This window comes from Anaerobutyricum hallii (genome assembly GCF_900209925.1).
In the GTDB taxonomy this organism is placed as follows: domain Bacteria; phylum Bacillota; class Clostridia; order Lachnospirales; family Lachnospiraceae; genus Anaerobutyricum; species Anaerobutyricum soehngenii.
Genome location: NZ_LT907978.1, coordinates 1,549,902 through 1,665,244, shown reverse-complemented (window position 1 = coordinate 1,665,244; position 115,343 = coordinate 1,549,902). Strand labels below are relative to the sequence as shown.

At 40.1% G+C, this 115,343-nt stretch carries 95 protein-coding genes and 5 pseudogenes (2 of these 100 cut by a window edge); 93 read left to right on the top strand and 7 right to left on the bottom strand.

The genetic code is table 11. The annotated features are described in order from the left end of the window. The 12 genes from EHLA_RS07540 to EHLA_RS07485 form a co-directional block, all read left to right on the top strand. Positions 1 to 1,460, top strand: partial view of a response regulator gene (locus EHLA_RS07540; RefSeq protein ID WP_096240071.1) — the 3' portion only. It extends 1,393 nt beyond the left edge of the window; only the last 1,460 of its 2,853 coding nucleotides appear in the window; its start codon lies off the left edge, out of view; its stop codon occupies positions 1,458 to 1,460. Positions 1,461 to 1,540: 80 nt separating this feature from the next. After that, entirely contained in the window at positions 1,541 to 2,356 is an 816-nt protein-coding gene (locus EHLA_RS07535) for a substrate-binding periplasmic protein (protein ID WP_096240069.1), read from the top strand. Beyond that, positions 2,340 to 4,502 (top strand): hybrid sensor histidine kinase/response regulator, encoded by a 2,163-nt coding sequence (locus EHLA_RS07530; RefSeq protein WP_096240067.1) that lies wholly within the window; start codon positions 2,340 to 2,342, stop codon positions 4,500 to 4,502. The genes EHLA_RS07535 and EHLA_RS07530 overlap by 17 nt, the downstream gene beginning before the upstream one ends. 218 nt (positions 4,503 to 4,720) lie before the next feature. Next, positions 4,721 to 5,245 carry a hypothetical protein gene (locus EHLA_RS07525; RefSeq protein WP_096240065.1) on the top strand — a complete coding sequence of 175 codons (525 nt, stop codon included), beginning with the start codon at positions 4,721 to 4,723 and terminating at the stop codon, positions 5,243 to 5,245. Continuing rightward, complete coding sequence (locus EHLA_RS07520; RefSeq protein ID WP_242970688.1) at positions 5,208 to 5,684, top strand: hybrid sensor histidine kinase/response regulator; 477 nt, start codon at positions 5,208 to 5,210, stop codon at positions 5,682 to 5,684. The genes EHLA_RS07525 and EHLA_RS07520 overlap by 38 nt, the downstream gene beginning before the upstream one ends. Before the next feature lie 376 nt (positions 5,685 to 6,060). After that, the gene (locus tag EHLA_RS07515; protein WP_096240061.1) at positions 6,061 to 6,441 is read left to right on the top strand and encodes a hypothetical protein; all 381 of its coding nucleotides are present in this window, start codon (positions 6,061 to 6,063) and stop codon (positions 6,439 to 6,441) included. A 95-nt stretch (positions 6,442 to 6,536) separates the two neighbouring features. Further along, complete coding sequence (locus tag EHLA_RS07510) at positions 6,537 to 7,379, top strand: MBL fold metallo-hydrolase (RefSeq protein ID WP_096240059.1); 843 nt, start codon at positions 6,537 to 6,539, stop codon at positions 7,377 to 7,379. 195 nt (positions 7,380 to 7,574) lie between these two features. Beyond that, complete coding sequence (locus tag EHLA_RS07505; RefSeq protein ID WP_096240058.1) at positions 7,575 to 8,792, top strand: Tm-1-like ATP-binding domain-containing protein; 1,218 nt, start codon at positions 7,575 to 7,577, stop codon at positions 8,790 to 8,792. Positions 8,793 to 8,862: 70 nt separating this feature from the next. Continuing rightward, entirely contained in the window at positions 8,863 to 9,204 is a 342-nt protein-coding gene (locus EHLA_RS07500; RefSeq protein WP_096240056.1) for an arsenate reductase family protein, read from the top strand. Positions 9,205 to 9,285: 81 nt separating this feature from the next. Continuing rightward, a complete protein-coding gene (locus tag EHLA_RS07495; RefSeq protein WP_242970687.1) occupies positions 9,286 to 9,489 on the top strand; it encodes a hypothetical protein in 204 nt (67 codons plus the stop codon). 57 nt (positions 9,490 to 9,546) lie between these two features. After that, positions 9,547 to 10,149, top strand: coding sequence for a TetR/AcrR family transcriptional regulator (locus EHLA_RS07490; protein ID WP_021906495.1), 603 nt, complete (start codon positions 9,547 to 9,549; stop codon positions 10,147 to 10,149). 32 nt (positions 10,150 to 10,181) lie between these two features. Continuing rightward, positions 10,182 to 10,613 (top strand): flavodoxin family protein, encoded by a 432-nt coding sequence (locus EHLA_RS07485; RefSeq protein WP_096241589.1) that lies wholly within the window; start codon positions 10,182 to 10,184, stop codon positions 10,611 to 10,613. Between the two features lie 95 nt (positions 10,614 to 10,708). Here the strand turns inward: EHLA_RS07485 and hcp are convergent, their stop codons facing one another. Further along, complete coding sequence (hcp, locus tag EHLA_RS07480) at positions 10,709 to 12,313, bottom strand: hydroxylamine reductase (RefSeq protein WP_096240053.1); 1,605 nt, start codon at positions 12,311 to 12,313, stop codon at positions 10,709 to 10,711. 621 nt (positions 12,314 to 12,934) lie between these two features. Between hcp and EHLA_RS07475 the strand changes: the two genes are divergently transcribed. From EHLA_RS07475 to EHLA_RS07155, 70 genes and pseudogenes are all read left to right on the top strand, one after another. Then, positions 12,935 to 13,825 (top strand): Fic family protein, encoded by an 891-nt coding sequence (locus EHLA_RS07475; RefSeq protein ID WP_096240051.1) that lies wholly within the window; start codon positions 12,935 to 12,937, stop codon positions 13,823 to 13,825. 73 nt (positions 13,826 to 13,898) lie between these two features. Next, on the top strand, positions 13,899 to 16,769 hold the full coding sequence (locus EHLA_RS07470; RefSeq protein WP_096240049.1) for a DEAD/DEAH box helicase family protein: 2,871 nt from the start codon (positions 13,899 to 13,901) through the stop codon (positions 16,767 to 16,769). Next, positions 16,769 to 16,975, top strand: a complete 207-nt coding sequence (locus EHLA_RS07465; protein ID WP_096240047.1) for a hypothetical protein — start codon at positions 16,769 to 16,771, stop codon at positions 16,973 to 16,975. The genes EHLA_RS07470 and EHLA_RS07465 overlap by 1 nt, the downstream gene beginning before the upstream one ends. After that, complete coding sequence (locus tag EHLA_RS07460) at positions 16,975 to 18,819, top strand: DNA-methyltransferase (protein ID WP_096240045.1); 1,845 nt, start codon at positions 16,975 to 16,977, stop codon at positions 18,817 to 18,819. Before EHLA_RS07465 ends, EHLA_RS07460 begins: the two co-directional genes overlap by 1 nt. A gap of 3 nt (positions 18,820 to 18,822) precedes the next feature. Then, positions 18,823 to 20,310, top strand: coding sequence for a hypothetical protein (locus tag EHLA_RS07455; protein WP_096240043.1), 1,488 nt, complete (start codon positions 18,823 to 18,825; stop codon positions 20,308 to 20,310). A gap of 14 nt (positions 20,311 to 20,324) precedes the next feature. Next, positions 20,325 to 21,131: a Hachiman antiphage defense system protein HamA gene (locus EHLA_RS07450; protein ID WP_096240041.1), complete on the top strand. Its 807-nt coding sequence runs from the start codon at positions 20,325 to 20,327 to the stop codon at positions 21,129 to 21,131. Next, positions 21,128 to 24,178, top strand: coding sequence for a DEAD/DEAH box helicase (locus EHLA_RS07445; protein WP_096240039.1), 3,051 nt, complete (start codon positions 21,128 to 21,130; stop codon positions 24,176 to 24,178). Before EHLA_RS07450 ends, EHLA_RS07445 begins: the two co-directional genes overlap by 4 nt. A 466-nt stretch (positions 24,179 to 24,644) precedes the next feature. After that, complete coding sequence (locus tag EHLA_RS17120) at positions 24,645 to 24,881, top strand: hypothetical protein (RefSeq protein ID WP_416791016.1); 237 nt, start codon at positions 24,645 to 24,647, stop codon at positions 24,879 to 24,881. Continuing rightward, a complete protein-coding gene (tnpB, locus tag EHLA_RS07435; RefSeq protein WP_096240037.1) occupies positions 24,874 to 25,227 on the top strand; it encodes an IS66 family insertion sequence element accessory protein TnpB in 354 nt (117 codons plus the stop codon). Before EHLA_RS17120 ends, tnpB (EHLA_RS07435) begins: the two co-directional genes overlap by 8 nt. A 154-nt stretch (positions 25,228 to 25,381) precedes the next feature. Next, a pseudogene (locus EHLA_RS07430) lies at positions 25,382 to 26,532 on the top strand (IS66 family transposase). 157 nt (positions 26,533 to 26,689) lie between these two features. Further along, positions 26,690 to 27,052 (top strand): hypothetical protein, encoded by a 363-nt coding sequence (locus tag EHLA_RS07425; RefSeq protein ID WP_096240035.1) that lies wholly within the window; start codon positions 26,690 to 26,692, stop codon positions 27,050 to 27,052. Continuing rightward, positions 27,042 to 27,407, top strand: coding sequence for an IS66 family insertion sequence element accessory protein TnpB (gene tnpB, locus EHLA_RS07420; protein ID WP_096240033.1), 366 nt, complete (start codon positions 27,042 to 27,044; stop codon positions 27,405 to 27,407). The genes EHLA_RS07425 and tnpB (EHLA_RS07420) overlap by 11 nt, the downstream gene beginning before the upstream one ends. Positions 27,408 to 27,687: 280 nt before the next feature. Then, a pseudogene (tnpC, locus tag EHLA_RS07415) lies at positions 27,688 to 28,917 on the top strand (IS66 family transposase); the annotation flags it as partial. A 13-nt stretch (positions 28,918 to 28,930) separates the two neighbouring features. Then, positions 28,931 to 29,212 (top strand): annotated as a pseudogene (locus EHLA_RS16220) (site-specific integrase); the annotation flags it as partial. A gap of 285 nt (positions 29,213 to 29,497) precedes the next feature. Next, positions 29,498 to 30,283 carry a ParA family protein gene (locus EHLA_RS07405; RefSeq protein WP_015529870.1) on the top strand — a complete coding sequence of 262 codons (786 nt, stop codon included), beginning with the start codon at positions 29,498 to 29,500 and terminating at the stop codon, positions 30,281 to 30,283. After that, positions 30,273 to 31,178: a ParB/RepB/Spo0J family partition protein gene (locus EHLA_RS07400; RefSeq protein WP_096240029.1), complete on the top strand. Its 906-nt coding sequence runs from the start codon at positions 30,273 to 30,275 to the stop codon at positions 31,176 to 31,178. Before EHLA_RS07405 ends, EHLA_RS07400 begins: the two co-directional genes overlap by 11 nt. Next, positions 31,175 to 31,309 carry a hypothetical protein gene (locus EHLA_RS16775; protein WP_262583413.1) on the top strand — a complete coding sequence of 45 codons (135 nt, stop codon included), beginning with the start codon at positions 31,175 to 31,177 and terminating at the stop codon, positions 31,307 to 31,309. Before EHLA_RS07400 ends, EHLA_RS16775 begins: the two co-directional genes overlap by 4 nt. 4 nt (positions 31,310 to 31,313) lie before the next feature. Further along, positions 31,314 to 31,481, top strand: a complete 168-nt coding sequence (locus EHLA_RS16420) for a hypothetical protein (RefSeq protein WP_167515502.1) — start codon at positions 31,314 to 31,316, stop codon at positions 31,479 to 31,481. Next, positions 31,471 to 31,782, top strand: coding sequence for a DUF6050 family protein (locus EHLA_RS07395; RefSeq protein ID WP_096240028.1), 312 nt, complete (start codon positions 31,471 to 31,473; stop codon positions 31,780 to 31,782). The genes EHLA_RS16420 and EHLA_RS07395 overlap by 11 nt, the downstream gene beginning before the upstream one ends. A gap of 127 nt (positions 31,783 to 31,909) precedes the next feature. Further along, complete coding sequence (locus EHLA_RS07390; RefSeq protein WP_015529871.1) at positions 31,910 to 32,308, top strand: hypothetical protein; 399 nt, start codon at positions 31,910 to 31,912, stop codon at positions 32,306 to 32,308. 13 nt (positions 32,309 to 32,321) lie between these two features. Then, positions 32,322 to 32,720: a single-stranded DNA-binding protein gene (locus EHLA_RS07385; protein ID WP_005344165.1), complete on the top strand. Its 399-nt coding sequence runs from the start codon at positions 32,322 to 32,324 to the stop codon at positions 32,718 to 32,720. 13 nt (positions 32,721 to 32,733) lie between these two features. Beyond that, positions 32,734 to 32,868 (top strand): hypothetical protein, encoded by a 135-nt coding sequence (locus tag EHLA_RS16770; RefSeq protein ID WP_269762887.1) that lies wholly within the window; start codon positions 32,734 to 32,736, stop codon positions 32,866 to 32,868. A 54-nt stretch (positions 32,869 to 32,922) separates the two neighbouring features. Beyond that, complete coding sequence (locus EHLA_RS16600) at positions 32,923 to 33,126, top strand: hypothetical protein (RefSeq protein WP_242970685.1); 204 nt, start codon at positions 32,923 to 32,925, stop codon at positions 33,124 to 33,126. After that, positions 33,119 to 33,997, top strand: a complete 879-nt coding sequence (locus EHLA_RS07375; protein WP_096240026.1) for a replication initiator protein A — start codon at positions 33,119 to 33,121, stop codon at positions 33,995 to 33,997. The genes EHLA_RS16600 and EHLA_RS07375 overlap by 8 nt, the downstream gene beginning before the upstream one ends. A 9-nt stretch (positions 33,998 to 34,006) precedes the next feature. Beyond that, on the top strand, positions 34,007 to 34,825 hold the full coding sequence (locus EHLA_RS07370; RefSeq protein ID WP_096240024.1) for a replication initiator protein A: 819 nt from the start codon (positions 34,007 to 34,009) through the stop codon (positions 34,823 to 34,825). Continuing rightward, positions 34,825 to 35,619 carry an ATP-binding protein gene (locus tag EHLA_RS07365; protein ID WP_096240022.1) on the top strand — a complete coding sequence of 265 codons (795 nt, stop codon included), beginning with the start codon at positions 34,825 to 34,827 and terminating at the stop codon, positions 35,617 to 35,619. Before EHLA_RS07370 ends, EHLA_RS07365 begins: the two co-directional genes overlap by 1 nt. 82 nt (positions 35,620 to 35,701) lie before the next feature. Continuing rightward, positions 35,702 to 36,193 carry a PcfB family protein gene (locus EHLA_RS07360; protein ID WP_008371518.1) on the top strand — a complete coding sequence of 164 codons (492 nt, stop codon included), beginning with the start codon at positions 35,702 to 35,704 and terminating at the stop codon, positions 36,191 to 36,193. Positions 36,194 to 36,216: 23 nt separating this feature from the next. Beyond that, positions 36,217 to 38,076: a VirD4-like conjugal transfer protein, CD1115 family gene (locus EHLA_RS07355; RefSeq protein WP_330400042.1), complete on the top strand. Its 1,860-nt coding sequence runs from the start codon at positions 36,217 to 36,219 to the stop codon at positions 38,074 to 38,076. Between the two features lie 121 nt (positions 38,077 to 38,197). Continuing rightward, positions 38,198 to 38,413 (top strand): Maff2 family mobile element protein, encoded by a 216-nt coding sequence (locus EHLA_RS07350; RefSeq protein ID WP_017144663.1) that lies wholly within the window; start codon positions 38,198 to 38,200, stop codon positions 38,411 to 38,413. A 12-nt stretch (positions 38,414 to 38,425) separates the two neighbouring features. Beyond that, positions 38,426 to 39,295 carry a VirB6/TrbL-like conjugal transfer protein, CD1112 family gene (locus EHLA_RS07345; RefSeq protein WP_054337277.1) on the top strand — a complete coding sequence of 290 codons (870 nt, stop codon included), beginning with the start codon at positions 38,426 to 38,428 and terminating at the stop codon, positions 39,293 to 39,295. Between the two features lie 23 nt (positions 39,296 to 39,318). Further along, on the top strand, positions 39,319 to 39,783 hold the full coding sequence (locus tag EHLA_RS07340) for a PrgI family protein (protein WP_005344185.1): 465 nt from the start codon (positions 39,319 to 39,321) through the stop codon (positions 39,781 to 39,783). Then, a pseudogene (locus tag EHLA_RS07335) lies at positions 39,665 to 41,752 on the top strand (VirB4-like conjugal transfer ATPase, CD1110 family); the annotation flags it as partial. The gene EHLA_RS07340 and the pseudogene EHLA_RS07335, both read left to right, overlap by 119 nt. Before the next feature lie 742 nt (positions 41,753 to 42,494). Continuing rightward, on the top strand, positions 42,495 to 44,423 hold the full coding sequence (gene ltrA, locus EHLA_RS07330) for a group II intron reverse transcriptase/maturase (RefSeq protein WP_242970684.1): 1,929 nt from the start codon (positions 42,495 to 42,497) through the stop codon (positions 44,421 to 44,423). Positions 44,424 to 44,517: 94 nt separating this feature from the next. After that, positions 44,518 to 44,898 (top strand): annotated as a pseudogene (locus tag EHLA_RS07325) (VirB4-like conjugal transfer ATPase); the annotation flags it as partial. A gap of 16 nt (positions 44,899 to 44,914) precedes the next feature. After that, positions 44,915 to 45,025: a hypothetical protein gene (locus EHLA_RS07320; protein WP_008688066.1), complete on the top strand. Its 111-nt coding sequence runs from the start codon at positions 44,915 to 44,917 to the stop codon at positions 45,023 to 45,025. A 3-nt stretch (positions 45,026 to 45,028) separates the two neighbouring features. Continuing rightward, positions 45,029 to 47,845: a CD1108 family mobile element protein gene (locus tag EHLA_RS07315; protein WP_226896992.1), complete on the top strand. Its 2,817-nt coding sequence runs from the start codon at positions 45,029 to 45,031 to the stop codon at positions 47,843 to 47,845. Positions 47,846 to 47,887: 42 nt separating this feature from the next. Further along, complete coding sequence (locus tag EHLA_RS07310; RefSeq protein ID WP_008688068.1) at positions 47,888 to 48,190, top strand: DUF4315 family protein; 303 nt, start codon at positions 47,888 to 47,890, stop codon at positions 48,188 to 48,190. Beyond that, positions 48,144 to 49,574, top strand: a complete 1,431-nt coding sequence (locus tag EHLA_RS07305; RefSeq protein ID WP_330399940.1) for a CD1107 family mobile element protein — start codon at positions 48,144 to 48,146, stop codon at positions 49,572 to 49,574. The genes EHLA_RS07310 and EHLA_RS07305 overlap by 47 nt, the downstream gene beginning before the upstream one ends. Continuing rightward, positions 49,575 to 51,647: a DNA topoisomerase 3 gene (locus tag EHLA_RS07300; protein WP_096240018.1), complete on the top strand. Its 2,073-nt coding sequence runs from the start codon at positions 49,575 to 49,577 to the stop codon at positions 51,645 to 51,647. It abuts the gene before it with no gap. A 68-nt stretch (positions 51,648 to 51,715) separates the two neighbouring features. Beyond that, a complete protein-coding gene (locus EHLA_RS07295; RefSeq protein WP_096240016.1) occupies positions 51,716 to 58,009 on the top strand; it encodes a SpaA isopeptide-forming pilin-related protein in 6,294 nt (2,097 codons plus the stop codon). Positions 58,010 to 58,091: 82 nt separating this feature from the next. Beyond that, positions 58,092 to 58,232 (top strand): hypothetical protein, encoded by a 141-nt coding sequence (locus tag EHLA_RS16415; RefSeq protein ID WP_005344203.1) that lies wholly within the window; start codon positions 58,092 to 58,094, stop codon positions 58,230 to 58,232. A 6-nt stretch (positions 58,233 to 58,238) separates the two neighbouring features. Further along, positions 58,239 to 59,327: a DUF5688 family protein gene (locus EHLA_RS07290; protein WP_015528427.1), complete on the top strand. Its 1,089-nt coding sequence runs from the start codon at positions 58,239 to 58,241 to the stop codon at positions 59,325 to 59,327. Between the two features lie 945 nt (positions 59,328 to 60,272). After that, complete coding sequence (locus tag EHLA_RS17115) at positions 60,273 to 60,617, top strand: TnpV protein (RefSeq protein WP_070102393.1); 345 nt, start codon at positions 60,273 to 60,275, stop codon at positions 60,615 to 60,617. Further along, a complete protein-coding gene (locus EHLA_RS07285) occupies positions 60,545 to 67,078 on the top strand; it encodes a DEAD/DEAH box helicase family protein (protein ID WP_416791014.1) in 6,534 nt (2,177 codons plus the stop codon). Before EHLA_RS17115 ends, EHLA_RS07285 begins: the two co-directional genes overlap by 73 nt. 80 nt (positions 67,079 to 67,158) lie before the next feature. Continuing rightward, complete coding sequence (locus EHLA_RS07280; protein ID WP_015528429.1) at positions 67,159 to 69,918, top strand: YodL domain-containing protein; 2,760 nt, start codon at positions 67,159 to 67,161, stop codon at positions 69,916 to 69,918. A 27-nt stretch (positions 69,919 to 69,945) separates the two neighbouring features. Next, the gene (locus tag EHLA_RS07275) at positions 69,946 to 70,152 is read left to right on the top strand and encodes a PIN domain-containing protein (protein ID WP_055059678.1); all 207 of its coding nucleotides are present in this window, start codon (positions 69,946 to 69,948) and stop codon (positions 70,150 to 70,152) included. Positions 70,153 to 70,435: 283 nt separating this feature from the next. Beyond that, complete coding sequence (locus EHLA_RS07270; RefSeq protein ID WP_054337273.1) at positions 70,436 to 70,675, top strand: helix-turn-helix domain-containing protein; 240 nt, start codon at positions 70,436 to 70,438, stop codon at positions 70,673 to 70,675. 87 nt (positions 70,676 to 70,762) lie between these two features. Further along, on the top strand, positions 70,763 to 71,500 hold the full coding sequence (locus EHLA_RS07265) for a LytR/AlgR family response regulator transcription factor (protein ID WP_015528430.1): 738 nt from the start codon (positions 70,763 to 70,765) through the stop codon (positions 71,498 to 71,500). Continuing rightward, positions 71,497 to 72,792, top strand: coding sequence for a sensor histidine kinase (locus EHLA_RS07260; RefSeq protein ID WP_015528431.1), 1,296 nt, complete (start codon positions 71,497 to 71,499; stop codon positions 72,790 to 72,792). Before EHLA_RS07265 ends, EHLA_RS07260 begins: the two co-directional genes overlap by 4 nt. A gap of 101 nt (positions 72,793 to 72,893) precedes the next feature. After that, complete coding sequence (locus EHLA_RS07255; protein WP_015528432.1) at positions 72,894 to 73,052, top strand: cyclic lactone autoinducer peptide; 159 nt, start codon at positions 72,894 to 72,896, stop codon at positions 73,050 to 73,052. Beyond that, the gene (locus tag EHLA_RS07250) at positions 73,052 to 73,651 is read left to right on the top strand and encodes an accessory gene regulator ArgB-like protein (RefSeq protein ID WP_054337272.1); all 600 of its coding nucleotides are present in this window, start codon (positions 73,052 to 73,054) and stop codon (positions 73,649 to 73,651) included. The genes EHLA_RS07255 and EHLA_RS07250 overlap by 1 nt, the downstream gene beginning before the upstream one ends. Positions 73,652 to 73,740: 89 nt before the next feature. Further along, positions 73,741 to 74,460 (top strand): thioesterase II family protein, encoded by a 720-nt coding sequence (locus EHLA_RS07245; RefSeq protein ID WP_179961046.1) that lies wholly within the window; start codon positions 73,741 to 73,743, stop codon positions 74,458 to 74,460. 10 nt (positions 74,461 to 74,470) lie between these two features. Further along, positions 74,471 to 75,157 (top strand): 4'-phosphopantetheinyl transferase family protein, encoded by a 687-nt coding sequence (locus tag EHLA_RS07240; RefSeq protein ID WP_015528434.1) that lies wholly within the window; start codon positions 74,471 to 74,473, stop codon positions 75,155 to 75,157. Between the two features lies 1 nt (position 75,158). After that, positions 75,159 to 76,748 (top strand): (2,3-dihydroxybenzoyl)adenylate synthase, encoded by a 1,590-nt coding sequence (locus EHLA_RS07235; protein ID WP_015528435.1) that lies wholly within the window; start codon positions 75,159 to 75,161, stop codon positions 76,746 to 76,748. A 14-nt stretch (positions 76,749 to 76,762) separates the two neighbouring features. Beyond that, the gene (locus tag EHLA_RS07230) at positions 76,763 to 84,436 is read left to right on the top strand and encodes a non-ribosomal peptide synthetase (protein WP_096240012.1); all 7,674 of its coding nucleotides are present in this window, start codon (positions 76,763 to 76,765) and stop codon (positions 84,434 to 84,436) included. Then, positions 84,436 to 85,869 carry a condensation domain-containing protein gene (locus EHLA_RS07225; RefSeq protein WP_015528437.1) on the top strand — a complete coding sequence of 478 codons (1,434 nt, stop codon included), beginning with the start codon at positions 84,436 to 84,438 and terminating at the stop codon, positions 85,867 to 85,869. Before EHLA_RS07230 ends, EHLA_RS07225 begins: the two co-directional genes overlap by 1 nt. 13 nt (positions 85,870 to 85,882) lie before the next feature. Further along, positions 85,883 to 86,875: an alpha/beta hydrolase family protein gene (locus EHLA_RS07220; RefSeq protein ID WP_015528438.1), complete on the top strand. Its 993-nt coding sequence runs from the start codon at positions 85,883 to 85,885 to the stop codon at positions 86,873 to 86,875. A 19-nt stretch (positions 86,876 to 86,894) separates the two neighbouring features. After that, positions 86,895 to 88,634: a non-ribosomal peptide synthetase gene (locus EHLA_RS07215; RefSeq protein WP_015528439.1), complete on the top strand. Its 1,740-nt coding sequence runs from the start codon at positions 86,895 to 86,897 to the stop codon at positions 88,632 to 88,634. 3 nt (positions 88,635 to 88,637) lie between these two features. After that, entirely contained in the window at positions 88,638 to 92,444 is a 3,807-nt protein-coding gene (locus EHLA_RS07210; protein WP_015528440.1) for an amino acid adenylation domain-containing protein, read from the top strand. Further along, positions 92,434 to 93,459, top strand: coding sequence for a Saccharopine dehydrogenase and related proteins (locus tag EHLA_RS07205; protein WP_015528441.1), 1,026 nt, complete (start codon positions 92,434 to 92,436; stop codon positions 93,457 to 93,459). Before EHLA_RS07210 ends, EHLA_RS07205 begins: the two co-directional genes overlap by 11 nt. Beyond that, positions 93,456 to 94,556, top strand: coding sequence for a Gfo/Idh/MocA family oxidoreductase (locus EHLA_RS07200; RefSeq protein WP_015528442.1), 1,101 nt, complete (start codon positions 93,456 to 93,458; stop codon positions 94,554 to 94,556). Before EHLA_RS07205 ends, EHLA_RS07200 begins: the two co-directional genes overlap by 4 nt. Beyond that, a complete protein-coding gene (locus EHLA_RS07195; RefSeq protein ID WP_055222064.1) occupies positions 94,549 to 95,283 on the top strand; it encodes a class I SAM-dependent methyltransferase in 735 nt (244 codons plus the stop codon). Before EHLA_RS07200 ends, EHLA_RS07195 begins: the two co-directional genes overlap by 8 nt. 298 nt (positions 95,284 to 95,581) lie before the next feature. Continuing rightward, positions 95,582 to 96,547 (top strand): helix-turn-helix domain-containing protein, encoded by a 966-nt coding sequence (locus EHLA_RS07190; RefSeq protein ID WP_015528443.1) that lies wholly within the window; start codon positions 95,582 to 95,584, stop codon positions 96,545 to 96,547. A gap of 130 nt (positions 96,548 to 96,677) precedes the next feature. Then, positions 96,678 to 97,274, top strand: a complete 597-nt coding sequence (locus EHLA_RS07185) for an MptD family putative ECF transporter S component (protein WP_008395315.1) — start codon at positions 96,678 to 96,680, stop codon at positions 97,272 to 97,274. Further along, positions 97,274 to 98,026, top strand: a complete 753-nt coding sequence (locus EHLA_RS07180; RefSeq protein WP_015528444.1) for an energy-coupling factor transporter transmembrane component T — start codon at positions 97,274 to 97,276, stop codon at positions 98,024 to 98,026. The genes EHLA_RS07185 and EHLA_RS07180 overlap by 1 nt, the downstream gene beginning before the upstream one ends. Continuing rightward, entirely contained in the window at positions 98,023 to 99,489 is a 1,467-nt protein-coding gene (locus EHLA_RS07175) for an ABC transporter ATP-binding protein (RefSeq protein ID WP_015528445.1), read from the top strand. Before EHLA_RS07180 ends, EHLA_RS07175 begins: the two co-directional genes overlap by 4 nt. A 126-nt stretch (positions 99,490 to 99,615) precedes the next feature. Beyond that, positions 99,616 to 101,400 (top strand): ABC transporter ATP-binding protein, encoded by a 1,785-nt coding sequence (locus tag EHLA_RS07170; protein WP_015528446.1) that lies wholly within the window; start codon positions 99,616 to 99,618, stop codon positions 101,398 to 101,400. Continuing rightward, positions 101,401 to 103,149 carry an ABC transporter ATP-binding protein gene (locus EHLA_RS07165; RefSeq protein ID WP_015528447.1) on the top strand — a complete coding sequence of 583 codons (1,749 nt, stop codon included), beginning with the start codon at positions 101,401 to 101,403 and terminating at the stop codon, positions 103,147 to 103,149. It abuts the gene before it with no gap. Between the two features lie 11 nt (positions 103,150 to 103,160). After that, positions 103,161 to 103,529 carry a metal-dependent transcriptional regulator gene (locus EHLA_RS07160; RefSeq protein ID WP_015528448.1) on the top strand — a complete coding sequence of 123 codons (369 nt, stop codon included), beginning with the start codon at positions 103,161 to 103,163 and terminating at the stop codon, positions 103,527 to 103,529. A 123-nt stretch (positions 103,530 to 103,652) separates the two neighbouring features. Next, a complete protein-coding gene (locus EHLA_RS07155) occupies positions 103,653 to 103,889 on the top strand; it encodes a hypothetical protein (RefSeq protein ID WP_015528449.1) in 237 nt (78 codons plus the stop codon). Between the two features lie 15 nt (positions 103,890 to 103,904). Here the strand turns inward: EHLA_RS07155 and EHLA_RS07150 are convergent, their stop codons facing one another. Then, a complete protein-coding gene (locus EHLA_RS07150) occupies positions 103,905 to 105,284 on the bottom strand; it encodes a relaxase/mobilization nuclease domain-containing protein (RefSeq protein ID WP_015528450.1) in 1,380 nt (459 codons plus the stop codon). Then, positions 105,251 to 105,574: a MobC family plasmid mobilization relaxosome protein gene (locus tag EHLA_RS07145; RefSeq protein ID WP_015528451.1), complete on the bottom strand. Its 324-nt coding sequence runs from the start codon at positions 105,572 to 105,574 to the stop codon at positions 105,251 to 105,253. The genes EHLA_RS07150 and EHLA_RS07145 overlap by 34 nt, the downstream gene beginning before the upstream one ends. A gap of 249 nt (positions 105,575 to 105,823) precedes the next feature. Here EHLA_RS07145 and EHLA_RS07140 point away from each other — a divergent pair, with 249 nt between their 5' ends. Continuing rightward, complete coding sequence (locus tag EHLA_RS07140; RefSeq protein WP_055039885.1) at positions 105,824 to 106,213, top strand: MmcQ/YjbR family DNA-binding protein; 390 nt, start codon at positions 105,824 to 105,826, stop codon at positions 106,211 to 106,213. 57 nt (positions 106,214 to 106,270) lie between these two features. Here the strand turns inward: EHLA_RS07140 and EHLA_RS07135 are convergent, their stop codons facing one another. Both EHLA_RS07135 and EHLA_RS07130 read right to left on the bottom strand, forming a co-directional pair. Further along, complete coding sequence (locus EHLA_RS07135) at positions 106,271 to 106,471, bottom strand: helix-turn-helix transcriptional regulator (protein ID WP_005344265.1); 201 nt, start codon at positions 106,469 to 106,471, stop codon at positions 106,271 to 106,273. A 56-nt stretch (positions 106,472 to 106,527) separates the two neighbouring features. After that, positions 106,528 to 107,259: a helix-turn-helix domain-containing protein gene (locus EHLA_RS07130; RefSeq protein WP_055039884.1), complete on the bottom strand. Its 732-nt coding sequence runs from the start codon at positions 107,257 to 107,259 to the stop codon at positions 106,528 to 106,530. Between the two features lie 194 nt (positions 107,260 to 107,453). Here EHLA_RS07130 and dinB point away from each other — a divergent pair, with 194 nt between their 5' ends. The 7 genes from dinB (at position 107,454) to EHLA_RS17110 (ending at position 111,592) form a co-directional block, all read left to right on the top strand. Continuing rightward, complete coding sequence (gene dinB, locus EHLA_RS07125) at positions 107,454 to 108,701, top strand: DNA polymerase IV (protein ID WP_055039883.1); 1,248 nt, start codon at positions 107,454 to 107,456, stop codon at positions 108,699 to 108,701. Positions 108,702 to 108,715: 14 nt separating this feature from the next. After that, a complete protein-coding gene (locus EHLA_RS07120) occupies positions 108,716 to 108,928 on the top strand; it encodes a DNA-binding protein (protein ID WP_055039882.1) in 213 nt (70 codons plus the stop codon). Positions 108,929 to 108,940: 12 nt separating this feature from the next. Then, positions 108,941 to 109,180 carry a hypothetical protein gene (locus EHLA_RS07115; protein WP_005344271.1) on the top strand — a complete coding sequence of 80 codons (240 nt, stop codon included), beginning with the start codon at positions 108,941 to 108,943 and terminating at the stop codon, positions 109,178 to 109,180. A 250-nt stretch (positions 109,181 to 109,430) separates the two neighbouring features. Beyond that, positions 109,431 to 110,003: a hypothetical protein gene (locus tag EHLA_RS07110; protein ID WP_008688147.1), complete on the top strand. Its 573-nt coding sequence runs from the start codon at positions 109,431 to 109,433 to the stop codon at positions 110,001 to 110,003. A 9-nt stretch (positions 110,004 to 110,012) separates the two neighbouring features. After that, the gene (locus EHLA_RS07105) at positions 110,013 to 110,384 is read left to right on the top strand and encodes a hypothetical protein (protein WP_044921552.1); all 372 of its coding nucleotides are present in this window, start codon (positions 110,013 to 110,015) and stop codon (positions 110,382 to 110,384) included. A gap of 103 nt (positions 110,385 to 110,487) precedes the next feature. Then, positions 110,488 to 111,327 (top strand): PD-(D/E)XK nuclease family transposase, encoded by an 840-nt coding sequence (locus EHLA_RS07100; RefSeq protein ID WP_015529876.1) that lies wholly within the window; start codon positions 110,488 to 110,490, stop codon positions 111,325 to 111,327. A 127-nt stretch (positions 111,328 to 111,454) separates the two neighbouring features. Then, positions 111,455 to 111,592 (top strand): LytTR family transcriptional regulator DNA-binding domain-containing protein, encoded by a 138-nt coding sequence (locus tag EHLA_RS17110; protein WP_015529878.1) that lies wholly within the window; start codon positions 111,455 to 111,457, stop codon positions 111,590 to 111,592. Positions 111,593 to 111,872: 280 nt separating this feature from the next. On the opposite strand, the gene EHLA_RS07090 is transcribed toward EHLA_RS17110, so the two are convergent. Both EHLA_RS07090 and EHLA_RS07085 read right to left on the bottom strand, forming a co-directional pair. After that, complete coding sequence (locus tag EHLA_RS07090; RefSeq protein WP_157908562.1) at positions 111,873 to 112,439, bottom strand: IS630 family transposase; 567 nt, start codon at positions 112,437 to 112,439, stop codon at positions 111,873 to 111,875. Then, positions 112,366 to 112,803 (bottom strand): IS630 transposase-related protein, encoded by a 438-nt coding sequence (locus EHLA_RS07085; RefSeq protein ID WP_173813745.1) that lies wholly within the window; start codon positions 112,801 to 112,803, stop codon positions 112,366 to 112,368. The genes EHLA_RS07090 and EHLA_RS07085 overlap by 74 nt, the downstream gene beginning before the upstream one ends. 337 nt (positions 112,804 to 113,140) lie before the next feature. Here EHLA_RS07085 and EHLA_RS07080 point away from each other — a divergent pair, with 337 nt between their 5' ends. The 3 genes in view from EHLA_RS07080 to EHLA_RS07070 are tightly spaced (each overlapping or abutting the next) and all read left to right on the top strand, a layout consistent with a single transcriptional unit that may run on beyond the window. Beyond that, positions 113,141 to 114,502 (top strand): radical SAM protein, encoded by a 1,362-nt coding sequence (locus EHLA_RS07080; RefSeq protein ID WP_055039881.1) that lies wholly within the window; start codon positions 113,141 to 113,143, stop codon positions 114,500 to 114,502. After that, on the top strand, positions 114,502 to 115,173 hold the full coding sequence (locus EHLA_RS07075; protein WP_015529880.1) for an ABC transporter ATP-binding protein: 672 nt from the start codon (positions 114,502 to 114,504) through the stop codon (positions 115,171 to 115,173). Before EHLA_RS07080 ends, EHLA_RS07075 begins: the two co-directional genes overlap by 1 nt. After that, positions 115,166 to 115,343 carry the beginning of a hypothetical protein gene (locus EHLA_RS07070; protein ID WP_015529881.1) on the top strand. 527 nt of this gene lie beyond the right edge of the window, so 178 of the gene's 705 nt are visible here — the first part of the coding sequence; its start codon is at positions 115,166 to 115,168; its stop codon lies beyond the right edge, outside the window. Before EHLA_RS07075 ends, EHLA_RS07070 begins: the two co-directional genes overlap by 8 nt.

Sequence of the window (115,343 nt, the reverse complement as noted above, 5' to 3'; positions counted from 1 at the left end):
AGCAGGGAGAACCGGTTCTTTTGTCCATTCTGAATAAAACACTGACATCTATGCCTACAGCTCAATTTTCAGGTGCAGTAGTTTCGTATAATGCTTCTTTACGAAAAGTTACAGCGAAGGATTTTATTCAAGATAATTTACTGATGTTTTCACTCATAGTTGGAATCTTTATTTTTGTTGTCCTGTGTATAATTCTTGATTCTTTGAAAAAATCAAAACGTGCGGAAGAAAAATCCAAGAAGTCTGCTGAGCAGGCATTGAAGCTGAATCAGGAGCTTGAAGAAAAACAGCAGGAATTACATAATGCACTTGTAGAAGCACAGAGTGCCAATAAGGCTAAGACTTCCTTTTTAAATAACATGTCTCATGACATCAGGACACCGATCAATGGCATTATTGGCATGCTTACAATTCTTGAAAAAAGCGGAAATGATGGTGAGCGGGCAAAAGATTGCCTGAATAAAATAAATGAGTCTTCGAAACTGCTATTATCATTGGTAAATGATGTTTTGGATATGGCAAAGTTAGAATCGGATACCGTGGTTTTTAGTGATGAATCCATCAATCTGGATCAGGTATGTAAAGAAATCACGGAGTCACTATCTTTTCAGGCAGAAGAAAAAGGACTTCATGTTATAGGAGAACATGATGATTACAGTGGTATATATGTTTGGAGCAATGCAGTTCATCTGAAAAAAGTATTGATGAATCTGTTTACAAACAGTATGAAGTACAATAAGGTGAATGGTTCTATTTACATGAGTATGAGAACGATTGAAAGATCAGAAGATCACATGACATGTGAATTTAAAATAAGAGATAATGGAATTGGAATGTCAGAAGAATTTATAAAAAATAAATTATTTACTCCATTTGTGCAGGCAGATAATTCCCCACGTTCTGATTATAATGGGACAGGTTTGGGAATGCCTATTGTGAAACAACTTGTAGAAAAGATGGGTGGAACCATAACAGTTGAAAGCAAGCTTGGTGAAGGAAGCTGTTTTACTGTAATACTTCCATTTAAAATTGATACGAATGCACGACCGGAAGAAAAAGAAGATTTCAATACAGATATATCAGGTGTCCGGATATTATTGGTTGAAGATAATGAGCTGAATGCGGAAATAGCAGAATTTATGCTGACAGAAAATGGGGCTAAAGTAGAAACAGTGAAAAATGGGTTAGAAGCTGTTCAGCACTTTGAAGCCTGCGAATCAGGAACATACGATGTTATTTTAATGGATGTCATGATGCCGGTGATGGATGGGCTTACTGCCACAAAAACAATAAGATCCCTGGAACGGCAGGATGCAAAAACAATCCCTATCATTGCTATGACTGCAAATGCATTCAGGGAAGATGCAAAAAGATGTATGGAAGCAGGAATGAACGCACATTTGTCAAAACCGATTGTGATCGATGAAGTTATAAAAACAATTTTGAGATATGTACACTAATTGTTATGTAATTTCGGGGCAATTAACTATAATAAATGGAAAACAGGAAAGTACAAGAAAAGTGCAGGGATGGAAGAAAAATGAAAGGAAAAAGAGTGATTGCAGGCATTTTGCTTCCGGGAATTTTAGCAGTCACCCTTACAGGGTGTAAAAACACAGACAATGGTAAAAAAGAAACAGAAAAGCCAGTCATTACCCTCGGCAGCGACAACTATCCACCATACAATTATCTGAATGAGGATGGTGTACCGACAGGCATAGATGTAGAACTGGCTACAGAAGCATTTAAAAGAATGGGATATCAGGTGGAGGTTGTCCAGATTAACTGGGAGAAGAAAAAAGAACTGGTGGAGAGCGGAGAGATTGACTGTATCATGGGTTGTTTTTCCATGGAAGGACGCCTTGACGATTACCGCTGGGCAGGACCATATATAGCAAGCCGTCAGGTGGTTGCTGTAAATGAGAATAGTGATATTTATAAACTGAGTGACCTGGAGGGAAAGAACCTGGCTGTCCAGTCTACAACCAAACCAGAAGGCATCTTTCTGAAACGGACAGATGAAAGAATTCCCAAACTGGGAAATCTGATCAGTCTCGGACACCGGGAACTAATCTATACGTTTCTGGGGAAAGGCTATGTAGATGCGGTTGGCGCACATGAGGAATCTGTTATCCAGTACATGAAGGATTATGATACAAGTTTCCGTATCCTGGAAGAACCACTGATGGTCGTGGGGATAGGAGTTGCTTTTGCAAAAGATGATGACAGAGGAATCTGCGAGCAGATGAACCAGATGCTGGAAGAGATGCGTCAGGATGGCACATCTCTGAAAATCATTGAAAAATATCTGGATAATCCGGAAAAGTATCTGGAGGTGGATGATCTTGGATATTAAGAGAAAGAAAAAAGAAAAACGAATCCAGCTGATCGGAGGTCTGATTGGAATCTGTGTGGCTGTAGTCTCTTTGTTTTATTTTTTTCATGTGGAAAAAACGGAAGCAGAGAAAAGAATGGTGGAGATTGTAAACTATGTGAAAGTGCAGTGTTCCACCTACACCCATTATAATGAATCTTCGGAATCCAAAAGTCTCCTACGTGCGATTGAAAGTGCCAGACAGATGAGTACAAATATCGCTATAGAAACAGAAAACGGCGGACAGCTAAGCGAGGATTTCCTGAAAGAAAATCTGCAGACTCTCTGGGTGGATGGCATCATTGTACTGGATACAGGAGGAAAGACGGACTGTGAATACAGTACGGATGAATCTCTGGCAAATGAGATTACAGAGTATCTGCAAAAAGAAATTATCATGGATTTTTCCGGATATGAAGAAAGAAGCTATTCGGAACGGTTTACCAGGGAAGACGGGTCGCATATCGACATTGCGGCCTGTGCCAGAAAAGATGCACCGGGTATCGTTGCAATCTATTATTACACATCTCCTGAATTTGCCAGAAACTATACTCTGACGATACAGGGGCTTTTAAATGGCTATAGTACTCAGAAAGATGGAACGATTATTGTTGCAGACGAGGGAATCGTTGTTGCCAGCAACGATGAGAAACTGCTGGGGCAGAGTACAGCCGGTAGCGAAGTCGTTCAGGCAATGAAAAAGCATACAGACAGTCAGCACATTTTTCATATGAAGAATGAAGGAACCGGATGTTACGGAATCATGCTGAAGCAGAGGGATTATTATATCTATGCGTATCTTCCAGACAAAGAAGTGTTTCATAACCTTCCATTAAGTGTGACAAGCGTTATTTTTCTTTATTGTCTGATGTTCAGTATATTCTGGTTCTGGACATACAGAACCAATCTGGCGCATCGGAAACAGGAACAGGAAAAAGATGAAAAATATAAAGCAGAACTTCTGATAGCAGCAAAAAAGGCAGAAGCCGCCAATGAGGCAAAAACAGAGTTTCTCCAGCGGATGAGCCATGATATCCGGACTCCGATCAATGGAATCTGCGGCATGGTCAATATGGCAGACCATTATGCAGATGATATGGAGAAGCAGACAGAATACAGGATAAAGGTGAAAGAGGCATCTAATCTATTACTGGAACTGGTAAATGATGTTCTGGATATGAGTAAGATGGAGTCTGATGAAATCGTTCTGGAAGAGATCCCGTTTAATCTGAGCAGTATTTTCAGGGAAGTATTTGTTGTAATCGAGCAGATGGCAGCAGAAGAGAATATCCAGATCGTGTGGGAGAAAAAAGAAATCATACACAGAGATTTTATTGGAAGCTCAGAGTATGTGAAACGTGTGATGATGAATATCCTGTCAAATGCGGTGAAATATAACAGAGAAAACGGATATATTTATATCAGCTACAGGGAGATTCCATCCAAACAGCCGGAAATGACAACAATGGAATTTGTCTGCCGGGATACAGGAATTGGAATGACTGAGGAGTTCCAGAAACATATTTTTGAACCATTTGCACAGGAACAGCCAGGAAGCCGCACAAAATTTACAGGAACAGGCCTGGGAATGCCTATTACCAAAAAACTGGTTGAAAAAATGGGTGGAGCCATTACTTTTGAAAGTGAAAAAGGCGTAGGGACGACATTTGTGATCCGGGTTCCATTCAAAATAGATCTGGATGCGGATAAACGAGAAGAACAGAAGGACGTATCAGAAAAATCTATAAAGGGACTGCATATTCTTCTGGCAGAAGATAATGAGCTGAATATGGAAATTGCTGAATTTGCGATTCAGAATGAAGGTGCTGAGGTGACCAAAGCATGGAATGGACAGGAAGCTGTTGAGATATTCGAAAAAAGCAGATCTGGTGAATTTGATGTCATTCTTATGGACATTATGATGCCGGTCATGAATGGTTATAAAGCCACAAAGATGATCAGGTCTCTGGACAGAGCGGATGCAAAGGAGGTACCGATTATTGCAATGACAGCAAATGCTTTTGCGGAGGACAGAATAAGAGTAAAAGAAGCAGGAATGAATGAACATGTTGCTAAGCCTGTTGATGTGGAATTACTGATAAAAGTAATTCATAAACTAGTGGAGTGAAATGGCAGCCAGTTGCAGAAAAAGCAGTCATTGCCTCTTTGACAGTGTTTTTATTTTGAAACAAACTTGGATTATTAATAGTACATGAGAAAACAAGGAGGATTTTTTACAGAAAAAGAAATCCGCAGGGAAAATGGTTTTATATACAGTCAGACCTTTCCTATCTCATCGTTGGAAAGAAAAAATATATCTATGTGACCTATCAGGATGTCAGTGCCTTGCAGAAGAATGAAGAATTGTCAAACGCACTTCATTATAGCCAGAAACGGGATGAGGAGCTTACAAAAGCATTGAAGGCACTTGGAATGGTATTTACCAATATATTTTTAGTTCATCTGGAAGATCAGAAAGTAGAATGGTTAAAAATCCAGGCGGATAAGGAAAATGTCCTGAAACAATGCCAGAATGTCTGTGGGATAAGGAAACTGATCCATGATAATTATATGCTGCCGGAATGCCAGAATGACTATCTTGAATTTACAGATCTTGACACGATCAGTGAACGGTTTGAAAAACATAAGATTCTTCGGTATATTTATCGTAACATGGACAGACAGTGGATAGAAGTAAGTGCCATTGTTCAGAATTGTGATAAGGATGGCAGGGTGACAGATATTCTGTTTCTGACACATGATGTGACAGACCAGAGAGAAAGGGAACTGCAGCAGGAAGATGCCCTTCGGCTTGCTCTCGCCTCTGCTGAACATGCAAATAAGGCAAAAACAGCAGGATCTTTATATTGACACACAAGATGTTGTCCATGAGAATGTTATCACTGACAGATTACGTCTGAACCAGATTCTTTTAAATATAGTAAGTAATGCAATTAAATTTACTCCGGTAGGTGGGTTGGTCAATATTCGCGTATCCGAGAAACCATGTAACAGAAAGGGATTTACTGCCTTTGAATTCAGAATCCGGGATAATGGAATCGGAATGTCTGAAGAATTTCAGGCACATGTGTTTGATTCCTTTTCAAGAGAACGGACATCTACCCAAAGTGGAATTAAAGGGACAGGACTTGGTATGGCTATTATCAGGAATATCGTTGCCATGACTGCAAATGCTTTTGAAGAAGATAAAGAAAAGTCATTTAAAACAGGTATGAATGCACACATAACGAAACCAATTGATATAAAAATTATACTTGCTGTTTTAGATCAGGTGCTTGGAACTTCATAAAACCCTCACAGATAAAGGAAATAAAAAATATGGATTATGGGCACTTGAAGAAAGAATTGCCAAAGAAGCAGGAGTAGCAGTCTGAAATATTAACGAATGGAAATAGATTAATAGTTCGATTCTGAATTTGAAAAATAAATAAGCTGCCCTTAGTTCTTAGCGGAATAGGCAGCTTATTTATTAACTGATATAACCCCCAGAATGGGAAACTTAAAAGCAACCTGCTGGTTGTTTGTTAATAGCATAATAGCAATTATATAATGTAATGTCAACTAATGTATAAAGAATCTAGTAAAAATAGTACATATGTAAGAATTCCATCGCCAGTAAAGATTGGTGGAAAATTGTATGTTTAAAAATATAGAGGAGGATGATAATGTTATATTTAGACGATATATTATACGAAATAGAGGAAAGCGAGATATGGTCATTTAATTATAATATAATGGAAGGGACAATATATTTATCAATAGTTAATCCATATACAGCGGTAAGACATGAAATGACAATAGAAAAAATATACAATATTTTCTTTGTGCATAGTGCAAATAAAAAAGAAAAAGAAGATATATCGTATAATCCTTTTGTAGAAATGTCATATATAGGGACAGACAAAATTGAATTTCCATTAAAAAAAATTAAATTATTAAAAGGTTATAATATAGAATTTAATTTAATTATTGAGCTTTATACAGATAAAATGTTTATAAATGCTGAAAATATAGTAGTTGATGGAGAAAAATATACACTCCCATAAAAGTGGTTCAATTTCGATTTGAGTAATTATTTATGTAAAAACGTAGGAATATTGCGATATTTAGGAAACACCTTGCGAAAAAAGGAGATTTTTCAATGAAAATGCACATCATCGGTACCGGAACAGCAACGGTAAGTAAATATATTAATACATCCTGTGTCTTTGAAGAAGACAATCAGTTATTTCTTGTGGATGGAACAGGAGGTAGTGATATCTTGCGGGCATTTGATATTATGAATCTTGACTGGAAACATCTGCATCATGCCTTTCTTTCCCATGAACATACGGATCATTTTTTAGGGATGATTTGGGTAATCCGCACGATTGCAGAATTATTAGAACTTGAGGAGTATGAAGGGGATTTTTATCTTTATGGAAATGATGAAGTCTTGGGGAAGGCATTGCAGGTATGCCGCATGATTCTTAAGAAGCGAAGTCAGGCTTTTTTGGAGACAAGAATCAAGTTTGTTGTGGTAAAAGATCATGAAAAGAGGCATATTTTAAATAATGATTTTACATTTTTTGATATTGGTTCTACGAAAGCAAAACAATATGGCTTTCTGATGGAATATGATAATGGGAAGAAGCTGGTATTTGCCGGAGATGAACCGTTAAAGGAAAATGGTAAAAAATATAGCAAAGAGGTAGATTGGCTATTATCAGAAGCATTTTGTTTATTTAATGAAGAACCGAAATTTCATGCGTATCAATATCAGCATCAGACAGTAAAAGAAGCAAGTATGATTGCGCAAGATTTAAAAGTAAAGAATCTACTGATCTGGCATACAGAAGATCAGACAGGGATAAAGCGAAAAGAACGATACAGTGCAGAAGCCAAACAATTTTATGAGGGAAATGTGTGGGTTCCGGAGGATGGAGAAGTTTTTGATATATCAGATATGAGAGGACTTCGGCAGGATTACCAGAATGTGCATTAAAAGTATGTCATGCAAACTGTTTTTTCTCCTAATATTACTATGAGTTATTCCCAGTGATTGCAAAGAAATTATAATATAATGAACTTAAAGTATGTTTGAAAAATCAAAAGGCAATTTGCATACTTTTCCATTCGCTTTTAAACATCATTTAAGATATTTTTATAGAAAGAAGTTGATTTCTTGGAGAAGGAAAAAATGAAAACGATAGCTTTAATTGGTACTTTTGATACAAAGGGAGAAGAGTATCTCTATGTAAAAAATAAAATAGAGAATTTGGGATTACAAACATTAATGATTCATGCTGGTATTTTTGAGGCTGCTTTTTCACCGGATATTGATCATGATTCGGTTGCTGTTTTGGGAGAGGGAAGTATTGCAGAATTACAGGAGAAAAAAGACCGGGGACATGCTATGGAAGTGATGGCTAAGGGACTTTGTACATTAATTCCAAAGTTATATGAAGAAAGGCTGTTTGATGCGGTTCTTGCGTTAGGCGGCACAGGCGGAACTTCTCTTGTGACTCCCTGTATGAGATTATTGCCTCTAGGCGTTCCTAAAATTATGGTATCTACGATGGCATCCGGGGATGTATCAAGATATGTGGGGACAAGTGATATTTTAATGATGCCTTCTATTGTCGATGTTGCGGGAATTAACCGTATTTCTTCTCAGGTATTAACACATGCTGTTCATGCGATTGTTGGTATGGTGGAACATGAGAATACGGATATTCCAGTAAAAAAGCCACTGATAGCAGCTACGATGTATGGGGTAACGACTCCATGTGTTATGAGAGCAAAAGAATATCTGGAGCAGGAAGGCTACGAAGTGATTATTTTTCATGCTTCTGGAACTGGTGGTAAGATGATGGAGTCTTTAATCAACAGTGGAATTGTGGATGGTGTATTAGATCTGACAACAACAGAATGGATCGATGAAATTGCCGGAGGTATTATGGCCGCTGGTCCAGAACGCTTAGATGCAGCGGCGTTGAATGGGATTCCTCAGGTGGTATCCGTAGGTGCTGCTGACATGATTACATTTGGAGAAAGAAGCAGTCTCCCGGAAAAATATAAGAATAGAGTTGTCTATATGCATAATCCGGCTATTACGGTTGTAAAAAGTAATATAGAGGAAAATATTGCATTTGGTATTAAAGTTGGTGAAAAACTGAATCAGTGTAAGAGTAACGCAGCATTATTACTTCCGATTCGAGGAATTTCAATGAATGATAAGGCAGGCAGTAAATATTATGGTCCAAAGGAAGATCAGGCATTATTTATTACATTAAAGAAAGTGATAAACAATCCTCTTGTTGAGATAATTGATGTGAATGCACATATTAATGAGGAAGCATTTGCAATATCTGCCGCTAAGAAATTAATTGCACTGATGGAAATGAAGAAGAAGTGAAATGAGAATATGAAAGAGGATTCACTATCCAATAGTGGCGCTGGCATTATATAATTTGGAGGAAAGTAATTTGAATATACAAATTTTTGGCACGAAGAAGTGCAATGACACAAAGAAAGCTGAAAGATTTTTCAAAGAACGTGGTATTAAGTATCAGTTTGTTGATATGAAGGACAAAGGAATGAGCAAAGGTGAATTTAATTCTGTTGCCCAGGTAAATGGTGGATTGGAAAATATGGTTAACTGGGAGGGGAAAGATAAGGATTTGCTTGCACTCATTAAATATATTGCAGACGAAGATAAACTTAGAAAGATACTTGATAATCCACAGGTAATTAAAACACCGGTGGTTCGAAATGGAAAACAATCTACGCTTGGATATCATCCTGATATCTGGAAAACATGGAAATAAGAATTAAAATCAATCGTAAATTTTTATGATTGATTTTTTGCACATTTGTATGCAGAGAGTCTGGTAAAATCAGATTTTGAAGTGTCAGAAAATACTATAAAAATTGTGTTGCCGGTATTTGAAACCAATGCTAATTTAACCGAAGATGAAAAAGTAATTTACAAAATCTTAAGTAAAATAATGCTAAAACCGATAAGTGAAATTGCACCATATGTCCCATTTGGTAAATCGAAAACAATACAGTTATTGAAAACGATGGGAAAAAAGAAAAGCCTTGACAAATAAACGACTGTTTACTATTATTAAAAGTAAACAGTCGTTTATTTTTTGGAGGAAATGTACATGGGTAATAGGAAAGAGGAAATATTAATTGTGGCACTGCATCTGTTCGCCAGAGATGGTTATGAGGCTGTCTCAGTCAGTCAGATAGCAGGAGAGCTTGACATGACAAAAGGGGCATTATACCGACACTACAAAAGTAAGAGAGATATTTTTGACAGTATTGTTAAGCGCATGGAGCAACAGGATGGCGAACAGGCATCAGATTATGATATGCCGGAAGATGAAAAAGAGAGTATGCCTGAAGAGTATGAGGATGTATCATTGGATGATTTTGTAGAATACAGCAAGTCTATGTTTGAATACTGGACAGAGGATGATTTTGCATCATCATTTCGGAAGATGCTGACAATAGAGCAGTTTCGCAGTGAAGAGATGCAGAATTTGTATCAGCAATATCTCGTATCTGGACCGGCAGAATACGTGAAGGAGCTGTTCAAAAATATGAAAATGAATCATCCAGAAGAGAATGCAGTTAAATTTTATGCAAATATGTTTTTCTATTATAGCCTGTATGATGGAGAAGCAAATAAGACGAAAGCAAAAAGTCAGTTTGAGCAGATGCTGGATAGAATTGTAGAAGAAATGAAAAAATATGAGTTATGACCTGATTGATGGAGCAGGCAGAAAGGAAAAAAATGAGAAAAGCAATCGTATATGCATCTATACATCATGGAAATACAGAAAAATTAGTAAAAAGCATAGCAGAAGAGTGTCAGGTCGACTTGATTGATGCTGTAAAACAGTCAGATGCAGATCTGGGTAGTTATGATATGATTGGGTTTGCATCAGGGATCTATTTTTCAAAATTTCATCAGTCAATGTTGAAATTTGCAGAGAAGAATCTACCAGACAACAAAAAGATATTTCTGATTTGTACTTATGGTGGAAGTGCGAATTACAGATCTATAGAGCAGATTTTAAATAAGAAACATTCTAAAGTGATAGGAAAATTCGGATGTAAGGGCTATGATACATTTGGTCCATTTAAACTGGTTGGTGGAATTGCAAAAGGGCATCCGGATGAAGAAGATATAAAGAATGCAGTTGAGTTTGTAAAAGGATTATAAATAGTTAAGCAAAGAAGAAAAACCGGGGAATAGTCCTCGGTTTTTCTGGCATTTTGAGTTGATTGTTTGTATTCATTTGGATTTTAGAATAAAAATTATTTGTTATGGTTCAGTAGCGTTTTGATGTCTTCTTCTGGTGTGGTAATAGGTGAAATGCCATAATTTTCTACCAGAAAGTTCAGAATATTAGGAGACAAAAACGCTGGAAGAGAAGGACCAAGACGAATGTTTTTGATACCCAGATGTAAAAGTGTTAACAGGATACAGACTGCTTTTTGTTCATACCAGGAGAGAACGAAGGAAAGCGGAAGCTCATTTACAGAACATCCAAATGCATCTGCAAGTGCTACGGCAACTTGGATTGCACCATAAGCATCGTTACATTGCCCCATGTCCATCAGTCGTGGCAACCCGCCGATTTCTCCCAGATTGAGATCATTGAATCGGAACTTGCCACAAGCAAGAGTGAGGACGATACTATCAGAAGGTGTCTGTTTCACAAATTCTGTGTAATAGTTTCGACCTGGCTTAGCCCCATCACAGCCGGCAACCAGGAAGAAATGGCGGATTGCACCTGATTTTACGGCATCTACTACAGTATTTGCATGAGATAGGATAGCTGCATGACCAAATCCGGTTGTCACTTTTGTTCCGCCGTTGATACCAGAAAATATCTGATTTTCTTTGTAACCACCCAGTTCCAGAGCTTTTTCAATAACTGGCGTGAAATCTTTTTTCTCATCGATATGAACAGCTCCTGGGAAAGCAACCACTTCTGTTGTAAATACTCTGTCAGCATAACTACTTTTTGGCGGCATCAAACAGTTGGTAGTGTAAAGAATCGGAGCCGGAAGATGATCAAACTCTTTCTGCTGATTCTGCCATGCAGTTCCAAAATTTCCTTTTAAGTGTGAGAATTTTTTTAAGAATGGATAGGCATGGGCAGGGAGCATTTCACCATGAGTATAGATGTTGATTCCTTTTCCTTCTGTCTGTTCAAGCAAAAGCTGCAGGTCTTTCAGATCATGTCCGGTTACGACAATAAAAGGACCCTTTTCTACTGTGAGTGTAACATCGGTCGGTTCTGGTGTTCCATAGGTTTCTGTATTAGCCTTATCAAGAAGTGCCATACACTTCAGATTAATTTCTCCTACTTTCAGTACAGTAGGAAGCAGTCTTTCCACACTTTCTTCATAACCAATCTTAAACAGGGCTTCGCGGAAGAACTGATTTACTTCAGTATCTTCATAATTTAGAACATTTGCATGATAGGCATAGGCAGCCATTCCACGAATACCAAAGAGGATAAGCGACTTCAAAGAGCGGATATCTTCATCGTCATTCCAAAGTTTTTGCATATCGTATTCCTCTGTTCTGCCACAAGGAGCCTGACAGTTGCTGCAGTTAGGAACCAGTCTTTCTTTCTCAGCTCTGACTTTTTGTATCATATTTTCGATGGCTGTATTATCAAAACTTACATTTGTAACGGTAGTAAACAATCCTTCTATGATGATACGCCAGGTATTTTGGGATATCATTGTTGTGTCATCCATAGATCTTGCAAGACCGATCAATGCACCTGTTAGTTCGTCCTGTAATTTTGCTGTATCTGCCTTTTTTCCACAGACACCGGCATTTCCTGTACAGCCGGCACAACTTACGGTCTGCTCGCACTGGTAACAAAACATTTTTTTATTCATTCTCGTATTCTCCTTTTACTCTATAATCTTTCTTATCATTTTTACCCTTCATTAATAGCATGTAACTTTTGTTTCTGTTAGAAGTATAATATGATAAATACAACTTGTATGTTTGATTTCCAACAGAAGAAAAGATTTTGAAAAAATATTTGTCTATTCTGCAGTGTTTAAGGAACATGTTGAAAGCATTTTACAAAAGAAATCTTGACAGTAACATCATAATCATGGTGTAGTCAGTCTCGCAGTAATGAATTTTCCTGCGGATTGGAAAGAACATTTAAGTGTATAAATGCAGTGGAATTGCATAAAATAATAAAGCAGACCTAACCAATCATTTTGCTCAAACCGGTTAGGCTTTCGGCGGAGTGTTACGATAAGCACTTCGCCATTTTTATTTTGATAAAGAACATCCTCCTTTTACATTTGATTGCACAATTTGAACGGAAAAAGCCTCATGATCATGTACGAAAATGAAAGTAAAATTTAATAGATGATATAATTGCCATATCGGCTAAAAAATAGCACAGTGGCCAAAAAGAATGGCGTTTTTGCCGATGGTGTGATATACTAATTAGTAGATTGGTACGTTTTTGGGATTTGATTTATGACGGAGGATTGTAGATGAGATACCTTTTAGTTGCTGATATAGCAAAAAAATGGAATATGTCAGAGCGCAGTGTTAGAAATTACTGTGCCCAAGGACGTGTGAACGGTGCGTTTCTTACTGGTAAGACATGGAATATTCCAGAAAACGCAGAGAAACCAGAGCGCACCAACAAAAGAAAAGAAGAACCGATTACTCTGTTGGATATTCTGAAAGAGCAGAAGGCAAGTAAATACTCCGGTGGGATTTATCATAAGACACAGATTGATTTGACCTATAACTCTAACCATATGGAGGGAAGCCGCCTGACACATGCTCAAACCAGATATATCTTTGAAACTAATACTATTGGTGTAGAAAAAGAAGTGCTGAATGTGGATGATGTGATTGAAACGGCAAATCACTTCCGTTGTATCGACATAATTATTGATCATGCGAAAGCAACTTTGACGGAGAAATTCATCAAAGAACTTCATTTGGTTTTGAAGAATGGCACCAGCGATTCCAGAAAAAATTGGTTTACTGTTGGTAATTATAAGAAACTTCCGAATGAAGTCAGTGGCAGGGATACAGCCCTTCCAGAAGAAGTTGCCGATAAAATGAAGGCCTTGCTGACGGAATATAGCGCTAAGGAAGAAAAGACCTTTGAAGATATTCTGGACTTCCATGTGAAATTTGAGCGGATTCATCCGTTCCAGGACGGCAACGGTCGTGTGGGCAGATTGATTATGTTTAAGGAGTGTCTGAAATACAATATTGTTCCGTTCATTATTGAGGACAATCTGAAGATGTTCTATTATCGTGGATTGAAGGAATGGGACAACGAAAAAGGATATCTGACAGATACCTGCCTGAGCGCACAGGACAAGTATAAAGCGTATTTGGATTATTTTAGAATTGCATATTAAACGTGATTCAAAGTGAAAAATTTGCGCTTTGAGAAAAAATAATAATATACATTTTAAAGACGGGAGTAAATACATGTTCTATAAAATGATAGAAAATAAGTGTACACAATGGTATGAATCAGAACGGTGTACGGTTAAAAACTTAATTGAGTATATAGAGAAAACAGGGCAGATGCGTGATGCTCAGATTGAGGCTATTAAGGTATATCTGTTTCTAAAAATTGCCTGTGAATGTAAGCCGTTGACACAGCTGTTTAGACAGGGATTCTTTAATTCTATTGATTTGAATGAGATAGAATTGTCAAAATCCACTCGTGAATATTTGTTTCAGAATCCAGCGGCTGCGGCATTGTTTGAATATGTATGTTTGACAAATGATAAAGGTGAACAGGTATCTGAAAAACTGGAAAAACAGATAAAGAAAGATCCAGCGGGAATTGATTATAATGAATTCTTTCGTAATGCGTTTTATGGTGTTTCCTATACGGATTATCTGTTTAGTCTTCCTATGGGTGCAGGTAAAACATATTTGATGGCGGCATTTATTTACTTGGATTTATATTTTGCTTATAACGAGCCAACAAATCCGTCATTTGCACATAACTTTATCATATTTGCACCATCAGGTTTGAAATCATCAGTGGTTCCAAGTCTTAAAACAATACAAAACTTTAATCCATCATGGATTCTTCCGGAGCCGGCAGCAACAGACATCAAGAGGATGATTTCTTTTGAAGTGTTGGATCAAAGCAAAACTGCAAAAAAATCAAATAAGACAAAAAATCCAAATGTTCAGAAAATCGCTAATCATCAGCCGCTTTCTGAGTTGTTTGGTCTTGTTGCTGTTACTAATGCGGAAAAAGTAATTCTTGACCGTATTCAGGAAAAACAGGGACAGATAAATATGTTTGAAGAAAGCGAGGACGATAAAGACCGACAGGCAAATGAACTTCGTAATTTAATTGGTAAGTTACCATCATTGTCTATCTTTATTGATGAAGTTCATCATGCAGTAAGTGATGAAATTAAGCTTCGTGCTGTAGTTACAAGATGGGCGCAGAATCATACAGTCAATTCTGTAATTGGTTTTTCTGGTACTCCATATTTAGACAAAGTTGAAAAAATAAAAGTTGTAGATTCATTGTCCATTGGTACAGCTGAAATCACAAATATTGTGTATTACTATCCACTTATAGACGGTGTAGGAAATTTCTTAAAACGTCCAGTTGTAAAAATTGCAGATATTGCAGATAGCAGCATTATTATTGAAAAGGGTGTCAGAGAATTTCTTGATACTTATAAAGACACTGTTTATGCAGATGGTTTAACAGCTAAATTGGGTATTTATTGCGGTACTATCGAAAAATTAGAAGAAACAGTATATCCACAGGTATCCCGTATTGTAGCTGAATATGGCCTTGGTACTGATGTTATACTTAAATTCCACAAAGGAAATAAACAGTATAAGATGTCGGCTGATAGTCAGATGCAGTTTGATATCTTGGATAAATCTATTTCTAAAGTTCGTATTGTTTTGCTTGTGCAGATTGGTAAAGAAGGTTGGGACTGTCGAAGTCTTACAGGTATTATTCTTTCTCAAGAAGGAGATTGCCCAACCAAGATGGTATTACAGACATCTTGTCGATGCTTGCGTCAGGTGATTAAAAACGGTCAGGAAACGGCGCTGATATATTTGAATGAAAGCAATGCCGAAAAATTAAATATGCAGCTTGAGCGGCAGCACCATATTTCGCTCAAAGAATTTTCTTCTGCAGACAACATTAAGACTACTTTGAAACGTTATAATCGTACGGCTTATTTAAAGTTGCCTAAAGTAGAGTTTTATCAGCTGAAAATCAGCTATGATACACTTACTGTTGAAAAGGCAAATCCTGAAGTTTCTATTGAAAAATCTGTTGATTCAGCGCAAATTGCAGGTAATATTATCAAAACAACAGATCTTTCTATGAATGTAAATAATATCAGTATCCAGGTGGATGATGCTGAATATGGTACAGAATATGCAACCTTTAATTCTTGGATTTATGGCATTATGAGAAGTGGATTTGGAACACCTTCCATGGCAGAATTAAATGCATATACAGAGCAGTTAAAAGTAATATATGAAAAAATCACATACGAAAAAGGTGGATCACGATATTTCAGTTCGAAGTACAATAAAAAGTTGGTAGAAGCCAATATTCGCAAAGCTTTTTGTGACAAAACGGATTTCAATACAACAGAAGAACTGATACCAGAAGAAGCTAATTTGTTGAACATTGCGAATTTTACTTCTGAGATATATGCAGATAATCTGGATGACTACTATCCAAAACAGAATGTTGTTGAAAACATAATGGCTGACGATAAGGGAAAATTGAAAGTTGATAAAAAGACACAGCAGTTAATTGATCTCGCTATAGAAACTGGAAACGATAGAATCGTTTTGGAATTGCAACAGCGTGTATCATCTCACCCAAATAAGAATCGTTCGTTCCACTACTTGCCATATCGTACAGACAGTGGTTTTGAACAAACATTTTTAAGAGAAGTATTGTCCTTCGATATTATCGAAGAATTAGGTCTGGAAGTGTATTACAATGGTGACCGTGCTATGACGGAGTTTAAGATCAAGTGCTATAAGAAAACCAGTGGAAAATGGAATTACATTGGTATTTACACACCGGACTTCCTTATCATTAAACGAAAAGATGGCGTTATCCATAAGGTTATTGTAGTGGAAACCAAGGGGCTGATTTATGCCAAAGATCCAGTCTTTAAAGATAAGAAGAATTTTATGGAAACGGAGTTTTCAAAACAGAATAATGCTGCGTATGGTTATGAACGTTTTGATTACCTGTATTTGGAAGATACGATGCCAGAGAAAGATAGATTGACACAGACACATCAAAAAATCTGTGAGTTTTTTAAGGAGAAAGCGTAATGAATGGAATTAGACCTACTGTAGGCATAGAGTTTGATGATAAATATACTAATGCAAAAAATAAATTGCTTGATTTTATTAAGGCATTAGACGAGTTGGATGACATACAAAAAGCAAAATTGGCACAAGAATTTATAACATCATATAGTATGGCAAATTCTTTTGAACAATTTGTAAGTTATATGAAAAACGGAGGAATCAAATAATGCCAATTAAATATGTACCGTTTATACCGGAGCCGGTGGAAGGACAGGCTGTGCTTGGTAATTTTAACAGAATATTGAGATACAAAGGCGCTGACGATGTTTCTATGACATTGCAACGTGGCATGCCTTTATATGAAATGGAAAAACAGGAAACTGTGGGCGAAAACTCCGATGGTAATATGGTTATTCGTGGAGAATGTGTTTCTGCCTGTGCTTATCTTAAAGAGCAAGGCATTCAAGTTGACCTTGTTTACATTGACCCACCATTTGCAAGTGGTGCCGATTACGCAAAGAAAGTATATATTCGTCGAAATCCGAAAGTAGCAGAAGTTATTGCACAGGCTGAACAAGAGCTGGATGTAGATGAATTGAAAGCTTTTGAAGAAAAGATGTATGGTGATGTATGGGATAAAGAAAAATATCTGAACTGGATGTATGAAAACCTTATGGCGATTAAGTCTATAATGAGCGAAACGGCATCTATTTATGTTCATCTTGATTGGCATATAGGTCATTATGTAAAAATCTTATTGGATGAAGTATTTGGAGAATCACATTTTCTGAATGAAATTGTTTGGCATTACTACAATAAAATGCAGGGGAATGTAAACAGATTTGCATCTAATCATGATGTAATTTTTCTGTATACAAAAAGCGATATATATATTTTCTCGCCCATTAAGGAAAAGAGAGATGAAACTATTAAACAAATTAAAAGGGTTTGGGATTCTGAAACTCAAAAGCTTGTGAATGCAAAAGATGAAAATGGTAGAGTAATTTACCAGGAATCATCAGAAAAGACTATTGATGATGTCTGGAGAATGTCTATGCTTCAACCTGCAGATAAAAAAGAACCGGTTGGATATGCTACGCAAAAACCAGAGTCATTGATTGAAAGGGCAATTCAAGCTTCTTCGGATATAAATTTAATAGTTGCAGACTTTTTTGGAGGCAGCGGAACAACTGCAGTCTGCGCAAATAAACTTGGCAGAAAATTTATTCATTGTGATATTGGATTGAATTCTGTTCAGACAACCCGTGATCGTCTTGTCGCAGATGGGGCTGAATTCGATGTGCTGGAAATTAAAGATGGAGTTCAACTTTATCGTAATCCGGTTCAGACAATGGATAAAATTAAAGCTTTGATTCCTGGCTTGAAAAATGAAGATTCTCTGGATTCTTTCTGGGAAGGTGCTATCTCTGATAGCAAGCTTGGTACAATTCCTGTTTACGTGCCAAATTTAATGGACAGCGCATCCAAACTTCTTGATAAAGTGACCATGAACCGTATTATTCATCAGGCGATTCCAGAATTGGATAATGACATTAAAAAGGTTATTGTTTACTATATCGACATTACTGATGAAGTGGAGATTATGAATTTCATCAAAGAAGATGACAGTACGACTGTAGAAATTGAATTGCGTGATCTTAAATCAATTCTTGATGATGTTGTCATTGGTGATTATGCAGAATTCCATGCAGAAGAAATTGCAGGCGGATATGCTGTTGCTATTGATAAATTTATGAGTGATCGTGTGTTGTTTAAAATTGCAGAATTCAATCAGAAAGCATTCCTTAATTCTTCTACGAAGAAACCGTATAAATCGATTGAAATCAGTGAAGAAGGCTTGGAACTTATTGAATTCCTTAGCCTGGATTGCACTGCGAACGGTGGTGAGTGGCATTCTGATAGTGAAATCAAGATTGATAAAAATGGCTATGTTATCGTAGACGGCAATAAAACCAAGGAGTTCTGGGATGGTTACATACGCAGCACAAAGAAACCTCTCCGACTTAAAATTCGTAACATTTGTGGGGATGAAACTGTTTGGGAGGTGTAATCAATGGCTCAAAATGTGACATTATATAACCTTTTGATTTCTTGTCCAGGTGATATTAAGGAAGAAGTTACATTGATTGAATCTGCAGTAGATGAGTTTAATGAATTATATGCTGAAACTTTAGGAATCACAATAAAAACTCGCCATTGGAGTAAGAGTTCTTATGCTCGGTCTGGAGGAAAACCACAGGCATTACTTAACGAGCAGTTTGTAAATAAATGTGATGCAGCAGTTGCGATTTTCTGGACAAGATTTGGCTCACCTACTGATGAGAATGGTTCTGGAACAGAAGAAGAAATTGAAATTATGCTTCAGTCTGGAAAACAAGTGTTTATGTATTTTTCGGATAAGCCTATCCCACCATCAAAAATAAATGGTGACGGCTATGAGAAAATACAAGCATTCCGTGACAAATATAAAGACAAAGGAATATATTTCACTTATTCATCCGACGAAGAATTTAAAAAGATGTTTTTTGCCCATCTTTCCATGCATTTTTTGACAGAAAAGAGGGTAAGTGAAACAGCCAATGAATATCGTTCTAAGTTAAAGTTATTAGGTATTGACGAAACTGGAAGATTGACTGAAGAAGCGGTGGTATGCCCATTCGTGTTAAATGCAGAGATTACCATGAAAGAATACATTACTTCGATTAAGAATATGTATCAGGAGATTTCTAATATGAATGTAGGTGGTAGATCTGTTACAACTAATACTTTTTTTGCTGGATTTACAAGCCCTGTTGACATAGATGAAGATGAGAAAGAGTTTATTACTGTTGCGGCTGAACAGTTGGAGTGTGAGTTGTCCGATTCCTTTTTTGAACTTGGAAATTTAAACAAAGATACTTTAACATCAAATCCACTCAGTGGTCCTAAGTTGAATGGAACGTCCGAAGAAAAGCAGAAATATTGGAAAATCAAAAGATTGCATGAAACTATTTCTAAAGCTTTGGAATGGGCTCCGGTTGAGAAAGCGTTTTCTGGAATGAATTGTATTAAATTAGCAATTCAGAATTGTGGTAAGGCCATCGACGAAGATGCTGAAATTACGTTTGAAGTTCCAAAAGAATCCTTGCTTACATTAGGTGAATTCCCTAAGTTTAATAATGCAGAGATGGGATATTTGCTTACAGATTGTGATATGAGTATTTTGTTCGGAATTGAAGGCACATCTGAATATATTGAATATTCAGAATCAAAGCAAAATGGAAGAACTCCGTATGGAGCACGTCCATATGGTTTGTCAGGATATGTTCCGAATTATAGTGATGATTTCACTGATGAGATAAAAGATGTGTTTTGTTATGGATTCTATTCAAGTGAAGATAAGTATATTGTAAAGCTTAAAGTAGATTACATAAAACATAATACAACTGTTGCTTTCCCGACAATCCTTTTTGTGAAAAATGAGATTGATGAGATACCATATAAAATCACATCTAAGAATAATCCGGATGTTGTTGAAGGCTGTATAAAGTTTAAAAGTTAGGAAAGGAATACTACATGGAAAAGCCACAATACATCGATTGGATAGTTGAAGAAACTGGTATTGTAATTAAAGATGACATACCGCTAAAATGCTATAAAATTGATTATAAAGATGATGAAAGTATTCTTGATGACTGGGCATTGCACATTCGAAGAAATTACATAGAAGATACTGAACTTAAAGAAGACGCAGATGACAATGCAATGACTATTGAACAGTATTTGTATGATTATGTAATTCCACAAAAAGGAGAAGAATTGGGAGCTACGGTACGTTCTGCAGACATAACAGAAATTTTAATTTCCGATTTATTAGAGTTTGTTCATCAGTATTCTGTTCCGAGATATAAATTGAAGAACAGATCCGGAAAAAACAATTCACAACAAGGAACTGATGTCATTGCATATAAGTACAAAAATGAAGATAAAACTTCAAATGATAAAGATGAATTGGTAGCAGCAGAAGTTAAAGCTACCCTCTCTAATACGGAGTACACACCAATCAAAAATGCAATTATCGATTCCAGAAAAGATGAACATCGATTAGCAAGATCAGTAAACTACTGCAGAAAGCGATTAAAAGAACTGGGCAAAATAGAAGAGGCAGAAGAGGTAAAGAGATTCTTATTTAAACCAGATAATAATTATCGTATTACATATGTGGCTGCAGGAGTTAGTAGTCGTGAAAACGTAGATGATGCCATAGAATTAGATTTTTCTGGTGAAGAACTTGAAATTAGAAAAAATGAACTGATTTTTTATGTACATGGTAAAAAGTTGATGGAATTGGCTCATAACATTTACCAGAGGTGTTGTAAATGATTTTTGGGAAAAATGCAGGCTTAATGTTAAAATATCAAAAAGCAAAGGCCAAAATGGTAGAATACGATGTTTCAAAGCAGGAGTATCCACATTTTCCGCTGAATTCTAATGAATTATCGTATCCAACAACTTATGTGCTGTCACGATATTCAGAATGCATTATAGAAAATAATCATGACGAATTAAAAGAGCTGGAGTTACTTTTGATTACAACTGCAGAATATTATGATTCAGCTTTTAAGTCCAAAGATAGACCAGAATATGATTGGGATTTTTTGCTATCTGGAGCATCTGCCTACTTCCTAAGAAAGGATTTTGGTAGTGCTAAAGTGTTGGCAGCAAGAGTAGTTGATTTAATTGATGAGGAGCGATCTCCGCAGAAATTGTTGACGAATCTCTATAATTATCTTCTGGGTGGAGTGTATTTGCCATATTTGAGAGTTATAGATACTTATGAGCGAATAAATAATTTTTTCTTGGATTACTTTGGAAAGGGTAAGTCTTTAGAAGCATTAAAGTCAAACTTATGGGTATATAGAAATGAAATATACGAGAATGGAGATCCGGATAGTATATTTTATGTAGATATATTAGTGGCAGTTATTATTGTGGCGTGCGAAAATTCGCCATGGAGTCTTTTGCCGAGTAGTTCAGGTATCCCGGATGAAGAATGGGAGCCATATCTACAAGGTAAGATGTCAATAAAGATGTTATGGCCAGCACAAAGATTAATAGCCGAAAAGGGATTGTTGCGTGGAGAAAGCTCTATTGTTCAACTTCCGACAGGGGTAGGCAAGACAAGAAGTATTGAACTAATTATTAGAGCAGCTTTTTTATCTGAACGAGCGAATATTGCTATTATAGTGGCACCATTAAGAGCATTGTGCAACGAAATAACAATGGATATGTACAAAGCTTTTGGAAATGATGTCACGATAAATCAGTTTTCTGATGTACTTCAAAATGATTTTTGGAATTTTTTTTCTGAAGATATTAAACGGCAGATACTAATATGTACGCCAGAGAAACTGAGTTATGTATTACATCATGATCCGTTTTTCTTAAGTGCTATAGATTTATTTATGTTTGATGAAGGTCATATGTTTGATGATGGAGGTAGAGGTGCAACATATGAGTTATTAGTAACACATATACGTCAGAACATAACGAGCGAACAGCAGTTTGTTTTGCTATCTGCGGTATTGCCAAATTCAGGAGATATTGCACAGTGGTTGTTTGAGGATAGAGGTTGTTTGGCGACAGATGATAGTATTGTATCAACACCTAAATCAATAGGATTTTCATCGACACAAAGGGATATTCATTTCTTTTCTGATGATAAATCAAATGAAGATTATTATATTCCCCGAATCCTTCGAGTTGAACAATTGAAGAAGTTACCCCGAGAAAGAAGTAATAAATATTTTCCAGATTTATCATCATCTACAGATGTGGCCATTTATAATGCAATAAAGTTGTGTCATAACGGCGGTGTTGCTATCTATCTTGGGCAGCAACGTTCAATGAAAACGGTATTTGAAAGAATTATAAATTTGGATAAGCGAAACTATGATTTGAAAGCATTAAAAGATAATACAAATCAAGCAGAGCTTTCCAAAATCAAGGGATTTATAGAAAGCTATTATGGTTCAGAGCACTATTATACGAAAGCAGCGGAATTGGGTGTTTTGCCTCATTCATCTAATCTTCAAAATGGAGTTAAGCTTGTTGTTGAACATGCATTGAAGAATAAATATGTTTCTTGCGTAGTATGTACATCGACGCTTGCACAGGGTGTGAATATTCCGATAAAATATTTATTGGTTACCAGCATTCGAAATGGATTGCAATTAGTAAAAGCTCGAGATTTTCAAAACTTGATGGGTCGAACAGCACGAGCAGGTATATACACAGAAGGAAGTATTATTATTACGGATTGCAAAATATACGACAACCGTACCAACTGGAAAAATGGTGGAGGATATTTATGGAATGATTGTGTAAAGCTATTTGATACAAAATTGACAGAACCTTGTGGCAGTTCTATTCTTTCGTTAGTCCAGGATTTTAACATAGATTATGATGTGACCGTAAGTGGTGAGAAATTTATTGATATAGTGATAGATCACCTTGACGAAAGAGATTTCTTGCTTGATTACGCAAAGAAGTTAGAAAAAGCATACTTAAAAGCCAATCCCAAAAGAACACAAAATCTGATTGTGCAGGAAATATTATTGCGTCAGGATATTATATCAAATATAGAAAATTATTTGTGTTTAGTACGTTCCGCAGAAACATTGGTCAATGATAGTAAGAAAAGTGCTGTGGATATTTCTACAAATACATTGGCGTATGCTATGGCAACAAAAAAAGAGAAAGAATTACTGATTAAAGTTTTTCAGAAGATAGAAGAGAATATTCAACAATATTCTGTTGAAAAATTGAGCAGATATTCTAATGCAATGTCAGGAATAGGTTTGTCTTCTCTAATAGAGGAATGGATTGTTCAGAATGAACTTACAGAGAAGATATATACAGAAACAGAACTGTTATCTGTTATTGCAGAATTGTATCTGCAAATCTGTGGAGACTTTAGATACCAAGAGCATATACAAAGCGTTTGTAAAAAATGGATTGATGGCCAGACTCCAATGGAAATTAACAACAAAGAAACTATTGGAATTGCAGAAGTAGAATCATTATGTAATAAAAGAATCTCATATGAAATGAATTTTCTTATCGGCAATATCTGTGATCTGATAGAAGTTGACGAAGAAAATGAGGAGCAAGTTGATCAAAGGAACCTCTTGACATTGTTACAAAAGAAAGTAAAATATGGCGTTCCAAATATGACAGCAATTTCTGTTTGTGAGAGTATTTTTAATGATCGTCTATTAGCTATAGAATTAGCTCAAATTTTATCTGATGCGAATATTGGAACGGACAAGATACTTAATATGTTGAAAGCTCATAGTGAAGAAATCTTTAGTTGTCTTGATTCGTATCCGAAATATTTCAAGGATAGATTATCTGTGTTGATGAAATAAAGGTATTGTTCAAGGCATGTGCGGTTCGCCAATCATACAATGGATTTTCTACGGTGCATAAAGATATCACGCAGCGCCTTATAAAGAAACAACGATCATCTCCTAAGTAGCCATTATCTGTTCGGTTTCGGTTGGGCGTTTATAAAAACTGTATGTTTTCAGAAAAATAATAGAATTCAATGTAATTGATAGGAAGCATCCAACTTCAACGGTTGGGTGTTTTTCTTTTGCACTAAAAATGTAAGTGGTAGATAGTCCGTATCTGGATTTTACGTAAGCAGGTAATCATCCGTACCTGTTACCACAATTAATTTTCTGATACAATCTTCTCAAAATATGAGAGGAAGTATACCATTATGAAAAAAGAAGAGAAAATCTTATTCTGGTCTGAACGTGTACAGAAATTTTATTCCAGTGGACAGACCTCCGGACATGGTGCCAGGAACATCAGATTCCTGTTTCTACCATGTCTTACTGGATCCGCAAATTAAAAAATCTGGATACGGTTTCTGTAAAAGAAGATGCCCCTGTCTTTGCAAAAATGCCAACAGAACAGGAATTACGCAGGAAAGAGCTTGTTTCCTCACAACCTTCATCCTCTATCCATATCTTTCTTAATGACAGTATCCATATTGAGATCTGTCCCTCCTGCCCATCAGAACTTTTGTCTGCTATTATAAAAGAGCTAAGATATCATGCTTGACCTGGCTGGAGGCACTACCGTTTATCTGGCATGTGGAGTTACTGACCTCAGGAAAAGTTACAATGGACTGGCTGCAATCATCAAGCTGAAATTCCACCTCGACCCATACTCCCGCTGTATGTTTGCTTTTTGCAACCGCAGGCGCACTTCTATCAAGATTCTTCAATGGGACGGATCCGGTTTCTGGATCCTTATGAAAAAGCTGGACAAGAATTCTTTTCACTGGCCAGACACGCCGGATGAGCTGCAGAAAGTAACATTAAAAGAGATGCACTGGTTATGTGACGGGCTGTCTTTAAATCCGCAAGGGGCTTTTAAAGAACGGCATCCCAAGATTATCGTGTGAAAGACTTCGGTTTTTCCTGTCAATCCGCAAAAACACGAAATATCTGCGGTTTTTTCTGCTATTTCCTACATTTATGACTGCTGTTTTTTCTGGATAAAACCCTATACCATATGGTATAATCTATCCATAAGATTACAGGCAGGAGAGCAGATAGATGGATCCATTGTTTACAAAAGAACAACTCAATAACATGAAACGTGAAGATCTCATTAAAGTAACGCTGCTCATGCAGGAACAGAAAAGTAAAAATGAAAACGAGATCCAGCTTCTTAAGGATAAACAAAAAGAACTGGAATTCATGAATGCTATGCTCTCTGACCGTCTCGCTCTGGAACAAAGAAGACGGTTCGGAAAGTCAAGTGAGAAGTATGCTGACGGATATGAACAGCTCTGTCTTTTTAATGAAGCAGAGATGAATGCAGATGTAGAGGATACAGCTGCCTATGAAGAAATCCAGCCGTCTTCTTATAAGAGAAAGAAACGGAAAGGAAAGAAGGAAGCAGATCTTTCTAATTTCGAAGTTACAGAAACAAAGAGATATAAACTGGATGAAGAAGAACAGTATTGTCCAGAGTGCGGTACAAAATATAAAGTTGCTGCAAAAGAGATTGTAAAACGTCTGAAGTTTGTCCCGCCCCACTTTGAAGTAGTAAAGGAGATCACCTACGTATACAGCTGTTCAAAATGCGGAGTGATGAAACGCCCGGAAAAGACACCGCCATTGATCAAGGGAAGTATAGCAACCCCATCCTTAGTGGCTGGAATCATGAACGCGAAATATGTAAATGGCCTGCCGCTGGCAAGACAGGAACGGGAATTCGCAAGATATAACCTGAACCTTTCGACGAAGACAATGGCGAACTGGGTCATCTGCTGTGCAGACCGGTATCTGAAACTGCTCTATGGACGTATGAAAGAAGTATTCCTGAAAAGCCATTACATCCACTGTGATGAATCCCGGATACAGGTACTTGGTGAACCAGAGCAGGAAGGGAGTACAAGGAAGATGGACATCTCAGTATTGATAATAACAGTGCGGAACGTGCAATAAAGAACTTTGCAGTAGGACGACGGAACTGGTTATTTGCGAAAAGTATACGTGGAGCAGATGCCAGTGCCATTACTTACAGCATAGTAGAGACAGCCCTTTTAAATGGATTAAAACCATATCTTTACTTAACGTATGTATTAGAGAGACTCCGCCAGCTTGGACCATTCCCAAAGCCAGAGGAACTGGATAGCTTACTTCCATGGGCAGAAGAACTGCCGGAAGAAATAAAGACAAAAACTAAACCGAAAAAATAAATTTTGAGCCGCCCAGAGGGACGGCTTTTTTAGTCAAGGTACGGATGATTACCTGCTTACGATTTTACCTCCAACCAGTGCCATAATAGTCCTATGATTATTAAATGTCTTAAAAGTTCAGTACTCAACTTTTAGGACTGGTTAGGAGGCATTTCCTATGAGTTCTATTACTACAGCAGTTGCTGCTGACTATCGTTTGCAGCAATGGGCCCAGTTGGTCAAAGAATGCCAGAACCGTCCTTCCGATATGACGGTAGAACAATGGTGCGATACCAGGGGCATCTCCAAATCGAATTACTATTATCGTTTACGATGTATCCGCAAAGCCTGTCTGGAGCATATCCCGGAAGATTCTCTTCCATGCCAGCAGGTTGTTGAGATTTCTGAAAACATTATGCATCTGCCAGAAAGTACTCCCGATATCTCTATCGAGATAAATGGATGTATCGTCCGGGTTCATGGAGATATCTCGGAAGCTTTACTGAAAAAGACAGTCCGGGTACTCTCACATGTTAAATGATGCGACCTGTTTTAAAAAGATATTTATTGTAACAGGATATACAGACCTCCGTTCAGGGATTGACCGTCTGGCAGATACTGTGCGCTCTTATCTTGGAGAAGATGCCATCGAACCAGATACCCTATATCTTTTCTGTGGACGGAGAACAGACCGTATCAAAGGTCTGGTATGGGAAAATGACGGTTATCTTCTGCTTTATAAAAGATTAGAAGCAGGGAAGTTTCAATGGCCAAGAACAGAATCAGAAGTACGTTCCATTACATCCCAACAGTTCCGATGGCTTATGGAAGGTCTTACTACACTCCCTAAAAAGCAGGTGAAACGATTGAAAAAGGCACCAGATTATACTGTATAGTTTTGTGCATAACGTAGAAATTTTTAAACTTTTTTATGGACGAAAAAAACAGGCGGGCTTTCACATTTTTTTCTTATATATAAGCCGCCTGTTCTTCTTTTTTTACAAGATAACGCAGATTTCTTTTTGGAAGAAGGGCATCTGTTTTCTTTGCCTGCAGGCACAGAAATAAGCGGAAAAAGCATTGTGATACTGACGAAAAGGATAACAGGGGCGATTCGCCTGCTGTCCTGTTTTCTGATATAATAGAGATAATCTTTAGAAAAGGAAGGTCTCTGTTATGCAGATGAGATATACAGAAGAAAAACTGAATACGTTTTCGAAAGAAACACTCATCCAGCTGTTCCTCGCACAACAGGAGCAGCTTTCAGAGATTGATAAGAAACTGCAGCTGGTATTGGAACAGCTTGCGGTCATGAACCAGAACCGCTATGGGAGAAAGACGGAACAGATGCCAGTGCCACAGCAGATGGCATTTGCCGATGTGAACGGAGAGCTGGTAATGTTTAATGAAGCCGAGGCACTGGCTTCTCTGGATGAAAATGAGGAAGAGACTGTTTCAAAGAAGCATCCCGTAAAGAAAAAAGAGAAACGGGAAACAGACCTTTCCGGGATCCCTGTCATAAAAGTGGAACATTATCTGGCAGAAGAAGAACTGCAGGAACGTTTTGGAAAAAACGGATGGAAGCAGCTTCCAGATGAGATATATACACGGTATCGTTTTGTCCCTGCAAAAGTAGAAGTGGAAGAACATCATGTTGGTGTTTATGCAAGTAAAGATGGGGACAGCATGACAAAAGCACCGCATCCGGTAAGCCTTTTAAGAGGAAGTCTTGTTTCTCCTTCCCTTGAAGCAGCCGTACTCAATGGAAAATATATCAACGGAGTACCATTTGCCAGACTGGAAAAAGAGTTTTCCAGATATGGGCTTGCCATTACCCGACAGAACATGGCAAACTGGACAATCGAATGTGCAGAACGGTATCTTGCCGTATTCTATGATTATCTGCACAGGTATATTTATCAAAGCATGGTCATCCATGCAGATGAGACGTCAGTCCTTGTGAGAAAAGACGGAAGAGATGCCGGGAGCAAAAGCTTTATGTGGGTGTATTGTACCGGCGGGGGAGAAGAAAAAGCCGTCATTCTCTATGAATACCAGAAAACAAGAAAAGCAGACCATTCGGAAAAGTTCCTGAAGGATTATGAAGGAGTCTGTGTGACAGATGGTTATCAGGTATATCATAAACTGGCAAAAGAAAAGGGAAATCTGACCGTAGCTGGATGCTGGGCACATGCAAGACGCCGGTATGAAGAAGCCGTAAAAGCCCTGCCTGCAAAGAGCCGGAAGAGCAGTCTTGCATGACAGGCCCTCGAATAGATAAATATGATATATCACGTGGACAATACCTTAAAAGAGCTTACACCAGAAGAACGGAAAAAGCGCCGGCAGGACAGCGTAAAGCCATTGGTGGAAGCCTATTTTGCGTGGGTAAAAGAGAAAAAGAAGGATGGACGTATCGCAGAAAAAATCAAAAATCGGATATTATATTCAAGAAACAAAGACAACCAGCGGAACGAGAAAGATACCTATGACTGCAGATGTAGAGGAATGCTTTCAGAAAATAATAGAAAAACGAAATCCGCCCAAAGCAGAACCTATGGTAGATGGAAAAAGTGGATTCTTATACTTTGATAAGGATGGAAGTATCTGTTATTCATTGCACTGGGAGCACTACTTTAAACATATTATTCAGAAGTATAATAATACTTACAAAGTACAGATGCCTGTCATTACACCGCATGGTCGAGTTATAATAAGGACAAGTTAGAAAACTCCAGTAAATACAAGGGGTTGCACTAATTTAGTCCTTATTTTTAACTCCCTGAAAAAGGGAAAAATAAGACAGCGCTGTCATTCCAGAATATGAATTATTACAGATCCAGACTGGAAATGGATTTGTGTAAGACAAGAGTAAAAACAACAGAATTATTGTAATTATAGGACTGAATTAGCTCGCACGGAATATAGATTCCGGTTGTCTAATTCAGTCCTCTTTTTGATTGACGACGATGAAAGGTGATGAAAAATGGCTAGAATTATTTCTATTGTAAACCAAAAAGGGGGAACTGGAAAGTCCGCATGTACAGCTAATTTAGCAGTAGGATTAGCACAAAAGAATATGAAAGTGTTAATCGTTGATGCCGATCCACAGTCTGATGTATCTGCAGGATTTGGATATCGTGATTGTGATGAAAGTAATGAAACACTTACAGCTCTTATGGATACAGTAATGAAAGATGAAGATATTCCTTCAGACTGTTATATCAGGCATCAGGCAGAAGGAATAGACATTATCTGTTCTAACATTGGACTGGCAGGTACGGAAGTACAGTTGGTAAATGCAATGAGCAGGGAATATGTATTGAAACAGATTTTATATGGTATCAAGGATCAATATGATGCAATTATCATTGATTGTATGCCATCATTGGGAATGATCACAATCAATGCACTGGCTGCATCAGATGAAGTACTAATTCCGGTTGAAGCGTCTTACCTGCCAATCAAAGGATTGCAGCAGTTATTAAAAACAATCGGTAAGGTCCGTAAGCAAATCAATCCGAAGCTGCAAGTCGGTGGAATTCTGTTTACGATGGTCGATGCTCATACGAATGATGCCAGGAATAATATGGAACTTCTCAGAAATGTATATGGAAGTCAAATTCATATTTTCGATAATTATATTCCATTTTCTGTAAGAATGAAGGAAGCAGTCAGAGAAGGACAGAGTATTTTCTCTTATGATCCGAAAGGCAAAGCTACAGAAGCTTATCGGAGAGTGACGGAGGAGGTGCTGAAAGATGCCATCTAAAAAAAGAGCAACTCCCGTTTCCTTACAGCCGCTTGATGCATTGTTTGGAACAAACGAAGAGACAACCAATGGAATTAGTGAGATAGCAATAGGAAGTCTTCATCCATTTACGAATCACCCGTTTCAAGTAAGAGATGATAAGAAAATGGAAGAATTAGCAGAAAGTATTACACAATATGGCGTGTTGGTTCCTGGTATTGTGCGTTTGAGAGAGTCCGGTGGTTATGAGCTGGTAGCTGGTCATCGGCGAAAACGAGCATGTGAACTTGCGGGACTAGAGAAAATGCCGGTTATCATCAAAGATCTTACGGATGATGAAGCGACGGTAATTATGGTAGATTCCAACATTCAACGAGAAGAGCTGCTGATCAGCGAAAAAGCATTTGCTTATAAAATGAAATATGAGGCGTTAAAGCGTCAGGGAAAACGCTCTGATTTAACTTCTTGCCAAGTTGGCAAGAAGTTGGCGGCAGAAGAAGTCAGTCAGAATACAGGAGATAGTTCCAGACAGATTCTTCGATATATTCATCTGACAGAGTTAATAGCAAAGCTATTAGAATTGGCAGACGAGAAAAAGCTTCCCTTTAACACTGCTGTTGAAATTTCATATTTGAGAAATGAAGAACAACAGGTGTTACTTCAGTATATGAGTAATCACAATATGGTACCGTCCATGAAGCAGGCAAAGGAATTGAAACAGATTTCAAAAGAGCGGATGTTGACGTATTCAGAGATTGATCAGATTTGCATGAATGAAAGTACTGAAAAAGTTCAGGTGCAGATTCCGGCGAAGAAATTGAAACAATATTTTCCAGAGACATATACAAAGACTCAGATGGAAGAAATTATATTTAAGCTTCTGGCATCGTGGGCAGAAAGAGAGGGTAAAGAATGAGCAATGAAGATACGGTAAGTAGAATACAAGCCTATCTGAAAAAGATAGAAAAGATACGTGTTAAACGGATGAAAAGAGAGAAGTTTGAACATTTGTTGAAAACATTAGGATTATCAGCAGGAAGAAAGTGAAAGTATGGCTTTAAAAATTGTACGAAGATATGATGCGAACGGAAGGGAGCTTACGGAGAAAGATTTGGAAACCTTTCGATTGGATTCTCCTGTGGTTAGAGAAATATTGGCAAACCTTAATCGGGAGGTGGCGGAAGGAATCAGACAGAAGGAGAAAAAAGGTGACGATTGAAGACGTAATTAAAAAATCAATTCTGCCGCTGGCATTTATGGTATTCTGGTTTTGGATGACAAAAACAATTATGAAAGTCAGTGGTCAGACGGATTGGTTCTGGTGGATATTTATTGCCGGATTGCCATTTGGAATACATAAAATGCGGCTGATTCTAATCCCTAGAGGAATGGATACCACAGCAACGCTTGGTATGGCTGCATTAAGTGTCATCATTGGAGCTTTGATTGGATGTATCATGATTCCAGTGTATGTAATCCGTGCGGTATACGTTTTCTTACGATATATCATCGGAAAATAATTGAATATTTGATAAGAGGCAGGTTTGCGAAAATAAAATCGTAAGCTTGCCTCTTTTTTTGTACCAAAAATCAAGCAATTCAGGGGAAATCCCTTTTGCAAATATATATACTCGGAGGATTTTTAAGATGAGAGAGCGAATTGAAAGTAAGCATGTAACAAAAGAAATCAAAAGTCAGATGCCAGTGATTCCAGTGGAAATTGTTAAAGAAAGAGGCTGTACGTTCTGTCCGTATTATCTGGGCAATTATGAGAAACAGCCACGCTGTATGATGAAAACCTGTGCCTGGGATGATGAAAATGAACGTTTCCATCCAGTTCTTCGTGGACTGATTCCATTTTACAAAGAGAAGATGGAAAAAGCAGAAGAGAAGTTCCTGGCAATGAAAAAGATTTACACAACGCTGTTAGGAATGTTTGCCGATGAAATGAAGCAGGAAGAGTTGGAAAAAGATGAATGTTACGGATGTGCCTATGGAAAATGTGGACCATGTATCGGTATCTGTTACAAATCAATGAAAGCATAGGAGGGTTAAGCCAATGAATACAACAGTTATTTCCGGGCGATTGGTAAGAAATCCCGGATACAACGAAGTGGAGAATGAAAAAGGACTTCATAAGATTGCCAAGTTTGTTCTTGCAGTCAGAAGAAATTATTCCGATGAAGTCAGTTTCATTCCGGTAAAGGCTTTTGCAAAGAAAGCAGAATTTGCCAGAGATTATCTGATGCAGGGAACGAAGGTCATGGTGGAAGGCGAGATTGTCACAGGTAATTATGAAGATAAGGATACCGGGAAAAAGATCTATACCACCGAAGTGTATGCTAACCGGATTGAATTCGCAGGTGCAAAAATGGTTGACAGACCACCGTTTCCAGAAGATGCGGAAGGGTTCTTAGAGATCCCAGAGGGCATGGAAGAAGAAATGCCGTTTAGATAGAGGAGGATAAAAGATGGTTTCAGTAGATCAGGCGTATATGGTAGGGCATATGAAAAATGCCGATGGAAGTATCAATAACAAAAATGTAGTGCTGTCAGCAGCATGTGAAGCAGCGGAACTGTTCCAGTGCATGATGTCAGTAAACTAGAAACTAGAGGACTGGCAGAGATTTAATCACACTTTGGAGATGCATCTTAGAAGTGTGGAATGTGAGAAAATCCATGATATCTGTCAGGCGGTATATGGAATGAAACATCCGTCCGATGAACTGGAAGGATTGTATCTGGCAAGAGAGGATGAACAGATATGCCTGCTGTACTATCAGGTATTTGTAGGGATGCTGGAAATCAATATTAATTCAGCCGAAGTGCTGTACAAACAGAAGGAGGAAATAATCAATGAGTAAGATGGAGTATATGCCGGTAGATTGTTTGCAGGTGCCAAAGATGCTGTTCCAGGTGGAAGAATTCAAAAATCTATCAAATACAGCAAAAATTTTATACAGCTTATTTCTGGATCGTTTGAAATTTGCGGTGCAGAATGGCTGGGTAGATCATAATGGAGATCTGTTTGTTATCTATCCAAAAAGCGAAATGAAGAAAGATCTGAATACGACTCGATATGGCGTAGATCAGGCAGTACAGGAACTTGTTAAGATTGGAAAGCTGGTGCGTATTGTTCAAAACGATGGAAAGGCGAACCACTTTTATATCAATGATATTTATGAAAATGAGATGGAGGAAGAATCAATGATGACATTAGACAGAATTATGGCAAATATGCAGATGGAAGAAAGAGAAATTATCATGGACAAGATGGTGGCAGCATCCAGAGATATTCTGGGAACAATTGCAGATATGGGATATCTGAATGAATATGAGACACCACTGACTCCTATGGAAGAGCGTGGCTATTACGATGAAAAAGGTAATCTTGATATTGATGCCGTAGAAGCCGATGGCTATGAGTTTGGCATGGATCTGGCATTTGGCGTGTTATCTGTTTATGAAGGAAAGCCTGAACGTGTGCTGGAAATTCAGAAATATGTAAATGAGCAGTATGAGTGCTGCTCTAATAAGAAGTTTATGAAAGTTCTGGAAACAATCGCACGAATGAATGGAAACGAGGAGGTTTATATCGAGGATATGTATGCCTGCAATAAAGAAGCAAGGAATTATTATCTGAGTGAGTTAATGATGTGTTTCAACTTTGTGTTTAATGAGATGTGTCATGGTACAGGCAGTGCGGCAAATTGTGATTTCGATGTAGAAGAGTAGGAAAATATTATGGCAGATTTTGAATATTTCAGAGCAGAAGAATCTGACCAGTTTTCTTTTTTTCGGATACCAAAAGCTCTGTTCACAGAAAAAGAGTTTGCAAGCCTGTCCACAGACGCAAAACTCCTTTACGGAATTCTGCTTGATCGAATCAGCCTATCCAAGAAAAATGGCTGGATTGACGGTGATGGTTATGTCTATATCATTTACACGATTGCAGAATTGCAGGAGCTGTTGCGAATGTCGCATACAACAGTAACAAAGCTTCTTTATGAGCTTGACAGTGTGCATGGGATTGGATTGATTGAACGGTATCGGCAGGGGAATAATCGTCCCTCTGTCATATACGTGAAAAATTTTGTGAAACGGATTAGAGGAAAGCCCGTAAGATACTTTGCTTCTGGAACGCCAGAAACTGGAAATCCGGACTGCAAGGAATTGGAAATCCGGATTGCAAGAAACTGGAAGTCCGGAACACAAAAAAATAGAAGTCCGGACTGCAAGAATCTGGATGGAAGTAATACTAAGATAAATAAGACTGAAAAGAATCATACTGATAAGAGTAAGGGCAATACTCCCGCTCTGGAAGAAAAATTCAGTCAGTATGGTAGATTTAAAAATGTTGTTCTGTCGGAAGCTGAACTGCAGGAGTTGATGACAATATTTCCATGGGATTATCAGAAACGGATTGATCATCTTTCTGTTTATATGAAATCCAGTGGAAAAGAGTATCAGAATCATTTTGCAACAATCTGTCTTTGGGCAGAACGGGATGGCGCCAGGGCAGGAATGGATAAATATGAGTTTCAGGAAGGAGAAAGCCTGTGATGGAAAATAAAGTAACAGCAGATTATCTGGATGAAGAGGGATGTCTTCATTGTGGTATCTGTGGAAAAAGAAAACAGATGAAAGTTAGTCTGATGGGATTTGAGCATGTAGTGTCCTGTTTGTGTGAATGCGAGGTAAAAGCCAGGCAGGAACTTGATGAGAAGATGCAGCGGGAAGAAACACAGAGGCAGCTTTATCAGAGAAAATCCGTCGGACTTCGGGAAAGAAGATTCTGGGAATGGAAATTTGAAAATGACAATGGAAGCAACCAGAAGATACTAATTGCCAGGCAGTATGTAGAAAACTGGACAGATATGAAGAGAAAAAATGTAGGATTGCTTCTGATGGGACCAGTTGGAACTGGGAAAAGTTTCTTTGCAGGCTGTATTGCAAATGCACTTTTGGAACAGGGAGAACGTGTCATGATGACAAATTTTTCCAGGATCTTAAATGAAATGACCAGCTATCAGGCAGACAAGAATCAGATCATACAAAATCTTGTGGATTATCCGCTGCTGATTATTGATGATTTAGGCATAGAACGAAATTCCGAGTTTGCTTTGGAGCAGGTCTATAATGTGATAGACAGCCGTTATTGTAAAATGCTTCCGCTGATCGTAACAACGAATCTGGGACTGAATGAAATGAAATCCACAGATTTGGATACTGCCCATCAGCGTATTTACAGTAGAATACTTGAAATGTGTGTTCCCATCTATTGTGGTGGAGACGATAAGAGAAAAGAAGAAGGGACAGAAAAACTCGTACAGGTGCAGAACCTGATTACCGGTTAATCTGTCTTTTTTCATTAAAGGGGGTGATTGCCATGATTACAGATCTGGACAGCAGTTGAATCGCTGAAAGGAGGGAAAAGTCATGCAGGAAGAGGTAACTCAGAAAACGGTCACGTTCTGTATTCGGGCAACTAAGATTACAGCAGACCTGTTGAAAAAGGTTCTTGTTGCGTATCTGCGACATCAGAAGCAGAAATCAGTAGAGAAGAAAGCACAGAAAAATCAGCCGAAACAGGGAAAGGTCACGGTAAAAGAGCTGGCAAAACAGAATGCCGGGATGGTCAATATCGAGATCACGGACAAAAATATCAAGTCCTTTGAACGGTATGCCAGAAAATACGGGATCAATTATGCTCTGAAAAAAGACAAGAGCAAAGATCCTCCGGTTTATCTGGTATTTTTCAAGGGACGTGATCAGGATGCCCTCAATGCTGCTTTCCGTGAGTTTTCCCAGAAACAGATTCAAAAAGCGAATAAGCCTTCCATTCATAAGCGTCTTGCAGCTTACCGGGCAATGATGCCAAAGAAGACGAAGGACAAAGTAAAGAACCGGCATCAGGAGCAGAGTCGATGAAAAAGAAAAGCGGCAAAACTCTGATGCAGAAGTGGAAGAATAAAATCGGGGGTAAGCTGTCCGCCCTGGATAAAAAGAAACTGGTTCTTACAAATATCCCTTATGCTCTGGCTGCTTTCTATGCAGACCGGGCATTTTTTCTTTACCGGAACAGTCCGGGAGAAGATATGGGGAACAAATTTTTATATGCAATGGAACACGCAGACCGGATTTTTGCTGGTTTTGTGTTAAGCAATAACTGGAAAGATCTGCTAGCAGGTATTGTTGTTGCAGTCGTTCTGAAAGTGTTGGTTTGGCAGAAACAGGCAGACGCAAAGAAATTACGGAAAGGCATCGAGTATGGTTCAGCCAGATGGGGAACCGCAGAGGATATCAAGCCTTATATGTCGGAAGATCCATGGATGAACATTCCATTGACAGCAACAGAAGCACTGACCATGGAGAGCAGACCGAAGCAGCCGAAGTATGCAAGAAATAAAAATATAGTGGTCATCGGCGGCAGTGGTTCCGGTAAGACACGTTTTTTCGTAAAACCATCGGTCATGCAGATGAACTGTTCCATGGTCATTACAGATCCGAAAGGCACTTTGATTGAAGAGTGTGGGAAGATGTTAGCAAAGGGACCACCTAAGAAAGATAAGAATGGAAATATCATGAAAGATAAATCTGGAAAAGTGGTACATGAGCCATATGTGATTAAGGTTCTGAATACCATCAATTTTTCCAAATCGCTTCATTACAATCCATTTGCTTATATACGGTCTGAAAAAGATATCCTGAAGCTGGTTACAACAATCATTGTTAATACCAAAGGCGAAGGGGAAAAAGCTTCCGAAGATTTTTGGGTGAAAGCAGAGAAATTGCTGTACACAGCATTGATTGCGTTTATCTGGTACGAGGGGAAAGAGGAAGAAAAAAATCTCAACACCCTTCTGGATCTGCTGAATGAAAGTGAAACCCGTGAAGAGGATGAAACTTACCAGAATCCGGTGGATATGTTGTTTGAAGAGCTGGAGGCAAAAGAACCTCAGCATTTTGCGGTCAGACAATATAAAAAATACAAAATGGCGGCTGGAAAGACAGCGAAAAGTATTTTGATATCCTGTGGAGCCAGACTTGCCCCATTTGATATCGCAGAACTTCGTGAGATCATGTCTTACGATGAAATGGAACTGGATAAGATTGGGGACAGGAAAACAGCCTTGTTCTTGATTATGTCCGATACAGATACAACCTTTAACTTTGTGATTGCGATGCTGCAGTCACAGCTTTTCAATTTGCTTTGTGATAAGGCAGACGATGTATATGGTGGAAGACTTCCGGTGCATGTGCGTGTCATCGCTGATGAGTTTGCCAACATCGGGCAGATTCCTCAGTTTGACAAGCTGATTGCAACTATCCGAAGCAGGGAAATCTCTGCTTCTATTATTTTGCAGTCACAGAGTCAGCTAAAGGCAATGTATAAGGATAGTGCAGATACCATTCTGGGTAACTGTGATACTACACTATTTCTTGGTGGAAAAGAGAAAACTACCTTAAAGGAAATGAGTGAACTTCTGGGTAAGGAAACCATTGATCTGTATAACACTTCGGAAACGAGGAGCAATCAGAAGTCCTTTGGATTGAATTACCAGAAAACAGGCAAACAGCTGATGACAGAAGATGAGATTGCAGTCATGGATGGAGGAAAATGTATCCTGCAGATTCGTGGTGCCAGACCATTTTTCTCAGACAAATATGATATCACGAAACACAAAAATTATCGGTTTCTTGCAGATGAAAATGAGAAAAACCGATACAAAGTAGAAAAAGAGTTAAATCCGCAGTACACACCGAAACCCGAAGAAGAAGTGGAGGTAATTCAGGTGGAGTTGTCGGAGTAACCTTGGGAATGAACGAAAAATAATGAGGAAAGGAATAACTGACATTAGGTGCGCCGGCTTTTTAGTCGGTGTTTTTTCATTCCCGTAAACACCTGAAAGAAGTCAGTTTTGGTGAATGTATATGGCATTTTTTAGCAGTGCAATTACAACTTTAAAAACTCTTGTAGTCGCAATCGGCGCAGGTCTTGGCGTGTGGGGTGTCGTAAACCTTCTGGAAGGATATGGAAATGACAATCCCGGTGCTAAGAGCCAGGGCATCAAACAGCTGATGGCTGGTGCTGGAATTATGCTGCTGGGAACTACCCTGATTCCACAGCTGGCAACATTGTTCTCTTAAGAGGAGTGGTAGATGAACACCATCATTGAGAGAATTACGGAAGCGATAAAGGATATCCTGATCGGGCTTATTAAGTCAAGTTTGGATAACATGTTCACGTCTGTCAATGAGCAGGTGGGAACCATAGCCGGGCAGGTGGGACAGACACCGCAAGGATGGAATGCAGGGATTTTTAATCTGATTCAGAATATATCCCAAACGGTGATTGTCCCCATTGCGGGACTGATCATCACCTTTGTCCTGTGCTATGAATTGATCACGATGGTAACACAGAAAAACAATTTCCATGAATTTGAGACTTATAACATTTTCCTCTGGATCTTCAAAGCGTATGTAGCCATTTATCTGGTGACAAATACGTTCAATATCACGATGGCGGTCTTTGATGTTGGCCAGCATGTGGTCAACAATGCCGCAGGGGTGATATCAGGAAACACTGCGGTGGATGCAACAGAAGCAATTACACGGATTGTGGATGCCCTGGAGGATATGGAGTTAGGGGATTTGTTCCTGCTATCCATGGAAACGATGTTGATCAGTGTTACCATGCACATTCTGTCAATTATCATTACGGTAATCTTGTTCGGAAGAATGATAGAAATTTACCTTTATACTTCCATAGCACCAATTCCGTTTGCCACCATGACCAATAAGGAATGGGGCAATATCGGAAACAACTATTTAAAAGGCTTGTTCGCACTGGCATTTCAGGGATTCTTCATGATGGTCTGTGTGGGAATTTATGCAGTTTTAGTAAATGCAATGACCATATCCAGTGACCTTCATGCAGCAATGTTTTCAGTAGCGGCTTATACCGTGATTCTTGCATTTTCATTATTCAAGACCGGAAGCCTTAGCAAATCAATATTTAATGCCCACTAACGGCCAGGAAAGGAGCGCATACCATGGCGTATGTACCAGTACCAAAAGACCTTACCAAGGTCAAAACAAAAGTAGCGTTAAATCTGACAAAGCGGCAGCTGATTTTCTTTTCACTTGCCGCAGTTGTGGGAATTCCGTTTTATCTGGTCATGAGAAAACCAATCGGTTCCAGTATCGCAGCCATCCTGATGGTAACGATCATGCTTCCGTTTTTCTTCATGGCAATGTATGAAAAAGACGGTCTTCCCTTTGAAAAAGTGGTGGCAAATATCATTCGACAGAAGTTTATCTGTCCGGCAGTAAGACCATATAAGACAGAAAATTTTTATCAGGAGATTTCCACCCTTGTGAAAAAGGAGGGTGTGCCGGATGGCAAAAAAGACAAAGCAGGAGGCTCAGCAGGAGCGTCTGTCCCTGGCGGAAAAAAGAAACCGTCAGGAAAGAAGAAACAAAAAAAGCAGAAAAGAAAGAGAACAGGAAAAGCGTAGAAAGAAGCAGGAACGGGATCGTAGGAAACAGAAAAACATTCCTACAACTGCACAGCAGAGTATTCCGTATATTCGGATGCTGCAGGATGGTATCTGCCAGGTGACAAAGACCTTTTTCTCCAAGACGATTCAGTTTTATGACATCAACTATCAGCTTGCTCTAAATGAGGATAAGACCACGATATTTGAAAATTACTGTGATTTCTTAAATTACTTTGATTCTTCCATCAGTGTGCAGCTGTCCTTTATCAATCAGCAGGTGGATGTGGCAGAATTTGAAAAAAGTATTGATATTCCGGATCAGAACGATGACTTCAATGCCATTCGTGAAGAGTACCGTACTATGCTGAAAAATCAGCTTTCCAAAGGAAATAATGGTCTGGTAAAGACAAAGTATATCACTTTTGGAATCGAAGCAGAAAACCTGAAGGTGGCAAGACCAAGGCTTGAAAGAATCGAAACAGATATCTTAAATAACTTTAAGGTTTTGGGAGCACAGGCGCATTCCCTGAATGGTCTGGAAAGGCTGGAGATTCTGTATCATGTGTTCAACCAGGATCGGATTGAACCATTTAAGTTCCAGTATAAGATGCTTCCGGAAACAGGATTAAAGACCAAAGATTTTATTGCACCGACTTCCTTTAACTTTTCCAAGAATCAGACATTTTTGATGGGAAGAACGATGGGAAGTGTGAGTTATCTGCAGATTCTGGCACCGGAGCTTACAGACCGGATGCTTGCAGATTTCTTGGATGTGGATGACAGCATCAATGTTAACATTCATATCCAGTCCATTGACCAGAGTTCTGCGATCAAGATGATCAAGAGCAAGATTTCAGATCTGGATAAGATGAAGATTGAAGAGCAGAAGCGGGCAGTACGTTCCGGTTATGATATGGACGTGCTTCCATCGGACCTTGTGACTTATGGAGAAGAGGCGAAGAACCTGTTGGAAGATCTGCAGTCCAGAAATGAACGAATGTTTCTTGTAACGGTTCTGGTGATGAATACCGCAAGGAAGCGTCAGAAACTGGATAACAATATTTTCCAGGTGCAGGGAATTGCACAGAAATATAACTGTTCTTTAAAACAACTGGATTATCAGCAGGAAGCAGCACTCATGTCCTGTATTCCACTGGGAGTCAATCGGATTGAAATTCAGAGAGGGCTTACCACATCTTCAACAGCGATCTTCGTGCCATTTACGACACAGGAACTGTTTCAGGAAGGGGAAGCTCTTTATTATGGATTGAATGCATTATCCAACAACATGATCATGGTTGATCGGAAACGTTTGAAGAACCCGAATGGACTGATTCTTGGTACACCAGGTTCCGGTAAGTCTTTCTCAGCAAAGAGGGAAATTACAAACTGCTTTTTGATCACGGAAGACGATATCATTATCTGTGATCCAGAAGCCGAATATTCGGCACTTGTGCAGGCACTGCATGGGCAGGTAGTTCGGGTTTCGCCAGTATCTGACCAGTATATCAATCCAATGGATCTGAACCTGAACTATTCCGAGGAAGATAATCCACTGTCATTGAAAGCAGATTTTATTCTGTCTTTGTGTGAGCTGATTGTTGGAGGAAAGAATGGACTGGAGCCGGTAGAAAAGACCATCATTGACCGTTGTGTGCGGTTAGTATATCAGGAATATCTTGCCGATCCAGTACCGGAGAAGATGCCAATCTTGGAGGATTTATATAACCTTCTGAGAAAACAGGAAGAGCCAGAAGCACAGCGACTGGCCACTTCGTTGGAAATCTATGTTACAGGTTCTTTGAATGTGTTTAACCATCAGACAAACGTGGACATCAATAACCGCATTGTCTGCTTTGATATCAAGGAACTTGGTAAGCAGTTGAAAAAGATTGGGATGCTTGTCATTCAGGATCAGGTCTGGAACAGGGTAACAATGAACCGTTCTGCTCATAAGTCCACCAGATACTATGTGGATGAGTTCCATCGGACGAGACGTTCCGCTTGTTGAATAGACAGCGGGGTCAGTAGCCGTCCATAAAAAGAAAAGCTACTGATACAACTGATATGGTGTTGTTCAAATGAAGGGGTAACGCCCGGAAGGGACACACACAAACTCCCTACAGCGTGATAGTTGTGCAAGAACTATCGGGTTGTCAAAAGTTAGGGTGAAGAGCAAAAAGCAGGTCCTAACAGGTAAGGCTGAGGAAAGATTCACAGAGGTGTGGGTTGCCTGTGATTATGTAGTGAAGCTGTATATGGTGAGTATCCACGGAAGTGGGGACGAACTGACGATTTAAAGAGTCTAAAATTCGAATGCGTTGAAAAGCGTATGCCAACGGTTTGGCGCTGATTACCGAAAAGTAACTGGGTGGAAGTGAAAGTCGGAGCATTGTTACAGGCAATGGAAATCAGCAGGCTCAAAGGAAGCACCTAAGTACAGTATATTGCATCATATTGGAACGTCGAAAGCAACGAACAGCGAGCAGTTGCACATGCTATGACCTGTTGGTAAGGAAAACACACTGTATAACTTACCTTTATCGTTGTGAGAGCGGAGGCACGAGCGATGAAGCTTCTGTAATGGGAGTGGAGCAACAGCCTCTAGTGGGACGACTGGTCAGTCTGCCAGTCGACAAAACAAGTGTAATAAAGTAATGCAGTTAACATTCATAGGTTCGAGTATGACTAAGAGAAACAAGTCTTGCGAGAGTGAGGTGATGTTGACTATGCAAAGAAAGGAATTGTTAAAGAAAAGTGCTATCCGATATGCTGAGTACTACGGCATGGTCGAAGTACAGGACGCATTATATGCGGATAGTGCGAGCGAAAAGATTTTCACGAATCTGATAAGTATTATCGGTTCAGATGCCAATATCAAAATGGCATACCGCAATCTCAAATCAAACAAAGGAAGCAGCACACCTGGTGTCGACGGTAAGACCTTTAAGGACTTAGCTGAGATGTCAGAGGAAGCATTGGTTCAATGTGTTAGGGACAAAATTCTTAACTATCAGCCTAAAGCGGTGAGAAGGGTATATATCCCAAAGCCAAATGGGAAAATGCGACCATTAGGAATCCCTACGGTATTAGATAGGATTGTACAACAAAGCGTGTTGCAGGTCATGGAGCCTATATGCGAAGCCAAGTTTTATCGGCACAGTTATGGTTTCAGACCGAATCGTAGCACTAAGAATGCCGTTGCCGTGTGTTACAAACTGGCGCAGGTGGACGGATTCCACTATGTAGTTGATGTAGATATCAAGGGATTTTTTGATAATGTCGACCATGGAAAGCTACTAAAACAGATATGGACGATGGGAATACGTGATAAAAGGCTGATTTCCTTAATTGGAAAAATGCTAAAAGCTCCAATTGAAGAAAATGGGGTTAGAACGGTACCCGACAAAGGCACGCCACAGGGCGGTGTACTTAGTCCCTTACTGGCAAATATTGTGCTGAATGAGCTTGATTGGTGGATAGCCAGTCAATGGGAGGAAATGCCTGCAAAGCATCCTCTGAAAAGCGATATTTATATGAATAAAAATGGTACTCCGAATAAAGGGAATCTGTACAAGAAGTTGCGACAGTCCAGATTGAAAGAGTGCCACATAGTGAGATATGCGGATGATTTTAAGATATTTTGCAGGTCGTATTCTGATGCTTCCAAGCTAAAGCATGCGGTCGAGCAATGGCTAATGGACAGACTAAAGCTGGAAACATCTCCAGATAAGTCACGAATTACGAATCTTACCAAAGGCTATAGCGACTTCTTAGGCATAAAATTTAAACTTTACAAGAAGGGAAAGAAATGGTCTATCAAGTCTCATATGACTGACAAAGCCATCAATTCTCAACGAGTGAAGCTGAAAAATGCCATGGCGCAGGCCTGTAAATCTCACGAGAGTGAACAATCACAGCACGATGACCTCATCAGATACAACCAAGCAGTCGTAGGTATGCATCAGTACTATAACATGGCTACTATGATAAATTCAGATGTTCACAGACTGTTCCCGTCGATTGACATAACCATGAAGACGAGACTGAATAGTCGGGCTGACCTCTCCAAGGAAAAACCGCCGACATTGAAAGGTGCGATGGACGAATATTTCTATCAGAAATATGGGGAGTCCAAACAGGTTAGATATATCAATGGTATGATTGTCGTTCCTGTAGCATACTGTAGGACGCAAAATCCAATGTTCTACCGAGTGGACACCAATCGTTACACCCCACAGGGACGTGAACGTATTCACCGCATGCTTGCTAAATCTGAATATGGAGAAACGCTGTTGAAGTTGAGTAGAGATAACGACACGAATCATAGTATCGAATTCTGTGACAACCGCCTATCAAGATTTGTGGCATCAAAGGGTAAGTGTGAACTCTCAAAGGTGTCTCTTGCGTTTGAAGATGTGGAATGCATATATCTTAATCCACCAAGCCAAGGTGGTACGGATGAATATGCAAACCTCAGAATCGTACACAAAGATATAAAGAGCCTTATCTATTCTAATGACGTGAAAATCATCAAGTCCCTCATCGATTTATTCGATTGTAGGGGACCTGCCAAGATTGCAAAGCTCAACAAATGGAGAGCTAAAGCAGGATTGGAAGCAATTAACCTTATAACAATTAACCAGACTTTGAAGTGACTGTATTAGCAATAAAGACTTATCCCATGGAACGCCGTGTGCAATGAAAGTTGCTTGCACGGTGTGGCTCGGGGCGAAAGGCGTGAAAGCGTCTGACCTATCGAGATTTCTTTTGAAGGAAGAGCAGACCGCAGCTTATAGTGTGGAGATATGGAAGAGATTTCGTAAATGGGGTGGTATTCCAACTGGAATCACCCAGAATATAAAAGATTTATTGTCTTCCAGGGAGATAGAGAATATATTTGAAAATTCAGATTTTATTTATATGCTGAACCAGGCTTCCGGAGACAGGCAGATTCTGGCAAAGCAGCTGAATATCTCACCAACCCAGCTGTCCTATGTAACCAACAGTAATGAGGGGGAAGGACTTTTGTTCTATGGAAATGTCATTATCCCATTTGTAGACAGATTCCCGAAGAATTCCCTCTATAAAATCATGACAACCCGCTTAGAGGAGACTTCCGAAGCAGGTTAAATCAAAGGAGAAAACAATGTTACGAGCAATTTCATATGTATTAACTTTTAGTGGCGGTGCTGTTTTCGGCATCGCTTTTCTCTGCTTATTACAGGCAGGGAAAGGGTATCCGAAGAAGGAGGAGTAAGTAGTGGCAGAACAGAGAATGAAAGTCAGGGACAAGAAAGTCCAAAAGATGACCAAGGATGGTCTGGTGGAAGAAAACCTGACAGATAAATCTTCTGTTCGTGTCAGTAACCGTGCCAGTGATGTGCAGATGGGAAGAAAACAGGGGGAAAAAGAAGAAAACCTTGTGGATAAGTCTCCCCGCCAGTCTGAACGGAGTGGGAAAAATATTCGTCCCTCTGTGCAAAAATCCAGAGATGCACCGGAACTGATACGGACAGAGAAGCAAAGTGGGGATTTTGGACAGAGTAGTAAGCAGCAAAATAGAAAAAGAATCCGTGCTGAAGTCGGAAAAGAATCCAGACTTGCAGAAAAATCCGAAGTCGGACAGTTAGGGAGACTGAAAGATAAACGTGCTGATCTATCAGAAAACAGGGGAGACAGCCGGAGAAATCAGACCGGTGGCAGCAAAAAGCCTAAACAAAAACAACGTTTGAAGTTTGCTTATGAGGAAACTGGTGCTTCTGTGAAAAATGACAAAGATATGGAGAAATTGAACCAGATGGATACGGATGGAGTCAATTTCCGCCATCAGAAACAGAAAGAAAAAGCCAAAAAGTTTTCTTATGAAGAAGCAAGAAAGAGAAAGGAAGCAAAGCAGCATTCCAAGAAAGCACAGGTCTATCAGGCAAATGAAGGAGAATCTCCTGGAAAGAAAAAATCCCGTTTGAAGTTTGGTGAAGGGGAATCTGTGAAAACAGAAAAAGCTTCTGTTGTCAAGAAAGCAGGAAGTGCAACTTCCGTAGCATTGCACCGTGAGATCAGCAAAAATGAAGACGATAATGCGGCGGTAGAAGGTGCCCATAAGTTGGAAGAAGGCGGCGAAGGTATTTACCGGCTGGAACAGAGAAGTGCCAGACGAAGGAAACAGAGGGCTTCCAGAAAGAGAAGCAGACTGGAGAGACAGGTAGAGAAACAGACACAGGCGGCAGCCCGTCAGGAGCAGAAGAAGCTGAAAAAGCAGATTCAGAAGCAACAGATCAAACGGGATTATGCCAAAGCGAAGCGAAGTGAACAGACAGTAGGAACAGCTGCAAAAGGTACGATTGATTATATCAAGAAGATTGGCGGCAAAGTGACCAACTTCTTTAAAGAAAACCGGAAAGTGTATATCAGTGTAGCAGTTCTGATCGGATTGATGTTTCTGATCATAACGAATGTCACGTCATGCTCTGCAGTGTTTTTACAAAATGTGATCACTTACACAGGAACCAGTTATCTGTCATCGGATCAGGCAATCCGGGAAGCGGAACTGTATTATACACAGCTGGAAGCTAATCTGCAGGAGCGGATCAACAACATGGAATCTGAAGAACCGGGACATGAGGAATACCGATATAACATCGGACCTATTGAGCATGATCCGTTTATCCTGATCAGTTATCTGTCAGCAAAGTATGAAGAGTTTACGTTTGAACAGGTCAAGCCGGAGCTGGATGCTTTGTTTGCAGAGCAATATCATCTGACTACAGAAGCGGTCAATGAGACTGTGACAGAGACAGCAACAGTAAGAGTTGGAGAATCTTTGGGACAGGTTGTAACAAGCGGATATTGTAATTGTCCAATCTGCTGTGGTATTTGGAGCGGAGGACCAACTGCCAGTGGAGCATATCCAACAGCCAATCACACCTTAGCGGTAGATGCTTCCAATCCGTTTGTTCCAATGGGAACAAAGGTGGTAATGAATGGTGTCGAATATACGGTAGAAGATACCGGAGCTTTCGCAAGATACGGGGTACAGTTTGACGTCTACTATGATAATCATGCGGCGGCATCTGCACATGGACATCAGACATGGGAATGTTATCTGGCAGATGATAATGGAAGTCAGGAAGTGGAAGTGACTAGGACAAGGGATGTAGATGTGCTGAATGTCACCTTAAATAGTGGAAACCTGATGTCAATCTGTCAGGACAGGCTGGGATTTTTCCAGAAAGAACTGTTCAGTGCCTACAACGATACAAAAGGCAACTTGCAGATGTTTGCAACACCGGTTGATTTTAACTGGTACTCCAGTGTGACCAGCTATTATGGATACAGGATTCATCCAATATCAGGAGCAAATCAGCTTCATAATGGTATGGATATCGGAGCACCGGAGGGAACAAAAGTGATGGCAGGACTGACCGGAACAGTTACAACTTCTGCTTATAACGACAGCTATGGAAATTACGTCATTATCAAAGACAGAAAAGGTTATGAACTGCGGTATGCACATTTAAGCAGCCGGAGTGTATCTGCAGGAGCATCCGTCACGAAAGGTGATGAGATAGGTCTTGTAGGAAATACTGGTAATTCCACAGGAAGCCATCTTCATATTGAACTTCTGAAAAATGGAGAGCGGTTAAACCCGATCTTTTATCTGGAAACTGGAGAAGGAGCAGGCTTTGGCGGCAATGAATATACCAGTGAAGCAGCACAGCGTTTGTTAAATGAAGCAGCGAGATATCTTGGAACACCATATGTATGGGGTGGATATTCCCCAAGTGGATTCGATTGTTCTGGATTTGTAAGCTACTGTCTGACAAACTCTGGTGTAAGGAATACAGGAAGACTAACAGCACAGGGACTGTACAACATTTGTACACCAGTATCCCAGTCGGAGGCGCAGCCGGGAGATCTGATTTTCTTTACTGGAACTTACGACGCAGGGGAGCCGGTAACGCATATCGGAATCTATGTAGGCAATGGTCAGATGATCCATTGTGGACATCCGGTGCAGTATACGTCCATCAATTCCCCATACTGGCAGAGCCATTTCTATGGATTTGGACGATGGTAAGAAAAAAGGGCGGCTGCATCAGCCGTCCGGAAAGGAGAACCGATGAAAAGTCTTGAAAAAGCTACGGCAGATTATGAGAAAGCCAAAGAGAAAATGGAAGCCTCCAAAGCCAGATATGAAGCAGATTTAAAGCGGTTCAAGGCTGCGGAGATTGCCAAAACAGAAGCGGAAAATCTGGAAATTGTAAGAATTATCCGTGCAATGGATATGAGTATTCCAGAATTGGAAGCTTTCAAAAAGAGAATGAAAAATGAACTGCCCGGCAGGGTAGAAATACAGAAGGAGGAAACAAAAGCCGATGATGAATCTGGAAAAAATGAAACAGAAGAAGAGAACAATTACTAAAAGCAGGGTAAAAAAGAGCTTGCTTGCAGCAACGACATTTCTTTGCCTGACAACACCTTTGCTCCAGACACAGACTGCTTATGCAGCTGAGAATACCACACCTGCAATTACGATCGAGAAACCGGATGGCTGGAAACAGGGAGAAACAACCATTGCTGTTACGGTAGATGCTAGCCATATGCCGGAAGGTTTCTCAATAGCAAAAATTGAAGCAAAAGCAGGAAAAGATGGGAGCTGGCAGGATGTAACCGGAAGGGGAAGTATCACGATCACTGGAAACCAGACAGTGTACGTGCGTGTGACTGATGGTGAGGGGAAGGTCTATGAGCAGAATCGCTCTATTAAGTGTTATGACACAGAAAAGCCTACGCTTTCTGCATCTCTGACAGATGGTGTACTGACGATTCAGGGAAATGATACCGTTTCCGGCATTACTTCTGTGACAGTTAATGGCACCACTTATACAGATCTGAAGGATGGAATGCTGAGAGTGCAACTGACACAGAAAGATTTTACAACAAAACAGATTGAAATCACGGTAACGGATGGTGCCGGAAATACTTCTGAAAAGTATGTGTTGCAGAATCCTTATTATGAATGGGCAAAGAAGCAGGCAGAGAAACAGAAAACTTCAAGTGACAGCAATGGTGCGATGGCAACCACGACCAGTGCAGATGCAACTGGGACTGAGAAAACAACGACTTCACCACTTCCGCAGGATGCACAGGCTTCTGAGCCAACAGATGCAAAAGGAACCGTGGATGATCGGACAGTGACAGGTATTGAGGAACAGCTTAATAAAGAAGGCGAGACAGCAGATTCTGTTACGAAAACAGCTACGGAAGGCACAAAAGAGTTTTATACCATTTCGACTAAGAGTGGCAAGATTTTCTATCTGATTATTGACAATTCAAAATCTCAGGATAATGTGTATTTCCTTACAGAGGTCAGTGAAAAAGATCTGATGAACTTCACACTTTCTGATTCGGTGATACTTCCGGAAGTGGATACGGTTTATGCAGAACCAGAGAAAAAAGCAGAGGAAGAAAAACCGGAAACGACAGAGTCAGCAGAGAAAGATAAGGTAGAGGATGACATCCAGATGCCAGAAGATAAAAGTCCATTTGGAACGTATCTTTTGATTGCACTGGTTGCAGTCGGAGCTGCGGCAGGAGGATATTACTTCAAAGTCTATAAACCAAAACATGAATATGATGACGAGGATGAGATGGAAGAGGATGAAGATGAATTCGAAGATTCAGAGTCAGAAAAACGGGAAGTAGACGATGCAGATGAGCAGGAAGAAAGTACAGAACCGGAAATCCTGAGAGATGAAGATTTTGACGATAATGTGCTGGAAGATGAAGAAGAGGAGCAGGAGTAAATGAAATTAGTGATTGCAGAAAAGCCATCGGTTGCGATGGCACTGGCTTCCGTGCTTGGAGCCAGAACAAGAAAAGATGGCTACGTGGAGGGAAACGGTTATATCGTTTCCTGGTGCGTAGGACATCTGGTTGGATTATGCGATGCATCGGAATACGATGAAAAATATAAAAAATGGAGATATGAAGATCTGCCGATTGTGCCGGAATGTTGGAAACACAAGATTTTGGAGGGTACAAAGAAGCAGTTTGGAATCTTAAAGAAACTGATGAGAGATTCCCAAGTAGATGAGGTGATCTGTGCTACTGATGCAGGACGTGAAGGTGAGTTAATCTTTCGTTTGGTGTATGAGCAGGCAGGATGCAGAAAGCCGATGAAGCGGCTTTGGATCTCTTCCATGGAAGAACAGGCAATTAAAGATGGATTTGCGTCATTAAAAGACGGTTCGTATTATGACAGTCTCTATCAGTCAGCACTTTGCAGGGCAAAGGCAGACTGGCTGGTGGGAATCAATGCGAGCCGTCTTTTTTCCGTTCTGTATAACCAGAATCTGAAAGTTGGAAGAGTACAGACACCAACACTTGCTATGATCGTGGATCGAAATCAGAAGATCAAGGAATTTACCAAAGAGAAATATTATATGGCTCATATCAAGTTTGACGATATGGATGCGGTCACAGAGCATTTTCAGAAAAAAGAAGATGCAGATAGAGTGGCTGCGGACTGTATGGAGCGTATGTGCGAAGTGGAGAAGGATGATGTGAAAGAGAAAACGGTCCGTCCTCCGAAGCTTTATGATTTGACCACTCTGCAGAGGGAAGCAAACAGAATGTTTGGTTATACCGCTCAACAGACATTGGATGCCGTGCAGGAGATGTATGAGCAGAAACTTGTCACTTATCCGAGAACAGACAGCCAGTATCTGACAGATGAGGTGGGAGACAGCACAGAAACTCTGATTCAGATGTTACTTGGAAAAATGCCATATGCCGAAGGTCTGGAATATCAACCGGACGTGAGTAAGGTATTAAATTCAAAGAAAGTATCCGATCACCATGCGATTATCCCAACCATGGAAGTAGCCAAAGCGGATATTGGTGAACTGAAAGAACGAAGCCGCAAGATTTTGTATCTGATCAGTGCCAGAGTTCTGACAGCAACTGCAGATCCTTATATTTATGAGAGTCATAAATGTCAGATTACCTGCAATTATCATACGTTTTATCTCAATGCAAAGAAAACAAAACAGGAAGGGTTCAAGACAATTGAGAAAAAACTGAAACAGTTCTTTGGAATCATTGCAGAAAAAGAAGAGCCGGAGTTGGATATCTGGGCAGGCAAGCATTATGGTCCCTGTGATTCTTTTGTATCGGAGCATTTTACACAGCCACCGAAACAGTACACAGAAGATACCCTGCTTTCTGCAATGGAACGTGCAGGAAATGAAGAACTGACCGAAGATACGGAAAAGAAAGGACTTGGCACACCGGCAACAAGGGCAGCAATTATTGAAAAACTGATTCAGTCTGGCTTTGTGAAAAGGGAAAAGAAAAATCTGGTGCCGACAGATGATGGAAATGTGCTGATTACGGTTCTACCGGATGAGATTAAATCTCCGAAGATGACCGCAGAGTGGGAAATGGCTTTAAATCATATTGCCCAGAATACAGAGACAGCAGATGAATTCCTAAATGGGATTACAGAGCTGATGCAGGAACTGGTTGCCAGATATCAGGGTATTTCAGAAGAAAAGAAAGACCAGTTTCATGGAAAAGCAAAAGGAGAAATCATTGGCAAATGTCCCCGCTGTGGAGCAGATGTCAGGGAAGGGAAAGTAAACTTTTACTGTTCTGACCGGAACTGTGCTTTTACCTTATGGAAGAATGATAAATTCCTTGCAAGCCAAGGGAAAAAGATGGATAAGACGACAGCAAAAAAATTTCTGTCTAAAGGAAAAATCCATTATAAGGATCTGGTATCAAGAAAAACAGGGAGACAGTATGAAGCAACTGTGGAGATGGTCGATCCCGGAGAGGGAAATGTACAGTTCAATCTTATTTTTCCACAACGATAAGTAGTGTATTGCAGGCAGTCTAAGGACTGTCTGTTTTAATACAAATATATGAAAGAGAGGACCTTAGCATGAAGAAAAAAGGTAATTTTAGAAAAGTAGTATCTGGCTTGCTGGCAGGCATGACAATGCTTAGTACAGTGTTATCTCCGATGACTGCATATGCAGCGGAGATCCAGCCAGAGGAAAAACCGCCACTTTATGAGGAAGTGAAAGAACTTCTGGATGAAGATGAGGTGGTGACTGCCAAAGATTATGAAATCGAAATAGGCAGTGTATTTGATGTGAAATCAGACTACACAGGACTGGAAATCAAGGATGATAACAAGGTTAAAGTCACATTTGAGGAAGCAAAGAACGAAAAGAATGAGGATTTTACGACAGATCATGCGGACACTTACAAAGCGGTCTATTATGTGGAACCGGTAAATCAAGAGCATCCGAAGTACCAGATCAGCCGAAAACTGATTGTGCGTGAGAAAGAAACAGAAGCTCAGACTGAAACTGCAGGGAGTGAAGCAGTGACCGAATCAGAAACCGCTGGCAGTGAACAGCAGACAGAGGAAGCGGAGGATTCAGAAGCAGACTCGGAGGTTACCGATATTGACGCTGATGAATTTGATGATTTGGTAGAGCAGGCACAGAATCAGGATACCTATGATGAAGAATCAGGGTTAGAGCTTCATGATGTTTTGGAACAGGCAGGAGACGAAGGTGTGGATCTTGATGCTATGGAAGAAGGAGAGATTGCAACATTTGAAGCAGTTTCGGCTTATTCAGCAAGAAGTACACAGCAGGTAACAATCGAAAAAGGACCTCTGTATAGATATGCAGATTATAATCTTGGAACCTATCTGACAGAGCCGTACTATATCAGCTACGGAAGCGTCAGAGCAACTGCGTATTGTGTACAGCCAGCAAAAGCTGGACCAGGATCTGGAAATTATACAATCACAAAGATTGGGGACAATCAGGCGTTAGCAAAAGTGTGTTATTACGGTACAGATGCCGCAGGGAGCGAAAGCTTTTTTGCGAATAAACACACGGATTTCTCAGAAGGAAAAAGATTCATCATTATTCACATGGCTGCATCTTATGCCAATGGAAGCAGTGATGCATTCTATGGAACAAATACTACAGGCGAGGCTTTGGCAAAAGAACTCTATAATTATTGTGTGAATAAGCCGGAAATACCAGATGTAGCGATGTCATTTTCCAAACCGAATGTAAAAGCTTATGTAGATGGAAATGTTCAGAGAACGGAGAACATTAAGTTCAACGCATCTTCCCAACAGAAAATTACAATGGACTTACCAAAGGGAGTAAAGCTCCATAATGTATCTACTGGAAATGTAAGTGCGGCAGGTGCAAGCGTAACAATTGGAGGAGGAACTACGTTTTATCTTTCAGCGCCTCTGACACAGACAAAAGATGTAAATGCTACTTTTTCTGCAAAAATGAAGGGAAGTATTACAAAAGATTACTCAGCATATAAACTGACCACGAATGCAAGTGTTCAGGATCTGGCATTTGTATTTGGAGAAGGTGTTGCTGATGAAAAATATGTAAGCTTAAAGGTGTCCTGGATTGAACAGGCTACGATCGAAATCGTAAAGAAAGACGATACAGCGGATGTTAATCTTGCAGGTGCAGTATTCGGTGTATACAGCGATGAGGCTTGTACAAAGCTGATCACTCAGATGCCGGCAACAGATAAGAATGGAAAATCTTCTGTTACGATCATCAAGACACAGGATACTGTTTATCTGAAAGAGATCACAGCACCAAAGGGATATGTAGTAAATGCAACGGCAACAAATGTAAAACTGGTAGCAAGTAAGACCTCAGCTGTAACCGTGGAAAATAAGGAACAGCTGGCAGAGCTTACCATTTACAAAGAAGGACAGGTTCTGACCGGAGCAGATGTCAGTGAAAATGGAACGGTATTTCAGTATGAAAACCGCAGACAGAAAAATGCAGTGTATAACGTGTATGCCGGGGCAGATATCGTAACAGCTTATGGCACAAAAGTGTACAGCAAAGGTGACCTTGTAAAAGAAAACCTGACAACAGGTGAGAATGGTTCTGTCACACTGAAAAACCTGCATCTTGGAACCTACGTGGTAAAAGAAACAAAAGCACCGGACTCTTTCTATAACGGCAGCGAAGAAAAGTCAGTGACTCTAACTTATGCTGGTCAGAATAAAGAAGTTGTATTTGCAGATGTGACTTTTAACAACGAGAGACAGAAAGCAGATGTTTCCGTAGTAAAACAGGATAAAGACACCAAGAAACCACTGAAAGGCGGTATTTTTGCTCTGTATGCATCCGATGATATCAGAAATGCAGACGGAAGCGTTGTTGTGAAAAAAGGAACGCTGATTGAGAAAGTAACTACTGGCGCAGACGGAACTGCAAAATTCACAGTAGACCTGCCAATCGGATATTCCTATTCTGTAAAAGAAAATCAGGCACCGGAAGGCTATGTAAGAAATACAGAAGATGTGTATACGTTCAAGTTTTCTTACACCAATGATAAAGAAGCAACCGTATCTTTTGCCCATACCTTCAGCAATGACCGTGTGACAGCAAAGATTAATCTTTATAAAGTGGATAAAGAGACAGGAAAAGCAGTACCGCAGGGAGATGCGACACTGAAAGGTGCAGTTTATGGACTGTATGCCCGTGAAGATATCGTGCACCCGGATGGAGCAACGGGAACTATTTATAAAGCAGGAGAGCAGGTAGCTTCTCTTACAATAGATGACAAAGGACAGGCTTCTGTAAATGGCTTATATCTTGGCAAATATTATGTCAAAGAGATTACTCCGCCAACCGGATACCTGGCAGATGCAGAAGAGCATGATCTTACGTGCGGTTATGAAGGAGATATGACAGCAGAAGTAAAAAGAGAGTGCACTTCCAGTGAGCAGGTCATCAAGCAGCCATTCCAGATCATCAAAGCAGCCAACAATGGGAAGACAGATGCAGATCTGTTATCCGGAGCTGGATTTACAGTTTATCTGAAATCTTCCCTTACAAAGAAAGCAGATGGAAGCTATGATTTTGATTCTGCCAAACCAGTAGTGAGTGGAGAAAATGGAGCAACGGAGATTTTCACAGATGAAAAAGGATATGCCTGCAGTATTCCATTACCATTTGGAAGCTATATCGTGCGTGAAACTACAACACCGCACAATTACAAGCCGGTCGATGATTTTGAAGTGAATATCACAGAGCATCATCCAAATGAGCCGCAGATCTGGCGAGTGCTTCTGGATGAAGAGTTTAAGGCAAAACTGAAAATCGTGAAAAAAGACGATGAAACAAAGAAATCCGTATTGATTGCCGGAACAGAATTTAAGGTATATGACCTGGACAACAAAAAGTATGTGGAACAGGTAACAACGTATCCTGTGACAACTACTCATAAGTCCTATTTTACGGACAGTCAGGGATATCTGATCATGCCGAAGAATCTAAAGATCGGACATTACCGGATTGAGGAAGTCAATGCACCGGAAGGGTACACAATCAACAAGAACTATGTAGAGATTGCAGTGGATGCAAACACAGCATACCAGATGGATTCTGAGAGCGGAGATGCCATTATTACGGTAGATTACGAGAACCATCCGGTAAAAGGAAAGTTGGTGATCTATAAAAAAGGTGAGATGCTGACCGGATACAAGAAGGATTTTGTTTATGAAGAAAGATACCTGAAGGGTGCATCATTTAATGTCTATGCAGCTGAAAATATCTATACACCGGATTATCAGAAAGATGAAAACGGAAACAGACAGCTGATCTATGCAAAAGATGCACTGGTAACAACGGTAACGACTGGAGAAGACGGAAAAGCAGTTGCTGATAACCTGCCACTTGGTTCTTACTATGTAGTAGAAAAGACTGCACCGGAAGGATTTGTCCTGAACCATGACAGATCAGATGTCGCATTTGTCTATGCAGATCAGGATACACCTGTGATCGAACAGGAAGTGACTGTTGGCGATGACCGACAGAAAGTTGCAATCCAGGTAGAAAAACAGGATGCAGAGAATGGTGCAACCGTAGCAGGGGCTGTCTTTGGTATCTATAACAAAGAGGATATCAAGGCAGATGGAAAAGTGATTGTGAAAGCAGATACACTCTTACAGAAAATGACTTCTGATAATGATGGTCTTGCAGCATGTACGCTGGATCTGCCACTTGGACAGTATTATGTGAAAGAGTTAAAAGCACCGGTGGGATTTGTATCCTCTGATGAAATTCTGAATCTGGATGCTTCTTACCAGGGACAGGATGTGAAGACAGTAAAACTGAAAACAGTGAAAAAGAACCAGCCGACAACAGTAGAAATCACGAAATCTGATGTAACAACAGGTGTGGAACTGGATGGGGCAAAACTCACCGTTCTTGATAAAGAAGGAAATGTTGTGGATCAGTGGACTTCTGTAAAAGATCAGCCACATGTGATCAAACGACTGACAGTTGGTGAGGAATACACCATTCGTGAGGAAATGGCACCTTATGGTTATCTGAAAGCAACGGATGTGAAGTTCACGCTGGAAGATACCGCAGAGATTCAGAAAGTAGAGATGAAAGATGAAGTTCCGACAGGACTTCTGATCATCAACAAAAATGGAGAGTTTTTGGATAAAGTGACACTTCTGGACAATGTAAAAGGTACTGTGGAGCATCTCTTTGAATATGTAACCGGAAGTCTTACAGATGTAACTTTCGATGTATTTGCTGCGGAAGATATCAAAGCGGCAGATGGTGTCAGTGAAGATTATTTCAAAGCAGATGAAAAAGTAGGAACCATTACTACGGATTCCAATGGTATTGCACAGATGGGAGATCTACCGGCTGGCAAGTACTATGTGAAGGAAGTAAAAACAGCCCATGGTTATGTGCTGGATAAAGAGCCGAGATATGTTGACCTTTCCTACCGGGACCAGAATACACCAGTCATCACTTATGATGAGAAATGGCAGAATGCCCGTCAGAAAGTAAAGGTTACGGTTCTGAAGAAAGAAAAAGATACAGAGCGTGTCCTTGCAGGTGGCGTCTTCGGTCTTTATACCAGTGAAGATATCAAAAATGCAAAGGGCGAGGTACTTCTTGAGAAAGACAGTCTGATCGAGCAGCGAGTAACAGATGAAAAAGGACAGATCACTTTTACGGCAGATCTTCCGGTGGACGGAAAATACTATGTGAAAGAAATCTTTGCGCCGGACGGATTTGTTACAACAGAAGAAGTACAGGAATTTACCTTTGAATATGCCGGAGAAGATCAGGCAGAAGTAAGCTACGACTTTACTTTTGAAAATCAGCCAACCACAGTGGAGCTGTCCAAAACAGACCTGACAACAGGTAAAGAACTTCCAGGTGCACACCTGAAAGTAACGGATTCAGATGGCAATACAGTAGATGAATGGACTTCTACGGAAGAATCCCATTTGATCAAAGAACTGGTTGTTGGTAAGGAATACACCATGACAGAGACAAAACCGGCTGATGGATATGTCACTGCAGAAAGTATTACCTTTACAGTAGAGAATACAGCAGAAATTCAGAAAGTAGAGATGAAAGATGATGTGACAAAAGTAGAGATCAGTAAGACTGATATCACAGGAGAAACTGAGATTCCAGGTGCGAAACTGACGATTCTCGATAAGGATGATCAGGTAGTAGAGAGCTGGACTTCTACAGAGGAAGCACACTATATCGAAAAACTTCCAATCGGTAAATATACCTTACGTGAAGAGCAGGCACCGAAAGGATATCTTCTGACAGCCGATGTGACATTTGAGGTGAAAGATACCGGAGAAATCCAGAAAGTGGCTATGAAAGATGATACTGCCAAGGGAAAAGTGATTCTCAATAAGACAGATAAATCATCAGGAGAACCGCTGAAAGGGGTAGAATTTGAACTCCGTGACAGCAAAGGAAAGGTTCTGGAAACCTTAAAGACAGACGCTGCCGGTCATGCAGAAAGTAAGCTGTATGAGATTGCCACATTTAAGAACGGCAAATATGATACAGCAATCAAGTATTATCTGGTGGAAACAAAAACACTGGATGGATACACACTGGATCAGACCAAGCATGAAGTGACATTTGCTTATGCGAATGACAGTACGCCGGTCGTGGAAGTCACTTTCAATCTGACAAATGAGAAACCGGAAGTTCCAGAAACACCGAACACACCGGATACACCACAGTCCCATGAAGAGACAAAAGTATCAAATGCACCAAAAACAGGTGACAGCACGAATATTTGGCTGCCGATTCTGCTTCTGGTAATCTCCACAGGAGGTATGGCAGGACTTTATATCTGCAGAAAAAGGAAAAACAAATAAGGAAATCAACGGTTATGATTGGGAGCTTCTATGTGAGGCTCCCTTTTTCATACAAAAAAATCACAGAAAGGAACAGAAAACTATGATGAAAGCAATGGAAAAAAGACAGGAAGCACGAAAAAACCAGGAGAAAACTTTAAAGAGAATGATGGCTTATCAGAAGAAAGCCGAGCAGATGGTCAGCAGAAAAAGAATGAACCATCACATGATCAGAAAGGGGTAAAAGCGTATGATGAACAGAAAAGAATTTTATGAATATGTCAAAGACAATGTAAAGGAGTATCTGCCAGAGTCTTATAAGGACGCAGAAATTAAACTGCAGGAAGTAGAAAAAAACAACGGGTTGAAGTTGACAGGTATTACGATTCCAAACGGAGATCAGAGAATCGTACCGACAGTCTATCTGGATTCCCTCTACCAGGAATATATCCATGGAAAAGATGTAGACTCTTGTGTTGGGGATGTGGCTGATATGCGTATTGAGGCACAGGGAAAAGCGGAATTTCTTGATATGGGAGTTCCAGATATTTTGGATTATGAAAAGATGAAAAATAAGTTACAGGTAAGAATTTGTGACAAAGAATGGAATACCGATCGTCTGGCAGATAAAGTAGTCACAGAACACGGAGATTTTGCAGCTTATTATGCAGTAAACCTGGAGGAAAATGGAGAAGGGATCAGCAGTATTCCAGTAACTGTTTCTCTGATGAACGAATGGGGAGTATCTGTCGAACAGATTCAGGCAGACGCGATGATGGCAGATAAGAACAGAGGAGTGCAACTGGTGGATATGACACAGATTGTCGAATCCATGATTTTTGGAGGAACACCGAAGAATCTTTTGAATGAAAAACTGGATATGGAAACCGTGGAGAATCCAATGTTCTGCCTTACCAATGAATCAAAGATGAATGGAGCTTCTCTATTATTGCAGGAAGATATTCGAAAACAGATTGGGGAATGCCTGGGAAGCGATTTCTTTGTTATTCCATCTTCCGTTCATGAAGTGCTGATTCTCCCTGACAATGGTATTTTTCAGGTTCCAGAATTAAATGCGATGGTACAGGAAGTCAATGAGACACAGGTGGAAAGGCAGGAACAGCTTTCTGATAAGGTTCAGTTCTGTGACAAAAAGACCGCAGTAATGGAAAATGCTGAGCGCAGGGAAGCTCGTTTGGAGAAAGAAAAAGCAGCCGAAAAAGCGGAAGTAAAAGGTGGAATCCATGGAAGACTGGAGAAAGCTAAGGCAGAAATCAAGGCAAAAGAGGCAGACAAAGTGCCAAAGAATAAGTCGAAAGATCTTGCCGCAGCATTATAAAGAGAAGTAACGATGATTTTAAGGGGACTGTGCCAAGCAGTCCCTGATTTTATGAAAAGGAGTAGCACATGGCAAATAAATTATATGCAATGGAACAGCTGACGGAAGAGGTGGCAAAAGATGTAGCTGCCAGTCCGCAGGAATGGATGCGGTTCCTTGACATTGCATCCAAACTGTATAAGTATACTTTTCCAGAACAGCTTTTAATTTATGCACAGCGACCGGAAGCAACTGCTGTAGCATCCATGGAAATCTGGAATCAGAAGATGTACCGATGGATCAAAAAGGGATCTAAGGGGATTGCCTTGATTGACAATACTTCCGGACCGAAAACAAAACTTCGGTATGTATTTGATGTGCAGGACACTTATAAAGTGCGGAATCTTGGAAAGGATCCTCAGTTATGGAATCTTCCAGTAGAAGGAGAACATCTGGTGGCAGATTATCTGCAGGAGCAGTTATCACTGGAAGATACAGAAGGAGGACTTGCTGAAAGTCTGCATCAGGCAGCGAAGGAGAGTATGCAGGAATGGCTTCCAGATGCATTGGAAGAACTGAGACTGGATGTGACAGGGACATTTTTGGAAGAACTGGACGAACAGAATCAGGAAGTAGAATTCCGGGAACTGATGACCAATAGTGTCTGGTATGTATTACTAAACAGGTGTGGACTGGATGTACAGGAATATCTGGATGCAGAGGATTTTCGGCATATAACGGACTTCAATCAGCTGAAAATATTAGGACATCTGGGAAGTGCAGTCAACGAGATCAGCAGACCAGTTCTGATGCAGATTGGACGATATGTTCTGAATGATCTGGAAAATGACCTGAAAACGGTTGCAAAAGAAAAAGAAGTAGCTTATAATGAATTTAACACGTTAATTCGTGAAAGTAATACAGATAACACAGAAGATAGAGAAGAAAAAAAGGAGGAAACAGACTATGAGAGAGATCAGTTACAGCCAGAACGGAGAGTATCAGATTCCAGATATCAGCCTGGAAGAGACGAGAGGAACCATCGGCAAGTACGGAATGATGCGGAAAGAGTATCTGAGAAATCACAAGGTAGCCAGGTTCAACATTCTGACACTGCAGAACCGTCTGGACAGTCATCTGATGGAGATCGACAGCCAGGCAAGACAGAGAGTAGACGACCTGATGAACGAACTTCTGGAGAAAGATCCGGCACCGGACAAAATGGCAGACGGGATGGCATGGACCAGACACATGAACCAGATCAAGGCACAGGCAGAGGAGCTGGTGATTCAGGAGATTATTTACAGTTAAGTCTGTTCCCAACAGAAGAGGAACAGTTAGGAGAAATAAGGAAAGCGGCAGCTGCATTGGAACAGCCAGCCGCTTTTCTTATTTCCGATGAAGTGGTAAATGATATTCTCCGCACGGGAAGCGGACAGAAAAATACACTGTTTCATATTACAGCAAGACTGATTGAAGGTCTGGATAATGAAGAAATGCGGAGTTTTCTGAAAGATGAATATGGAACTGGTGGCAAAGGATTTACCATAGATGGTCAGAAAATCAGTATCTGGTATGACAATGATGGTATCCGTATCCGGCGAGGGGACTCTGCCAGAAGAAACTTTGACCGCATGGTTACGTGGGAAGAAGCAGCGAACAGAATTCGGGATATGTATGAGGATGGAAATTACGTGGATAATTTGATTTCCAATAATGCCATTGAACAGGAGCAGGAAGAAATGACCAATCTTCTTGCACTTCATTTTCGGGATACTTGCAGAAACTGGGAAAAGAAACAATCATATTCAGACTGGCAGGATGTAGTGAGTGGAGCATGGACAGATCAAGAGGAAGCAGATGCGATTGTCTATCGTTTTGAATGGCTGCAGAAATATATGGATGAGAATCCGGGAGATTATCACCGCTGGGAGATTCAGCATAATCCGGAATATTTCCAACGCTTTCAGGATCTTCAGAGGGAGCGTTCCTGGGTAGACCAGAAATTTACGGTCGAACGTCCGGCACTATCCTTTATCACTCAGGATGAAATTGACGCAGTGTTAAGAAGAGGCGGCATTACTGCAGGAGGACGTAACCGAATCTATGAGTATTTCATGGAACATCATGATATGAAAGATGCAGCTGAATTCCTGAAAAATGAGTATGGAACAGGTGGTTCCTCACCCGGAATACCAGGAGCAGATGCTTCCGACGCATCCCATGATGCAAAAGGATTAAAACTTGCAAAAGGGAAAATTGGCAGTCCAGAGGTAGAAGTTTTATTAAAGTGGAACAAGGTTGCAGAACGTGTTCGCCAGTTAATCCGCACAGATGATTATTTGTCACCGGAAGAAATGGAAAAGTACGAAGAACGACAGGAAGCACAAAGACTGGCAGATTTGGAAGAAGCACAGCAGATGTTAGGAGAACAGCTGGAGCAGGATACTTTGACAGCGGAAGATATAACTGATTTGCGATTAGTTGATTCAGAATATATGTCTGGTACCAGAACAAAAATCCACGATTTTGATTGCAAAGTTAAGGGAGAAGCGAATCGACTTCAATACACATTAGAATATCATGATGATGGAGAAGGTTTCACGATTCATACGGAAAAAGATGATATTTGGAATCGAATGTCAACACAAGAATTGGAACGTCTGGATGTAAAACTCGGACAAGAAGTACTTTATTATCATTATCACAACAAAACTGTAAATGCGGATACTTTAGATGAATTACGGGAAATCAGGGAAGAAATTATGGAGGAAGAGTCCTCGTATTTTACTGCTATTTCTCAACGTGTGTGGACAGATTATGAAAAAAAGGAAAAAGAATTATCGGGAGAAGCTGAGGTATCGGAAGAAAAAGAATCTTTGGAAGAGATTAACGGAATAGCAGAACCGATTCCAGCAACGAACTTCCGCATCACAGATGATGAACTTGGACAGGGAACACCGAAGGAGAAATTCCGAGCCAATATCATGGCTATCCAGTTGTTAAAGAAATGTGAGGATGAGAACCGCAATGCGACATCAGAGGAACAGAAAATCTTATCCAGGTACGTCGGCTGGGGAGGTCTTGCAGATGCATTTGATGAGACAAAAGCTGCATGGGAGACAGAATATCTGGAATTAAAGACGGTTCTTACACCAGAGGAATATGCTGCAGCCAGAGCTTCCACCTTAAATGCTCATTATACACAGCCGATTGTGATTGAAAGTATGTATCAGGTGTTGGAGAATCTGGGATTTACAAAAGGAAATATCCTGGAGCCATCTATGGGAGTCGGGAACTTCTTTGGAATGCTTCCAGAGAATCTAAATCAGTCCAAACTCTATGGTGTGGAACTGGACAGTATCAGCGGTAGAATTGCAAAGCTACTCTATCCAGATGCCAATATTCAGATCAAAGGTTTTGAGAAGACAGATTATCCTAATGATTTTTTTGATGTGGCGATTGGAAATGTGCCATTTGGTGCATACAAGGTCAATGACCGTCAGTATGATCGCTACAATTTCATGATCCATGATTACTTTCTCGCCAAGACGATAGATCAGTTACGTCCAGGTGGCGTGGCGGCACTGATCACAACAAAGGGAACTATGGATAAGGCGTCACCGGAAGTCCGGAAATATCTGGCAGAGCGGGCAGATCTGTTGGGAGCAATCCGACTGCCGAACACAGCTTTTAAGGCAAATGCGGGAACAGAAGTCAGTGCTGATATCTTGTTTTTCCAAAAGAGGGAAAGCCTTACGAAAGAAATGCCGGAATGGATAAATCTGGATAGTGATGTCAATGGAATTACGGTCAATCAGTATTTTGTTCAGCATCCGGAAATGATTCTGGGTGAGATGAAAGAAGTGTCCGGTCCGTATGGTATGGAAACAACCTGTGCTCCAATGGAAGGAGCTGATTTGGAATTACAGTTACAAGAAGCTGTGAAACAAATTAAGGGAAGCATGGTACCGGCAGTAGATGTGGAAACAGAACTGGATGAGATGCCAGAGAGTATTCCGGCTGATCCGAATGTTAGAAATTACAGCTATACGGTGGTAGATGATCAGGTATATTATCGTGTCAACTCTTTGATGAATCAGGTGAAAATGCCTGCAGCCACTGCAGAACGTGTAAAAGGCATGGTTGCAATCCGTGATACCGTTCGTGAGCTGATCGCCATGCAGATGGAAGAATTTGTCACAGACGAAGAAATCCAAAAACAGCAGGAAAAACTGAATCAGGTGTATGATACCTACACAGCAAAGTATGGAGTTATTGGAAGTAATGCTAATAAACGGGCATTTTCTGATGACTCTTCTTATTGTCTGCTGTGTTCCCTGGAAGACTTGAATGAAGATGGAACATTGAAGCGGAAAGCGGACATGTTCACCAAACGAACCATCAAAAAGGCGGTTGCTGTGACAAGTGTGGAGACAGCCACAGAAGCACTTGCTCTGTCTTTAAATGAAAGGGCTAAAGTAGATCTCCCATATATGGCACAGCTGACCGGAAAGACCGAAGAGAAAATTACAGAAGAGCTGGTTGGAGTTATCTTCAAAAATCCACTGACAGACCAGTGGGAAAGCGGAGATGAATATCTCTCCGGAAATGTTAGGGATAAATTAAATACTGCGAGAACTTTTGCAGAGAATCATCCGGAATTCACATCGAATGTGCGTGCACTAGAGGCAGTTCAGCCGAGAGATCTGGAAGCATCGGAGATTGAAGTGCGTATTGGAGCTACCTGGATTGAACCTTCGGATTATCAGGATTTTATGCAAGAAACATTGCATACACCATGGTATCTGCTTCAGAAAGAAATACAGGTGAAATTCTCTGAGGTAAATGGTGAGTGGAGGATTACAGGAAAGAATGCCGACAGTCCCCAAAATGCGTTTGCCTATGCAACGTATGGAACTGAGAGAGCAAATGCCTATAAGATTCTGGAAGATACCCTGAACCTGAAAGATGTACGCATCTATGATAAGAGTGTCAATGAAAATGGTGATGAGATCCGTGTCCTTAATAAGAAAGAAACCATGCTGGCATCACAGAAGCAGGATGCCATGAAAGCAGCATTTAAGGACTGGATTTTTAAAGACCAGCAGAGACGTGAACGACTGGTAAAGGTGTACAATGAACGATTTAATAGCATCCGTCCCCGTGAATATGATGGCAGTCATTTGACTTTCCCAGGAATGAATCCGGAAATAGAACTTCGTCCGCACCAGAAAAATGCAGTTGCACACCAGCTTTACGGAGACAATGTACTTCTGGCACATGTAGTAGGAGCTGGGAAGACCTACGAAATGGTAGCGGCGGCAATGGAAAGTAAAAGACTGGGATTATCACAGAAGAATCTCTTTGTCGTGCCAAACCATTTGACGGAGCAGTGGGGTGCAGAATTCCTACAGTTATATCCGGGAGCCAATATCCTGGTTGCAACCAAGAAAGATTTTGAACCAGCAAACCGAAAGAAGTTCTGTGCCCGGATCGCTATGGGAAATTATGATGCTATTATCATTGGACATTCCCAGTTTGAGCGTATTCCAATCTCTGATGAACGTCAGGAAGCCATGTTACGGAAGCAGATTGATGATCTGGAAATGGCAATTCAGAGTGCAAGGTATGAACAGGATGGCGGACATTATACCGTCAAACAGATTGAAAAGACCAGAAAGACACTGCAGACAAGGCTGGAAAAACTGAATCAGAAAGAGAAAAAAGATCAGGTAGTTACGTTTGAAGAACTGGGAGTGGATCACTTGTATGTAGATGAAGCACACAGCTATAAAAATGCGTTTCTTTATACAAAAATGAGAAATGTAGCCGGGATTGCACAGAACGAAGCACAGAAGTCGGCAGATATGTTCAATAAATGTCAGTATCTGGACGAGATTACCGGAGGAAAAGGCATTACTTTTGCTACAGGCACACCAATCAGTAACAGCATGACGGAATTATATGTTATGCAGCGGTATCTGCAGAACAGTAAATTACAAAATATGGGACTTGGACTGTTTGATTCCTGGGCTTCTACCTTTGGAGAAGTTGTCACGAGCATCGAACTTGCACCGGAAGGAACTGGATATCGAGCAAAATCAAGATTCGCCAGATTCTATAATATCCCAGAACTGATGAATATGTTTAAGGAGATTGCAGATATCAAGACTTCCGATCAATTAAAGCTTCCAGTGCCGGAAGTGGAATATGAAACAGTGGTGTTGAAACCAACGGAACAGCAGAAAGAAATCGTAGAAAGTCTGGGAGAACGTGCAGAAGTTGTCAGAAACGGCGGGGTAGATGCCTCGGTTGATAATATGCTGAAAATTACCAATGATGGAAGAAAGTTAGCATTGGATCAGCGTTTGGTGAATGAATTATTGCCAGATAATCCGGAAAGCAAAATAGCAGTCTGTGCAGAGAAAAGCTATGAAATCTGGAAAGATACAGCAGCACAGAAATCAGCACAGTTGATTTTCTGTGATTTGAGCACACCGAAAGGCGATGGCAGTTTCAATGTTTATGATGATTTGAAGCAGAAACTGATAGAGAAAGGTGTACCGGAAAAAGAGATTGCGTTTATTCATGATGCAAATACAGAAGCAAAAAAGACGGAGCTGTTTGGGAAAGTGAAATCCGGACAGGTTCGTTTTATGATTGGCTCAACAGCAAAGATGGGTGCAGGAACCAATGTGCAGGATCGTTTGATTGCCCTGCATCATCTGGATATTGGTTGGAAACCATCTGACTTGGAACAGAGGGAAGGACGTATTATCCGTCAGGGAAACCATAATAAAAAGATTCATATCTTCCGGTATGTAACTGAATCCACATTTGACAGCTACATGTGGCAGTTGATCGAAAACAAGCAGAAGTTTATTTCCCAGATCATGACCAGCAAAGCACCGGTCAGAAGCTGCGAAGATGTGGACGAAGCGGCACTGTCCTATGCAGAGGTCAAAGCACTGGCAACCGGAAATCCAGCAGTAAAAGAGAAGATGGCATTGGATGTGGATGTGGCGAAATTAAAGCTTTTAAAAGCGAACCACATGAATAACCAATACCGACTGGAAGATGATATTGCAAGGAATTTTCCGCAACAGATTGCAAAACTGATGGAGATCATTGACAGCTATAAGGCAGATATCGCTCATTTTTCTGAGCATAAAATTACAGATCCAGAGCAGTTTTCTATGGAAATCAGTGGCAAAGTGTTCACAGAAAAGAAAGAGGCAGGAGCGGCTCTTCTGGCGGTCTGCAAAGACATTAAGTCTGTAGATGCAGCTATGGACATTGGAAGTTATCAGGGATTTAACATGAGAATCCAATTCGACAGCTGGAGCAAAGAGTTTATCCTGTCTGTAAAGCATGAATCGGTAGCTAAAGTTCGGTTGGGAGCCGATGCCCTGGGAAATATCATTCGTATCAATAATCTTTTAGAAAGTTATCCGGAAAAACTGGCAGAAGCAGAACAACGGCTGGAAACGGTACAGGAGCAGATGACAAATGCCAAAGAGGAAGTCGGGAAGCCATTTCCAAAAGAAGAGGAGTTGAACCAGAAACTGGAGCGACTGTCAGAGTTAAATGCACTTCTCAATATGAATGAGCGGGAAGATACAGAAACAGAGCAGTCGGAATCAAAAGAGAAAGAAGAAAGACCGGCACGAGGTTCTATTCATGAGAAACTGCAGATTTATAAAGAAAAGAGTCAGCGGGAAAGTGAAACTGGCAAGGAAACCAGAAAACGGGACTTCGGTCTGGAATAAATAAACAGGAAAGATGGCATAATTTGGTAGAAGAAGGTTCTGCCGGTTATGCCTTTTTTTAGAACACAGGAGGAATTTATATGGCGAGAAATATGATAACAGGAAAAGAAACGCAGAAAATGCAGGAATTTACGCAGGAACAGATAGACCGTGCAGAACACATGGGAATAGCGCTTCCAGTAGATGTAAAAGAACAGATTTTTGAATATGCAAATCTGATTGGCGAGGAAGAGAAAGTAAGGACGTTGGTAAAAAATCTGACAGATGCAATCAATCAGGCAGATGAAGATAAAGTAGAGGAACTTCTGGATGATGCAAAAATGGATATTCAGGACCTACCAGATCCAACCATAGGTAAGCTGGAATTACGTGATTATGGATATACAGCAGAAGACATGGTGCCGCTCAGAAAAGAAGCAGCTTTGGATTATCACAGAATGGGTTCTAAGATTTATTGCCTGGGCAGCGATGGCGGTAAGGGAGAGTATGCAAGTAAAGAAATGATACAGGCACACGAAGGGCTGTTTGGCATGGAATTACAGATGTGGGAACGGATAAGGGATCAGGATCTGGATTATGCCGATGAAGATTTTGGAGCATTTCAGGAGCCTATGAGTGTCATTGACCAGGAAGAAGCACTGAAATTATACGATGCCGGAGCAGATATCTATCTGATCACTAATTTTTCATCACCAATCTATGTCACGGAACGCAAGGAAATCGAACGAGGACCGGAGCATTATCAGATGTCCATGGCAGAACGGGAGCGTTTCCGTAACCTGGAATGGGAAATGCAGAAATATCCGCAGATTCAGTCTTTGAAAGAGGCAAACCTGTTGTTAGGAACAAGGCGAACCTTTGGTATTTATCAGATCAAAGATGATTCACCGGGCGAAAATTATGTATTTATGAATATGAGTTTTATTGAAAGTCATGGTATGCAGATAAAAAAAGAAGATTATGAGCTGGTCTATGTTGGAGAATTACTGGGAAATACGTCACTGGATGATATTTTTGAAAGGTTCAACATTGATAGACCGAAAGACTTCCGTGGGCATTCCCTGTCTGTCAGTGATATCGTTGTTTTGAATGATGGGGAAAAAGTAACAGCTCATTTTGTAGACAGTATCAGTTTTGAACAGCTGGATTCTTTCCTGAATCTGGAAGAACAGGTTCTTAGTGAACTGGCATATGAGGTAGGAGAACGGTATTTTGCTATTCAGAGGACAGAAGAAGGATACGATTATTCCTTTTACGATGAAGATTTCCGTCTGATGGATGGTGGCGTCTATGAAAATGATGAAATTTCTATTGAAGAAGCGGCAGAGGAACTTTTGGAAGACGAAGGCTGGACTGGAGAACGCATCCGTGGGGATTATGATCAGTTGATGGAAAAAGTGAAAGAAATGGATGAGGTTGTAATGGCAGAGATTCAGAAAAGCCAGGGCGAATATAAGCCACTGGCTAAGGTAGAAGAACTGGAAGAGGAGAATTATAACATGATTGACAATGTACTTAACAATATGCCACTGAAGAAAGAACCTTATCTGGAATACTTTGCCACAGAATGTGATGAGTTCCATGATATGGGAGCTTATGAAAAAAGTACCGATGTTAATCAGATAGCTGCAGTCTATGAAAAATATAAGGAGAATCCAGAAACTGCGTATCTGGGATGCTCGATGGGAATTATCTATCGTGATCCGGAAGACAGTTACTACGATGATGCTGAATTTGCAATCGTAAAAGGAAATACAGTACTTGGAAATCTGATGGATGATGTTCGGTTTTACGGAGAGCTTGCACTGGTACGGGAAGGGATTGAGAAAATTCATGAAGCATTGCCGGACTACAAGTATGTACCGATGAGGGATGTTCGAGAAGCAATGTATCCAGAGAAGATGACCACAGAACAGCTGGCAGAGGCACTGGATGAGATTGCAGAAGCATTTGATCCGTATGATTACCGGGATCATGTAGAACCAGGGCAGGATACCTTACAGGAAGTCATGCTGGATCTGCAAAGTGGAAATGTTGGTTCTTATATTTCCTTTCTGAAGGATGTGATTGAAGAAGACTGTGAGCAGTCCGTGTGGGCAGGTGTTTTGCTGGAACGGCTGAAATCCTACGAACCAGATATATCCAAAGAAACAGAGCCGATGGTGTATGTGAATTACTGTGAAAAGCGGGAGCTGATGGAACCACGCTGTCAGAAGCTCTCAGATCTGGATTCCCGTACTGCACAGAAGGATAAGGAATGGTACGCAGACCGTAATCCGAGGACGGATGAGCCGATGGTAACAGCCCAGATGTTTTTTACTATATATTATGCGGAAAAAGGCGATAAAATGCTGCAATATTTCAAAGGGAAAATAGATATTGGAACAGGAAATGGCGGTATTTTAAGTCAGCTGAAACTCCAAAATGAACTGAAACTTACGGATGAAAGTTGGATTGGTTATCTGAAAAACAAGGGAAATGAAGAGTTTCAGAAGTGTATGGAAGATCTGACCGATATGCAGAACCATGTGCTGCCATATTTGCAGAGCTTTTGCAGTCTGGAAGAAAAAAGTGTGCAGGAAAAGCAGGAACGGCAGGTTGCAGAAAAGCAGGACAGCAGAGTAGAAGCGTCAAGAGCAGCGAATGTGACAAAAGGGGATAATGACAAAGCTGTGAAAAAGGTAGTTTCGAGTATGCAAACAGAAAAGAATAAAGCAACTACGAAGGCAAAGAAGCCATCTATTCATGAACGACTGGAAATCAATAAGAGAAAAATCCAAGAAAAGCAGGGAAAAGATGACCCGGAGAGAGGAGCTGATCGGGATGTAAGAACGGTATAAATTTATAGAAAGGCACTTGGCTCCGTTTTGGACATAGCAAAAGTGCTGACAGTGACGAACGAAGATGTGCTGCCTGCTTATTTGCAGAGAGTATCTGATTTTGAAGACTGCCTGCTTGCAACTTGTACGAAGGCGAATCAGTGTGATGCGATTGTGACAAGGAATAAAAAGGATTTTCTTTCCTTTTGGATTACACTGCTTTCTCCGGAAGAACTGCTGAATATTTATTCGTAAAATATGTTTTTACAATCGGTAGCAGAAGGAAAGTTGAATGATAACTCCGATCCAGCATACTGGAAAATATAAAAATTTTATAACAAAGTGGAAAACCCTGCGTAGGATCAGAAATGTTCTCACAGGGTTTCATGTATCTAATAAAATATAGAAATTTAGCTGATTTCTGCTAGAATAAGAAAAACTGTTAAAAAAATATCGTACATAGATCAAAAAGACTATATATGGGCGACCTTTTAAAGCCGATTTATATAAAATAGAAGAAAAAAAGGTGGTCGATACCGTGGATATAAAAACAGCGGTCATATATCGTTTAAACGATCTGATTAATCAGAAAGATATCACAGTGAATGAGGCGGCGGTATGTTCTGGCGTTCCTCCTTCGACATTAAAGAATATTTTGTATGGTCAGAGTAAGAATGCTGGCGTAGTTACAATAAAAAAGATATGCGATGGATTGGATGTCACAATACAGGAATTTTTTGCTGATCCCATCTTTGCAGATTTGGAACCCGAACTATAGGAAGAGTAAATGCTCATAGGATTCAGATTCTGCAGGATGGATTTTTTATGAAAAAGAGTTAGGAAAAACTAACCTATGAGGACATAGATGTATAAAATAGCAATTTGCGATGATGATAAAAATTATAGGGAGAAAATAGAGAAGGTTATAGAAACGGAAGGGATTCTTCCTAAGAGCGAGATACGGTTTTATGAATACGAGTCAGGAAAGGAACTACTGGAAAATGCTGATATTTTGCATGATTTGGTCTTTATGGATATGCGTATGCCCGGATTGGATGGGAATAAATCGGTACTGAAGCTGAGGGAATACAATAGGGCAGCGATATTGGTGTTCTGCTCCGGATACTTTGAACCGACTCCAGATAGCATCAATATTGGGCAGCCGTTCCGTTATATTATGAAAGACTTGCATGACAGAAGTCTGAAAAGGGAAATCCCTGCGATTTTATCAAAAGTAAAATTGCACTGTGGAGATTATTCCGTGACGGTTACATCAGCGGGAAGAGTAATTCGTATCTATACGGAAGACATTTTATATATCTGTCTGGCGAAAAGGGGTTGCTCTATATACGTTGCTAGGCAGGGGGAGATAGATGAGATGCATTGTAAGGAATCTTTAGGCGATTTATATGAACGTCTGGCCGGAAGGGGATTTGAGTATGCACATAACAGTTATATTGTAAATCTGGCGAAAGTGGAAGGATTGGAAAAGAATGTGGCGCTGCTACAGATGGGAATCCAATTGAATGTTTCAAGGTCGAGAAAAGGTCAGTTTGCTGACGCTCTGATCATGTTTCTTGGGGAAAGGAACGGCATGGTATGATAGTAAGAGATTTTTTGATCTGCCTTCTTCAGATGTATCTGTTGGAAGATCTGGAAAAGAACATGCTCCCATACAGAAGAGAAAACTTTTTGGGAAAATTTCTCGTATATTTTGTCATAGCGCTGGTAATGCTCGGAATCAACCACTTGGAATCCTCAATATTTAATATGGTAATGATTCCGGTAACGTATATGATTGTGTCAATGGTTGTGTTCCGGGGAAATATATGGAAGAAGCTGGTTATAGTATGCTGCTATTATGTGCTGGCAATTATTCCTGAATTTCTCTTTGCAACGCTTACGAATGCGTATGGCGTGACAGGTGCATCTGAGGGTTTTGGGACGGAAATAGAAAAGACATTAGCGCTACTACTGATGAGTACCATGACATTTCTGTTTATTAAATGCATTAATCAGGTAACGAGAAAAAGGGATTATCTGACGATTGAGAATAAAACTTTTACTGTGCTGCTCATGCTGCCAACCGCTACGATCATTATATTAGGATGTGTGTTTTATTCAAATATTTCTTTTGAAGGAATGAACAGGGTTATGGTTCCGGTAGGAGCTTCACTGCTGCTATTGACGAATATCTTCATTTTCTCAGTGTTTGACCGGTTTGTAGAGAAATCAGAAGAAGTGAAGAAGATGGCCCGGCTTTACCAGAAAAGCAGGGCGGAGATTGCTAATTTACAGTATATGAATAAGGTCAATGAGGATAACAGGGCATTCTTACACGATATAAATAAATTTATTTGTACAGTAGCCGGTTTGATGGAAGAAGGAGAAAATCAAGAGGTCAAGGAGATTATGGAACATTTAGGTGTCCGGATTCAGAGCCTTCAAAAAGGTGTGTATTGCGAACACCCGATCTTGAACAGCATCCTGTGCGAAAGGAAATTCCTTGCGGAATCTAAGAATATTTCCTATAAGATTACCCTGGGTAATGATCTCAGGCTGGACTTTTTGGAAGAACTGGATATGATCTCAATCGTAGGTAATCTTTTGGATAACGCACTGGAAGCGGCAGAAAAGACAAAAGATGGCCGATATGTAGAATGCAGGATGTATATGGGAAATGAGGAACATTTCCTTGTTATGGAATTTTGCAACGGGTATGTTGTTCCGCTGTTAAAGGACAAGGACCGGTACATAAGCACCAAAAGAGATGCAGACAGTCACGGGATCGGACTGCATACGGTTGGAAAACTGGTTAAAAAGTATGCTGGAATTATGAGAGTGGAGGTCGGAGAACAGGAGTTCTCTGTTAAGCTGATCTTTACAATAAAATAAAGATGTGCAAAAATCGCCCAAAAAGTTACCGTTTTTGCCACGGTAATTGAAAAGAGGGCGATTTTTGTGTAAACTTTCGAAAAAAAAGGAGGCATGTAACTATGAAAAAAACAATCAGAAAAAGCTTGGGTATCAAAGTACTTGGAGTTGTAAACTGTCTTGCACTCTGCCTGACGGCATATACGGCAAATCTGGCGTGCAACTGGCTGTACTATCAGGAAGAAGAGCCGGAAGAAGTTAAGAAAATGAGGAAATTCTAGTGTGGAAAAAAACTACCGGCTGGCTTTTTGAAGTGCAAAAAAGGAACGGGATTCTTGAAGAAAAAGACCGCAGGTTGTATGAATATGCTTACGGTGTACTGCTGGGCAGGGTCGCGATATACCTTATCACTGTCATACTTGGTATCGCAACGGGGAATTGGCTGGAGATGCTAGTCTTTTTATTGCCCTTTACTGTTCTAAGGCAGTATGCCGGAGGAATTCATTTAGAAAAAGCAGGGAGCTGCATGATTGTTTCCAGTATCCTTGTCCTTCTATGCAGTCAGTATCTGGCATCTGACCTAATTGTGACGTGGCAAATGCGGATTATATGGCTTGTCGCAGTTGGATTCATATTTGCTATGGCACCGGTGGATGCCAGCAGCAAGAAACTGGATGTGAAAGAGAAGAAAGTTTATGGGATGCGCGCGAGGGTAATTTTAGTGATTGAATGTGCGATAGCAGGTGTTTTTTCTGTGACCGGATATTCCCTGATCGTAAAGGGGCTTATGGTAGCGCATATTGTTTTGGCGTCCGGTTTGATATTGGGATGGATCAAAATTTTTTTTGACAAAGAGTTAGAGGTAACTAATTACAGGTAGAAATAAGAAATGATTGAGAAAAACATATTACAAAATGATGGTAAACAGAGAGAAAAAGAACATTATGCCAGAGGAATATAAAAGTGAATATGAAATTGATAAAAAATACGGAAAACATTAGTAAAGAGAAAATAACCTTGTTTTGTCTGCCATTTGCGGGAGGCGGTGCTTCTGCTTATAACCAGTGGGCGAAAAAGATGCAGGGGAAAGTAACGGTATGTCCAGTTCAGCTTCCGGGAAGGGAAGAACAGATCATGGAGAAACCGTATATAGATATGTCGGTTATGTTAGATGACCTGGAAGAGGCTGTAAGAAAGGTTGTGTACGGACCGTATGCCTTATGGGGACACAGTATGGGTGGGAAGATCGCCTATGAGCTGGAAAAACGGTTGGAGGCAGCGGGATATACTGCAAAATGTCTGTTTATTTCCGGCAGCCGGGTTCCTAGTATTCCGGAGCCAAATCCAATCTATCATCTTCCGGATGAAGAGTTTAAGAGGGAACTGGGGAGATTTGAAGGGACGCCAAAGGAGGTACTGGAGAACCAGGAATTGCTGGATTTCTTTCTGCCTATGCTGCGGGCAGATTTTACCATGGATGAAACGTATTATGACAAGGCGGGAATAGTGCTGCATACGCCTATCGCTGCATTTGGCGGAGAAAAGGACGGAGAAGCGGATGAGAGTGCGATCTTGGAATGGGGAAAGTATACGGACAATGATTTTAACTACAGGATATTTCCGGGAGGACATTTTTATCTGCGGGATTGTGAAGACGAAGTAATAAGTGAGGTCATGAGACTGCTTTAGAGAATGAAAAATGGAGATTAAACGATACGGAGAAAAGGAATTTCTGTCAGCAGACAAACTTTATATCCGTGAAAATGAGATACATATATGGTGTATCCGCTGGTCTGAAATGACAGATTTCTGGAAGAACCATGAATATATCCTGAGTGGGCAGGAATTGGAGCAAGCCGGAAGATTCCGTTTTCCTGAAGACAGGATGCGTTATATAGCCGGGAAGGTTGTCGTGCGGATCCTCTTAAAAAGATACTTAGATATGGAAACGATTGATTTTTCTGTCAATGAACTGGGTAAGCCTTATCATAAAAAGATTGCAGGAAAGCGGACAGTGGATTTTAACATTTCGCACTCGGGTGAATTCATACTGGCGGTATTCGCTGTCGGAATGGATATCGGAGTGGATGTGCAGGAGATGGCAGAGTGCCCGGACTATAGGGAGATAGCGGAAAATTTTTATACTGCAGAAGAAGCGGAAGATGTAAAAAATGAAGGACCGGATCTGTTTTTCCAGTACTGGGCGGCGAAAGAGGCATATGTAAAGGCGCTTGGGATTGGATTAGGAAGAGGAATGGATTTCTTCTCTGTCAGAAACGGAAAAATTGCAGAAAAAGATAAGAAAGATCAGGACTGGTTTCTGTATCCGGTCAGGATCAAAGGATATGCTGCGTATGTGGCGGCGCATAAGAAAGGAGACAGATAAAATGGGTTATAAGAAAGATATGAGCAAATATGAGAATCTGGAAGGCTGGGAGAGATGTGGCTTTGGAGAACAGCTTGATAGGTGGGCGGAAAAATATGGAGAAAGAACTGCGGTCACGGACAGTGAAGACGAGATCAGTTATATGGAATTAAAGCAAAAAGCAGATTGTCTTGCGGCAGCTTTTCTGCGTAAAGGGATTTTAAAGGGAGATAAAGTGCTTGTGCAGCTTCCGAACAGGATTTCTTTTGTGATCGTGTTTTTTGCGCTTTCCAAGATTGGGGCGGTGCCAATCATGATGCTGCCGGCCCACAGGGAGGCGGAACTGGAAGGAATTATTGAACTGGCAAAGCCGGCCGCTTATATTGTGGTGGAGAAATATCTGGGATTTTCATATGTGCCGATGGCAAATGCGATGAAAGAGAAATATTCATGTATCCGGCATATATTTATAGATAGCGAATCCGGGGATATCAGTGGAATGATTGCGGAAACGTGTGGAGAAAATGGAGCATTTCCGGCTGTGGATGGGTATGAAACGGCGGTGCTTTTGCTGTCAGGCGGGACGACAGGGGTTCCGAAACTGATTCCGCGCACCCATACGGATTACATGTATAATGCCCGCATGTCCGCGAAGAGATGCCGCCTGGATAGCAGTGACGTTTATCTGGCGTCTCTTCCGGTAGCTCATAATTTCCCGTTATGCTGCCCGGGGCTTTTAGGCACGCTGGACGTGGGAGGAAAAGTTGTGCTTGCGTCTGCGACCAGCCCGGATGATATCCTTGACGCAATTACAGAGGAAGGTGTCACGATAACGGCATTGGTTCCTGCTATGGTTACTGTGTGCATGGAAATGCTGGAATGGGATGAAGATTATGATATATCCAGCCTGCGGATTTTGCAGGTGGGCGGCGCAATGCTGGAAGATTCCCTTGCGGATAAGATCATTGAAGAATGGCCGTGTAAACTGATGCAGGTATTTGGTACGGCGGAGGGGCTACTGTCCTTTACTAGCCCGGAGGATGAAGGTTCCCTGATCGCAAGATGCCAGGGAACTCCGGTGTCTCCTGCGGATGAAGTGAAGATTGTGGATGAAGAAGATAAGGCCGTACCGGAAGGAGTTTTTGGGGAATTATTATCCAGAGGCCCGTATACGATTGATGGTTATTATATGGCGGAGGAAGCGAATAAAAAGAGCTTTACGCCGGACGGATTTTACCGGACGGGCGATAAAGCTATGTGGACGAAAGACGGAAGGTTACGTTTGGGCGGGAGGATCAAAGAGCAGATTAACCGCGCCGGAGAAAAGATCATGCCTTCAGAGATTGAAGCTTACCTTTGCAGGCATTCGAAAATCAAAGAGGCAGCCGTTGTCGGCGTTCCGGATGAAACCCTTGGAAACCGGATATGTGCATTCCTTGTGACCGATGATGAAGCCGGGATCGATTTACAGGAAATCCACAGGTTCCTGCGGGAAATAGGCGTTGCGGCGTATAAAATGCCGGATCAGATAGAATGGGTAGAGACATGGCCGCTGACCAGCGTAGGAAAAATAGATAAGAAAGCATTAGAACGGATGGCACAGGAAAAATAGAAGGAGACAGAATTATGGAATATATAGAGATAAAGGAACAGATCAAACAAAAGCTGCCGGTAGCCAGAGATTTGGGAGATTCCGAAAATCTGCTGGAGCTTGGGCTTTCATCCCTGACGATCATGCGTCTGGTAAACCAGTGGAGAAAACAGGGGGTTAAGGTTTCATTCGGTTCATTGATGGAAAATCCTACCCTTGAAGGCTGGTGGGCGCTAATCCAGCGCAGCATGAAGAAAAAAGCGGGCAAAAAACGGGCGCAAGAATCTAAGATAACGCCGGAAAAGGATATGAAACAGCCGTTTCCTTTAACAGACGTACAGTATGCATATTGGGTTGGCAGGGATGAAGAACAGGCTCTTGGAGGAATAGACTGTCATGCGTATTTAGAGTTTGATGGGGGAAATATAGATCCGGAGCGTCTGGAAAAAGCATGGAATGTGCTGCAGTATCATCATCCCATGCTGCGTGCCTGCTTTCTGGAAGATGGGACACAGAAAATCCTGGATAAGCCGTATTGTGAAAAAATAAAGGTTCATGATTTTTCACGGATGCCATCTGAGGAAGCCGAGGCAATGGCAGTATCTGTCAGAGAACGTTTATCCCATCGGAAGCTAAAAATCGAGGAAGGCGAAGTGGCAGGAATAGAGCTTACGCTTTTTCCTGAAAATAGGGCACGCATGCACGTGGATATGGCACTTTTGGTTGCCGATGTACAGAGTTTGCAGATCTTATTGAGGGATTTGGCGGCTGCCTATCGCGGAGAAAGCCTTCCGGCAGAATCAAAAGGGTGGAATTTTGCTTCTTATCTGGAACGGCAGAAAGAGGAAGATAAGGAAGAGAGAAACAATGCAGAAGGATACTGGAAAAAACGCTTGGAGCATTTGCCGAAAGGGCCAGGCCTGCCACTGGCAAAACGGCCGCAGGAAGTGACAAAGACTGTATTCAACCGCAGGATTGTAAGGATTGGCAAGGAAGAGTGGGCTCATCTGCAAGTACGGGCAAAGGAATACCAGACAACTCCGGCAATGGTTCTTCTTACTGCATATGCGACGGTTTTGGAACGGTGGAGCAGGAATCATCGTTTCCTTATTAATATTCCATTTTTTAACCGGAAAACAGAGCAGCAGGGATTGGAAGACGTGATAGCAGATTTCACTACACTGTTATTGCTGGAGATTGACTGCGAAGGGAATCCGACGTTTGCAGAATTGCTAGACAGGATCCAGAAGCAGCTCCATGAGGATATGAAGTATACGGCATATTCCGGCGTGCAAGTCCAGAGAGACCTTGCACAGATGTATGGAGACGCATCGGCAGTGGCGCCGGTTGTTTTTGCCTGCAATCTGGGAACGCCGTTGGTAAATGATATGTTCCGGAAAGAACTGGGGCAGTTTTCCTATATGATTTCCCAAACGCCGCAGGTGTGGAATGACTTCCAGAGTTATGAAGATGAAAATGGCGTACAGCTTACATGGGACAGCGTGGATAAGTTATTCCCGGAGAATATGATCCCGGATATGCTGGAGTGTTTTGAGAATCTTCTGCATGAATTGGGAAAGAAGGACTGGAATCAGCGATTTGATGTGCTTCCTGAAAAAAGAAAAAGAGAAATTGAAGATACAGCGCGTACAGGAGTGCCGGAGCGTGTGGAATGCCTGCATTGGGCTGTTATGAACCATGCGGAAGTTTGCCCGGAAGATATTGCGCTTATTGATGCGGGAAGCGGAAGATCGGTTTCCTATGGGGAATTAAAAGCACGGGCGACAGCAGTGGCGGCAGGGATTTCAGAAAAGGATATTAAGGGAGTCCCGGTTGCACTTACCCTGCCGCGCGGGATAGAACAGATCGAGGCGGCATTAGGAATTTTGCTTTCCGGAAATTCATACCTTCCGGTCAGCTTAAGCCAGCCTAAAGATCGGAGAGCGTTAATCCATGAGAAGACGGGAGTCCGCTATGTGGTCACGAATCGGGAATTATCCGAAAAACTGGACTGGCCGGAAGGTACGGAAATCCTTGTGATGGAAGGTATGGAAGAGGGACAGGAAAATGTGAGACTGCCAGAGGTGTCGCCGAAGGACAGCGCCTATATCATCATGACGTCAGGCTCTACAGGTGTTCCGAAGGGTGTAGAGATTGCGCATGAAAGCGCATGGAATACGGTTCAGGATATTAATGAAAAGTACCATGTGACAAGTGCAGATCGGGCGCTGGCTGTATCAGCTATGGATTTTGACCTGTCGGTATATGATGTTTTTGGAATTTTAGGCGCAGGAGGAACATTGGTATTGCTTCCAGAGCAGGAGAGAAGGAATGCGGATTACTGGCTGGAACAAGTGTTGAAATATCAGATTACCGTTTGGAATTCAGTGCCGGTGCTTCTGGATATGCTTTTGATACGGGCGGAATCCATGAAACAGAAACTGCCGATCAGGGCGGTTATGCTTTCTGGAGATTGGATTGGGATGGATCTCCCGCAGAGGGTTGCGGCATGGACAGAGGATTGCCAGTTTGTCGCTATGGGAGGAGCTACAGAGGCAAGTATCTGGTCCAATTATCAGAATGTTACCCTGCCGATGCCGAAAAACTGGAAATCTATTCCTTATGGAAAGCCACTCAGATATCAGGCATATCGTGTTGTGGATGAGTATGGAAGGGATTGCCCTTACTGGGCAGAAGGCGAACTCTGGATTGGCGGTTTTGGTGTAGCAAAAGGATATAGGGGAGATTCTGCGCTTACGGGGCAGAAATTTATCACAGATCAGTATGGAAGATGGTATCGGACCGGCGATCTCGGAAGAATCTGGGATGATGAGACAATTGAATTTTTGGGAAGAAAAGACCATCAGGTAAAGATTCGCGGACACAGGATTGAATTGGGAGAAATTGAACATGCGATTCAGGAGTTTCCGGGTGTGGCTCATGCAGTTGTTGATACAGTTAGTGATGGTCATGGCAATAAAACGCTGGCTGCTTATATCGGAGCGCCGATACAGGAAGATTCTAAAGTTACAACGTATTTGTACGGCACAGATATCTTTGGCGGGGGCTGGAAAGAACTGAAGGATGATGTCAGCAATTGGCAGATGCAGCAGGAACGGAAGACAGCATACAAAAATTTCCTTGCCTATGCAGACCAGAGATGTGTACAGCTTATGCTGGAGACACTCATAGAGTTAGGCATTTTTGTATCAGAGAAGGAAGTTCTTTCGCAGAAGGAAATTTTTGAAAAAGGGAGCATTACGGAAACACAGAAGAATACTGTGGCAAGATGGTTGGAAATTTTAAAGAAGGAAGGAATCCTGAGAGAAGAGGACGGCAGACTATCGCGTACCGGGAAGGAAGTGGCTGTACCGGAAAAAGCTGGAGATACGGAAACGTATTTTAATAAACTGAAGCCGTATCTGAAGCATATGGTTACTGGGAATGAAGTTCCGCTGGACGTATTCTACCAGAAAGAGCCGGCTTTGGCTCCGAATATGCTGCTTCGGAGGATTCCGGGCTGCGAGGAAACAGTGGAAAGACTGGTGCAGGGATTAAGGCTTCTGGCAGAAGAACGCAGAAAAGAGCCACTCCAGATTATAGAAATTGGTACAAGGGACACTGCAATTACAAGACAGTTTTTGAATGCACTGGAAGATGTAAGCGTGGCTTATACTTATGCGGATTCTTCAAAATATTTTCTGCAGGAAGCAGAGAAAGAACTTGCGGGATATGAGAGAGTCGAGTTTGAGATGCTGAATCTGGAAGAAGGCATGGATAAGCAGCAGATGTCCTTGCATAGTTATGACGTTGTGATATCGGTAAATGCTTTACATAGAAATATTGATGCTGCGGATGCGGTAAAGAAAGTAGCGGAATTACTGAAGCCAAACGGAATATTGCTGATGACTGACCTTGTGGTAAGGACATACCTTCAGGAACTTACAGCGGCTTTTTTGGAAAATGGTTTTGCGGATATTCGGGACAAGAGAAAAGAAGCAGGGCTGGTTACCCCGGATTGCCTGCTGTGGAGAGAATGTTTATCAGAGGCAGGATTGGGCGAAGACTGTGCTGTGACAGAGAGATATGGAAGATGTATATGCTGCAGCAGACAGCAGGCGTCTGTCCTGTCCTATCATAATGGAGCACTAAGGGAATATCTGTCAGAAAAACTGCCGGAGTATATGGTTCCACAGAACTATCATTTCATGGAGCAGCTCCCAACATTGTCCAATGGGAAGATTAACAGGAAGCAATTGCGGGAAGATTTTAAAGAAGAAACTGCGGTTATCCGATTTTCAAAGGCAACGACAGAAACAGAAGAAAAGCTTTTAGATATCTGGAAACAATTATTTGGATATGAAAATATCGGAATTGAAGATAATTATTTTAGCCTTGGGGGAGACTCGCTGATTGCCACAAGGTTGATCTCGGAAGTACAGAAAACCTTCGGCTGCAAAATAACGATCAGCACGATTTTTGAAAATCTGACCGTAAAATCTCTGGCAAAAGCTATTGAACAGTCCGAACAGAAAGAAGAAGATACACTGCAGATCAAACCGAATCTGGAGGAAGCATATCATCCGTTCCCATTAACCGATGTGCAGTATGCTTACTGGCTTGGCAGAAGCGGATTGTATGAATTGGGGAATGTTGCAACGCACTGTTATTTTGAACTGGATGCAGACGGCCTTGATACTGAGTGCGCAGAGACGGCATGGAATCTGTTGATACAGAGGCATGGGATGATGCGTGTTATTATCCAGCCGGATGGTATGCAGCGCATACTGGAGAATACTCCCCAGTATCATATTGACGTGACGGATATCCGACAATTGGAAGTGACAGAAAAAGAAAAGGCATTGGATGAAAAACGGGCAGAGATGTCTCATCAGGTAATTCAGACAGATGAATGGCCTCTGTTTGATGTGCGAATCACTAAAATAGAGGACCAGAAGCATAGAATCCATATCAGTTTTGACAATATTATCTTTGATGGCTGGAGTATGTTCCATCTCTTAAATGAGTGGGCAGAAGTATATCGAAATGGAAAAGCGGAAATGCCGATTACTTTGTCTTTCCGGGATTACGTGCTGGGACTGGAGCAGATAAAGTCTACCTCTGCTTATGAGAAAGATAAAAAATATTGGGAGGACCGGGTGGAGACTTTTGCGGACGCACCGGATCTGCCGCTTGCAAAGAACGAAAGCCAGATTACAGAGCAGCGTTTCTGTCGCCGGAGCGCAAAACTGTCACAGAAAGAATGGCAGTCTGTAAAAGACGCGGCGGGAAGACTGGAGGTAACGCCTTCTGTTCTTTTGATGAGTGCTTATGCGGAGACTCTCCGCTTGTGGAGCAGTAATAAGGATTTTACACTTAATCTGACGCAGTTTGACCGGAAACAATTGCATCCGGAAGTGAACAATCTGGTTGGAGATTTTACAACACTGACATTGCTGGAGATAAAGAATGCAGGGAATAATTTTGCGGAAAGGACAAAGGCAATTCAGAAGCAGCTTACAGAAGATCTGGAGCATACAGCTTATGGCGCGGTTGAACTGGAGCGCGAATTAAAGAAAAAGACTGGAAATATGCGGGGCGCTATTATGCCGGTAGTGTTTACCAGTGGCCTTGGCGTGGAGCAGTGGAATGAAGGAAAGTGGCTTGGAAAACTGAACTATAACATTTCACAGACGCCGCAGGTGTGGCTGGATCATCAGGTGGTTGAAATGGATGGCTGTTTATGCCTGTTTTGGGATTCCGTGGACGAATTATTTTATCCGGGAATGCTGGATGAGATGTTCCGGGCATATACCGGCCTGCTTCATACGCTAGCAGTTCATCCGGAGATCATGCAGGAAAAAACGGCAAGTCTGGTAACAGCGGAAATTTCAGAAAAACGGCGTCAGGCGAATGAAACGGCGGCTGAATTTGAAGAGAAAACGTTGGATGGATTATTCTTGGAGGCGGCAGACAAATTTCCGGATAAGGAGGCGCTGGTAACGTGCAGCAGGCGGATGACTTATCGGGAGATAAAAGAAGAGGCGTTTTACATTTCCGGGCAGTTGAAGAGCATGGGAATAAAAAAAGAAGAGACGGTAGCTGTATTTATGGAAAAAGGGTGGGAGCAGGTAGTTGCTGTTTATGGAATCCTGTTTGCCGGAGCCGCATATCTTCCGATAGATATCCATAATCCGAGAGAACGAGTTGAAAAGATTCTCCGTGACAGTGGAACAAGAATCATTCTTGTGCAGAATCAGGCGTATGATCAGGATACCGAATGGCTGCACGAGTGGGATTGTATTTCTGTGTCTGGATTAAAAACCGATTCTGAATACAAAGCACAGGAGAATAAGGCGGGAGACCTTGCGTATGTAATCTATACGTCGGGAACAACCGGGATGCCGAAAGGAGTAATGATTACTCACCATAATGCAGTGAATACAATACTGGATATCAATGCACGCTATCAGATTACAGAACAGGATACGGCGTTTGGAATCTCCAATCTTCATTTTGACCTGTCTGTTTATGATGTTTTTGGCGTTTTAGGCGCAGGTGGGAAATTGGTTCTTCCGGATCCGGAATATGGAAAAGATCCAGCGCATTGGATTCACTGGTTGAATCATGAGAATATTACCGTATGGAACAGCGTGCCAGCTTTTGTAGAAATGCTGGCAGAATATGAGGAATATCAAAGGCAGGTAACTTCACAATCGTTGCGGTTGGTAATGATGAGTGGCGACTGGGTTCCGGTTTCACTTCCGGGGAGAATCCGTAATCTGTTTCAGAATGTTGAGATTGTTGCACTTGGAGGAGCGACGGAAGGCAGTATTTGGTCCAATCATTTCGAGATCCCAGAGATTGTGCCGGAAGATTGGAAGAGTATTCCGTATGGGAAACCGCTTGCAAACCAGAAGTATTATGTTCTGGATCAGAATATGGAAGATTGCCCTGACTGGGTACCGGGAACACTTTATATTGCCGGAGATGGCGTTGCACAGGGATATTTAAACGATAATGAAAAAACAGAAGAAAAGTTTGTTGTTTTAGATAGAACTGGGGAACGATTGTATTGTACTGGAGATATGGGACGGTATTGGAATGAAGGTAATATTGAATTTCTTGGAAGATTGGATAATCAGGTAAAAATCAATGGATATCGGGTAGAATTGGGCGAAATTGAAGCTGCATTACGAAGGATTCAAGGTATAACGGAAGCGTTTGTTTTTTTTAAAAGGGATAATGCGATAGAAGACATATGTGCTGTATTAGTAGAGGAAAAAAGGTATCGTGACCGGATAGACAAGTTTTATAAGGAAATGTTAAAAAAAGATCTTCCGATCTATATGATTCCAACAGAATATATTAAAACGAATGCTATTCCGCTTAATTCAAATGGGAAAAAGGATATTCATAAAATTTTGATTGTTGCAGAAAAAAATAGAAAGCCTATTTTTAAAAAGAATAATAATTGTAAACAGCTTACTCAACTTCAGGAGCAATTACTCGCAATTTGGAGAGAAGTTTTAAAAATTGAAAATATTGATATAAATGATAACTTTTTTGAAATAGGTGGAAATTCGATACAGGCAATACAAATTACTAACCAAATGACGGAGAAAATAGGGTGTTTTATGGATATCGGCAAGTTATTTGAGTATCCGACTATCAGCAAAATCGAAAGATATATATTAGAGGAAACGTAATGAGTAAATACATATTTAATAATGATACCGATATTTTGGAGTTTTTGGAGCAACTTAGAGAGAATGGCATTCAAATTTGGGGAGAAGGGGAGAAAATTCGATACAGATCTAAAAACAGACAATTGGCACCGGAAACATTAAGGATTCTTAAAATGGCTAAAGGTCAAATTTTAGATTTCTTTCGAATGATCGAAAAAAATGTGATTCCATTAACATCAATACAAACAGCTTATGTTGTGGGACAAACGGCTGGGTGTGAGTTGGGAAATATAAATGCGCATTATTACATCGAATATACAATAGAATCTTTGGATGTTGAACGACTTGAGCAAATGATAAATCTGGTTATTTCTAAAAATGATGCATTACGGTTGATTGTAACACATGAGGGGAAAGCGAGTTTTTTAGATAATGTGCCATATTATTCTGTGCCAGTTTATTCATTATATGATGGGAATGATAGAGAGCAAAAGCGGCTAGAGAGAAGTCATCATAGGTATAATTATTATAAATGGCCCATGTTCCATTTTTGCGTTGGGAAAACATCAGGAAAGACAAGTGTTTTACATGTAGATTTTGATTGTATTATTTTGGATGCATGGAGTGCAAAATTACTGTTGAACGAGATTTTCAGTTTGTACTATGGAAAAGATGTTAAATTTCCACGAATCTCTTTTATGAATTACATGAGATTAAAAACAGATAAAGGAGATTTGGAAGCTGAAGAATACTGGAAAGAAAAAGTAAAAAATATGCCGAGCTTTCCCAAACTGAATTACCAGAAAAAATTTGCAGAAGTGCAGAATGTAAGATTTGATAGAATTGAATGTGATTTTTCTTTTATAGAAACACAACGATTATATCAGAAAATAAAAAACTATCATTTTACTCCTGCTGCAGTAATTTCTACAATTTTTATGAAAACACTGGCACAATATAGTGAAACTCCAGGACTTTCCATAAATGTAACATTGTTTAATAGACAGTTATTGCATGAAGATGTGAATGGGATACTGGGTGAATTTACTAACAATGCAGTAATATCATACCAAGAAAAAACGGATTCTTTATTGGATGCTATTCGAGCAACTCAAGAACAGATGTGGCGGTTAGTTCAATATAGAAAATTTGAAGGAAGCAATATATTAAAAATGCTTTCTTCAGGTAGAGCAGGAAAAGCGATTATGCCAGTAGTGTTTACTTGTATGCTGGAGGGGAATGTGTCTAAGGTAACAAAAAAAAGATATTCATTCAAAGAAGAATATGCGATAAGCCAAACACCGCAGGTGGTTTTAGATCACCATGTAAGAGATGATTTGGGATATTTGAAGATTTCATGGGATTATATTATTGACATCTTTGATAAACAATATATTACTGATATTTTTGGCGCTTATGTAAATAATATAAAGAAATTTATGGAAAAATATTAGGGAGAATAAAAATATGTTTGTAAAAGAATTGGAAATTACTTTGGAAAATGGAATGAAAATTTCAGGAGAATTAGATTTGCCAGAAAGGCAAGGTCAATGGAAAACGATTATTTTATTTCATGGTTCCGGTCCATCTGATCGGCACGCTACAGTTGAATCCATGGGAGGTATAGTATCCCGTAATTTTGATTTATTGAGCGAAGGGTTTGTGAAAGCTAGATATGCGGTATTTCGTTATGATAAAAGAGAAAATTATGATATAGAAATAATTATTCGGGATGCCAGAGAGGTAACGAGATTTGTTTCTGGCTTGTCTGAAGTGGAAGGAATTCTGTTTTATGGATGGAGTGAAGGAGTACGAGTTTGTACAACTTTAGTTTCAGATTTTCCGAATGCGCAGGCTTTGATTCTTCAGTCGGGTATTGCAGAAGGATGGAGTTCCTATTTCTCTTATATATTGCGCGAACTTACAGTAGAAAAGTTGAAAGAGTTGGATAACAACAGTGATAGCATATTAGAAATTTCGGATTTTTTGAATTGTATACCGGACTCCACATCTATCGCTTTCTCTCTGTATTTACTTATTCTTGGTACGGATAAGGAGGGAAATATGAAATTTAATGAAGAACTTGATCCAGAAGGGAAAGGAAGCTTCAGCATAATAGATAATTGGATACCATTGGCAGATGAAATAGTTGCAGATCCTACTACTTTAATTCGATTTGCTGAAAATGCTCCTGGAGAAACATGGGCAGGAATATTAGATGACATAAAAAAAATCCAATTACCTATTTTAGTACTTCATGGTTTGAATGACGGATGGATTTCTCCGGTAGAAGCTGTGCAAATAGCAAAGGCAGCAAGGAATAATGCAGATATAATTTTGTTTAAAGGGTTGGGACATTCACTTTCTAAGGTAAGTTCTCCATTAAAGGATGAAGGCGGTACTATAGAAGATGAGGTTATTGTGAGAGTCGTAAAATGGCTTAAAAAGAATGTGGAATAGTTGAGGAAAGGAAATGTATATGATGAACGATCGAGAGTTTTCTAATAGAAAGGAAACATTACATGGAGAATTTTATGAAAATGCATTGAAATATCCAGAGAGAATTGCGCTTATCTATGAAAATGAGAAAGTTTCTTATAAGATGTTGCGTTTATATGCGTTGCGTGCAGCAAACTATATGTGGCAAAGAGGAGTAAGAAGAAATGATAAGATTGTAGTTATATTGCCGAGAGGTATTGGACAAGTAGCTGCATTGTTAGGAATTCTTGCAATAGGTGCAGCGTATGTTCCGATTGCGATGAAGCAGCCGTTAGGACGTCGGAAAAAAATCATAGAAAATGTCAAGCCGGCTCTTGTATTGCAGGATGAAGCCTTTTTAGAAGAGAATCCATGGACTGGGTGTATTGAAAATAATTCAAAAGATACTGCCTATATTATTTATACATCGGGCTCTAGCGGAGAACCTAAAGGAGTAGAAATGAGTCATGTGGCTGCAATGAATACAATAGAAGAAATTTTACATATGTGGAATATTGGTGCGGAAGATTCCGTATTAAATATATCAGCATTTGATTTTGATTTGTCGGTTTTTGACATATTTGGTCTTTTAACTGTTGGAGGGACAATTGTTTTAATTGATGAAGACGACTTTAGAGATCCAGAAGTATGGAAAAATCTGATAGAGATTTATGGAATTACTATTTGGAATAGTGCCCCCGCGTTATTGGACATGTTTTTGATAATGGGGGAAAATAATCATTTTGGTAAATTGCGGTTGGCATTAGTGTCAGGGGACTGGATTCCTTTATATTTACCGGAGAAATGGTATAAAGTAACTTCAGCAAACTCGCAATTTGTAGCGTTGGGCGGAGCGACAGAAGGCGGAATTTGGTCCAACTATTATTGCGTTTCAAAAGTAGATAGATTGTGGAATTCTATTCCTTATGGGCAAGCATTACCAAAACAGAAATATAGGATTACGGATGAAAATTTTGTGGAGTGCGGAGTTGATATTCCTGGTGAATTGCAAATTGGAGGTGGAAGTCTGGCAAAAGGCTATATTAATGATGAAGAGCTAACAATGAAAAAGTTTATTACGGATGTAAAAGGGGAACGTTGGTATAGAACAGGAGATCGGGGAAGGCGATGGGCAGATGGAACGATAGAGTTTTTAGGGCGAATGGATACCCAAGTAAAGATACGTGGACATCGAATTGAGTTGGGAGAAATTGAAAGTGTATTAAAAAGTATTTCAAGAATAAAAGAAGCCGTAGTTGTTGCTCAGGGGGATAAATACCATAAAGAATTAGTTGCATTTTACTTGGGAGAGTACATTGCAGAGAGTGAAATAGAAGATTATCTTAAGATACATCTTCCTGAGTATTCTATACCGAATTCTATAAACAGATTAGAAAATTTTCCTCTTAATGCAAATGGAAAAGTTGATAGAAGAAGATTGGCAGAATATCAGAAAACTGATAGTGTGGAAATAATGTCTGACAAAGTATTAAATATTGTACTGATGATTTGGGAGGAGCTATTGAAAAATAAAGTGGCTGATTTGGATGAGAACCTTTTTAAGATAGGTGCAGACAGCTTGCTTGCGGCTAGATTTGTTGCGGCTATTAATGCTCGTTGCGGAATAGAGGTACGCATGAAAGAGGTCTTTATGAATCCATCAATTAACGCACTAACAAAATTGGTTGATAAGAGAAAAAATACAGATATAGCAGAATTTGTAGAAGAGGGGGAAATTTAAAAAATGCAGGACACGAAAAAAGTAGCAGGAGAATTATTAGTAGAGCTTGAAAAAAAAGGCGTTACTTTTGAAACTGTTGATGGAAAATTAAAATATAAAGATTCCAAAGGGAATTTTACAGAAAATTCTAAAGAGAAAGTTAAAAAATATAAAGAAGAAATAATTGAAATTTTGAAGAAAAAACAAACGATAGACGAGTTTATTACGGATAATGATTATGAAACTAATGTATATCCTTTGACTGATGTGCAAGCAGCCTATTTAGTTGGAAAAACAGAAGCTGTGAAGTGGGGTGGAATTGGATGTAAAGGATATATTGAGGTTGATTTTGGTTCCTACAGTGCAGAAGAACTATCAAGAGCTTGGAAAGTATTGGTAAATAGGCATGAAATGCTAAGAGCGAAAGTAACAGAGGTCGGATTTGAAATTTTAGAGAGAGATGAGATTGATTATGAAATTAAAATAGTAAATCTACAAAAAATGGCAGAGAGGGAAAAAGTAGATACTTTATCTAAGATTAGGGAAGATTTTAGTGAATATGTTTTTCATACGGAGGAACCTCCATTATTTAAAGTGCTAATAACGAAGCGTATAGAAGGAAATTTTTTCCATCTACTTGTTGATTTAATTGTTTCAGATTTTGCAAGTGTGCAACTTCTGATTTCTGAAATGGGAGAACTTTTGAAAGGAGCTTCATTAGAAAAAATAAGGTATAAGTTTTCAGATTATGCAATGTTCAATCAACAACGTAAAGGAAGTTTAAAATGGCATCAGGATAGAATGTATTGGTTAGAAAGACTGAAAAAATTGCCGGAGGCTCCAATTCTTCCACAAGATGGACGAGCCGCAGATAAGTGTGAAAATACATATGAATTTTATCGATTTCAGAAACATATTAATCAGTCTGACTGGAAACGTATAAAGGAAATTGCAGGAGAATACGGAGTAACAGTTTCATCGGTGCTTATTGGTATATACGCAGAAGTTATTTCAAGGTGGAGTTCGAATAAACATTTTACACTCAATTTACCAATTCAAAATAGACCAACTATCGGAAATAATACTAATTCCATAGTAGGAGACTTTACAGCAGTGAACTTGCTAGAAGTAAATGTAACTCAAAATATGAGTTTTATAGAAAGAGTCAAAGAAATTACAAAAAGATTGATGGAGGATTTAGAGCATAATTCTTTTTCTGGTGTCGAAGTGCTAAGAGAACTGAGTAAAGTGTCTGAAGAAAAGGAATTATTAATGCCGATCGTATTTACAGGGGTTTTGAAGACTGATGGCACTGTAGGCACTATTGAATATGGGTTTAGTCATACCCCTCAAGTATGGATTGATTGTCAGATAGTCGATGAGATAGATTCAGAAGATCAAGAAAAAGGCCTGATGATAAGCTGGGATACAAGAAAAGGTGCGATAAAAGAATCTATTGTAACGGAGATGTTTGAGTCTTTTACTGAAACAATAAGAATACTTGGAATAAAACATTCGGAAGAATGGAAGAATCCATTGGAAATTATAGTGCCAAGTGCGAGTAAGAAAAAAGTAATTTGCGAACGAAATAAAGGTATTACGAATCAATCTCGTATTCAACAGAGATTTGTTAAGTATGCGAAAAAGAATTCTAATAAAACTGCCGTAATAGATGCTGTTGAAACAGTGACATATGGAGAATTGTTGGAAAGAGCAGAATATATAGCAGGTTATTTAAGAAAAGAATTTGTGGAAAATAGAACTGGACTGGTTGCGATAAGAATGAAAAAATCTGTAAATCAAATTGCAGCAGTAATGGGTGTTTTGATTGCTGGATTTTCTTATTTACCTATTGATATAAAACAGCCATTGGCACGACAAGAAAAAATTTTATCAAAAGCAAATGTTATTGTGGAATTGGATGAGAAAAAAGTAAATATGATACTTCAGAATTTGGAATACCGATTAGAAAAGCATCCAGAATTCCAAAATCCTATTGCATATGTAATATTTACTTCTGGCTCTACAGGAGAGCCTAAAGGTGTAGTAATGTCACATACTGCGGCACAAAATACTCTTATATCTATTGAAAATATGTATAATATCTCGGAAGAGGATACAATCCTTGGTATTGCGGAACTGTCATTTGATCTTTCTGTATTTGATATATTTAGTGTATTGGGAGTTGGTGGAACATTAGTATTACCGAATCCAGAAAAAGGACCAGATGCATCCCATTGGGGCAGATTACTTAATGAATACAAAGTGACCTTGTGGAATAGTGTTCCAGCGCAGGCGGAAATGTTAGATGCTTTTGCGTCTAAATCGGAGAGTTATCCGACAGTTAGATTAGTACTGTTATCCGGAGATTGGATAAATACTAGTCTGCCAGGAAGACTAAGAAAGATTATGACCAACGCTCAAATGATTAGTTTGGGAGGCGCTACGGAAGGTGGGATTTGGTCTATATATCATGAAATTGATGAAATAGAAGAAAGGCCTACTATATTATATGGAAAAGCTTTGCTTGGACAGTGGATGGGAGTTGTAGACGAGGAATTGAGAATTTGTCCGGAATATGTTTCGGGGCAAATTGCCATAGGAGGATATTCTTTGGCAGAAGGCTATTTAGGAGATACAACATTAACAAAAGAAAAATTTGTTTATGTGGAAGAAGAAAAGAACAGGATTTATCTCACTGGAGATAATGGAAGATATGTAGAGAATGGCGACATTGAATTTTTAGGCAGATTAGATAATCAGGTAAAAATCAATGGGCATAGAATAGAAATTGCGGAAATAGAAAATGCAATACGTGGAATGCAAAATATTGAAGATTGTTGCGTGGTTTATAATCAAAGTATAGGGAAGGGTGTGCTGATAGCTTTTATAAAAAATAAAATATCGAGCATTTCCTATACGAAAGAAGAATACAGAAAGCAGTTAGCCTTTTTTTTGCCACCAGCAATGATTCCTTCAGAGTTTGTAAATGTAGAGAGGTTTCCACTTTCTACTAATGGCAAAATAGACAGAAAAGGACTGGCAGAGAGTATACAAAAGAACATCAAGGTAAAGCATAATGCAAAAGCAACTTTAATTTCGCGAAAGAAGGAATATGTAGAACTTGCTAAAAGTATCAAAAAAATCGTATGCTCTATTTCTGGAAATGATTATATTGATTATGAAGATAATTTATTAGAAAATGGACTTGATTCTTTGTTATTATCTCAGATTTCTGGGCGCATAGTTAGTGACATACAAGAAGCACAAGGCATGAGATTTGATGAAATATTACGGGCATCGTTGACGATGCCAACAATTATGGGGATTGCTCAGTATATATCGGATTGTAAAAATCCTTCAAAAAATCAAATGCATAGTAATGCAGGAAATCAAACAAGAAATTCATATACTGTTGTATATATATTTGGGGATAACGAAAATGAAATAAGAGATGTTCTTATAGAAAAGTTGAGCGCTTCAAACATAAGTTGTAAGAGAGTGGGAGGGCAAGAAATAATTGAAAGATGTCATGAAGACATAAGTGTTAAAAAGAAATATATTATTGCCTTTTCCGAAATGGCTTCTTTATGCATAACTAAGGCAAGTGAACTATTGGGGGAAAACATTATTATTAACCGCATTTTTTTAATAAATCCATCTAAAGCAAAAGAAAGTGATTTATATTTAGGAGATATAAGCATAATTGACGGAAATTCAGTTGCTATTAAATCTTGGGAAAAGGCTGTTTTAGGTAACGTTAGAGAATTTGAATCTAATAGTAATGACATTTTTGATATTATTATGAGGGAACTAGAAAATGATAAATAATCGCAGAACAATCTGTATTCTTGGCGGAACAAGTACTGTTGGTGTGACAGCGTGTAAGGTTTTAAGTAAGTTAGGCTATTCATTAAGAGTCAGTGTACGGAATATAGAAACAATAAAAGATACAGGAATGTATATGGCTCCCAACATCCAATTATTTGAACTTGATATTGATAAGGAAAGTAATATTGGAAAATTCTTTAAAGGAAGTGATTTGGTAATAGGAGCAATCGGACCTTCCGCAGACTATAGTGAAAAAATGTTACTTGAAGCAATGGCAGAGAATATTCCGTATGTTGACCCAGGAGGAATTCATTTAATTAGAAAAATGAGGAATTCTAGCATGAAAGGTACCGCTATAGTTGGTTCGGGAATATTTCCGGGGTTATCAGGATGGATGTTGTCTTCTGTGCTTAAAGAAGCTTTCAATGATGACTTAATAGAGATGATTATTGGAGGTGTCTATAATTTTTCAAAAGCTGCCGCAATCGATTATGTGGAAGAAATAAAAAGTTATAAAGCTGGAATTCCTATGGCATGTGTGCGAAATGGAAAAATTTTACCTGCTCAGAAAAGAAGTCCGCTGAATCTTCCAACAAGAATTTCGAAATTATCTATATTGCCATATGTTACAGAAGAAATTCAAGAAATTATACAAGGGAAATATATGCTTAATATTGATTCATATACGGCGGCACCTGTAAGTTTATTTTCAATAGTAAATAAGGCGCATTGTCAAAAAAAAGATTTAGTAAATGCATTAATGGGACAGAAAAATAGCAACCAAAAAGCTTTTATATGGGTAAGACAAAATAAAGGAAATGATAGTAGATGCATTTATTTTGAAGGAAAAAATCCGAGTGTTTTAACTGGCGAAATATTAGCGATTACTGCCAATGCAATATTTGAAATGCCTAGGAAGGATGGAATTTATACAATGGCAAGTTATCTTGAAAAATATCAAGTGTTAGATGAACTTAAAAAAATAGATAAGTTCAAATCAGAGGGAAAGATATGAAGAAAAAACAGATTTTAGTATGTGGAACAGGATTTGGGAAAATTTATTTGAAAGCTATTGCAGAAAGTAAAGAATATGAGCTTATGGGTATATTGGGAAAAGGAAGCGATAGATCCAGACTTCTTTCAAAGAATCTAAATGTGCCAATGTATACGGATATTAAAGAAATAAATCAAAATGTTGATGCAGCATGTGTAGTTGTACCTAATGCGGCTGGAGGTGGAAACGGTGCCAATATAGCTAAAAGTATACTTGCAAAAGGGATACCAACATTATTAGAACATCCTGCTCATGAGGTAGAAATTGTTAATTGTATAAGAGAATCCGGAAGTGCCGCTTTTATGTTGAATCCATTTTATCGGTATATCAAGCCAATTCGAGATTTTTTAGAGGCGGCACAAATAATAAGTAAACATGCTCATCTTATAAATGCATCCTTGGAATGCGCTATACATGTATTATATGATGGAATAGATATATTGGGGTGTGCGTTGGGAGGCTTATCTACATGGAAATTGGGAAATGTAGCAGAATCTTATACAACTTCTATGGCAGGAGGGGGTAACAGAGTTATTAGTGGTATAATTGGAATGGTTCCGGTAACATTTATAGTGAATACCAATGTGGATCGTAACGATATAGACCATCCATTACATTTATATCATAGAATAGAATTGACATTTTCCACAGGGCGGCTCTGTCTGGTCAATACCCATGGTCCGGTAATATGGCTTCCTTTCTTGCATATGCCAAGAGATGAATATGGAACACTAAGTATTAATGTAGAAGAGGAAGTAAATATACCCTCTGGTGTTACTATAGGAAATGTAATGTTACCATCAGTAAAAGAAACGTTTGAACAAATATGGCCGGATGCAGTAAAGAAAGCTTTAGAGATTTTATTTAAGCAAAATAGAACAGAAAAAATGTCCATGGCGCAATATCAAATATATGTATCAAAATTATGGTCTGAAATATGTCAGAAAGTGGGCTATATGAATATCGTTGATTATGACAATTTTGGTGACATAAAAAGTATATTTTATGATTTGGAAAAAAGACATTTAATAAAAAAGGAGAATGACGGGATTGAATGAAATTGAGAATGTATACGGAGAGACAGTAGAATTTTATGATTTATCAGCTCTTTCACAGATAGGGAACAAAAAAATTGTTTTAAACAAATTTGCTGATATGGTTAAGGATTTAGATGGAATCATTTTGGATATAGGTGCAGGAACTGGAAAAACAACAATAGAGATGGCTAATATGATATGTGATAAAGAAATAATTGCTTTAGAACCATCGGCTTATATGAGAACAGCGTTTATGGCAAGATTAATGGAGCATAATGAAGTTAAAGAGAGAATTTCTCTATTGCCGATAGATGTAGGTAAATATTCATTTCGAGATAAAATAAGTGGTGTAATGTGCATGGGAGTACTTGGACATTTAAAAAGGGATGAACAAGAAAAATTATTGTATAAATTAGATAAAAATTTGAATATAAATGTCCCAATCCTGATAGAACTTTTAGAACCGAAATTTCTTGTTGCGCCAGTAGGAAGTAGAATATCGGTGGCTACTCAAGGAAGATTGCGCTATGAGACGTATATTACCGATATAAAGCAAGTGGGGATGGATCAATGGACATGGAGATTGACCTATAAAGTTTTTTGTGGTAAAAACATAGTTAGTACTGTAGATAGCCTAATGTCGTGGAATTATCAGAGTGTGGAAAAAATTTTAAACCAATTGACAAAAATGCACTTTAGAACAGCTAAATTATCAGAAACATTATTACTTGCAATAAAAGCACGATAAATATGAACTTCAGATAAAATTAACTCTCGAACTGTCAGGTGTTCCTAAAATGCCATATTTATAAGATAATTTAGCGATGTGCAGGGGAACAATGAGAATTAATATTAAATTGTCAGTACAATGGGTTTTAAAAGTGACTTTATCGTCTTGTGAGATGCAGAAAGAAATGGAAGTAAGTGAAGTTTGTAATTTACATTAAGTAGTGTCTGCTTTTTACATGATTACAAAATTTGACTTTTTACTTTGGAAGTTGTAAAATTTAATTAGTCTTATCTAACTTCGGGAGGAATGCTTGTACATGACAAACCAATACATGAATAATCTTTATCGTGATCTGCTCTCTAATTCACCGCAGACAATAACCATAGATATTCCAGCAGACATGGGGACAGGGCAGATTTTACAGGTGGTCACGAAACAGGGAGCAGTTGTTTCGGACTGGAAAATGAATTATTTTTCAGATATGAACGTGCAGGGAGTGAGTAGCGAAGAATACATTCAAATGTTGTTCTGCTTCAATGATGGTGTTTCCTGGAATATTGCAGATAGCCGACAAAGTATCAGCATACAAAAAGGTGAGTCCTGTATTTATCGTGGACACGGGAAAATGGAATATCTGTGCTATTCCAAACAAAACGATTTCCTTTTCAAAAATGTAAAAGTACCACTGTCGTATTTCCGTAAAATTATGAATGACTATTTTGATGTTGGTGAGATTGAGGTTTATCAGAAAAAACTATTGGAAGGTATATCAAAAGTAGGTATTACTCCCTATATGGAGCACATTTTTGCGGAACTGAAAGACTTCACGCAATATCGCGGCGGATTGGGATACCTGTTTTTGGAAAGCAAAGTTTTTGAGTTGTTATCTGTATATTTGAGTGAGATTTTGGAACTGAGTATTCTTGCGTCAACTTATATAGCAATTTCCAGAAGTGACCGAGAATCCATCATAGAAGCGAAGAGAATCATTGACAGTCAGCTTGCTTTGGCACCAAGTTGTGAGGAATTGGCGCGAAAAGTCAATATTAGTACTTCAAAATTGTCAAAGGGTTTTTCCTCGCTGTTTGGAACATCGGTTCATGCGTATATTATAGATCAGCGATTGGAAAAGGCGGCAAGTCTACTATTAGAAAGTAATTTGAACGTAAGTCAGGTGGCAGCATTTGTAGGCTATTCAAAACCGAGTAACTTTGCTGCGGCATTCAAAAAGAAGTATGGGGTAATTCCTAAAAACTATAAAACGGAAAATACGATTGGTTAAAATTAAAAAATACCGATTTTGGGTAGAATAAAACCGTTTTTGGGTTGGAAATGTAGGCGTAAATTGTTATTATATGTGGTGTAGTTAGAAAATACTAACTACACCATTTTTTAGATAGGAGGATACTGGTATGAGTTCCCAGAAAAAAAGTTCCCGGCTTGAGGGAAAAGATTTAATTACTATCGGCATCTACACCGTCATCTATGTCGTCATTGTTATGCTGGTGGCGATGCTTGGCTTCATCCCCATTTTTATTCCGCTGATGGCGGTGCTGTGTCCTTTGATTGGCGGCATCCCCTATATGCTGTATGTTACAAAGGCTAAAAAATTCGGGATGACTGCAATCATGGGTTTCCTGATTGGTCTAATCATGGTGTTCTTCGGCAACGGCTATCTTACTATGGTAACTGGTCTTGTTGGCGGCCTGTTGGCTGACGTGATCCTGAAAAAGGCAGACTACAAAAGTGCAAAGAGTACAGTTCTTTCCTGCGGTGTGTTCAGCATCTGGGTGTTTGGCAACTTTGCTCCCATTTTCCTGAACCGTGAAAGCTATATGGTAATGCTGACTGAAGGATACGGCACTGAATATGCAGCTACCCTTAATACATATATGCCTATGTGGATTGCGCCTATTTTGCTGGTTGCCTGCTTTGTGTTTGGCCTTGTCGGAGGTATGATTGGGAAAGCCATTTGCAAAAAGCACTTCCAGCGTGCCGGTATTGCATAATGGCGCGGGAAATTCTGCTCAGCAAAAAAACAGAACAAGGGTTGCGGCTCGATCCGCGTACAAAACTGTTGCTCATCTTCATCATAAGCATTTTTGTCATGGGTGGAACAGGCGGAGAAGCTATGGGACTGATCCGCCTTGTTCTTTGTGTGGTTCCGGCTATATTGCTGCTTACCTCGAAACAATGTGCAAAAGCTGTGGGCTATATTGCTGTGTTTTCTGTTTTTTATGCTGTCCAAATTTATGTTTTGCCGCACCTTACGGGGATATTGAATTTCCTTGTTCTGTTTACAACAGGATTCTTCTGCCGAATCCTTCCCAGTGTTGCGATTGCTGCCTATGCAGTGAAAACAACAACGGTCAGTGAATTGATTTCCGGCATGGAAAGAATCCATATGCCTAAAGAAGTGACGATCCCCTTAACGGTCATGTTCCGCTTCTTTCCAACTGTCTTTCAGGAGTCAGAAGCAATCAGTGACGCTATGAAAATGCGTGGGATTAAACTTGGAGGGAAAAAATCTTCAAAAATATTGGAGTATAAGCTGATCCCGATGATTACCTGCTCCGTGAAAATCGGTGAGGAACTTTCCGCTGCGGCAATTACCCGTGGCCTCGGCGCTCCTGTCAAACGCACAAACATTTGCCAGCTTAAATTCAATTTTGCCGATGTGGTGCTGATCTTGTTTTGTTGCTTTGTAGTGTTTTGGGCGATTGCTTCCCCGATAATTTCCGCAGGAGGGATTTTGCCATGATAGATTTTCAAAATGTTTCTTTTTCTTATGGTGAAGAATCCAGCGGCGGAGGGATTAGAAATGTCAATCTCACCATAAACACAGGGGAATTTGTTTTACTCACGGGAGAATCCGGCTGTGGGAAAACAACGATTACCCGTTTGGTAAATGGGCTGGTGCCTCATTATTACGAGGGCAAATTAGAGGGCGATGTCCTTCTGGACGGAAAAAGCGTATCAGATACGCCGCTTTATGACTTGGCTGCTATGGTGGGATCTGTATTCCAGAATCCCAAAAGTCAGTTTTTCAACGTGGATACGGATAGTGAATTAGCCTTTGCCTGTGAAAATTTAGGCTATCCTCAGGAGGATATCCTGAAAAGGATTGACCGGACAGTTTCCGATTATCATATTGAAGATTTGATGGGGCGAAGCGTGTTTGCTCTGTCCGGAGGCGAAAAGCAAAAAATAGCCTGTGCTTCATCAAGTGTATTGCTGCCGGGAATTATGGTCCTGGACGAACCATCTTCTAATTTGGATATGGCTGCTATTGATGACCTGCGGCAGGTCCTAAGCCTCTGGAAAAAGCAGGGCAAAACAATTCTGATCGCAGAACACCGCCTTTACTACCTTCACGATCTTGCAGATCGTGTGCTGTATGTAAAAGATGGGGAGATTGAACGGGAATACACGCCTGCTGAATTTGACAGCTTATCGGATGGCACTCGAAAAGAAATGGGGCTGCGGCCGTTTTCTCTCTCGAAGTTGAAGCCTGCGAATCAGTATCAGGCGCATACAGCTAAACAGATGGAATTTCAAAATTTCTGCTTTGCGTATAAAAAGCGGGAACCGGAAAGCCTCCATATTCCGAGTGCAGAACTGCCTGTTGGAGAAACGATTGCCATTATCGGTCTGAATGGCGCTGGAAAATCTACTCTGGCCCGCTGTATTTGCGGACTGGAAAAGAAGTGTGGCTTTTTGCAGGTTGAGGGGAAAACCCTTGATTGGAAAGCCCGGCTCAAACATTGCTACATGGTAATGCAGGATACCAGCCATCAGCTATTTACCGAAAGCGTGGCGGATGAAGTGCTTCTGAGCATGGACAACAAGGATGAAACTGTTGTGGATAAAATCCTTAAACAGTTTGATCTGCTGGAATATAAAGACAGGCACCCGCTTTCTCTTTCCGGCGGGCAAAAACAGCGGGTAGCGATCGCGTCTGCCATTGTGAGTAACCGGGAGATCATTGTGTTTGACGAACCAACAAGCGGGCTTGATCTCAAACATATGCGGGAAGTTGCGCGGAGTTTGAAGTCACTCGCGGATCAGGGCAAAACGCTTTTTGTTATTACGCATGATCCGGAGTTGGTGATGGCGGGATGTTCGTATGTAGTCCATATGGAAAAAGGGCAAGTAAAAGAAAGCTATCCATTGGACGAATCCGGCAGTAAAAAGGTTTTGGATTTTTTCCGAATCCGCCAGTGAATTTTAGAAATTATGAATGTCAGGGCCGCCTTGACTGGACAGAAAGATAATGATAAGAGGCCGCTTTACTTTGGCGGCCTCTTGTTTTTGAAGCACAGACAGTACGGCTCAATATAAGGAGGGCTTATGTTCAAAAAAATCTTTGAGTACGCAGGGCCATATAAGAAAAATATGTATGTGGCCACGGTTGTCGTACTGGTCAGCGTTCTTATGGGCATCCTGCCTTTTGTGCTGGCCTATCAGGTCATTTCGCCATTGGTTATGGGCGATTCTGTTGAAACAGAATTTGTTTTATTGCGTGTTATAGGGGTTTTGATCTGTCTTGTTTTGCAGGCGTTTTTTTATGGATGGGGATTATCAATTTCTCATAAAGCAGCATATAACACATTGTTCCGGCTGCGGGTATCTCTGCAAAAGAAGTTTGAGAAACTTCCCCTTGGCATTGTGGAGGAAAAAGGGACAGGGACAATCAAAAAGCTGTTTGTCGATGATGTGGACAGCTTGGAATTGCTCCTTGCTCATTCAGTCCCAGAGGGTATCGCAAATTTACTGATCCCGCTGGTGATTTATGTTGCTATGTTTTGTGCGGACTGGAAACTGGCTCTTATGTCTTTGGCCTCTATCCCGATCAGCCTGCTCTCCATGGTCATTATGTACTCTGTTGGAATGAAGCGCATGGGTCCCTACTATCAGTCTGCACAGAAAATGAACAACACGATCATTGAGTACATCAATGGTATGGAGGTTGTCAAGGTTTTCAACCGGGAGAGCGAATCTTACGAGAACTTCCGCAAGGATGTAACGGACTATCGGGATTATACCTTGGCATGGTATAAGGCCGCCTGGCCCTGGATGGCGATATACGGAAGTCTACTGCCCTGCACTGTTATTCTGACTTTGCCTCTTGGGGCATGGTTTGTTCTCTGTGGCATAAGCACTTTACCTGATTTGATTTTAGTCCTCTGCCTTTCCCTCAGCATTGGGATTCCTCTCCTGAAAGCACTGGGCTTTATGGAGACGATTCCGAATCTGAATTATAAGATCACGGCACTTGAACAGATGTTAAATACGGCACCGCTGCAAGCTGCTGAGGATGATTTCCACGGACAGGATTTTAACATTTCTTACGATCATGTTTCCTTTGCGTATCAGACGACACAGCCTGGCCCAGATGGGAAACCGATAATAGCGGAAAACGAAGTCCTCCACGATATTACCTTTGTGGCACAAGCAGGACAAAAAACTGCCCTAGTTGGTGAATCCGGTTCTGGCAAGAGCACCCTTGCAAAACTGTTGATCCACTACTATGACCCGCAGAAAGGGAGCATTTCCATTGGCGGGCAGAAACTTTGTGATATGAGCCTGGAGGCATTGAACAGCCGCATTTCCTATGTGGCTCAGGATCAGTACCTGTTTAACACCTCCCTGCTGGAAAATATCCGTCTTGGACGTTTGGATGCTACCGATGAGGAAGTAATGCAGGCGGCGAAGAAAGCCCGGTGTATGGAGTTTCTGGAAAAGCTGCCGCAAGGTATTCACTCCATGGCGGGCGATGCGGGGAAAATGCTTTCCGGGGGGCAGCGCCAGCGAATTTCCCTGGCGCGGGCAATATTGAAGGATGCCCCGATTGTAGTGCTCGACGAGGCCACGGCCTATGCTGATCCAGAAAATGAGGAAAAAATGGAGGCTGCTATTGCGGAGCTGGTGGAGGGAAAAACCTTGGTAGTTATCGCTCACAAACTTCCCGCTATAATGAACGCAGATCAAATATGCGTTATGGATCACGGAAAGATGGTGGCAACCGGAAAACATCAGGAGCTGATTCAAGCTTGCCCAGAATACCAAAAGTTGTGGAAAGCGGCTCAGGACAGCGCCGAGTGGAAAGTATCTACTGCAAAGGAGGGAAGATAAATGTTTGCATTGATTTCAAGAATCCTGAACCTCTCCGGGAGGTATAAAAGCCGTATTCAGGCTGCATTTCTATGTGCATTTGTCGAGTCCATTCTCTCCAAAATGCCGATCTTCATGGCGTTTATTGTCTTGGCCGGGTTTGCTGATAATACGCTGACTGGAAAGACCTGTCTGTTTGTCGGACTTGGATTATTAGCTGTTGTAGTGGTTCAGACAGTGGTTCACTATTTGAGCGACCGTCTGCAAAGTGCCGCTGGATTTATGATCTTTGCTGATAAACGGATGGAGTTGGGAAATCATTTAAGAAAAATGCCGATGGGTTACTTTACATCGGGGAATATTGGCAAAATCAGCTCTGTTCTCAGTACGGATATGGTATTCATTGAGGAAGTTTCTATGAGTACCATTGGCAACATGATGAGCTATATGCTGTCTACTTTGGTTTTAGCTGTTTTTATGTTCGTACTGGATTGGAGACTTGGGCTGATTGCGGTAATCATTACCTTGCTGGCATCACTGGTTGCAAAATATATGAATAAGGTTTCCTTCAAGGAGGCTGTCGGGCGTCAAAACCAAAGTGAGAATTTGACGGATGCGGTCTTGTCTTTTGCTGAAGGAATTGGGGTTATCAAAAGTTACAATCTGCTCGGAGAAAAATCTGACGAATTAACGGAAAACTTCAAAAAATCAAGGGATGTCAATACGAAGTTTGAGCAGAAAATGACACCGTGGACCACTGGCTTAAACATTCTCTATGGCGTGGGTATTGCCGCTATCTTCGGTTTATCCGTTTTTTTACATCAGGAAGGCGTACTCTCCCTGGCTTATCTTTTGGGCGTGCTGCTGTTTGTCTTTGATCTCTTTGGACCTCTGAAAGCTCTTTATGGAGAAGCAACCCGACTGACCGTGATGAATGCCGCATTAGACCGCATTGAAGCTGTTTTGGACGAGCCCGAACTTCCCGATAACGGAAATCAACATATTCTGTCACAGGCACAGCCGGATCAGCCAGAAGTACAATTTAGCGATGTGGGCTTCGCCTATCAGGACAAGGAAGTCCTGCACAACATCAGCTTCTCTATGCAGAAGAATACCATGACCGCACTTGTGGGACCGTCTGGCGGTGGCAAATCCACGATTGCGAACCTTCTGGCGCGGCTGTGGGATGTGAAATCCGGCAAAGTGACAATCCGTGGTACAGATATTCGGGATGTACCTCTCGCCGAACTGATGGAACAGATCAGCATGGTTTTCCAGAGGGTGTACTTGTTCCAGGATACCATTTACAACAATATCAGCATGGGTAAACCGGACGCTACCGAGGAAGAAGTCTATGAGGCTGCAAAAAAAGCCCGCTGCTATGATTTTATCATGGCGCTGCCAGATGGATTCCAGACAGTCATCGGTGAAGGCGGCGCTACTCTGTCCGGCGGCGAAAAGCAAAGAATCTCTATCGCCCGATGCATTTTGAAGGACGCACCGATTGTCATTCTGGATGAAGCGACTGCAAGTGTTGATACCGATAATGAAAGCTATATCCAGGAGGCAATCAATGAGCTGGTAAAGGGTAAAACATTACTTGTGATTGCACATCGCCTGAATACCATCCGTCAGGCAGATCAGATTTTGGTGATCTCTGATGGACGGATCAGCGAACAGGGAACCCATGACGAGCTTATGGCAAAAGCCGGGATTTATCAGGATTTTGTAAATATCCGTAAAAAGGCTTCCGGCTGGAGCCTTGCATAAAGGAGGAACCGATGAAGATTCATGCGTCCGGGGAGGATTATCTGGAGGCTGTGCTGATTCTTCAAAAGAAGCAGGGTATGGTCCGATCCATTGATCTTGCCCGGCACATGGGATTCAGTAAACCGAGCATCAGCCATGCAGTAGGTGTGTTAAAGAATGGCGGTTTCCTGACTGTCGATGAAGATGGATACCTCAATCTGACTAATGCCGGGCGGGAGGTTGCCGAGAAAATTTATGAACGCCATCAGTTCTTTACGGAGCAGCTTGTAGCTGTCGGGGTTGATCGGGAAACTGCAGAAAGAGATGCCTGTCGGATAGAACATGTAATCAGTGAAGAAGCTTTTGAAAAATTGAAAACTTCGGTTGAAAAAAAGTATTAGTACAATGTTGATTCACCGAATCTTTTATGTTCATCATACTATAGAATTGTTGAGAAACGTGAAACAGGGTATGAAACTCGTATACTAAAAGACATTCAGAGTGGAATTATACTAGAAACACTTATGGCAAAAGGACATAGGAAAACGCCGGAAGAAAAAGCAGCTGTTGCGAAACAAAAGAGGAAACAGAGGCGAGCAAAACGGAAAAAAGAAGCAAGAGATAATCTGACCAAAGAAGAGATCTTGCAAGATGACCGATTTTTCTGTATTGCTGGTTATACCTCCGGAGGTGCACCGTATGGTGTCACCTGGGAGGAAAAGGATTTGAAACCTTGGGAAGATTTGGAAGAAAATGAGTGAGTTGCCAGTGCAATCTTATTTTTCTCTTGTGACAGAAACAGGTTCCTTTTTTGCCGGAAGTAAGTCTGAACTGATCTCTGGAGCATCGAGCAGTGCAGTGAAATTTTGCTGAATGATCTCTAGGGTTTTCTGCTTTTTCTGCAATTCCTGTTTTTCCCGGACAGTAGCATCCTGTTCAGATTCAAGATTTTCAATCCGCTTCTGGATTTTATTAGAGCTTGGGATTTTGGTGACACCGAGATCCTGAAGCTCTTTTTTTAGTGAATCGTGGAGCTGGTATTCTGCCTGATGTTTGGTGCGGTATGCTTTTGGATTTTTAGCAGATTTACAATCTTCAATTACTTTACGACAAAGCCGGTAAGAATCGCAGTGTTTCTGAATGACTTTCTGCGTGCTCAGCTCACTGTTGATTTGTGCTATTCTTTGGTCGGCAACTTTCACAGAAGCTTCAATGTCAGATACATGCTGCCTGAAATCGTCATAATTCAGCAAGTTATTTTCGGAAAGATAGTTGAAGGTATGGGCTGCCTCTTTTAGATTATTGAGCTTTGCCCATCGTTCAAATCCCTCTCGATTTCCAGTTGTGACATAAGTGGAGATATTGATATACAAGCGAGCTTCTCTGGACAGATGTCTTGGAGTTTTTACTTTGCTACGATTTTTAGCCAGACGGATGCGAACATTTTCTTCGGAATAATAGCTTCCGAGAGATTTCATATAAGTGAAGTTCTTCTGCTCCGGTGCACGGAAGGACAGGTGCTTTCCCTGCCGGACTTCATATCCGGCTAACTGCATCTTTTGCAGAAATTCCTCATAGTTGATGGAAGTCCAGATTGATTTATCAACTGCGACACGTAGCTTGGCTTTCCAACTGGTGCCACGATGATATTCCATGTTCTCTTTATAGCTTTTACCTTTTTTTCCGGTTGGCATGCTGGTGGCAAGTCCATTTTCATGGCAGATACGATTACTGATTCTGCAGAGTTTATGGTAGCTCCGCTTATTGGAAACATACTTGTGATGATCAACAAAGCTTGCAGCGTTGAAGATGATATGATTGTGAATATGATTTTTGTCAACGTGTGTGCTGATCACGTACTCATATTTTCCTTTCAGCACTTCGTCAGCAAATTGTTGACCTAAGCGATGGGCATTTTCGGCATCAACTTCTCCAGGTTTAAATGATTGGATCAGATGAAATGCCAGGTTATCGCCTTTATCCATTCCATTCTTTTTTGCCATTTCTCTTGTCATAGAAAATTCAAGATCTGCAGTTTCCGGGGAACAGCCAAAACTGGAAACTAACAGTTTTTCATCTGTCTTATCTGGATTTGTAATATAGTCCAGAGCTTTCTTGTCAGTTACCTTAATGGGGAAGATTTTAAGATACGCCATAATTCTTTCACCATCTCTTTCAATTCTTGCATTTCTTCTGGATATAGATCTCCGGTGGTATTTACCTTTTTTGCAATCTGGTTGATATTTACACCAATCTTGTGCATTTCCTCATACTGTTTCTTCAGTGGGGTGGTATCGGTGTTGACGATGTAACCGTCGATTGCCATCTTACGCAGATAAGCTCCCATGTTTTTGGTTTTTGATTCTATCATCTTCCTGCGTATAAGCTTCCTTTCTTCTTCGGTGACATAAAAATGGATTTCTTTGTTTCTCTTTCTTTCAGCCATTGGTGGGTTCTCCTTTCTGAGAGGACAGTAGTATCGTTGCTTTCAACGTTTTTCAATTTAGGGCAGGGTACCCTAAATTGGGATTTCCCGGAAGTGTATCCTCACTTCCTGTCCTTGCTGTTTTATCCCTCTATTAGTTAAAGTCAGGAGAACCGGGAAAATGCAAAAGAATTTGACAGGTAGTATAGGGAACAAAAATGTGGTAAGATTATGGACAGGATATCAGAAGAATCAGGAGTTGAATGGATTGTGAAGAAAGAAGAAATATTTGAATATGTGCAGAAACAGTATGGCACACTTCCGGAATATCTATGGAGTAAACTACCGGACAGTGCAGTACTCCGACATAAAAATGGAAAATGGTATGCAGTGATCATGACGGTTGAAAAATCGAAACTGGGATTAGAAGGAAGAGAGTTGGTTGATATCATTGACGTAAAGTGTGATCCGGACATGACAAATATGATTATTCAGACTTATGGATTTTTACCTGGGTATCATATGAATAAACAGCACTGGATCACGATTTTACTGGATGGTTCGGTCAGCGAAGCAAAGGTACTGGACTTTTTAGATATGAGTTATGACCTGATTGACGGAGCAGGCGGAAAAGAAGAAAATGTAAGTGGTTTACAGTGATTTTTGAGCAAAAGGAAAACCGGGGATTTTACTCCTCGGTTTTTCGGCTGTTATGCTTCAGTCTTCAACTTGAAAAATATCTTCTACAGGCACTTTCAGGTAATGGGCCAGCCGGATTGCAATCTCAAGAGAGGGATTACGTTCTCCACGTTCGATGCGGCCTATAGTCTGGCTGCAGGAACCTATGGCTTCAGCCAAATCTGCTTGAATGAGATTCCGTTCTTCACGAATATCTTTTAATGTATTATTGATTGCCATTCAATCACTTCCTTTGCTTATTGTTATCAGCAGGATCATGAACCTGCTGTTGAAATCTAATGAAATCCCGGAATTTCTGCACCTTTGCATTTCCCGATTACTTTTCCAAAAACTTTAAAAGAGTCAGATTCCAAAACCTGGATAGGACGATATTTTTGATTTAAAGAGATCAGATAAACACCATCTGGCTCATCGTGTAATTCCTTGATGTAAATATTGCCGTTGAGATAGAAGATTCCAATTTCACCATTAGCAAGAGAATCTTTTTTCTGAATCCATGCAACATCATCTGTATGATAAACTGGCTCCATACTGTCACCGGAAATCCGTACACCAAAGTCAGTCTGCTCAGGAGCAAGGTGTCCTACATCATAGGTTTCTTTTACAGAATCCTCCAGGTAATTTCCAGTACCAGCAGAAACTGGTTCCCATGTAATTTCTACAGGATGATGGAATGGGATAATTTTTGCAGACAGTGGAGAAAACTTTTTAGAAGCTTTCAAAATATCAGCAAATTCAATCAATTTATTTCTGCCTTCTTCATTCAATCCACTCATAATGTTATATGGGTTTTCTCCAAAGAAGGATTCATATATATCTTCGATATCAAGTAACTGGCAAAGTGTCAGGAAAACATGTAAAGCTGGTTCTCGTGCATTGGTCTCCCATTTGGAGATTGCTTTTGTAGTGACCTGAATACCTTCCTGAGAAAGCAGGTCTACCAGATCTGATTGAGAGTATCCTTTCTTTTTTCTATTTTCTGCTAATATTTCCCCGAAATCACGCATTTGTTCGCCTCATTTCTATTTGAATTTTCTATATGCATTATACCGTATGATAGAAATAAAATCAACAATAATCTCCAAAATGGAGAAAATACAACCAAGATGTTACTTGACTATCTCCGGAATGTCGATATATACTAAACATACAAAAATTGATAAGACATCATGTTGAAGAAAACAGCTGGGAGGTGAAAAGTTTGAGTGAGCGTGTGATCCTGCATAGTGATATGAACTGTTTTTATGCCAGTGTGGAAATGCTGCATCATCCGGAATTTACCGGAATGCCGCTGGCAGTCGGTGGCGATCCGGAAGCCAGACATGGGATTGTGCTGACAGCAAATTATATTGCAAAGCAAAAAGGTGTAAAGACCGGAATGGCATTATGGCAGGCAAAACAGATTTGTCCGGAAATCATATTTGTACCACCACGGATGGATTTGTATTTGAGATTTTCACAGATGGCAAGGGAAATCTATTCGGAGTATACGGACAAGATCGAGCCATATGGAATTGATGAAGCCTGGCTGGATGTATCGGACAGCAGAAATCTGAAAGGAAGCGGAATGACGATTGCAAGAGAAATCAGCCATCGGATTAAATACGAACTGGGTGTAACGGTAAGTATTGGAATTTCCTGGAATAAGATTTATGCGAAACTTGGTTCAGATTATAAAAAGCCGGATGCAATCACAGAGTTTAATCGAGAAAATTATAAAGACAGGATATGGCAGCTTCCAGCGACAGATTTGCTTTATGTCGGAAGACAGACAAATAAGAAATTGCAAAAACTTGGAATCCGGACAATTGGGCAACTTGCGGAATCAGACGAAAAGTTGTTAGAGAGCCATTTGGGAAAAATAGGAAATGTATTATGGGCTTTCGCAAATGGTTGGGATGAAGATCCGGTTTGCAAGGAAGGATATGAAGCACCAGTAAAGTCGATAGGTAATAGCACTACAACACCGAGAGATCTGGAAAATGATCTGGATGTCTGGATCATTCAAATAGCATTGGCAGAAAGTGTAGCTGCACGATTGCGGAAACATGGATTTAAATGCAAAACAGTAGAAATTACAGTTCGAGATAATGGATTGTATAGTTTTTCCAGACAGATACATTTACGACAGCCAACGAATATTACAAACGAGATTGTAACTGCAGCATTTCAGCTATTTAAAGATAATTATAAATGGGAACATCCCATTAGAAGCCTGGGAATCCGAGCTGCGGATCTTGTGTTAGATGATATTCCCGTGCAGTTGGATTTATTTGGAAATCAGGAGAAAAAGGAAAAGTTAGAGAAGCTGGATCGTACTGTAGATGAGATCAGACGACGGTTTGGTTATTTCAGTATACAGCGAGCGGCAATGTATCAAGATAAAGTCTTATCCCACTTAGACGCTGGTACGCACACGATCCATCCACACAGTTATTTTCATGGGTAATTGGAGGGATAGATTTGAAAAAAACATTAACCAGAAAACAGAAAGAAAGTTATCAGTGTCTTTTGGATTATACGAAGGAGCATGGATATCCGCCGACAGTACGGGAATTTGGAAAATTGATCGGGGTGAAATCAACATCATCAGCATTTTCCAGAATCAAGCAGTTGGAGTTAAATGGATATATCCGCAGAATCCCGGCATCGCCAAGAGCAATTGAGATTTTATAGTGAGGTGTCGGCATGAACAAAGTATATGTAGATGTAGTGGCAGAGTTTCGGAAAGACGGACAGCTGGTTCCCATATTTTTTACATGGGAGGATGGAAGAAAGTATAGCATTGACAGAATTTTGAAAATCGAGCGATGCGCCAGCAGAAAGGCAGGCGGTGTAGGAATGATGTACACCTGTATGATACAAGGGCAGGAAAGCCACTTGTTTTACGAAGTGGATAAATGGTTTATGGAGAGAAAAACAGCATAAGGAGAGATTGGTATAGACGATATTATTTGGATTATTAACCGGCAGGGATAGTCACTTTCCCTTTATATTCCTGCAGGTTTTACATAAGAAGATGGATTCCGGTCAGCAAAGGCAGCTCCCACAATGCCTTTTGGATATCCGCTTCTGCAAGTTGTAGTAAGTAATTGCTTCCCATCAAAATCATGGGGAAAGCGAACTGGTCTGAAAGACCGCCAGTTAGTGTGATGATGATAAGGAGATTTTGAAACTGATGACAGACAGAGATTATGCAATTAAATCAATGAAAGAAATTACCTTCCAGATGGCAAGTCATGCACAGGATTATCTGGAAGTTACAATCGAAAGACATTATACTGATATTAAAGAATTGATGACAAGCTATCAGAAATTGATTTTGGAAAATCAGATTGTGTTAGAAGAACTGGATATGGAATGCCAGGAGAAAATCAATGAAGATATGGCATATGCATTGAGTTATCTGAGCATTTATAACAACCAGCTGAATGTGCCAAAGATGCACCGGGAGATGAATAATCTGATGATTATTTATGGATTGTCGGACATGATCTATCGGGGAATGACTTTGGTGAAGTTCTATGCACCGAATGGTGTGATGCTCAGTGAAATCCTTCATTCCTGTTTTTGCAGTCATTATAATAAGACAGATGTGGAAGTACAACAGGAGTTAGGAATAGGCAGGACTTCTTTTTATAAAATGAAGAAGCAGGCACTTGGGTATTTAGGATTTTATTTTTATGAGATCGTGGTACCGCAGGCAAAGGATAAAAGATTTAAACCGTCACTGGGCGTTGAGGAAGAGTAGGTGAATAATATGAGATACGAAGATTCAATGAAAGGTGTAGCTGCTCAGATAATCAAAGAACAGCAGCGAGTCAGTAAAATTAAAAACAATCCAGAAGAGTTCCATTGGCATGACGAATATGCAACGTTGAATTTCTTTCGGTTTATCTGCAAAAATATCGGTAACTTGGGAAATGGAGAAATTGAGAAAATGGTCACACGCTTGAAAAGCATAGATCAGAAAGCAGTGGAAAACCATGTGAATGGTGCTGTTTGGGCATTTGATTATGATAAGATGTTCTGTGTATTGATGGAAAATGAAATTTGCCGAAAGGTGTGTGAAAAGAATAAATATAATAGTTGGATGAAACTGATTGGAAATTATTGTTTTCAAGTGGTGTAGGATAAAATAGTGGCTTGTGAAAAGCTGATTTTGATGTTAAGATGAAATTGGGATAGGAGACATTTAGGAACCTATCCTGACATAGCAAAGAATGGAGGCGAGAATGGACGTGGCGAAAGAAGAAATCGTGAAAACAGAAGAATTGGAAACACGTTACGAAAGATACAAGGGTATCTTAAAAGACCTTACCATCATGAGCGATGTGTTTATGCGGAATGTATTCAAGAAACGGGAATGTACAGAATATGTTCTGCAGGTAATTATGAATAAAAAGGATCTGAAAGTGATTGATCAAGTTCTGCAGAAAGACTATAAGAATTTGCAGGGGCGTTCAGCTATTCTGGACTGTGTTGCCAGAGATTCTGAAGGCAAGCAGATGGATGTAGAAATCCAACAGGACAACGAAGGGGCATCTCCCAAAAGAGCAAGGTATCATAGTGGTCTGATGGATATGAACACATTAAATCCAGGACAGGATTTTGATGACCTTCCGGAAAGCTACGTGATTTTTATCACCAGAGACGATGCACTTGGATACGGACTTCCGATTTATCATATAGACAGGAAAATCGAAGAAGTCAGTGAGAATTTTAAGGATGAAGCTCATATTATCTATGTAAATTCTAAGAAACAAGAGGATACAGAATTAGGCAGACTGATGCATGATCTTCACTGTAAGAATGCAGAAGATATGCACAGTAAGATACTTGCTGACAGAGTATACGAATTGAAGGAAACACAGAAAGGGGTGGAATTCATGTGCCGTGAGATGGAACAGATTTACAGTGAAGGTATTGAAAGCGGTGAAATGCAAAAAGCAAAAGAGACAACGATTGCCCTTGCAGAGATGGGTTTACCTGCTGACAAGATTGCTAAAGCCGTTAAGATTGGCGTCGATGTCGTACAGAAATGGATTGATGAGAGCATGAGTGTTGCACATTAACAAATACTGAATTTCAAAGAAGCTGCCAGAAGATATGATTTTCTGGCAGCTTCTTTTTAAGAAATTGGAACACAAAGAAAAAGTGCTTTCTCAGAATTGATGTGAATAGAAATTAGGAAGCAAAACAATGCGAAGAGATTGTTCACTCGTGCAACTGGAAGACATGTTGGATAGAAATTTATTTATAAGAATTAGTAAAAGCGGCATTGTAAATTTAATGAATGTTGATTCTTATAAAAAAGGAACAATAAATATAAATGGATAAGAAATAAATGTTGCAAGAAGAAGACGTAAAGATTTCGAAATCGCATTCCAAAGATATGATCTTGAATTTAGAGGGGAATAAATGGAAATAGGAATATTATATTTATAGTAGTAAATAAAGCTTTTAATGATTAAGCTTAATGGCATAATCGACATAATCTAAGAACATTGCAGTAATTACTCATGTAAATGTCGTAAAGCTAATATATAATTTAGTCACTCGATAACAAAGTCGAGAATATACATAAGGAGGAAATGCCATGAATCCTATAGCTATCCTCTTAATTAGCGCAAATTCCAGATGCGTGGAACCACCCTTTGCAATCGTTCGTACTTATTGTTTCTAAGGCCGCTTTTACAGCCTCAGGTAGTTCAGCAGCAACACGGACTTTCCTCTTTCTGAGAAAGGATTTCATTTTTGACCACATTTTTTCAATAGGGTTCAAATCTGGACTGTATGGTGGCAAATATAGATAGGAGATCCCCGCCTTGTCTAAAAGTTCCGTCACTATTTTGGCATGATGAGAGCGCATGTTATCCATGATTACAACATCGTCTTTCTCAAGGCTCGGTATCAATTGTTTTCCCATATATTCACGAAATCGCTGTGCAGTTGTTCCACCTTGGTACGTAGTATATACCAGACTGCCATTAAGCCGTATGGATGACAAAACAGTTGTTCCGGCAGGCGTGTTGATCGGGGTAGCATCCATGGCACGTTTCCCATGTACTGCATGTGCATAGTGTCTTGTGAGGTTTGTATTAATACCGCTTTCATCGAGATATATTTGATGTTCTGCATTTGCACCAGATATAGTTTCTATCCATTGACTGCGTTTTCTCTGCACATCGGGGACGCTCCTGTTCTTTTGCGTGCAAAGACTTTTTCTTATAAGTATAACCTTGCTTTATCAGAAAACGCCTGACGGCTTCATCGCCTACAGGTAAATGAAGCGTTTCGACAATCTCCTTCATTGTGATATCTGGTTGTTCTTGTACAAGTCCCAGAATATCGTGGTGCTGTTTTTCTGTAAGAATTGTTTTCCGGCCTCTCATCTGCGTTCTGGTCTCATAACTGCCAGTGCGTGCACGCTCTTCTACAAGGCGGTATACGGTGCTTTCATTTACTGAAAAATATTTTGCAATTTCCCTGGCATTATGAGTTTTATCCCAGGCCTCCAATACCAGTTTTCTAGCTTCATTGTGTAGCATACTATCATCTCCTACACTATATTTTATCACCGCTGTAAAGGGACTGCATTATTTAAGAGGTTTGCTATAGTATTTCACCAATGGGAAACGGATGTAAATTATGTGCAGGATGTACAGGGTGTATGTTCTGTGGACCATCCGCAATTGCTGCAGCGGGTGCAGCAGGCTTTGTTGGATTTTTCTGAGTAATAAATCATAACAAGCAGAAGACTGGAAGTGAGATTTTACCGCTAGATAGTAATAATTCTCACTTCCTGTTCTTTCTATAAAATAATTACAGATGATAATAGAAATAAGATTGATTATATTGTAGGTTAAACAACAATAAGGAGAAGGTATGTATCTGAGATTAATTAACGTAAAAGCAATAGAAAGACAAAGAGATTCTTATATTCTTGTAATAAATAACCGTTATGAAAAGATGGGTGAATCATTGTATCGCATTAACAAAGATGCTTTAGAAATTATACGTAACCTAAATGGGACAAAAACATTTGATGATCTAGTTGACATGATGATCAGTTGTCATTTAGAGAAGAAAGAACAGGCTAAGTATAAATTAAATAATTTTTTGAATGAATTGGAGAAAAATCCAGGAATTTCTGTGGAGTATTTAAAAAAAACAAATCCAATAGAAATACCAATACTTGGAAATGGAAAAACACAGTATCCATCAGCTATTTCTGTAGAAATTACACATAGGTGTAATGCAAAGTGTTTGCACTGTTATGGAGAATATTGTGCAACGAATGCATTTAAAGATAATACAGAGGAAATAAAGAAGTTACTTAAGGATGCACGTAAAGCAGGGACAAGAGTAGTAGAATTTACAGGTGGAGAAGTCACGTGTCATCCGAGGTTTTTAGAAATCCTGAATGAAGCGTATAATCTTGACTATTCATTAGTAAGTATACTATCGAATGGTTTATTTTGGAATAAAGAATTGTTCGCACTGATTGCAGAACATAAGGAGCAGACAGTTGTACAAATCGATTTACACGGAGATAATGATGATTATATAAATTGGTTTATGGGAACACAAATACCCAATATTACTCACCGTGTTAAAGACACAATTATGAGAATTAATAATTCAGGAATACTGATGAGAGTTGTTACAATGGTAACACCGCAAAACATTGACCAAATTGAAAATATTGCAGGATGGGTAAAAGAAGCAGGTATCGAAACTTATGGTATATCAGCAATTACTCCTATGGGAAGAGCTGATTTAGAGGATAAAAATAATTTGCTTTTAAAGACATTAGAACAACATGAAAGGGTTGGTAAAGTAATAGAAAACATTAATACCCGATATGGAAAAGGGTTTTTATATAAAATTAAAGACGGAAATAGCAACGCAAAGAATTGTGGAGCATTTACATCGAATCCTTCAATAACGCCAGAGGGAGAAATCAAATTTTGTGCAATGGATAACCAGACAGTGATTAAATCTTTGGGAAATGTATTTAAAGAGGATATCGGACAGTTGTTTTCAAATAATTATCAATTAATGAATATGATTCGTGGTATACAAGCTCCAGATTATACAAGTAAAGAATGCTCAGGGTGTGAAAAAAAGTACTTTTGTAGTTATTGCATAATACGTGGGTTAGTAGCTGCTAAAGAAAAAGGCTTTGAAAATTGTGCATGGTATTCCCAATATATACCAAATGAGTTTAGGAGGCTGTTAATATAATGACAAATATTATTTCTATTTACAATCTTTCAAAAGCGTTTGATGGTAAGAAATTATTTCAAAATTTTAATTTTACTGTCAAGAAAAATTCTGTCCATGCCTTGATAGGAGCAAATGGAGCAGGAAAAACTACACTATTGCGTTTACTCACCGGATTATACGAACCAGATGAAGGAAAAATATCTGTATCGGGTAAACATGCAATGTTGCTTGAGAATGATTATTTATATGAGGATAAAACAGGTTTGGAGAACTTGAAAATCTTTGGGTTGTATTTTGGATACTACGTAAAGGACTATAAGAAATATAGTGATTCATTAAATATTACAGAACATTTATTGAAACGTGTTAGTACGTATTCAAAAGGAATGAAAAGAAAATTGTCAATTCTAATCGTTATACTAATCAACAGTGAGATTATTTACCTTGATGAGCCAACATCAGGGGTAGATCCGTTGTCTCGTGTTGAAATAAGAAAGATTATCCAGAAACTAAAGGAAGAAGGAAAAACAATATTGATTACATCTCATGATTTAAGTGAAATTGAGAAAAGTGCAGATTATGTCACTATGATTGAAAATGGTAAGGTTGTTTTCAATGAGGATATAGATAACATAAAAGGGACAACACTGGAAGAGTTATTTATAAAAGAAGGTGGAGATTATGAATAATATTAAAAAAGCTGTTTTTTATATTATATTTAAGAGTAAATCTACAATTTTTAATATGTTAGGAGTAGGAGTGCTTGGGACACTGATGTTGGTTGTATTTCAACAGGATCAATTTTATTCAAAAGGAACAGATTATCTTATTTTAGTTTTTTTTGTAGTTCTTTTAGGAT

Bases quoted from the DNA above. Each gene is read 5' to 3' on its own strand.
- EHLA_RS07535 (WP_096240069.1), top strand. From the start codon at position 1,541: ATGAAAGGAAAAAGAGTGATTGCAGGCATTTTGCTTCCGGGAATTTTA.
- EHLA_RS07530 (WP_096240067.1), top strand. From the start codon at position 2,340: ATGATCTTGGATATTAAGAGAAAGAAAAAAGAAAAACGAATCCAGCTG.
- EHLA_RS07520 (WP_242970688.1), top strand. From the start codon at position 5,208: ATGCAAATAAGGCAAAAACAGCAGGATCTTTATATTGACACACAAGAT.
- EHLA_RS07515 (WP_096240061.1), top strand. From the start codon at position 6,061: ATGTTATATTTAGACGATATATTATACGAAATAGAGGAAAGCGAGATA.
- EHLA_RS07510 (WP_096240059.1), top strand. From the start codon at position 6,537: ATGAAAATGCACATCATCGGTACCGGAACAGCAACGGTAAGTAAATAT.
- EHLA_RS07505 (WP_096240058.1), top strand. From the start codon at position 7,575: ATGAAAACGATAGCTTTAATTGGTACTTTTGATACAAAGGGAGAAGAG.
- EHLA_RS07490 (WP_021906495.1), top strand. From the start codon at position 9,547: ATGGGTAATAGGAAAGAGGAAATATTAATTGTGGCACTGCATCTGTTC.
- EHLA_RS07485 (WP_096241589.1), top strand. From the start codon at position 10,182: ATGAGAAAAGCAATCGTATATGCATCTATACATCATGGAAATACAGAA.
- hcp (WP_096240053.1), bottom strand. From the start codon at position 12,313: ATGAATAAAAAAATGTTTTGTTACCAGTGCGAGCAGACCGTAAGTTGT.
- EHLA_RS07475 (WP_096240051.1), top strand. From the start codon at position 12,935: ATGAGATACCTTTTAGTTGCTGATATAGCAAAAAAATGGAATATGTCA.
- EHLA_RS07470 (WP_096240049.1), top strand. From the start codon at position 13,899: ATGTTCTATAAAATGATAGAAAATAAGTGTACACAATGGTATGAATCA.
- EHLA_RS07465 (WP_096240047.1), top strand. From the start codon at position 16,769: ATGAATGGAATTAGACCTACTGTAGGCATAGAGTTTGATGATAAATAT.
- EHLA_RS07460 (WP_096240045.1), top strand. From the start codon at position 16,975: ATGCCAATTAAATATGTACCGTTTATACCGGAGCCGGTGGAAGGACAG.
- EHLA_RS07455 (WP_096240043.1), top strand. From the start codon at position 18,823: ATGGCTCAAAATGTGACATTATATAACCTTTTGATTTCTTGTCCAGGT.
- EHLA_RS07450 (WP_096240041.1), top strand. From the start codon at position 20,325: ATGGAAAAGCCACAATACATCGATTGGATAGTTGAAGAAACTGGTATT.
- EHLA_RS07445 (WP_096240039.1), top strand. From the start codon at position 21,128: ATGATTTTTGGGAAAAATGCAGGCTTAATGTTAAAATATCAAAAAGCA.
- EHLA_RS17120 (WP_416791016.1), top strand. From the start codon at position 24,645: ATGTCTTACTGGATCCGCAAATTAAAAAATCTGGATACGGTTTCTGTA.
- tnpB (WP_096240037.1), top strand. From the start codon at position 24,874: ATGCTTGACCTGGCTGGAGGCACTACCGTTTATCTGGCATGTGGAGTT.
- EHLA_RS07425 (WP_096240035.1), top strand. From the start codon at position 26,690: ATGAGTTCTATTACTACAGCAGTTGCTGCTGACTATCGTTTGCAGCAA.
- tnpB (WP_096240033.1), top strand. From the start codon at position 27,042: ATGTTAAATGATGCGACCTGTTTTAAAAAGATATTTATTGTAACAGGA.
- EHLA_RS07405 (WP_015529870.1), top strand. From the start codon at position 29,498: ATGGCTAGAATTATTTCTATTGTAAACCAAAAAGGGGGAACTGGAAAG.
- EHLA_RS07400 (WP_096240029.1), top strand. From the start codon at position 30,273: ATGCCATCTAAAAAAAGAGCAACTCCCGTTTCCTTACAGCCGCTTGAT.
- EHLA_RS16775 (WP_262583413.1), top strand. From the start codon at position 31,175: ATGAGCAATGAAGATACGGTAAGTAGAATACAAGCCTATCTGAAAAAG.
- EHLA_RS16420 (WP_167515502.1), top strand. From the start codon at position 31,314: ATGGCTTTAAAAATTGTACGAAGATATGATGCGAACGGAAGGGAGCTT.
- EHLA_RS07390 (WP_015529871.1), top strand. From the start codon at position 31,910: ATGAGAGAGCGAATTGAAAGTAAGCATGTAACAAAAGAAATCAAAAGT.
- EHLA_RS07385 (WP_005344165.1), top strand. From the start codon at position 32,322: ATGAATACAACAGTTATTTCCGGGCGATTGGTAAGAAATCCCGGATAC.
- EHLA_RS16770 (WP_269762887.1), top strand. From the start codon at position 32,734: ATGGTTTCAGTAGATCAGGCGTATATGGTAGGGCATATGAAAAATGCC.
- EHLA_RS07375 (WP_096240026.1), top strand. From the start codon at position 33,119: ATGAGTAAGATGGAGTATATGCCGGTAGATTGTTTGCAGGTGCCAAAG.
- EHLA_RS07370 (WP_096240024.1), top strand. From the start codon at position 34,007: ATGGCAGATTTTGAATATTTCAGAGCAGAAGAATCTGACCAGTTTTCT.
- EHLA_RS07365 (WP_096240022.1), top strand. From the start codon at position 34,825: ATGGAAAATAAAGTAACAGCAGATTATCTGGATGAAGAGGGATGTCTT.
- EHLA_RS07360 (WP_008371518.1), top strand. From the start codon at position 35,702: ATGCAGGAAGAGGTAACTCAGAAAACGGTCACGTTCTGTATTCGGGCA.
- EHLA_RS07355 (WP_330400042.1), top strand. From the start codon at position 36,217: ATGCAGAAGTGGAAGAATAAAATCGGGGGTAAGCTGTCCGCCCTGGAT.
- EHLA_RS07350 (WP_017144663.1), top strand. From the start codon at position 38,198: ATGGCATTTTTTAGCAGTGCAATTACAACTTTAAAAACTCTTGTAGTC.
- EHLA_RS07345 (WP_054337277.1), top strand. From the start codon at position 38,426: ATGAACACCATCATTGAGAGAATTACGGAAGCGATAAAGGATATCCTG.
- EHLA_RS07340 (WP_005344185.1), top strand. From the start codon at position 39,319: ATGGCGTATGTACCAGTACCAAAAGACCTTACCAAGGTCAAAACAAAA.
- ltrA (WP_242970684.1), top strand. From the start codon at position 42,495: ATGCAAAGAAAGGAATTGTTAAAGAAAAGTGCTATCCGATATGCTGAG.
- EHLA_RS07320 (WP_008688066.1), top strand. From the start codon at position 44,915: ATGTTACGAGCAATTTCATATGTATTAACTTTTAGTGGCGGTGCTGTT.
- EHLA_RS07310 (WP_008688068.1), top strand. From the start codon at position 47,888: ATGAAAAGTCTTGAAAAAGCTACGGCAGATTATGAGAAAGCCAAAGAG.
- EHLA_RS07305 (WP_330399940.1), top strand. From the start codon at position 48,144: ATGATGAATCTGGAAAAAATGAAACAGAAGAAGAGAACAATTACTAAA.
- EHLA_RS07300 (WP_096240018.1), top strand. From the start codon at position 49,575: ATGAAATTAGTGATTGCAGAAAAGCCATCGGTTGCGATGGCACTGGCT.
- EHLA_RS07295 (WP_096240016.1), top strand. From the start codon at position 51,716: ATGAAGAAAAAAGGTAATTTTAGAAAAGTAGTATCTGGCTTGCTGGCA.
- EHLA_RS16415 (WP_005344203.1), top strand. From the start codon at position 58,092: ATGATGAAAGCAATGGAAAAAAGACAGGAAGCACGAAAAAACCAGGAG.
- EHLA_RS07290 (WP_015528427.1), top strand. From the start codon at position 58,239: ATGATGAACAGAAAAGAATTTTATGAATATGTCAAAGACAATGTAAAG.
- EHLA_RS17115 (WP_070102393.1), top strand. From the start codon at position 60,273: ATGAGAGAGATCAGTTACAGCCAGAACGGAGAGTATCAGATTCCAGAT.
- EHLA_RS07285 (WP_416791014.1), top strand. From the start codon at position 60,545: ATGGACCAGACACATGAACCAGATCAAGGCACAGGCAGAGGAGCTGGT.
- EHLA_RS07280 (WP_015528429.1), top strand. From the start codon at position 67,159: ATGGCGAGAAATATGATAACAGGAAAAGAAACGCAGAAAATGCAGGAA.
- EHLA_RS07265 (WP_015528430.1), top strand. From the start codon at position 70,763: ATGTATAAAATAGCAATTTGCGATGATGATAAAAATTATAGGGAGAAA.
- EHLA_RS07260 (WP_015528431.1), top strand. From the start codon at position 71,497: ATGATAGTAAGAGATTTTTTGATCTGCCTTCTTCAGATGTATCTGTTG.
- EHLA_RS07255 (WP_015528432.1), top strand. From the start codon at position 72,894: ATGAAAAAAACAATCAGAAAAAGCTTGGGTATCAAAGTACTTGGAGTT.
- EHLA_RS07245 (WP_179961046.1), top strand. From the start codon at position 73,741: ATGAAATTGATAAAAAATACGGAAAACATTAGTAAAGAGAAAATAACC.
- EHLA_RS07240 (WP_015528434.1), top strand. From the start codon at position 74,471: ATGGAGATTAAACGATACGGAGAAAAGGAATTTCTGTCAGCAGACAAA.
- EHLA_RS07235 (WP_015528435.1), top strand. From the start codon at position 75,159: ATGGGTTATAAGAAAGATATGAGCAAATATGAGAATCTGGAAGGCTGG.
- EHLA_RS07230 (WP_096240012.1), top strand. From the start codon at position 76,763: ATGGAATATATAGAGATAAAGGAACAGATCAAACAAAAGCTGCCGGTA.
- EHLA_RS07225 (WP_015528437.1), top strand. From the start codon at position 84,436: ATGAGTAAATACATATTTAATAATGATACCGATATTTTGGAGTTTTTG.
- EHLA_RS07220 (WP_015528438.1), top strand. From the start codon at position 85,883: ATGTTTGTAAAAGAATTGGAAATTACTTTGGAAAATGGAATGAAAATT.
- EHLA_RS07215 (WP_015528439.1), top strand. From the start codon at position 86,895: ATGATGAACGATCGAGAGTTTTCTAATAGAAAGGAAACATTACATGGA.
- EHLA_RS07210 (WP_015528440.1), top strand. From the start codon at position 88,638: ATGCAGGACACGAAAAAAGTAGCAGGAGAATTATTAGTAGAGCTTGAA.
- EHLA_RS07205 (WP_015528441.1), top strand. From the start codon at position 92,434: ATGATAAATAATCGCAGAACAATCTGTATTCTTGGCGGAACAAGTACT.
- EHLA_RS07200 (WP_015528442.1), top strand. From the start codon at position 93,456: ATGAAGAAAAAACAGATTTTAGTATGTGGAACAGGATTTGGGAAAATT.
- EHLA_RS07190 (WP_015528443.1), top strand. From the start codon at position 95,582: ATGACAAACCAATACATGAATAATCTTTATCGTGATCTGCTCTCTAAT.
- EHLA_RS07185 (WP_008395315.1), top strand. From the start codon at position 96,678: ATGAGTTCCCAGAAAAAAAGTTCCCGGCTTGAGGGAAAAGATTTAATT.
- EHLA_RS07180 (WP_015528444.1), top strand. From the start codon at position 97,274: ATGGCGCGGGAAATTCTGCTCAGCAAAAAAACAGAACAAGGGTTGCGG.
- EHLA_RS07175 (WP_015528445.1), top strand. From the start codon at position 98,023: ATGATAGATTTTCAAAATGTTTCTTTTTCTTATGGTGAAGAATCCAGC.
- EHLA_RS07170 (WP_015528446.1), top strand. From the start codon at position 99,616: ATGTTCAAAAAAATCTTTGAGTACGCAGGGCCATATAAGAAAAATATG.
- EHLA_RS07165 (WP_015528447.1), top strand. From the start codon at position 101,401: ATGTTTGCATTGATTTCAAGAATCCTGAACCTCTCCGGGAGGTATAAA.
- EHLA_RS07160 (WP_015528448.1), top strand. From the start codon at position 103,161: ATGAAGATTCATGCGTCCGGGGAGGATTATCTGGAGGCTGTGCTGATT.
- EHLA_RS07155 (WP_015528449.1), top strand. From the start codon at position 103,653: ATGGCAAAAGGACATAGGAAAACGCCGGAAGAAAAAGCAGCTGTTGCG.
- EHLA_RS07150 (WP_015528450.1), bottom strand. From the start codon at position 105,284: ATGGCGTATCTTAAAATCTTCCCCATTAAGGTAACTGACAAGAAAGCT.
- EHLA_RS07145 (WP_015528451.1), bottom strand. From the start codon at position 105,574: ATGGCTGAAAGAAAGAGAAACAAAGAAATCCATTTTTATGTCACCGAA.
- EHLA_RS07135 (WP_005344265.1), bottom strand. From the start codon at position 106,471: ATGGCAATCAATAATACATTAAAAGATATTCGTGAAGAACGGAATCTC.
- EHLA_RS07130 (WP_055039884.1), bottom strand. From the start codon at position 107,259: ATGCGTGATTTCGGGGAAATATTAGCAGAAAATAGAAAAAAGAAAGGA.
- EHLA_RS07115 (WP_005344271.1), top strand. From the start codon at position 108,941: ATGAACAAAGTATATGTAGATGTAGTGGCAGAGTTTCGGAAAGACGGA.
- EHLA_RS07110 (WP_008688147.1), top strand. From the start codon at position 109,431: ATGACAGACAGAGATTATGCAATTAAATCAATGAAAGAAATTACCTTC.
- EHLA_RS07105 (WP_044921552.1), top strand. From the start codon at position 110,013: ATGAGATACGAAGATTCAATGAAAGGTGTAGCTGCTCAGATAATCAAA.
- EHLA_RS07100 (WP_015529876.1), top strand. From the start codon at position 110,488: ATGGACGTGGCGAAAGAAGAAATCGTGAAAACAGAAGAATTGGAAACA.
- EHLA_RS17110 (WP_015529878.1), top strand. From the start codon at position 111,455: ATGCGAAGAGATTGTTCACTCGTGCAACTGGAAGACATGTTGGATAGA.
- EHLA_RS07085 (WP_173813745.1), bottom strand. From the start codon at position 112,803: ATGCTACACAATGAAGCTAGAAAACTGGTATTGGAGGCCTGGGATAAA.
- EHLA_RS07080 (WP_055039881.1), top strand. From the start codon at position 113,141: ATGTATCTGAGATTAATTAACGTAAAAGCAATAGAAAGACAAAGAGAT.
- EHLA_RS07075 (WP_015529880.1), top strand. From the start codon at position 114,502: ATGACAAATATTATTTCTATTTACAATCTTTCAAAAGCGTTTGATGGT.